This window comes from Paenibacillus sp. 01T431, assembly GCF_056398625.1.
Genome location: NZ_JBFTPT010000010.1, coordinates 173,015 through 288,357, shown reverse-complemented (window position 1 = coordinate 288,357; position 115,343 = coordinate 173,015). Strand labels below are relative to the sequence as shown.

Here is a 115,343-nt window from a genome sequence, read left to right as displayed (position 1 = left end):
GGTCAAGTTCTACCTTAATATTCGGATGTTTTTCTTCAAAAGCCGAAATAACCTCCGTCCACTTCGCCTTGCCGTCCGTTTGCCACGTGCTTAGCTTCAGTGTTACTTGCTCTGCTGCTGGCTCTTTTGGAGCATTAGTCGCGTTTGTCGCGCCGCCAGCATTTGAATTCCCACCATTATTGCCCCCGGAACAAGCCGATGCGAATACTGCTAACCCCAATAACATCATCGATAATCTCTTTTTCATCGTAACCCTCCTAATATTTATAACACGACTAGTTATGAAAACGTCTACAAACAAATCCTACCACGTTCATTTCTGATTCGAAGTTCCCATATTTTACTGAAGAGAAACTATTTTGACTTTGTTACCCTTTTACACCACCAAGAGAAATGCCTTCGATAACCTGTTTTTGACCAATCGCAAAAATAATGAGCAAAGGAACGATCGCTGATACAGCGCCAGCCATCATAAGGGAATAAATATCACCATATTGGTCTCCAAAAAGCCTAATGCCCAGCTGAATCGTAAATAGATCCTTCGACTTCAAAAAGATAAGCGGATACTGGTAATCATTCCATGTCCATATAAATCGCAGAATCGCGTAGGTCGCTAGACCCGGACGAATGAGCGGCAGCGCAATTTGAAAAAAGGAACGGAAATGGCCTGCACCATCCATGCGCGCTGATTCCATATATTCATTATTTACGCCCATAAAAAATTGTCTGAGCATAAACGCTCCAATAATACTAAAGCTGTTAATAAGAATAAGACCAATATGCGTATCGATGAGATTCAACCAGTTGAACAATAAAAATTGCGGTACCAACGACGCTTGTGGCGGCACCATATATAAGGCAAGAACAAGAAGGAACATCGTGTCTCTGCCTCGGAAACGCAGTTTAGAGAAGCCGAACGCTGCCAGTGCACATACGAATACATTGATCACGGTTGTCGTTAAAGTAATGTATATGGAGTTCGTGTAATACCGGAGAAACCCTCCTGTCCACACTTGTTTGTAATTTTCGATCAGATGCCACTTCGTTGGAATCCATTCAATTGGAAAGTTGAATACATCTGCTTCCGGTTTGAATGAGGTGGTCAGCATCCACAAGAATGGGAGCAGCGACATCATGCCGAAGGCGGCCATAATAATTGTCCATACGATTTTGGACACATTCACATTTTTCATTGCCAATTCCTCCTTCCTGAATTAATAGTTCACCCATTTTTTTTGTGCGAGCATCTGCAAGCCCGTTATAGCTAGGCAAATGACAAAAAGTACGAGAGCCATACTCGATGCGTAGCCTGTTTTCAATTGATTGAATGCCGTGTCATATAATTCATATACGATAACGGTCGTTGAGTTAGCAGGACCGCCCTGTGTTAACACTTGAATCAAATCGAAAATTTTGAAAGTACCAATAATACCAGTTACGAGCAGGAAGAACGTAGTTGGCGATATGCAAGGCACCGTAATTTTACGGAATTTAGTCCATGTATTCGCGCCGTCAATGTCAGCTGCTTCATAAAGATCTTTCGGTATGCCCTGCAAGCCAGCTATGAAAATAATAATGTTATAGCCGAGCAGAATCCAAATTTGAATCATCATCAACGATGGCATCGCATAGTCGATATCGGCCAGCCACTTCGGTGGATTCTCGAATCCGATCGAAATTAAGAAATTGTTTACCGGTCCATACGAAGGATGGAAGAGCACCTGCCATACCATAGCTACAGCAACAACACTAGAAATGTACGGTAAAAAGTAAACCACTTTAAACATATCCTTCAAGTACACATGCTTATCAATAATGATCGACAGCACCAATGCCAGTACGATCGTAATGGGCACCGTAATAATGAAGATGAGATTGTTTACTAAACTTTTCATAAAAACAGAGTCATTAAACAGTCGTTCAAAATTATCAAAACCTACAAATTTTATTGCATCAATTCCCGCAACAAAATTCCAACTCGTAAAGCTAAGCAGCAATGACCCTAACACAGGAATCAATGTAAGTACAACGAGTCCGATCATTAAAGGAGCAACGAATAAATAGCCTGCAATTTGCTCCCTTGCTCCCATACTGAGCTGGACTAACGTTTTTTTCTGTCTCATGAAGCTCCTCCTTCAAACTTTGTTTATATGCTTCATTTTAGAAAAAAAACGGGAGGCTCATAAGAATTAGATCTTTGTATTTTGGAACATATTTTACTTTTTATCTGTTCACACGTTTTTTTGAGCTTCATCACTTTCATTTATTCTTAATCGTTGTTTCATTTTATTTAGGTTGAAAATATGCAAAAAAAAGAGGGAGCAAACTGAGTAAATACTCAGCTTGCTCCCTCTTTTCACTTCATTATTCGGCTGCCGCAGCAACCTTTAGATTCTCTTTATGACGCGCTGTTGTACGTTCGCGATCACGCTCAAGAATTGGTTTTAAATATTTGCCCGTATACGATTGCTCAACTTTGATAACCTGTTCCGGCGTGCCTGTTGCCACAATCATACCGCCGCCATTGCCGCCTTCTGGACCTAGATCTATCAAATAATCCGCCGTCTTAATGACGTCCAAGTTATGCTCAATAACGAGTACGGATTCACCCGAATCAACCAAGCGGTGAAGAACGGTCAACAATCTGTCGATGTCATGCACGTGCAAGCCCGTTGTTGGTTCATCCAAAATGTAAAGCGTCTTGCCCGTGGAACGACGATAAAGCTCAGCAGCCAGCTTAACGCGCTGCGCTTCACCACCTGATAATGTGGTAGCTGGTTGACCCAGCTTCATATAACCAAGACCTACATCAAGCAGCGTCTGGACTTTCCGATGAATACGAGGAATGTTCTCAAAGAATGAGCAGCCATCCTCAATGGTCATTTCCAGCACTTCCGCAATATTTTTACCTTTGTATTTCACTTCCAGCGTCTCCCGATTATATCGTTTACCTTTGCAAATCTCACAAGGCACATAGACATCAGGAAGGAAGTGCATCTCAATCTTAATGATTCCATCTCCGCGACAGGCTTCACAGCGTCCGCCCTTCACATTAAAGCTGAATCTTCCCTTCTTGTAGCCGCGTACTTTCGATTCCGTCGTACTCGCATACAAATCACGGATATCATCAAACACCCCGGTATACGTAGCTGGATTAGATCTTGGCGTTCGGCCGATTGGCGATTGGTCAATATCGATGACCTTCTCCAAATGCTCGATGCCTCGCATTTCCTTGTACTGTCCAGGACGCGTCTTCGCTTTGTTCAAATCACGCGCTAACGTTTTGTACAAAATTTCATTAACGAAGGTCGACTTCCCAGAACCCGAAACACCGGTTACCGCTGAGAATACACCAAGTGGAATCTTCACATTTACGTTTCTTAAATTGTTCTCCTTTGCGCCACGAACCTCTAACCATTTGTCGCTCGTCTTGCGGCGCTCGGAAGGCACTTCAATAAACTTGCGTCCACTCAAATATTGACCCGTCAATGAGTTTTCATTCGCCATCACTTCCTCTGGCGTACCTTCTGCAATGACCATGCCTCCGTGTATACCCGCTCCAGGCCCGATGTCGATAATATAATCGGCTGCCAGCATCGTATCCTCGTCATGCTCAACGACGATAAGCGTATTTCCAAGGTTGCGCATATGCTCAAGCGTCTCAATCAAGCGATCATTATCTCTTTGGTGCAGCCCAATGCTTGGCTCGTCCAATATATAAAGGACGCCCATAAGGCTTGAGCCGATTTGCGTTGCCAATCGAATACGCTGTGCTTCTCCGCCCGACAGTGTACCCGCTGCACGGCTTAATGACAAATACTCTAATCCTACATTCACAAGGAAACCTAGTCGGCTGTTGATCTCTTTCAAGATCAAGTTTGCGATTGCTATTTCCTTCTGAGACAGTTTTAGCGAATCAAAATACCGCTGTGCATCTCCAATAGATAAGGAGGTGACTTGGGAAATGTGCTGCGCGTTGATCGTAACCGCTAATGTTTCCTTGCGAAGACGTTGTCCCTTACAGCCTGCACATGGCTTAGCACTCATATAGTTCTCAATATGCTCGCGCATCATATCCGATGCGGTGTCTCTATAACGCCGCTCAAGGTTATGAACGATGCCTTCGAATGGAACATAAGCCTCTTTGCGATGACCAAAATCGTTCTCATATAGGAAACGAACACGCTCTCCGCCTGTTCCATATAATATCTTCTTCATCTGCTCCGGCTCAAGCTCGGATACCGGCACATCCTGCGGTATGCCATAATGCACGCAAACCGCACTTAGAAACTGCGGATAATAATTTGACGTACTGCCCGCCCAAGCAAGGAAAGCAGCATCCGCAATCGACTTGCTCATATCAGGTACGAGCAAATCTGGATCAACGATCATTTTCATGCCTAAACCATCACAATCCGGGCATGCCCCGTAAGGACTATTGAACGAGAACATGCGCGGCTCCAGCTCATCGATACTAAAACCGCATTCTGGACAAGCCAGATTTGAGCTGAATAGAAGCTCCTCCTGATCGATGATATCAACGAGCACGCGGCCCTCAGATATTTTCAGCGCAGTTTCGATTGAATCCGCAAGCCTCGTTTGAATATCTGATTTCACAACGATACGATCGACAACCACTTCGATGCTGTGCTTTTTATTTTTTTCCAACTCAATCTTCTCACTGAGCTCTCGCAATTCGCCATTCACGCGTACACGTACAAAACCTTGCTTCTGAATGTCAGCGAGCAGCTTGGTATGCTCCCCTTTGCGGCCTGAAATAAGCGGAGCCAAAATTTGCAGCTTCGTCTTCTCCGGGTATTCCATAATCCGGTCAACCATTTGCTCAACGGTCTGCGACGTTATTTCGATCCCATGCTCTGGACAATGCGGCTTGCCGATACGGGCAAATAAGAGCCGCAAATAATCATAAATTTCAGTAACTGTTCCGACCGTAGAACGCGGATTGCGGCTTGTTGTCTTCTGATCAATAGATATAGCTGGTGATAGCCCATCAATAGAATCAACATCCGGCTTTTCCATTTGCCCAAGAAATTGGCGTGCATAAGCGGATAATGATTCAACGTAACGACGCTGTCCCTCTGCATAGATGGTATCGAATGCAAGGGAAGATTTACCAGATCCGCTTAACCCCGTCAGTACCACAAATTTGTCGCGCGGAATCGTGACGTCAATGTTTTTTAGATTATGGGCGCGAGCGCCCTTCACAACTATTTTATCGCTAGCCAATCGTTTCTCCTCCTACTTCTTAGCCCATCTCGGCACGCAGTTCAAGCAGCGCATCCCGCAGTTCTGCTGCACGTTCGAACTGCAAGTTTTTTGCTGCGTCTTTCATTTCCGCTTCCAGCCTTTGAACAAGCGCCAGACGGTCTTTCTTGGTCATTTTGTCCACGCCGGCACCGGTTAAGTAGTCGGCTTTCTGCTCGGCTACCTTCGTCGCTTCAATTACATCGTGAACCTTTTTCTTTATCGTTTGCGGTGTAACGCCGTGTTTCTCGTTGTATGCCAGCTGAATGGTACGGCGGCGCTCTGTTTCTTTGATCGCGCGATCCATAGAATCGGTAATCTTATCACCGTACATGATGACGCGCCCTTCACTGTTTCTCGCCGCACGTCCGATCGTTTGAATAAGCGCACGATCCGACCGAAGGAAACCTTCTTTGTCCGCATCGAGAATTGTAACGAGCGATACCTCAGGCAAATCAAGGCCCTCTCGAAGCAGGTTGATTCCAATGAGCACGTGGAAAACGCCGAGCCTAAGGTCACGCAATATGGCCAATCGCTCCAACGTCTTAATATCGGAATGGAGATATCTTACCTTAATGCCTATCTCCTTCATATAATCAGTTAAATCCTCTGACATCTTCTTCGTCAGCGTTGTAACAAGAACCCGTTCGTCCTTCGCAATGCGATCCCGAATCTCGTTCAGCAAGTCATCGATTTGTCCCTTCGTTGGGCGGACATCAATAATCGGATCAATCAGACCAGTAGGACGAATAATTTGTTCGATCATTTTGTCGGTATGCTCAATCTCGTATGGACCTGGCGTTGCGGATACATAAACGAGCTGCTTGGCCTTCGCCTCGAACTCCTCGAAGCGCAGCGGCCTGTTATCCATCGCTGACGGAAGGCGGAAGCCATGATTTACGAGCATCTCTTTACGCGCCCGGTCACCATTATACATCGCTCGAATCTGTGGCAGCGACACATGGGACTCATCAATAACAATAACCATATCATCAGGGAAATAATCAAGCAGCGTATAAGGCGTTGCCCCGCGCTCTCTAAAAGTGAGCGGCCCCGAATAGTTCTCAATGCCTGAGCAAAAGCCCATCTCCGCCATCATTTCCAAGTCATAGCGCGTCCGCTGCTCCAGCCGCTGTGCTTCGAGCAGCTTGCCTGCTTCGCGGAGCTCGGCGAGTCGTTCCTCCAGCTCCCTCTCAATATTGACGAGCGCTACCTTCATCGTCTCTTCTTGAGTAACGAAGTGAGAAGCAGGGAAAATGGCAATATGATCGCGTTCGCCAATGATTTCGCCGGTGAGCACATCAATTTCTGAAATGCGCTCAATCTCATCACCAAAGAGCTCTACACGAATAGCCCGCTCATTATTGGCGACTGGGAAGATCTCAACAATGTCGCCGCGAACACGGAACGTTCCGCGTGTAAAGCTGATATCGTTGCGCTGATATTGAATATCGACCAGCTTATGCAGAATCGCATCCCGCGACTTCTCCATCCCTACACGGAGCGAAAGCACGAGGCCGCCGTATTCCGTCGGAGATCCGAGACCGTAAATACAGGAAACGCTCGCTACGATGATCACATCACGGCGTTCAAACAAAGAGCTCGTCGCTGAATGTCGAAGCTTATCGATCTCATCGTTTATGCTGGAGTCCTTCTCAATAAACGTATCGGTTGAAGGGATGTATGCTTCCGGCTGATAATAATCATAGTAGCTCACAAAATACTCTACTGCATTGTCAGGGAAAAAAGTTTTGAACTCACTGCACAGCTGTGCGGCCAGCGTCTTATTATGGGCAATTACAAGCGTTGGTCGGTTTAGCTCCTCGATCATGTTCGCGATTGTGTACGTCTTGCCTGTACCCGTTGCTCCCAGAAGCGTCTGATGTCTCTTACCTGCATGAATACCTTCTATAAGCTGTTCGATTGCCTTTGGTTGATCGCCTTGCGGCGTATAATCCGATTTTAACTCAAACAGCCTTGTTTCTTTTGCGAGCTCACTCACGCCTATCATCCACCCCCATCATTCCGAAATATATGCTCTTATCATTATAGTCAAATATAGTCATTTCATTTCATTTGATATTTCAAAATAAGAATGTTTGTTCCCATCTATTATAACGTTATCCTTAAAGTCGCGCAACGTCGGAAAACAAAAAAAGAATACGTACAGCATAGTCAGTTGTTCGCCTGCGCTGATGTATTCTCATTTATGCCGTTGTTCCTCTTTCATAAAAGCATTTCCTTGCCGTTTTTCTTCTCCTGCCATTGCTTGTACCACTCCGTCACCTGCAAAGGAACGGTAAGTCCCAGATCATTTTCTATCGTTTGAAGAAGGCGCTCATAGTGGAAAGTCACCTTATCGTAACAGCCCAGCTCATCATAAAGCTTCATCACGATCAGCCCCTCCTCCTCCTGGTAAGGGTCCATCGTTTGTATTCTTTCATACAATTGCAATGCATCGCTTGTTCGATCGCCGCGCTCCAAATAATAAGCAGCTAACATCCTCGCCAAACTCAGCCATAACTGACGCAAACGCTCTCGCTCATACTCCGCCCATAGATATCCGTAATCCTGTAAATAGTCGCCCTCATATTCACCTAGCAGCCGCAAAGCCTGATCCTGATCCTCAGAAATCGAACCGCTAAGCTTAACCATTCCTTGCTCCCACCGCTCCAAATCTAGAACGACTTGTCCCATATCGAGAATATAACCTTCTTGAATACTGGAATTATGAATCGCTATGTTCATGTTCATTTTCTGAAGGCATTGCCTAATTTGATAGATAGCCGTGTACAGCTGTGTCATCGCTCGCTTCATATCCATCTCTGGAAAAAATAAATCGAGCAGTATCGACTTGTGTGCAATTTGCCCGCGGTGATGCAGCAGATAACAAAAAAGCTCCTGGGCTTTAGCCGTTCGCCATTTCGGCAGCTCTGGAGGCTGTCCATGGGAGGATTGAAAACGCAGCGTTTTAAAACAATAAACGGTCTGCTCCTGCTTCTCGATTTCTTTCGACAACGGTTTTGTGCTCCTGCGCTTTAATAAACGTTCGATTGTTATCTCAACGCGCGATTTCTGAAGCGGTTTTAACAGATAATCAACTGCATTCAGCTCAAATGCCTTTATCGCATATTCATCATGCGCCGTGACAAAAACAATATCTGCTTGAGGACATATTTCTTGAATAAGCTCAGCTGCTTGAATGCCAGATAATTCAGGCATATGGATATCTAGAAAAACAACATCAGGCTGCAGCTCACTCGCCTGCTCCACTGCTTGTTTTGGATTTTGAAACACATCAATGCTCGTTATTTCCATCGATTGGCGGAGCACCCGCTCCAATTGAACGAGAGCCAGTCTTTCATCATCGATTACAAGAACCCTCATTTTTCTACACTCCTATCACATTCACAATCATCCAAATTTATTTACAATTAGAAATTTTCGTTTATCTATTTTCATATCGGCTTTTTTCTCAAAATCATTCATGCTTTTGTAACTATATATGAGTAAAAAGACCTAACTTGTTCAGAAATTGTATAGTACTGTTCTATAGAATAAGAACTATGTTGGAATAGATCGTAATATGCCGAAATCGTGTACGGTTACCATGCATTTTTAACAAAAAATGCCATCAAGTACTCCTACCTCTCTGTCAGGTCGGCGCTTTTCTCGCAAAGCACCCTTATATACATAACTCTCCCAACTAACAGCAGGCCGATCACTACATGAAGCTCATTTTAATAAAGAAAGGAATGATGTTTTGCTGCTAGCTCCAAATAACTAGAAATAAATGAATACTCGAGCATTTTAAGATGGAGGATACCAAGAAATGAGAAAAAAGACAACCGCACTCATGATCGCTTTTTTGCTAATTTTTCAATACGTAAACTTTGCCGGTATTTTGAAGCCGGTAGAGGCAGCTGCTATTAATGATAATATTATTACTAAAATGACTTTGACTAACACGGCTACACCTAATTCAGTTATCGCTTCAGTTTATAATTCTGTTTATTATGTCAATCCAGAAATCCGTGTCAACCTCGACAAAGATATTCTCTCATTAAACTACGAGTGGGAGCTTCCCGAAAACCATAAGTACACAGAAAGTGATCAGTTCATATTTGATCTGCCTGCGGAACTAGTCATGTATAGCGGGAATATTACCGAGAAAGCCCTGAGTGCTCCAAATGGTGAACCTAGCGTCGGAACCTATAAGTTAGAAGGGCGAACGGTTACCGTCACGTTTAATGAGTATATCAAAGGGGGGGCACCTGCTTCTGGAACGCTCAGTTTCTGGAGTTTTTTCACAAAAGTAAGCGTCGGCAACCAAACGGAAGTACCTATAAAATTTAATATCGGCGATACCATCACCATTCCGATTGCACCTAAAGGTGTAACATCTCCAATTAGCAAAAAGGGAACACCGGATAAGAGTTTTAATGCTGAGAACATTACTTGGACAGTTGATGTGAACAAGGATCTCAAAAAAGTTAACGGAGCCGTTGTCACGGATACGATTCCTGCTGGTCTAACTTTTACGCCGGGCTCGCTCAAGGTTTACAAAATGACTTCAGACACCGATGGTGTCCTGTCTAATCCAATACTACAAAATGCGCCTGCTGACTATCAAGTGACTGCACCCGTTTCACCTGATAATAAATTGCAGCTAGACTTAGGAAATATAAATTCGGTTTATCGCATTGTATTTGATACAGCTGTTACCGACATCACAAAAGCAAATTTCAAAAATACAGCCACATTAAAGGGCAGCAATATTACCGATGTTTCTGCTTCAGACACGATAACGAACAGCCGCGGCAAGCTGCTTGAGAAGTCAGGCACTTATAATGAAACGGCTCAAGCCATCGATTGGACCATTAAATACAATTTTGGCGAAGATACGATAGCAAGCGCTGTTTTGACTGATTTGTTCGATAAAGGCCATGAGCTTGTACCAGGTTCCATTAAAGTATTCCCTGTGGCCGATCCGGTTGCTGGCACGCCAGGAACTGAAATACCGTCGACTGACTATACTCTGGACTATGATGTAAGCAGCCATCCAAAAAATCTAAACACCAAGAACGGTTTCAAGCTGTCCTTTAATAACCCAATCACTGGCGCTTATAAAATAACATACCAAACCAAGCCAGTTGGCAATTTGTATGACGATAAAGCAATTAAAAATACGGTTTATTCGGATAGTAAAGAATCCAATACGGTCACCGTAGATGTTAAGCAGCATTTTTTGCATAAAACAAATAGTAATGCTAACTACAAAGATAGAACGATAGACTGGAATGTTGAAATCAATAGAGACAAATATAATTTGTTTGGTCTGAAATTTGAAGATACTTTCGTCAGCGGCGGCTTAAAGCTTGTACCTGGCACCTTGGTCGTCAAGCAAAATGGTATTGTCGTGAATAGTCCGCTTTATACCATCACGTATGATCCAGCCGGTGCAACTGACACTACAAACGGCTTCAAAATCAATTTTCCAGATGGCGATGCTACCTACACTATCACATATACAACAAAGTATGACTATACGGATGGAGCCTATTTCGCTAATACAAATTTCTCTTTCAAAAATACGGGCAAACTGATCTGGAAAGAGACTGCTATTGGATCAGAGAAAAATCAATCCGAAACTTCAACTTTTACGCCTAACAAGAGTACACAGGACAACGGCTTCAAGAATGGCAGCTATAATGCCACAGACAAAAAAATTACATGGAACATCGGCATTAACTACAATAGCAAAACAATTGCCAATGCCGTCGTAACAGATACGCTGGAATCGGTACAGCAGCTCGTGGCTGGATCGATTGAAGTACGCAAGCTGACTGTGAACAGCAATGGCTCTACGACCCCTGGTGCACTGGTTGCTCCCTTAGGCAATTACAGCGTTGTACTTCCAACGACCGCCAACAATAACCAATGGCAGATTGCATTTACTAATCCAATTACTGAGCCTTACCTCATCACATTCAAAACGGATGTGGATGGAAAAGTGCTTGGAGCAACGGAAAAAACAATTAACAATCATGCTTATTTAAGCGGTACTGGTTATACAACGAAGGATCTTACTGCTTCCGTGACGATACCAAAAGCCGGTGAATATGTATTCAAAGAAGGTCAGCAAAACGATGACTCCGTCAATTGGACGATTTATATTAACCGCGGTCAGTCCACTGTTGACGAAGCAAAAATTTATGATGTGCCTAGCAAAAAACAAACGCTTGTCAAAGAATCATTTAAGCTCTATCTTACAAGCGTAAATAGCAACGGCAATGTAACCAAAACCGGTTCGGCTATTAGCCCTACAGATCCGGTTCATGGCTATAAACTAACTTTCAAGGAAAATACGGATCCAGCTATTTCAAGCGATGAGACATTTGAGCTCAGCTTCAACAATGAAATATCCAAACCTTATATTCTTGAATACCAATCCATTATTGATGCTAAAGACAAAGAAACCATTTCAAATACGATTACTTTCACTGGTGCTGGAGGTATTTCCAAGCCCGTTGACAATGCGACAGAGGTGAAAATAGCATTATCCGGCGGAGAAGGCACTGGCAGTATCTATAAAGGCGATTTAAAGGTAGTCAAAGTTGACAAAGTTGATCCAACGCTCAAGCTGTCCGGCGCTGTTTTTGAACTAACTCGCAATTCGACCGGCGGTGTAATCGCACCATCTAAAAACGCTAATGGCGAGCTTGAATATAACGGCTTGCGTTACGGTAAATACACTTTGAAAGAGAAAAGTGCACCAGCTGGCTACGCAATTGATGGTACAGGCATCTACGAGGTAACGATCAATTCAACGACCGTTCCTGTCGTGAAGGAAATCAAAAACGCGAAGCTTTTAGGCAGCTTGGAAGTAACCAAAGTTGACTCCGCTAATGCAGCAACTGTTCTTGCTGGAGCGACGTTCGAGCTTTTCAATAGCGCTAATGTAAGCCAAGGTACGCAAACAACAGCCGCAAACGGCAAAGCAACTTTCACTGGCCATCCATATGGCAGCTATGTACTGAAAGAAGTTTCAGCACCTGCCGGCTATAGCATCATCGGAAACGGTGAAGTGAATGTTACGATTAATGCTTCTGTTGTTACGAAACAAGTGGGAAATACAAAGCTATTTGGTACTTTGGAAGTCACTAAAGTAGACAGCGCAAATCCTGCAATCGTTCTTACGGGAGCAACATTCGAGCTGTTCAACAGTGCCAATGTAAGCTTGGGTCAAAAGACGACAGACACTAGCGGCAAAGTATCTTTTACTGGCCTTTCTTACGGCACTTATGTACTAAAAGAAGTTTCAGCACCTGCAGACTACAAAATAATGGGCAGCGGCGAAGTGAATGTGACCATTAATGCAGCTGTAGTATCTGAAAAAGTGAAAAATGAAAAGCTAGAAGGCAGCCTTGAAGTAACCAAGGTAGACAATGATCATACGTCAATCGTTCTTGCCGGAGCTACGTTCGAGCTTTTCAATAGCGCGAATGTAAGCATGGGCAAACAAACAACGGCTGCAAACGGAAAAGCAGTATTCACGGCTCTTCCTTACGGCAGCTACGTGCTGAAGGAAATCTCGGCACCTTATGGCTACAGCATCATCGGCAACGGTGAAGTAAATGTTACGATTAATGCGTCTACTGTATCAAAAGAAGTTAAAAATATTCAGCTGCTAGGAACCTTGGAGTTAACGAAAGTAGACAATGATAATACTGCCATTGTTCTTGCTGGAGCTACATTTGAGCTATTCAACAGCGCCAATGTCAGCCTAGGCAAAAAAACAACTGATTCAACTGGCAATCTATCTTTCACTGGTCTTCCTTATGGCAGTTACGTGCTGAAAGAAATCTCAGCACCTGTCAATTATGGCATCATCGGCAGCGGTGAATTAAGCGTTGTGATTAATGCCTCTACTGTAAGCAAAGAAGTGAAAAATGCTAAGCTGCTCGGAACCTTGGAAGTCACTAAAGTAGATTACGATAATACTACGGTCGTTCTTGCTGGGGCTACGTTTGAGCTATTCAACAGCGCTAATGTAAGCTTAGGCAAACAAACAACATCTTCTAACGGTAAAATATCATTCACAGATCTTCCTTACGGCAGCTATGTGCTGAAGGAAATCTCAGCTCCATCAGGATACAGCATGATTGGCAACGGTGAAGTAAACGTAACGATTAATGCGCCATCTGTATCTAAAGAGATCAAAAATACAAGAGATCCTCTTGGCAGACTGGAAGTAACCAAAGTAGACAGTGCGAATACAACAATCGTTCTTGCTGGCGCTACATTTGAATTGTACAGCACCTCTAATGTGAGCTATGGCAAACAAACGACGGCTGCAAATGGCAAAGTATCCTTCACTGGACTTCCTCTTGGCAGCTATGTATTGAAGGAAATCTCAGCGCCTGCTGGTTACAGCATAATCGGCAGCGGCGAAGTAAGTGTCACTATCAACTCTACATCTGGAAATTCGGTCACAGTTAAAAATAACAAAGTAATTGTGCCAACACCGACGCCAACGATAGTTCCGACACCTACACCAAAACCAACGACAACGCCGAAGCCGACGACAACACCAGTTGCGACGCCTGCTCCGACTACTTCTACAGAAAAGGAAGTTACGGAAGTAGACAAACCAGTTGAAGGTGAAGTAGAAGTCCCTGATGGCAGCGTGCCTGTTGGAGGCGTAAAGCCTGATCATGGTAAAGTTGTCATTACACCAGATGGCAAATGGGTTTACACTCCTGACCCTGGATTTAAAGGAAAAGATACATTCTCTATCATCGTTAAAGATAAAGATGGCAATGAAGAAGAAATCTTCTTCGAAATCGATGTAGAGGAACCGCCTCGCGGCGGAATCACAACACCAGACGTTCCTGTATTGCCTAAAACAGGCGAGAACAGCTACCTGCTTATGCAACTGCTAGGTCTAGCTATGATCGTTGTTGGTGTTTCGACAATTGTGGTCAAAAGAAGAACAAGACGCTAAGTGACTAAAACGATGCAAAAAAGGTGAATCAGGAATATCCTGATTCACCTTTTTGTTATTTCGAGCCTTTTTATTTCGAGCTATAACTAGCTGTCCATTCTCTCCGCCTGCGCATCGCGCCGATTAGAAGCATGATAGCTGCGCAGCAGCTGCAGCAACGACGCTGGCCCAGCCGATGCATAATAGTTGGCTTGTTCATCGGGAGCTAGAATGACCCCGAGCTGATGGTGCTCACCAGCAAATCGCGCCCGTTGCACAAATTTTAATTCACCTTCAAGATTTAATACTTCCAGCTTGCAAAATGCGGAGTTTTGAACAAGTGCTTCATAAAGGTCTTCTTTTGTCCGCACACGCACACCATTAACCTTATGCAAAATCTCACCTGTCAAAAGCCCCATTAATGCCGCTGGAGTGCCAGGCACGATTCCCAATATTCGCAGCCCGCGTGAGTCATGCACATATAATGGCGATAAAGCTGCTTCTCTCGCCCGGCTTCTCCATATAATGGCCTCATGCAGCAGCAGTGAAACCAGTGCAGCAAGCGGCAGCAGCATAGGCTGCCACCAAGCCAGAATTGCAGCGCCAGCTAAGCATATACTGTACAGCAGCAGCCCTTTCGAGGCATGCTTCGCTTTTTCACTCGGCAATAATGAACGTGTCATTTCCGTAAATCCGATAATCATAGGCAATGCTACGAACGACCAGCCTTGCGACCAATCTGCTCCAAATAATGGTGTCCACGGCAATGCCGTCATAGATGATCCGCTCGCCCCTGTCGGTACCAGCATAAGCAGCGGAACTGGCCAAAAGCCCTGCAGCATATAGCCGCCAACGAGCTTTCCACGTTTACCCTCAAGAAATAATGGCGTCGATAATCGATCACCTTGCCAGCGAACAAGAACGGCTTCTGCAAGATGAAGCAGCGCAACGAGCACAAGCAAACCAACAGCATCAATTCCTGCAAGGGAGACAGCCAATGACCCGAGCCAATCCGTCCGCTCCGTAAGCGTTGTCCACCCGAACAGCCACTGAAGTAGAGTAATGACTCCTGCACTGTACGCAAAACATAAGTATCTAATTCGAATCAGCATTAAGATAGCCGCAACTGCCCAAAGCCAAAGAACAGCTTCTCCTGTCAACGATACGCCAACGAATGCTCCTGCAATGGAAACCGCTACACCAATCAAAAGACCCGTTAACATCGCCTTAAAAACCAAGCTTGGCCAATGATGCAGCTTTACTGCAAACATCTGCCTCTCCACCCGTATTTGCCTTGTATACTGTAAAATGATGAATAACACCGCAATATAATAAAATGGCTGTGCAACTAATTGGACAGCCGCTTGCCCGAGCATTTCCAATAACTCGATCGCCGTTTCCAAAGCTAACACTCCTTCGCTCGTTCCCCATATCCTTATAATCATAAAAAAATAAAAGGCCGACCCTGTTAAACAGAGTCAACCTCTTATTCATTCGACATGCGCGTATTATTTCCTGCCTACAGCCTTAATTGCTTCAAGCAGCTGCTTATCATTCTTTTTATCCTGAATCCATTTAATGACTTCCTTCTCAAGCGTTTCACCCGTTTGCTTATCGACCTGTCCCGTGGCCGGCAAGCTATGCTCGGATTGGAATTTCTTAACGGCTTCTGCCGTCTCCGCTCCGAAGTAACCATCCTCACGCTTTGGTTGGTATCCAAGACCATGCAGCATAATTTGAACGCTCCGTACTTGTTCGCCCAGCATATCCTGCTTTAACGTCTCGGAAAGGGTAAGTCTTGCAACGGTATACAAATCCGGCGGCTGCACCGTAAGATCGGGTTTTATGCCATTTTCGTGAATCCAATTGCCCTTAGGCGTTAACCATTTGGCTATGGTCATCTTGAGCAGGCTTCCGTCGCCAAGCGCTTTGTTGTAGCTTACTTGCACAGTTCCTTTGCCAAAGGAAGTTTCGCCAACGAGCTTCGCTCCAGCGCTTTCCTGCAAAGCTCCTGCCAATATTTCCGACGCGCTTGCGCTCCCCTTATTCATAAGAACCGCTATAGGGTACGTTTTTCCTTGTCCCTTCGACAGCGTTTTTTCCCGGTTTCCTTCACGGTCCTCTACCTGTACGACAGTCGTACCTTTGGCTAGGAAGGTTTGGGATATCTCTACAACAACAGGAAGGACGCCCCCAGGATTGTTACGCACATCAAGAACAAGCCCCTTCATCCCTTGCTCCTCCAGCTTCGCGAGCTCCTGCTTAAACCGCTCTGCTGTATGCAGTGAAAATTGTCTGATTTCAATGACGCCTGTACCATCCGGCTGCAAGCTTCCATATACCGTTTCCACATCGATATCGTCGCGAATGAGCACGAGCTGGATCGGATCAGAAAAGCCGACACGCTGTACTTGAATTTTCGCTTTGGTTCCTTTTGGACCACGAATCTTCGCTACCGCATCCTGCAAATTCAGTCCATCGAGCTTAGCACCGTTAACCGATAGCAAAATATCCTTCGCTAATAGGCCAGAACGCTCTGCCGGCGAGCCTTTAATCGGAGAAACGACGACAACCCGTCCATTTTCAAGCGTAACCTCTGCTCCGATACCTGTAAACGAGCCTTCGATCGATTCCGAAAAGTGCTTAGCTACGTCCTTCTCCATGTAAACGGAATAGGGATCATCCAGCGACGACATCATTCCGCTTACAGCACCATCAAGCAGCTCCATGCGATCGACCTTCTGATAATATTTTGTTTCAATTAATTCCAGCACCGCATTAAGCTTCGTCAGCTCTTCTTTTTTAAGCCTGAAGCGATCACCGTCATCAGCTGCCGCTGCTGAAAGAGCAGGCGCTGCTGGCTTGTCCGGTTTAATCATTTGGTCCGCGATCGTTAGCGTAACGAGTACGGATGCAATCATCGTTAGCATAACGAACGCGAATACTGTCCGTCCTTTGAAATGCACCTGTCTACACCACCTTCTCATCTTACACGGTCTTAGATTTAAGACCACACTAGTATATGACAAGCCGCTTACAATTATTTGCATTATTCGGTAAAAATGATCACTTTATCATTTATTTTATGTTTGATTTTAAACAAGGCAGCCACAGGGGCTGCCTCTTGATGTATTTTATGAAAGATTGCCTATTTTAAATATCCGCCTGGATTAACAGGAGTTTGGTTTTTACGCACTTCGAAATGTAAATGCGGTCCCGTTGAATTGCCTGTACTGCCAACCTCAGCAATTTTCTGGCCTTTCTTGACGGTTTCACCTTTTTCAACTTTGATTCCACCATTACGAATATGTCCGTAAAGCGTCCACAAGCCATTACCATGGTCAATAATGACACAATTTCCGTATGTGCTCCACTTTTGGGCTACGAGTACAACACCGTCTTCCGCTGCGAAAATATCTGTTCCCTGCGGTGCTGCAAAATCCGTTCCTGTATGGGTGTGCGTTTTACCTGTAATCGGATGAACCCGTGTGCCAAAGCTTGAGCTTACGCGATAGTTATCCCTTATCGGCATACCCAGCTTACCGCCCGTATACGGATTCGATATTTTGTTTTTCTCTGCATTCAACTTCGATACTTTCGCAGCAAGCGCCATAAGCAGCTCCTCTTGCTCCTTGCTGATGCCCTCGAGCTCCTCTAGCGTGGAGTCGATTTGTACAAGCTTATTGTCCAGTTGCTTGATATTGCTATTGAAGCTCGCTATCATAACTTCCTTCTCTTGCTCTTTCTTCACAAGATGAGCTTCATACTGCTCCAGCTTCTCATAAAGCTTTTTCACTTCAGCAAATTGCTTCTCTACTTCTACTTTCTTCAGAGCAACAAGCTCCTTCTCTTCTCTTTGCTCCGCCAGAATATCTCGATCCTGCGACAGAATGGATTGAAGGGCATCGAATCGATCAATAAAGTCTGTAAAGCTAGTCGCGCTCAGAAGTACGTCCATGTAAGATACAAAACCGTTCGTATACATAAGACGCATGCGAGATTGCAGCAGCTCATCGCGTGTCACTACACGCTCTTCAGCCTGCTCCAGCTCAAGACCAGTCTGCAGCAATTCCTCTTCCTTGGCATCGCTTTGCGCTTGCATTTTTGTTTTGTTGATGACGACATTATCAATCTCTGCCATCAAATTAGCAATAGAAGCTTCCGCTTCTGATTTCTGACCAAGAATATTTACCTTCTCATTCTCTGCTGTCTTAGCCTGATTATGAGCATTAGCGGCCTGGCGCTCAGCTTTAGCTGCGCGTTTCTCTGCTTCCTTCATTTCCGCCTTAGCGGCAGCTATTTGTTTCTTTATTTCGCTAAGAGAAGCAGCTTCTCCTCCTGTTGGTTGCATGACAAACACCGCAAGCATTATCGTAACTGTGAATAACAGCCATTTCCTCTTCTTCACTTTCGCATCCTCCTACACTTTCAAATACTTTCGTATCGAGATCGTGCTGCCCCAAATGCCGATTAATGTTCCGAGTACGATGAGCAGCGTGGCAGTCAGCATTCCTGACTCCTCTACCGTGACAAGCTTAATCATCATTAGCGATAATTCCATTTGCGTAAATTTCACAAGCTGTGAATAACCTACGAGCACAGCTACTGTTGTTATAACCGAGCTAATAATTCCAATTAGTGCACCTTCAATGAAAAACGGCCAGCGAATAAATGAATTCGTCGCGCCAACCAGCTTCATAATGCCAATTTCTCTGCGTCTTGCGATAATGGTCATTTTGATCGTGTTCGAGATCAGGAACATTGCTGTTACGGATAGACCTACAACAACGACGATACCTATGTAACGCAAAGCATTCGTAATTTTGAAAAGAGTCTCGACCGTGCCTTGTCCATATTTGATTTTGGCAATCGGTATAAGTTCATCTGCTTTATTGATCGCATCGATCTGTTTTGCTGCATCCTCGATCGATTGCGGCTCATAAACCTCTACCGTAAATGAATCCGGCAGCGGATTTTTTTCCTTCTCATAACCATCCAGCAAATCCTTGTTTTCATCACCAAGGTTTTTACGAAGCAGCTCTAGTCCCTCTGCTTTAGACACAAATGTTACTTGCTTTACCTCTGTTAAATTGCCGATTTTGTTCTGAAGCTCTGTTATCTTCGCTTTGTCTACATTTAGCTGTAGGAACACACGAATTTGCACTTGACTCTCGATCTGTGCCGCCATGGAATTGACGTTGAGTGCGAGCAATAAAAACACGCCAAGAATGAACAAGGATATAAATATCGAGCTTACTGAAGCAAACGACATCCAGCCATTTCTAATGATGTTTTTGGCGCCTTCTCGCAGATGACGGAGTATAGTTCTAAGCTTCATAGCCGTACTCCCCTCTAGCCTCGTCACGTACGATATTGCCGTTCTCGATTGCAATGACGCGCTTGCGTATGGAGTTAACGATATCTTTATTGTGGGTAGCCATAACGATGGTTGCACCGCGGAAGTTGATTTCCTCTAGCAAGTTCATAATGCCCAGCGACGTTTCCGGGTCCAAGTTGCCTGTGGGCTCGTCCGCTACGATAACAGATGGGTTATTTACAATCGCTCGTGCAATCGATACACGCTGCTGCTCACCGCCCGACAACTGTGCCGGCAGGCTTGCATGCTTATGCTTCAGTCCTACGAGCTCAAGCACTTCCATCGTTCGCCTCTTAATGACGCGGGTTGGGGCTTCTATAACCTCCATGGCAAATGCAACGTTTTCAAATACGGTTAATTTGGGTAATAGTCTAAAGTCCTGAAAAATAACGCCAATATTTCGTCGAACAAATGGGATTTTTCGCGGCTTCAACTTTCCTATATTAAATCCATTAACAGAAATCTGTCCTTTTGTCGGTACTTCCTCACGATAGATCAACTTCATAAATGTTGACTTACCTGCACCAGATGGTCCTACTAGATAAACAAACTCGTTGCGATCTATACGAACAGAGACGCCTTTTAACGCATGCGTTCCGTCGGTGTACGTTTTCCATATGTCTTGCATCTCAATCACATTATCACATCCTGTTTATAGTCAGTACTACTATTTCGACAGTTTGTGCTGAATTCCTTCATAAGGAGCTCGCTTTCCTCATTTTTCACAAATCTCATAATCGAAGCAATTGTCGAATCAACCTCTTAATACGCATTAGACAAAATTGCAGAGTAAGCAGCATATACATATAAGACTGCTTTTTTAACATATAAGCATTTATAAGTTTGTTAGCTTATAAAGGGCTTATATTTCTCCGTCAAAACCGCTTCAGCGCCCTGAGGTCGCCGAAGGCGTTTTTGCTTGACACGCAGAAAGGAGTGATTCGTATCATAAAACGTATCCACATTGGCATTATCATCGCAGCATCGCTGCTTCTTATTGCAGCAGTAGGTTGGGGCTTTATTTGGAATTATGCACAGCAAAAAACAGTTCCTGATGGGGTTGATGCCGGCGGCATCGCTGTTGGCGGCATGCAAGTGACAGAAGCACTTAAGCTGCTTGAGGAATATGAGAGCTCGCTGCAGCAGCGTACCATTACCATCCATGCCGCTGCTAATGCTGGCGACAGCAAGCAGTGGACCGTAAACGAGCTTGGGTATAAAGCAGAATTCAAAACCATTCGCGAGGCATTATTGAAGCTGGACGAAGGCGAAATATGGGATCGTGCCGTTTACCGCTATCAGTTCCCCAAACAATATGAGCTCTCGCAAGCTTGGAATTCAGACGCCTTTGATGCCGCACTTCGCAAGCAGTGGAGCTGGATTGAAAAGAGTGCTACCAAAAATGCTGTCCGAAGGATCACAGATACCGACCAAGTCATCTACGAACCGCATGTCGATGCTTTTCGCTTGGATACTGGAAAGCTTACCGATCAGGTAAATGATTGGGTTATCATAAAAAGGGAGAATATCGGAGCACCTGTTGTGAAGGCTTTTGAAGCTGAGCTGCCAATTACCGTCATTCATCCGGAAGTGACGCTTGAGAAATTGAAGGATGAAGGCATTGAACGAAAAATTATATCATTTTCCACTGATTTCAGGACGAGCGCAGAAGGACGTGCCCATAACGTGACTGTAACGGCAAAAACGCTCAATGATTGGGTGCTTGCGCCAGATGAAATATTTGATTATGACAAGCTCATTACGAGAGCAGAGGAATTATATGAGTATCGCGAGGCGCCCGTTATTTTGAACGGCAAGCTTGTTCCAGGTATCGGCGGTGGTATTTGCCAAGTCTCAAGTACACTTTATAACGCTATTCTTCGAGCAGGGCTAGAAATTGTTGAACGACGCAATCACTCTTTGCCTGTTGCTTATTTGCCAATTGGCCAAGATGCTACTTATGCAGGTGGTGCGATTAACTTTCGTTTCAAAAACACAACGGGCAAATATCTCATCATTCGCACCTCAGTAGATGATCGCAAACTGACGATCAAGCTGTTCGGTACGATGAAAGAAAACGAAAAATACGATATCGAATCGGTAACGCTCAAAACGATTGCCCCTGCCATTCAGGAGAAAACAAATTCTCGCCTATCGCCAGGCCAAAAGGTTACTGTGGAATCAGGAAAACAAGGTTATGTTGTAGAAACATACCGTACGTTTACGCGTGACGGCAAGGTTATCTCCCGTGACCGCTTGTCGCGCGATACGTACAAGGCTCAGCCAACCATCATCGAGGTTGGTCCAATGAAAGGCGGCAAGGGGCCGTCGGCAACGCCGACTCCGCCACCGCAAACGACAGAGCCGCTGCTTGAGGACGGCGTTTTTTAGGAGAACGGTGCAAGCTAAGTGCGGGCTGCTAACGAATATAGCAAAAAAAAGCAGTTCAGATCGCTGCCTCCAAGGCAACGCTGAACTGCTTTTTATTTTATAAACCTAATTTCGCTAAAGAGCGAAGTCCATTATCTGCTGCGTTCAAGATACTCGGTCACCCAAGCTGCAGTTTGCTCAAGAGCCACCTCTGCGCGTCCAATCGCATCTTGCACTTGTGTTTTTGCTGTGCCGCCGTAAACGTTACGAGCATTAACAACCTGTTCTGGTTGAAGCACGGCATAAATGCGATCATCGAACAACGATGAGAACTTTTTGAACTCTTCCAGCTTCAGGTCTAGCAAGTATTTGTTTTGCTCGATGCAATACAATACCGTTTTGCCGATAACCTCATGCGCTTGGCGGAAAGGCAAGCCTTTGCCAACAAGGAAGTCCGCAATATCTGTTGCGTTCGAGAAGTCCTGGTTAACAGCTTGACGCATCCGTTCCTTGTTCACCTTCATCGTTGCGATCATTGGAGCGAACAGCTGAAGCGCGCCTTGCAGCGTCTTCACCGTATCGAACATGCCTTCTTTGTCTTCCTGCATGTCTTTGTTGTAAGCAAGAGGCAGTGACTTAAGAACCGTCAACAAGCCAACAAGGTCTCCGTAAACGCGTCCCGTTTTACCGCGAACAAGCTCGGGTACGTCTGGGTTTTTCTTTTGCGGCATAATGCTGCTGCCGGTGCAGAATGCATCGTCCAGCTCAACAAAGTGGAATTCCGTGCTCGACCATAGGATGAGCTCCTCGCTAAGGCGCGAAAGATGCATCATGATGATCGATGCGTCCGCAAGAAACTCAACAATGAAGTCACGGTCGCTTACCGCATCCAAGCTGTTCTCATAAACGCGGTCAAACTTAAGCTGGCTCGCCACATAATGGCGATCGATTGGGAAGGTTGTCCCTGCCAAAGCGCCTGCTCCAAGTGGAAGTACATTGATGCGCTTGTAGCTATCCTGCAAACGCTCAATATCGCGTCCAAACATCGATACGTAAGCCATCAAATGATGTGCAAACAGGATCGGCTGCGCACGCTGCAAATGCGTGTAACCAGGTACAATGGTATCAATGTTAGCTTTTGCTTGCTCGATAAGTGCAGATTGAAGCTTATAAAGCATATCTACGAATTCGACAACGCGCTTGCGAAGCCATAAATGCATATCCGTCGCCACTTGATCGTTCCGGCTGCGTCCTGTATGCAGCTTACCGCCTACAGAGCCAACATCGTCAATAAGCGTCTTTTCGATATTCATATGGATATCTTCGTCTCCGATTGAGAACTCGATATCATCACGTTTGATGCGTTGAAGGACACGGTGCAGCCCGTCCTTAATCTTCTCAACGTCATCCAGCGGAAGAATGCCTTGCTTGCCCAGCATCGTTACATGCGCCAGACTGCCTTGAATATCCTCTTCAGCGAGTTCCTTGTCGAACATGATTGATGCTGTGTATTCCTCTACCAATTGGTCCGTTTTTTTTGTAAAACGACCGCCCCATAATTTACTCACTGGTTCGTAACACTCCCTTGTAAACCTTATTTATTGCTAACTGCCGACGATACTTTTAGACGCAATGCGTTCAGACGGATGAAGCCAGTGGCATCCCCTTGATCGTATGCTTGCGTTGGATCAGCTTCCATCGTTGCAATATCAGGGTTGTACAAGCTCACTGGGCTTTGTACGCCTGCTCCGATAACATTTCCTTTGTACAGCTTCAAGCGAACAACGCCGCTCACATTTTTTTGCGATTCTGTCACAAGTGCTTGCAAAGCAAGACGCTCAGGAGCGAACCAGAAGCCGTTGTATACGAGCTGGCTATATTTTGCAATCAACGAATCACGAAGATGCATAACCTCGCGGTCCATTGTTAATGATTCCATTTTGCGGTGAGCTGTGAACAAGATTGTGCCGCCCGGTGTTTCGTACACGCCGCGGCTCTTCATGCCGACGAAACGGTTCTCAACCATATCAACGCGTCCGATGCCGTGCTTGCCGCCAAGCTCATTCAGCGTATCCATTACTTCTAGCGGGCTAAGCTCTTTGCCGTTAATAGCTGTGCAATTGCCTTCTGCAAAAGTAAGCTCAACATATTCTGCTTTATCCGGCGCGTTCTCAGGAGATACGCTTAGCACATACATGCTTTCGTTTTCTTCAGAGCTAGGATCGAACCAAGGATCTTCCAGCATGCCGCTCTCAAAGCTGATATGCAGCAGGTTGCGATCTGTCGAATAAGGCTTCGCAGCAGACGCTGTAACTGGAATATTGTGTTTCTCTGCATAAGCGATCATTTCCGCACGACCCGGGAATTCTTCACGGAATGCTTCAAGGCGCCATGGCGCGATAACGCCGATCTCAGGAGCTAGTGCAGCAGCAGTCAGCTCAAAACGAACCTGATCGTTGCCTTTGCCTGTAGCGCCGTGTGCGATATAAGCTGCGCCTTCTGCGCGAGCAATATCAACCATACGCTTAGCGATAAGCGGACGAGCAATGGAAGTACCAAGCAAATATTGACCTTCATAAAGCGTTCCCGCTTGGAACATCGGGTAGATGAAGTCTTTTGCAAACTCATCGCGAAGATCGTCGATGTACACTTTTGATGCGCCCGTTGCCAGTGCTTTTGCTTCCAAGCCGTCCAGCTCATCCTTTTGACCGATATCTGCTGTAAATGCGATGATTTCTGCGTCATAAGTTTCTTTCAACCATTTGAGGATAACCGAAGTATCCAAGCCTCCGGAGTAGGCGAGTACGATTTTTTCTTTTGCCATAGTATTGTTTTACTTCCCTTCGAATAAATTCATATATTTATAGCGTTTAAGCTAGGACATAATTGCTGCCATAATCGCTTTTTGTGCATGAAGACGGTTCTCTGCCTGGTCGAAAATAATCGAACGATCGCCGTCGATTACGCCTTCGCTCACTTCTTCGCCGCGGTGTGCAGGCAAGCAGTGCATGAAGAGATAGTCCTTCTTCGCATATTTTGTAATCGCCTCATTAACCTGATATGCCGCAAAAGCAATCTCGCGTTCCTTCTGCTCTGCTTCTTGACCCATGCTCGCCCACACATCCGTGTACACGATATCAGCGTCAGCAATAGCTTCCTTCGGATCGCGGCAAATGTGAATTTGCGAGCCTGTCTCAGCAGCATGATCCTTCGTTTGCTGAATAATGTCTACATCCGGCTCGTAACCCTCAGGAGTCGCAACAGACATATGAAGGCCAAGCTTCGCAGCGCCCATCAACAGGGAATGAGTCATATTGTTGCCATCGCCAATATAGGCAATTTTCAAGCCTTCCAAACGACCCTTTTGCTCAAGAATGGTTTGGTAATCCGCAAGCGCTTGGCATGGATGTGAAAGATCCGTCAAACCGTTAATGACTGGGATCGTCGCTCCACGAGCAAGCTCAACCACTTTGCGATGCGCAAATGTACGAATCATAATACCATCTAGATAACGGGACAACGTTTGAGCTGTATCCCAGATCGTTTCGCCGCGACCGATTTGCAGGTCATTTCCACTTAGGAATAAACCTTGACCGCCAAGCTGATACATCCCAACTTCGAACGAAACGCGCGTACGTGTAGACGATTTTTCAAAGATCATGCCAAGCGTCTTGCCTTTTAAAATATGGTGAGTTTCGCCTGCTTTTTGTTTTTGCTTCAAATCAATCGCTAGGTCGATCAAGTAACGAATTTCCTCTGGCTTAAAATCAACCAGCATGAGAAAGTCGCGCCCCTTCAAGCTTTGCGCCAAATCCTCGTTTACTATTCCTTGCATGGTAGAGCCCTCCTTCAGTTTAAAACAATGTTCTAGCATTTATGATTTAACGACTGGTCGCTTCGCTTCCAATAGTTCGACTAATAACGCAACAGCAATATCAATTTCTTCATCCGTAACGAGTAAATTAGGCAATAGGCGGATGACATTGGGTCCTGCCGAAATCGCGATCAGACCACGTGTCTGAGCCTCGTTCAAAATATCGGCAATCGGCTCTGCGCATGCAATTCCTACTAGCAGGCCAAGTCCGCGAATCTCATGAACAAATTCATTCCCTGCAAGCTTCTCACGAAGCTGGGAAATGAGATATTCACCCTTTTGCGCTGCGCGCTCCGATAAATTGTCTCCAACAATTGTCTCAAGAGTTGCCTTTACAACTGCTGTTGCAATCGGTGTTCCGCCGAAAGTTGAGCCATGACTGCCTGCCGTAAAGCCTTCACGAAGCTTTTCCTTTGCTGCCATCGCGCCAACGGGAAACCCGCTTCCAAGACCTTTCGCCATCGTGAAAATATCAGGCTCAATGCCGTAATGCTCATATGCGAACAGCTTGCCTGTACGTCCCATTCCTGTTTGAATCTCATCCACAATAAGAAGGATGCCTTGCTTCTCGCATAACGCGACAAGCTCCTTCATATAGTCTGGATCAACCGGATAAATACCGCCCTCCGCTTGCACCATTTCCAGCATGACTGCTGCAGTCTGATCAGATACAGCCGCTTCCAGCGCAGCTAGATCGTTCAGTGGGATGGTTTTGAAGCCAGCCGGCAGCGGCGCAAAACCTTCCTTCACCTTATCCTGACCAGTTGCTGTAAGCGTAGCTAGCGTACGTCCATGAAACGATTGCTCAAAAGTAATAATTTCGAACCGACCATTATTCAGTACCTTCTGATTGTAACGGCGTGCAAGCTTGATAGCCGCTTCGTTCGCTTCAGCGCCCGAGTTGCAGAAAAATACAGCATCCGCGCAGCTATTGTCGGTAATGAGCTTGCCTGCATCCGCTTGGTTCGGAATATGGAACAGATTTGATACATGCCACAATTCATCGAGCTGCTTAACAAGCGCCGCTTTGATTTGTTTAGGAGCATGCCCTAGATTTGTAACGGCAATACCGCTCATAAAGTCAAGATATTTATTTCCTTTATCATCCCACAACCAGCTGCCTTCACCTTTTACCAATGCCATTGGATATCTTGCATAGGTTGGAAAAAGAGATTGGTCAGCTGCAGCTGTTGCATTCGTTTCACTCATCGACCTTACACCCGCCCTTCATGGATTTGAACAATTCGTGTACCGACGCCGCCTTCGCGTACCGCTCTCGTCAGCACACCTGGCTCCTCGCCGCTTACGATCACAACTTCACGCACACGTCCTTGAATGCACTGAATGGCTGCGCGAACTTTTGGAATCATGCCGCCGTAAATCTCACCGCTCGTTATCATCTCTTCGATCTCAGCAACGGAGATAACAGGAAGCACCTGCTTCTGTCCATCTACTGTTTTGAGAATGCCGGGAACATCCGTTACAACGATCATTCGCTCTACTCCGAGATGGGACGCAACAGCGCCTGCAGCCGTATCCGCATTAATGTTGTAGCGCTGCCCTTGATCATCAATACCGATAGGTGCAATAACCGGAATGTAACCCATGCCCATAACACCTTCAATAATCTCAGCATTTACATCGGTTACGTCGCCAACAAAACCAATCTCGGCAGCATTCGCAACTGGCTGCGCTTGAATGAGCTTGCCGTCCACCCCGGATAGTCCGAGTGCCTTCGCGCCGTTGATTTGAATTTTACGCACAATTTCTTTATTGATACGTCCTGCAAGCACCATCTCAACGACGTCAAGCACAGCATCGTTCGTTACACGCAGACCATTAACAAATCCCGTCTCGATCCCCAGCTTGCCAAGCGTTTCCGATATTGCTGGGCCACCGCCGTGTACGATGACCGGAAGAACGCCAGAGAGCTGAAGCTCCCGCAACTCGTCAAAAAAGCTGTTAGGAAGCGCCGCTAGCGTACTGCCTCCGCATTTCATTACAAATCGTTGCTCCGTCACTGTTCCATACCCTCCAAGCATCTACTTTGCTTATGTCCGATATGCCGCATTAATGCGAACATAGTCATAGGTCAAATCGCAGCCCCATGCAGTTGCCGTTCCTTCGCCATTATGTAAGTCAACGCGAATAACAACGGTATCGCCTTTCAAATATTCCAAGGCAACCTCTTCATCAAATACAACAGGACGGGATTGCTCAAGCGTCAAAATATCGCCAAGTCGAATGTCCACTGTCTCTGGATTAACCGGCTGGCCTGCACGGCCTACTGCCGCAATAATACGTCCCCAGTTCGCATCCGCTCCAAACACGGCCGATTTCACAAGTGACGATCCAATAACCGTCTTTGCAATCGCTTGTGCTGAATCGTCACTTACTGCACCGTTCACCTGCACCTCAACGAGCTTAGTTGCGCCTTCGCCATCACGGGCGATCGCTTTGGCAAGCACCTCACATACATGACGGATAGCCCCTACAAAAGCTGCCCAGCCTTCGTGGGCTTCTGTCAGCTCCGAGTTGCAAGCAAGTCCACTCGCCATAGCAACCAGCATATCGTTCGTGCTTGTATCTCCATCAACGGTAATCATATTGAAAGTCAGATCCGTCGCAAGGCGCAGCACCTTCTGAAGCGCTTCGCTTCCAATGGCTGCATCTGTCGTTACGAATCCAAGCATCGTCGCCATATTCGGATGAATCATGCCCGAGCCTTTGGCTGCACCTGAGACATATACACGTTTGCCGTCTAGTTCAAGCTCGACGCATACCATCTTTTGAACCAAATCTGTCGTTAAAATCGCTTGGCAAAAATCATCCGCACCTGCACGATTTCCATCCAGCTTAGCAGGCAGTCCATCGATGCCAGCGCGTACTTTGTCCATTTTCAAAAGCTCGCCAATAACGCCTGTAGATGCTACGGCTACCTGTTCAGAAGATACGCCGATTGATTCCGCAAATCTAGAGCGCATTTCGTATGCGTCCGCTTCGCCTTGCTTGCCTGTGCACGCATTCGCATTGCCGCTATTTACAAGCACAGCACGCAGGACGCCGCCAGCGCCGATACTCTCACGAGTTACTTGAAGCGGAGCGGCTTGAAATACATTCGTTGTATATACGCCCGCTGCTGCTGCTGGAACCTCGCATACGATTGCGCCAAGATCGTGACGCGTCGTTTTTTTGAGACCACAGTGCAATCCACCTGCTTTGAAGCCTTGAGGCGTTGTTATCGAGCCGTCAGCGACGACCGAGAACAAGGCTGTTTTATCCTGTCCCATCGTAAAATCGTATCTCCTTCACCTGTATGAGTATGGTTATAAGATCAGTAGGAATGTCTTCGTTATTGATTAAGGATACACGGGAACGAATTGCAAACCGAGCGTCTCGTCCCAGCCCATCATCAGGTTCAAGTTTTGAATCGCTTGACCCGCAGCGCCTTTAACCAGGTTGTCGATAACAGAAACGATAGTTACACGATTCGTACGCTCATCAACGGCAAAGCCGATATCGCAATAGTTGGAGCCCCAAACTTCTTTAGTAGACGGCCATTGTCCTTCTGGACGAATACGTACAAACTTACGTCCTTCATAGTAGGAACGGTAGAGATCAATAAAATCGCTAGTGCTCCGCTCGCCTTGAACGACAGCATACATCGTAGACATAATGCCGCGCGTCATTGGTACGAGATGAGTTGTAAAGGTAGTCACGACTGGCTTATTAGCCGTATGAGATAAAACCATTTCAATTTCTGGAATATGTTGATGCTGATTTAGCTTATATGCTCTTAAATTTTCATTAAGTTCTGAATAATGAGTGCCTAGCGACGCACCGCGGCCAGCACCGGAAACGCCTGACTTGGCGTCAATGATAATAGTAGCTGGGTCGATCCAGCCTTCTTTGACAGCTGGGAGAAGCCCTAACAGCGTCGCAGTTGGGTAACAACCTGGATTAGAAATAAATGGAGCATCCTTCACTTGTTCGCCGTATATTTCAGCAAGGCCAAACACGGCTTGCTTCAAGTAAGCCTCATCCGCTGCAGGCTTCTTATACCAATGCTCATATAATGCTGGCGATTTCAAGCGGAAATCTCCTGATAGATCAATAATTTTCAAACCAACTTCGAGCAAAGCTGGAACCAGCTTAGCTGCTACGCCAGCAGGTGTAGCTAGAAATACAACATCTGCCTTTGCTTTAATCGCAGCAGGATCGACATCATCAAGAAGCTCTTCGCTAATGCCGATGAGGTGTGGATATCCTTCTGTTATTGACGTACCTGCGCTGGATGACGAAATGACCGATGTCACCTCTGCCAACGGATGGGATGCGAGCAATCGAATGAGTTCTACACCGCCATAGCCAGTTGAACCGATAATCGCTATTTTCACCTTTATGCTCATGTTAATCTCTCCCCGAAACTAGATGCTGCAAGCTATCTTTTCCCTTGCTATGCAGCTACATCTATTGCTCTTTCCGCACGCGGAAAGGATGTTTTCTTCCACAACTTATAATTGTACAACATTCGGAAGTTGATGGAAATACGCACATTGTTTCGTATTATTATACATTCGAATTCATATTAATACAACGAACAAATGATGATAATTTTGCTCAATTTATGAATTGTTTGAGAGATGCTTTCAACACAACGAGAACAAATGTTCTCGTTTTATTTTAGCACAAAAAACTCGTTTATGGTATCGTTTGGATATTATTTTGTTAGCTGTCCAGCTTAAAGCCCTGACCAATTACCTCTGCTGTATTGCTAATTATCACAAAGCTGCCAGGATCAATAGACTTCACAATTTGCTTTAGCTTAGGCACCTCATTCTGACCAACTACTACCATTAATACCGTTCGCCCTACGCCAGTATATCCGCCATGACCGTCAAGCCGCGTCAAACCACGGTCTAAATCATTAAGAATCGCTTCGGCAACCTCATCCGAATGGTCGCTGATTATAAAAGCTACCTTAGATAGCTGCAATCCGCTTTGTACAAAATCAATCGTCTTGCTTGTCACGAATAAACCAATCAAAGCGTATAGCGCAACCTCAGGAGAAATAATTATTCCAGCCGCAATAATGACGCAGCCGTCGAAACAAACGATCGCTAAGCTAAGCGGAAGGCCTGTGTAGCGATGTAAAATTTGCGCAGCTAAATCCAAGCCGCCTGTCGAAGCCCCTCCTCGAAAAACAAGCCCGAGCCCTAGACCAACCCCGATACCGCCATAAATAGCCGCAAGCAGCGGATTGTCCGTAGGTGATGGCCAGCCATTTGACAGCAGCACAAATAGCGGCAAAATAATCGATCCTAGCGCTGTTTTTGCGCCAAATCGTTTGCCCAGCAGCCACAAACCCGCGATAAACAGCGGTATATTAATCGCCCATTGCGTGACAGCAGGAGTAATGCCTGCTGCTCTTTGGACGAGAATAGATATACCCGATACGCCCCCAGAAGCGATTCCATTCGGTACCATGAACATATTGAAGCTAATCGCTACGATAGCTGAACCAATCAGAAGCTGAACAATATTCCATACGGATTGGGTTCGCGGACTATAACTGCGTCCACCTTTTCTCCGCTTCGCCGTGCTTTCTTTCATCCCTTTTTATCTCCTCGCAAGCCGATTATCGCAAAAAGAAGAGTTCCACACGTTTACCGTGTTGGAACTCTTCACTGAAGCTATCCATTTGTATATGGTCGAAAATTAATCGTGACGAATCTGATGACGCAAATATCCATCGATAAAAGGGTCGATGTCGCCATCCATAACCGCGCCGACATTACCTGTCTCTACAGAAGTACGGTGATCCTTCACCATGCTATAGGGATGGAAAACATAAGAACGGATTTGGCTTCCCCACGCGATTTCCGATTGATCTCCGCGTATTTCCGCCAAATGCTTCATCTGCTCCTCGATCTTCCGATCATACAGCTTAGAACGAAGCATCTTCATCGCACGTTCCCGGTTCTGAATTTGTGAACGCTCCTGCTGGCAAGCAACCACAATGCCTGAAGGGATGTGGGTAATACGTATAGCCGACTCCGTCTTATTGACGTGCTGTCCGCCTGCTCCACTCGCGCGGTACGTATCCACCTTCAGATCTTCAGTTCGGATTTCGATCTCAATGCTGTCATCGATTTCTGGGACTACATCACAGGAAGCAAACGACGTGTGACGACGACCCGCAGAATCAAACGGAGAAATGCGAACCAAACGGTGTACGCCTTTCTCTGCCTTCAAATACCCGTAAGCATTAAAGCCCTTCACCAAAATGGTGACACTTTTAATACCGGCCTCATCACCGGGCAAGTAATCAAGAAGTTCAACCTTGAAGCCGCTCTTCTCCGCCCAGCGCGTGTACATCCTGTAAAGCATTAAACCCCAGTCCTGAGACTCCGTACCGCCAGCGCCAGGATGAAGCTCAAGAATCGCATTAAGCTTATCGTAAGGCTGATTCAGCAGCAGTTGAAGCTCAAACTCGCTAATCTTGCGCATGAGCTTCTCCACGCCGCTCACAACGTCTGATGCAAGCGACTCATCGCCTTCATCTTCCGCTAGCTCCAGCATCATCTGAAGATCTTCCTGCTCGCTGTTCATCCCGTCGTAATGATCCACAACTGACTTCACCGCATTAAGCTCAGAAATAACGCTTTGCGCTTTGTCATTATCATCCCAAAAATCAGGGAAAGTCATCTTCTCCTCGAAATTAGCAATCATTTCTTGCTTAAGATCTAAGTCAAAGGGACCCCCTAAGCTCTTGGAGCCGCTTGGCCATTTCACGCAGGTCTTGTTTAACCGTTATGTCTATCATAGCTTTCGCTTCACCTCAAAATAATGGTTCATTCTTTATTTTATGCCATGCTGTTTGATGCCGTTCCTTACTTGCCGTGGCACTGCTTGTATTTCTTGCCGCTGCCGCAAGGACATGCGTCATTACGACCTACACGGTCCTCACGCTTAGCTGGGCGCTTCTCCATAGCTTCTCCGCCGCCGCTTGTTGTAGTCGTTTGGCCTTGAGCTACTTCTTGACGCTCCAGGTTGCTCTCTACGCGTGCCTTCATAATGTATCTTGCAACTTCCTCGTGGATGCTCTCGATCATTTCCTTGAACATCTCGAAGCCTTCAAATTGATATTCACGAAGCGGATCCGTACCGCCGTATGCACGCAGGTGGATACCTTGGCGGAGCTGATCCATCGCATCGATGTGATCCATCCATTTGCTATCTACCGCACGAAGCACAACGACCTTCTCGAATTCACGCATCGTTTCTTCCCCAAGCTCTGCTTCACGCTCATCATAGGAAGCAACGACCTCAGCATAAATGTAGTCGATGATTTCTTCCTTCTCTTTGCCCCAAATCTCTTCCTTGGTCAAAGATCCTTCTTGCAGGAAGTTCGCTTGCGCATAATCAACGATTGCTTGAAGATCCCACTCCTCCGGAATGTCCTCCGAACAGTGAGCTTCAACTATACGTTCGATGACAGGCTTAAGCATTTCCATAACTTCTTGGCGGATGTTCTCCGAACCAAGAATATCACGGCGCTGCTTATAGATAACCTCACGCTGCTGGTTCATGACATCATCGTATTGTAGAACAACTTTCCGAATGTCAAAGTTATTGCCCTCAACGCGTTTCTGCGCAGATTCAATCGCTCTAGAAATCATCCGGCTCTCAATCGGTTGATCCTCATCCAGTCCCAGCTTATCCATCATACCCATAATGTTTTCAGAACCGAAGCGGCGCATCAGCTCATCCTCAAGTGATAGATAAAACTGTGATGAACCTGGATCGCCTTGACGTCCAGCACGACCACGCAGCTGGTTATCGATCCGACGGCTTTCATGGCGCTCTGTACCGATGATATGCAAGCCGCCTAGTTCAGCAACCTCATCACCTAGCAAAATATCGGTACCACGACCAGCCATGTTCGTTGCGATCGTTACGGAGCCTGCTTGACCAGCGCGCGAAATAATTTCTGCTTCTTCCGCATGGAACTTCGCGTTGAGCACTTTGTGCGTAACGCCTCTGCGCTTCAGCATATCTGATAATTTCTCCGAGTTCTCGATAGAAATTGTACCTACGAGCACTGGTTGATTTTTACTGTGGCGTTCTACGATCTCTTCTACGACCGCTTTGAATTTACCGAGTTCGGATTTGTAGACAACATCTGCAATATCCTTACGAATCATGGAACGGTTAGTAGGCACTTGAATAACGTCGAGTCCATAAATACGTTTGAACTCTTCTTCTTCTGTCTTCGCAGTACCCGTCATACCAGCAAGCTTGCGATACATACGGAAGTAGTTTTGGAAAGTAATTGTCGCAAGCGTCATGCTCTCGTTCTGAACCTTCAGATCTTCCTTCGCTTCAATCGCTTGGTGAAGACCATCGCTGTAACGACGTCCAGACATTAGACGACCAGTAAATTCATCAACGATGACAACTTCTTCTTCTTCCACAACATAATCCACATCGCGCTTCATAATGAAGTTCGCTTTCAGCGCTTGCTGTATGTGGTGGTTGAGCGTTACATTCGCATGATCGAATAGGTTCTCGATTTGGAATGCCTTCTCCGTCTTCTCAACGCCTGCCTCAGTCAGCATAACGCTGCGAAGCTTAATATCGATCGTGAAATCCTCTTCAGGCTTCAAACGGCTAATAAAGCGGTCTGCGGCGAAGTAGAGCTCTGTTGATTTAGCAGCCTGTCCAGAAATAATAAGCGGAGTCCGCGCTTCATCGACAAGAATGGAATCCACTTCATCGATAATGGAGAAATAAAGAGGACGCTGAACCATTTGTTCTTTGTATAGCACCATGTTGTCACGCAGATAATCAAAACCAAATTCATTATTTGTACCATACGTAATATCGCATGCATATGCTTCTTGCTTCTCGTCATGCGACAAGCCGTGAAGATTACATCCGACAGTCATGCCTAGGAAGCCATAGAGCTGTCCCATAAGCTCGCTATCACGTTGCGCTAGATAATTATTGACCGTGATAACATGTACGCCTTTGCCAAGCAATGCGTTCAAATAAACCGGAAGTGTCGCAACGAGCGTTTTACCTTCACCCGTTCTCATCTCCGCAATTTTACCTTCATGAAGAACGATACCGCCGAGCAGCTGCACATCAAAGTGACGCATGCCAAGCGTACGCTTGGATGCTTCTCTAACTGTTGCAAAAGCTTCAGGCAATATTTTATCTAATGACTCGCCTTTTTCTATTCTTGCTTTGAACTCCTCAGTTTTCGCGCGAAGCGCATCGTCAGATAAAGCAGTGAATTTTGACTCAATCGCATTTATTTCATCTACCGTCCGTTGGATCCGCTTTACCTCGCGCTCGTTATGGTCACCAAATATCTTTTTCACTAATCCGAGCATGGAATTCCCCTTTCGTAGTAACGCCTCTTTGCATTAAATTGTATCAGTTTGTCGACACCGCCGCAACGAGGATGATTGTAAAAGAAAAAGCCTCTCTCCATAAAGGAGAAAAGGCTCTTCAATGTTGTGTATAATGATTGCTAGCCTTGCTCAATTAAACCGTATTTCCCGTCACTTCGTTTGTACACAACACTGACCTCTTTGTTGTCCACATTCGAGAAGACGAAGAAATTATGTCCGACCATATTCATTTGCAAAATCGCTTCTTCCACATCCATAGGCTTGAGTGCAAAACGCTTAGTACGAACGAGCTCTAGATCATCCTCTTCTTCCAGAACGCCCACCGCGGAGCCTTCTTCTTTAAATAGAGCGCGTACACCGCTGCTTTGACGGAACTTACGATTTACTTTAGTTTTATGTTTACGTATTTGTCGTTCGAGTTTGTCCGCAACCAGATCAATCGATGCGTACATATCCTCGCTTTTCTCCTCGGCTCTTAGCATGACACCGGTGAGCGGTATGGTCACCTCAACTGCATGTTTCCCTTTGGTGACGGATAGTGTTACGTTAATTTCGGAGGTGATTGGTGCTTCAAAATATTTATCCAATCGGCTGAGTTTCTTTTCGACGTAGTCTCTCAATGCGTCTGTCACTTGAAAGTGTTGACCTCGAATGTTGTAGTTCATGGGGAACTCCTCCTTTACATAGTCTTATTATAGCATATGTAGGCGTTCAAATCAAAATAGTTTTTTATCAATTTAGAATATTCAGACAAATAAAACTATAGAACTACTAGACTTGTCACAACTTAGTCACGTACACCTATTTCACTTCAGACAACAAAAAAAAGCCCCGGTTTCCCGGAGCTTGGTGTAAGTTACTTGTTTAATGATCCAAATTATAGGTTGGCTGGATCAGCCGGATAATTACAGTTTAACTACGTTAGCTGCTTGTGGACCACGAGCGCCTTCAACAATATCGAATTCGACGGATTGGCCTTCTTCAAGAGTTTTGAAACCTTCAGTTTGGATAGCGGAGAAATGAACAAATACGTCGCCGCCTTGCTCAGTCTCGATAAATCCATAACCTTTTTCTGCGTTAAACCATTTAACTTTACCTTGCATGTGCAAACATTCCCTTCATCTTCAAATACTGTGAGGCATCGCTTTGTATAACCCACAATTTGACTATAACACCCACTTAATTGAATTGTCAAACAATTTATTGTAAGCGAATACATTTTGGTTTTGAGGTGTTTATGCCGTTTATCGGATCGTGTCGAAAGCTGGATTTTATTGCCTGGGCGTGCATATGTAGAAAAAATAAAGCCACCCATTGGGCGGCTCTCAAGCGTTATTTTAATTAAACAACCGTTGATTGTGTTTGTTTGAATGTATTGCCATTCGCTTGAGCAGCTAATTGATTGTATTGTTTAGCAGCCTGCATCCAAGTTTCTTTTAAATCAATCAGATGGGCAAGCACTTCTTCTGCCGGCTCTATATCTTTCTTCATATTCGCTTCAATTAGGCGAGCGTTAAAATATTCGTATAATTTAAGCAAGTTTTCTGAAATAGGGTTAGAGCGATCAATCGTAATGATGAACTCACTTATAATGTCCTGTACTTTTAAAAGGCTTATATTTGCGTCTTCAAAGCGTTGTTCCTTGATCGCTTCAATTCCTTGACGGCAAAAACGGATAGCGCCATCGTAGAGCATAATAAGTAGTTGTCCTGGAGTTGCCGTTTGAACTGTGTTTTGAAGATACTTATTACGTTGTTGAAGTTGCATTGTTTTATCCTCCTAGAACTAAATTAATGTGTCATTTAAGCGCTGTGTGAGTTCATCATCTTACAATAATGAATTAGCCTTTCTTATCGATAAGTATACCAGCCATTTCCCACATTTTAGCGACAAAATCCAACGTTTTCTCTGGAGGAATTTCACGAATGACTTCACCCGATGTACTGTCTAGTACTTTCACTGAAATGATATTGGTCTGCTTATGTACAGAAAACTCTAGGTTTGTGCTTTTTCCTTCGATGGCCTTAATTGCTCTATCTATAGCCTTAACTAGCTGCTCTTCGCTAATTGCGACATGCTCTCCGCGGGCCTCTGCCTTTTTCAATTCTGCTGAGCTAGTAAATTTAGATAGATTTTGCGAGTCGCTTGCCCCGTTAACACTTACTTTTTCTACTACAGAATTACTACTTTCAATACTAGCAGTACTTCGACTCAACGAGTTAATTGCCCCTGTTGACGGTATATTAGTGTTCATTACCCATCATTCCTTCCGCATCAATAGTCCTAGTTTATATATCGGCAACTATTCACTTTTGTGTTAGAAGAAAACTTGTGATTTGATAGTGTCATTTTTTCTAAATATATGAAATAAAAACAGGCTTCTCCTAGGAGAAGCCCATTATTGCTTTATTTCTTTTTATCAAAAAACGCACCGTATGCCGAATAGGAACTACCGTATTCGCCATACTGCTGATTTACTGCTTGTGTTTTCTTCATATTGACCATGTCTGATTCAAGGTCTCGTTTCCTCACATCCATGAGCGGAGCAATTTTCTTATCCGCTTCATAAGCTGGCTGAAGATAAACCTTTTTTTGCGTATCTGTGAAAGAAACACCTTGCTCTAACAATTCTGAAATATGATCTATAAGCTCTTGTCTCTTACTAAGAAGCTCAAGCCACTCTTCGGGTTCACTATATTCGTCTAATACTCTCTTCTCTAACGAAAGCGTGTATATCAAAAAATCGTTGAGCAGAGAATCTAGAGGGGCATTCATAAGCACTAACCCTCTCTTTCTGAAGCTTCGATAAACTGAATACTTCGTTATTACTTAGCTAACTCAACCTTGTTGTTGTGATAACCAGTTTCCTTGAGCATTTGCTTTATTCATTGCAGTCTCCATCGCAGTGAACTTCTTCCAATATCTACTTTCTTTATCCTGCAATCGACTTTCCCATCTGCTTATATCCGAATTAATTCTTTTCAAGCCCTCACCAAGGATACTCTTATCTACAAGTGAAGCATTGCTGCCTGCCTTTTCAGTAAGCTTAGTCATCGTACTATTAAGTTGATTATATAGGCGCTCTGCCAGTCCGCTCTCATTAAACTTTGTTGCAGGATCTGTGGAACTGCTCGTCTTCGTAAACAGGTCCATTACAGCATTTCCATTTTTCGAAATAGCTTCACGTAACTTCGTTTCACTAATATATAGTTTACCATTCTCGTTATACGCACCGGTAGTAATTCCAATTTCAGTGAGACTATCAAGCTTCGTATCCATACCGCTGCCTTTTACATTAGACATCAAAGCCTGACGCATTTGAGATAGTCCAGTTGAAAGTAATGTGTCTTGACGTAATAATCCACTCTTAGCCTTCTCTTCCCATTGCTCAACTTGCTTGTCAGAAAGGGATTGTTTCTCTTCTGCTAATAAAGGCTTAAAGTCTCTGTAGGTACGTTCATCGACCTTTTTGTTTATTTTCTCAATTATTTCATTATACTTATCTACATAGTCCTTAATTGATTTGAACATAGCATCTTCATCCGGTTTCAAATCGACCTTAGTAGTTCCTTTGCTTTTGATATTAAATTCCACACCATCAAACGTAAAGGTTGTACTATTAACAGAATAGGATATACCATTAATCTTTACAGTTTGTGCTATAGCATCTGCGGAGGATTGGAAACCTTTATTTGTAGTAAATCCTGTTATTGCTGCATTACTATTCACCGTTCCTGTTGATAAACCGAGTTTGTTATTAGCTGGCAAATCAGTACTGTTAATCGTGATAGCCGCGGTTGCCCCAGTTGCCTTTGTTGTAAATGTAATGGATTTATCATCCTGCAAATAACTTGCAGTCACACCTGTTTTCGAAGAAAGAGCATTAACTTTTGCCAATATACTGTTAATGGAATCCCCTTTTTCCACTTTAATAATATCATTAGGATCTGAACCAATAGAAAAGGAATACTCTTCATTAAGTGCAGTAGTACCATCTTTCAAACTATTATCTGCAGAAAATTTCACAGTCGCAGCCTTAGCTGCTGTTGGAAGTACATCTACTTCAACATTATATACAGAAGCGGTTGGATTACCTTTTTGTTTTGCTGATACGATTGTATCATTGTCAGATGCCAGAACCTTTTTTTGATAGGTTCCTTGTAGTTTCATATCAAATGTTTTGTTCTTTAGGTCTGATAAGAGAGCGTTCATCTCTCTATATTGGTCACGTCTCCATTCCTCAGTTTGCTTCTTCTGAAGAAGTTTATTTAACGGAGCGCTCTCTGCCTTCATCAGATTCTTTACGATAGATTCTGTCTCAAGACCGGAGACTAAGCCTCCCATACGAATTGGGTTTATCATGAAAATCCTCCTTTTTCTTTGCATCTAAGATAATTTATTTATATGATGTTCTTCACTTCATCCACTGCTACTACACCATTTTAATCTGCTACTAGTAGTATCGGATTGAAATAGCATATAGTTTAGGGTTAATTCTGTGATAATGAGTTCCATTAGCTAATTAAATTAATAAATACTATTTCAAGATTATTGAAATAAAAGAGGGTTTCTCTATAGAGAAACCCCCAATGTCGGTAAACATCATATCTTAAATGTGACTCCTGTTTTATTTAACGATAGTTCCCATTTCAGATAGAAATCTAATAATCGGCATAGCTTCGTGGTCTTTTCCTACTTTTATTAAATCTGCTGCTAAATCATCAAGTCTTTGTAGGTAGGTTTCAGAATAGAGAATACTCCTTAAAGTATCTTCTTCCTCTTCTTTAACCTGAGTGGTTATACCCAGAGATTCCAATATAGAAATAAAATAATTAGAATCAGGAAACGTATCAACTGCTCTCTGCGCAACTTCTATTATTCGTTCATTAGCCTTTAAACCCATTATAATTTTTAACCAAAGCGAATAAATAAAATAATCGTTTTGGCTAATAGAATATGCATTTTCTATATATTTCTCTGCAATTTCCAATTCACCAATTTGATATAAACTATCACTTGATTTACACAAAATATTTAAATATAGCTCATCTTCCACTTCAGTCTTATTGTGCAAATATTCATCGAAGAAATGAAGAGCTAAACCAAAGTTTTTATTTTGATAAAACAATTCTGCTGTTGCTAGTAATATTTCATCATTCTTAATTTTTTTCAGTACATTGTCTATCTCCTCGTATTTAGATAAACGATAAAATTCCTTGATTATATCTAATACTAATTCTAACTCTTCTTGACTGTACTGGTTATTTTTCCGTTCATCAAGGAGTTCTTTAAGATCTATACCAGTATTCTTATAGGCCGTTTTGAATACATTATTCTTCGTATTCTCATCTTTAGAAAGAAGAGAAGATATTATTGCCTTTTTCAAATATTGAAGTTCACTTTGCTTCATATGAAATAGACTTGAAAATTGCTGAGAGGCTATAACATAATCTTCATTTAATATTGCGAGCTCTAATTCTTCCTCCTGTAATTCACTTGAAAAAGAGCGCAGCAAAGACATAAAGTAGTTTGCTAATATATAAGAACCATTATTAATGGCAGATTTCGATAAGTATATCAGGTCTTTTGGTACATCCACCCTATAGATTTTCTCCAGAAAATTTATTATGTTCATTTCATCTTCTCGATTAATTAATAGTATTTTTATTAAATAATTTAATAAAGAAAAATCATAACGATCCGTATTTAAAATCGAGGTAATAACATGAACAGTCTTTGAATAGTCGTTGGTATGATAATACAAATTAGATAACTGTTTATAAATAGGAATTAATAATCCCGTTGTCTGGGTTTCAACCTGAGAAATATCATTTATTAAAAATAATGCTTTCTCATACATAAATATTGCATCATAGAATTGTTGATAAAATCTATTAAAATCACCAATATAAACAAAAAAGTCTGGATATGATGGGTATTTACAACTTGCCTCTTTGATAATTCTTATCACTTGTTCGCTAGGATACTCTAGTTTCCTCAGATACCTTATAATATTCAAGTAATTTTTTTCTTTAGTCCCTAATAACTCTGTTTCCTTCTCAACATGGGCTTTTAAAGCATAAAACAGGGCTAGTTCGTATTCCTTAATAAGATTGTATGTCTCAGAAAGATAAAAATTTATATCATGATTATTCGTGTTCTTCTTTTCATCTGATAACAATAATAATAAATTCCTCTGCCCTTTTTGTTTCCTTTCAATTTCATTATTTGAGTACCCTGTGTGAATTATTGAAATTTCCTTACTGAAATCAAGTAATTTAAGTTGTTTAGTGACATGCTTAATGGTTTCATGAATAGCTCCGAAATATTTTAAATTAGAATCTCTTCTAAATATCCTTAAAGTTTGAACTGTACTTTGAATTTCAGTTGTTTCTGTATTGTAATTAATTAGAGTTGATAAGATTCCATCATATCCATTAGTTTTGGCAATCCTTACACAATTCATTATTTCTTTTAAACTATGTTGTTCAATATACTCGTCTGCATCGAGAAAAATAATCCAATCTCCTGTTGCCTTTGATAAGGCGTAGTTTTTAGCTTTAGAGAAATCATTTTCCCACTTAAAATGATAAATCGAGGCGCCTAAATTCCTTGCTATTTGAACTGTATTATCAGTCGACCCCGTATCAACTACAATGATTTCTGAAGTGGTTTCCTTTAAACTATTTAAACATTTTTCAATGTTTGTTTCCTCGTCCTTGGTTATAACGCATCCTGTAATATTCATGTTCTGTCATTCCTTTTCGAAAAGACCTCGCTATTATTATGATATATAAATAAAAAAAGAGAGAGCAAGTTGCTCTCTCTCTTTAATTGATTATTAACGAAGCAATTGAAGAACGCCTTGTGGTTGTTGGTTAGCTTGTGCAAGCATAGCTTGAGCAGCTTGTGCAAGGATATTGTTCTTCGTTTGGTTCATCATTTCTTTTGCCATGTCTACGTCACGTACACGGGACTCAGCAGCAGTCAAGTTCTCGGAAGAAGTGTTCAAGTTGTTAATTGTGTGCTCAAGACGGTTTTGGTAAGCACCAAGTTTCGAACGCTCGCCAGAAACTTTCTCGATAGCATTGTTAATTGTTGTAATTGCAGTGTTAGCGGATGTAGCGTTGTTAACATCAATTTGGTTAACACCTAGAGCTGTTGCACGCATATCGCCAACGGATACATACATGTTTTGGCCTTCGTTAGCACCGATTTGGAAGTTAAGACCGCCATTAGCAGTAACTGATACATCAACTGTATTAGCACCACCTGTAAATGCACTGTTTATTTGTAGTTGTAGCCCTTCTTGAGCACCGCTTTGAATAGTAATTACGTTACCATCTGCTGTGTAAGATGCACCACCTGTAATTGTAGCATCTACACCTTGATTTACAGTGCCAGTAATAGCGAAGTCACCCGTTGCTCCAGTAACTGTCATATTAGATTTGCTACCCACAGTTGTTGATGTTAACTCTAGTTTACCAGCGCCATTAATGGTCGCTTTAACACCAATATTAGCTTCGTTAATTTTATCAAGTACATTTTGGCCAGTGTCAGTTGTTCCAAATGAGAATGTAATCCCATTAACTGTCATTGCACTTGCATTGGCAAGCGTTCCACTTGTAGTGAACGTAGTCGCATCCGTTGCTACATTATCAGCTGTAGCTACAGTAGCAGCTGTAATTTGCGTCAATGCACCAACTTTGGTATCACCAGTTCCGCCAAGAATGCTAATAGCGCCTTTACCTGTTCCTGCACCAGCTACAGTACCAGTTACAGAAGCTCCACCATTAAGAAGTTTCTTAGTATTGAACTCAGTAGTAGTACCGATACGATCGATTTCAGCTGTAAGCTGGTTGATCTCTTTTTGAAGCTCGCCACGGTCTGAAGCAGTGTTAGTGTCATTGGAAGATTGAACTGCCAATTCACGCATACGTTGCAAGATCGAGTGAGTTTCGTTCAAAGCGCCTTCAGCAGTTTGAATTAGAGAGATACCATCTTGTCCGTTTTTGGAAGCCATGTCCAAACCACGGATTTGACCGCGCATTTTTTCGGAAATTGCTAGACCAGCTGCATCGTCACCAGCACGGTTGATGCGAAGACCAGAAGACAATTTCTCGATGGATTTGCTAGTTGCTGCAGTGTTAGTAGACAACTGACGGTGTGTGTTAAGAGCTGCAATATTGTGGTTAATAATCATTAGTATTTCCTCCTTGAAATTTTCGTATTTCCGCATCCTTGCGGAAGCTTACGATAATAGTTCGGCCGTCCTATTATCGCGCTATTATATTTATCGGATTTCTCCCTCAATTGTTTATAGCTTTTATTTAAAAAAACAATTATTTTTTAAAAAATTTTGATACATCCTCTATGTATACCGCACTAGTTGCTGCCGCACGATTTTCTGCTTGTATCGCCATATATATTTCTTTGCGGTAGATATCCACTTCCTTGGGTGCCCGTATGCCTAGTTTAACATTATCGCCTTCTACGCCGAGTACGATGATTTCAACATTCGCACCGATCATGATAGACTCATTACTTTTGCGTGATAAAACGAGCATGGCTTTTCATCCTCCTTAGGTTCGATTGAGTGGAGCGCGCGAGCTGTATGTATTATCGTGAAGAATTAGCTGTTTGCCTGTTAATGTTCTTTTATTCAAAACGATCGGAGCAAGCAGATTAATTGTTGCATTAGCAAAATCTGTGGATATGGTTATAACAGACCAAACCTCGACATCCTCTTCACCGTTAATACTTAGTTCTTGTTTCACGGTTTCCGGGAGTTCCCATTCATAATCTGGATAAAACAAAAAAGGACTCGCAACGAGCAACGATATCGTTTCATCCTCAGAAGCCTTCATAAGCTTCATTGGTATGTCGTTTCCTACTTCTTCGAATACAAAGTCATTCAAATGCTCGAAACCTGGAATACCTTGTTCAAATTGATAAATTAGCTGTTCTGTATTCACTTCATAACCCCCTATTAGGATTCCTCATTTATTAAAAATAAAAACTATAGATCTCATGCGTCGTGCGCAAATGATCTATAGTCTAAAAAAATAGTAACGTCTAAATAAGCTGGTCGAGCTGTGGTGGAATAATCTCTACTTTAGGATATTGGCTCATATAAATGTCCAGCTTGCCGCGCTCATATTCATGAATGGGCTTATTCACTTGAACATTAAGGTTGACTTGACCTGGAGTGGTATCAATCGTGAGTTCACCTGGAATATACTCGATATCAATATTATCATAGGAAGCTTCCCCACGGAAATCATATTCAGGAAAAGTTCGTTTCCAATCCCTTGCCATTTCTGCAATGGGATTTCCGCCTAAATGAATCGAGGCCATTTGATCACCCTTCTCCACAATCCGTGCAATGCCTTGCAATGCAATATCAGCAGCCATTGAATATATTTTGCTCATCGTTTGCAAATTGTTTCCAAGCGCTAACGCATCCCATACTCGATCTTGATTAATTTCAAGTCGTCCTTTGGTGGTTTGAAAATGTTGCTCTGGCCTGATTTGCTCCATATCTACAGTAGCAGCGGGCTGCTCAAGACGCTGTTTGCCCATATCGGCATCAATAAAGAGCGCGGCATCCTGCGTACGAATCTGAATCTGAGGAATTTGCATGTTAATCTCCACCTATCTCAAGAAATCAACCAAGCTTGGACGTATAAGCTGTGCTCCAACAGATAGGGAAGCCTGATATACATTTTCCTCTGTCTTCATATTCGTAATCACTTCTGCCATATCTGCATCTTCCGTTTTTGCCTGTACCGTTTTTAAGTTAATTTCAATATCAGAAAGCCGATTTTGAACAATATCGATCCGATTTACTTTTGCCCCAACTTCAGCCCGTTTCGTAAGCATCGTATTCATACGGCTTTCTACCTGTCCAATCAATTTAGAAATTCCATCTTGATCGCCGGAACTAAGCATATCATTCGCTCGTTGAAGCAGTAAAAAGACATTGTCACTGCTCTCTATTTCCGCTTTTGTTGCCGTAGGAGATATACCCGCCCCAAAAACTTCGTTGCCTGTAATATTAATTCCCAGCTTCATTCCTGCGGATAGTTCATATTTAATTGAACCGTTATCCGAGCTGACTTGGTATGCTTTTAACAAAGGCGGATCAACTGTCAAATCAGTTGTACCTTCTACACCCATCGTTGGATAAGGCTTCTCACCTGTCATTTCACCATTAAATACTTGTTTACCGTTAAATTGACTATTTCCGATTTCCACCATTTGGTTATACATTTGTGACATTTCAACTTTAATCGCATCAAGGCTTGTTTGTTCGAGAGTTCCATTGGCACCCTTGACTAAAAGCTCCCTAACGCGCTGCATAATATCTCCTGCTTGACCAATAGAAGTATCCGTATATTCCAGCATAGATAATGCAGAACTTACATTTTTGGAATATTGGTCATTAGAATCAAGTTCACTGCGATAGCGCAGTGCAAAAGTGATACCAACTGGATCATCTGATGGTTTATTAATCTTCATACCCGTAGACAGCTGGTTTTGCAAATTATTCATACGTCCCATATTGCTTGTAATGTTACGAAGCAACTGTGTATTCATCATCGATTGTGTTACACGAAACGACATAATGTCTCACCTCCGCTTTTAAAATTATAGTCCTACTCGACCCATCCCATTAATAACTTTATCTAAAATTTCATCTATCATCGTCATATTTCGAGCAGCTGCATTGTATGCATGCTGGAACTTAATCATGTTGGACATTTCTTCATCTAGCGAAACTCCGCTAACCGATTGTCTGCGGGATTCAACTTGGTCGACGATAATTTGTTGATTCGCTTGCATACGAGTTGCTTCCGCTGCCTGTACACCTAGCTGGCCGACAACAGAACGGAAATAAGCATCAACCGTGTTTTTATTTTCACCTGACCCCGCGTCGAAGTCGAAACGAGTATCTCTCATTTGCGAGAAAAGGACAGCCAAAGAGTTGTTACCGCTTATAACTGACTCTGAACCATCTGCATTCGTAGCCACTCTCATTGATGTGGCAATCAAATTGGAATTCGCGACAATAGCTGGGTTAAGTGTTATGTTTCCGGCATTCAGCCCAGTAGTTCCACCCGCAGCATCTGTAAAGAAAGGCAAGCCCGCTTCTTGTCCCGCCAATGAGTATCCAAGCTGATGCAATCCATTCAAACCTTTTACCGTTACTTTTGTATCTTCGTTCAATGTACGATTTGTTCCTGTATAAGTTACGTTATTCAATACTGTTCCTTCTGGCAAAACAGATCCTTTAGGCAGCGTAACCTCAAACTCGCCATTCGCCATCGTTTGAACGAGATTATTAAGTTCTCCGATGTACCCCTCGACGTAATGATCTCTTGCATATATCGTTCCATAAATAGCACCGCTATTTAAATCACCATTAGCAACCGCTGTAGTAACTGCTGCTGAATCCAGAGAAGCAGTAGCTGTTCCTTGCACCAGCTCCGTACCGCCCATCGTAATGCGGTAGCCGCTCTCTTGGTCTTCTACGCGAATATTGATTAATCCCGAAAGCTGATCTGTAATCAAGTCACGCTGATCCCGCAAATCATTTGCATTATCGCCTAAGCTTTCAACCCGTCTAATCTCGCCATTTAACTGGGCAATGCTCGTTGTAATCGAATTAACCGTATTTAAGTTAATCTCTACATTTTCCGTCAAATCAGCTTTTAAATCGCTGAGCTGCTTAGCTGTGTAATTAAAAGAATCCACCAATGCCATCGTTTGTTCCATAACGACTTTGCGGCCATCAGCATTCTCAGGGTTTTTGCTGAGGTCTGACCACGAATTCCAAAAATTCGAGATCACCGTTCTAAGGCCCGTGTCGCTTGGTTCATTAACGATACCCTCTAATTTAGAGAGCGTATCGAGCTGAACTGAGAAATTACCCAGTGATTTATATTCATTGCGATACTGATTATCCAGAAACTTCTCTCTAATCCGAGTGATAGAAGACGCCTCAACACCTGTACCAAGCTGACCAGCTGCTGTTGATTTGGAGAAACCAACCGCGTCAATCGGTCTTGATGCAGTCATGTTCACCACTTGGCGTGAGTAGCCTGCCGTATTCGCGTTTGAAATGTTGTGTCCAGTTGTATTCAGAGCAGACTGAGTGGTAAATAAGCTGCGCCTTGCCGTTTCTAAGCCATGAAAAGTGGATGCCATCGTATATTGTCCTCTCTTGTTACGTTTTCATATTAAAGCGGCCATTACGATTTAAGGCCATACCTTGAACAGCACGATGATAGGTCGCTTCTTCCTCAGTCGGACCAAGCAGCAAATCTTGTGTAAAATGCAAATGCTCCAGAGTCATCCTTACGAGCTGTTGATTGAATTCGTTAATATCTTGAAGTTTCTTAAGTGCTGCCGACAGCTCATTCCATATTGCCTGAAGCTGCTGTTTCTCATTCGCTTGGTATACAGCTTGTATGAGCTTCTCCATTTTGAACGAACGATGGGCAGTCAGCTTCTGATCAAGCATATATTTCCCTATCAAAAAGATACGTTGTTGCTCCAGATCCATAATCCGCTGAAGACTCTTCTTCTCTTTGCTGGAAATATACGAGAGCGTCTCTACTTGATTCACTGTAATAGCCGACGTCTTCGCGTTGCCGTATTCAATAAGCTGCAGGTGCTCGTCTAAAAGCTCTTGCAAAATCACGATGATTTGCTGGATGTACTCATTCATTTAGAGGATTACTCCTTCAGGAAGGGAAGCAGCTTCTCGGCAATCTTGCCAGCTTCCACATGATAGTTGCCTGTTGCTACCGAACGCTTCAGCTGCTCAATATGTTCTGTTCTGTCCGCTCCGCTTGCTTTGCTTGTCGATAGCAATTCCTTAGCTGCAGCAGAAATTTGAACCTCGTCCTTCTGCTTTGCCTTGTCTGCCCCGCCTACTCTGGCTTCCGAATGCTTCTGATAAGGATTAAGCGCTCCGATACGATTCGTCTCATTTATTTTCATTGTTTACCCACCTCATTATTTACAGGAACTAAAAAAGCCGATTACCTTTACAAGTATTATCGGCTTCAGTCAAGTGAAATTTTATAGTCATCAAAATATTAACTTAAATCATTTATCATTATATCTTTCTAAGCCTTTATAAACGCCCGTTTGTTTGTAAGCACTTTTCAAATCTTCTTTTCGCGATATGTCTTGGAACATCTGCTTCTTGTCCTTCTCAATTCGATTGCGACAATTGTCGCAAAGATGATTATCACGGATCAGCGTTCCGCAAGATTCACAGGGGTATGACATATTAGGTGCATTCATAATGGAGATGCGTCCCTCGCGTATGAACTTCGTAATTTGTTTAATCGAAACACCCGTAGCATCAGATACCTCAGTAATAATTGAGCCTCTAAACTCACGCAAATAGTTTGCGCAAAGCTCATACTCTTTATCAATATCTCGCATGCATGTCGGGCACACGTCTCTAAAGTTTTTTGCAAAAAGCTTACCGCAGCGAGGACAATTATCTAGGTTCATCGCTCTGAGCCCTCCTTTTTTTGTAAAACCATACTAGCTATTAGTTACATTCTAATCGATAGCATTAACTTTTTCACTATGAATCTAATTATTAGCTCTATCAGCCTAGCTGAATTATGAACGAGCCCAGGTCAAAATATAGATATCGAGCGGAAGCTCCGTATAACAATGCAGAGCCTTAGAGCAGGCTTCTGCCGTACTTCCAGTTGTGTAGATATCATCAATTAAAAGTATACGAATAGCTCTATCGTTTAGATGCTTTTTGCTATGGGATTCAGAGGCTAATAAGCTCAAATTGTTCGTATTCACTTCAAAAAGAGATTGCGTATCGCGCATTCTTTCGGAGCGCGTTTTGAAGCTTTGCTTCTCTGAATGTCGCGAACGAATGAGCAATTCCATAATCGGAAGCTGAAAACGCCTCGCGATATGGCTGGCGAGCTGCTCCGCTTGGTTGAACCCCCGATCAGCTGCTCGTTCTTCACTTACAGGAACGTAGGTAACAGCATCCCAGCAGTCTGCAATCGATATTTTTGGTTTGCGGCTGCTGCTGCTTGCCACGATAAACTGTTGAATGATTTCCATGGTCATCACCTCGAATGCAGGCAAAAGCATATCCCCGAGCAAAGGGGCAAGCTGCTCATTGCCCCTGTATTTATACAAGGCGAGCATGGCTCGCATCGCTTGATTATAATGAACCGCGCTGCGGTTGCATACGAATGCGCCATGCGGACGACGTATGCAGTCTTCGCATGGGATACCGCGCCCGCATCTACGACAGGCGATGCGGGTCAGCCATGGTATTGCGGAGAGGCACCCTCCGCAAAGGGATTTGCGAAGCTGGGTCGTCAGCTTCTCGTGGTTGTAGCTGCTCGCGCTGCGAGCCTCGCTTTGCGGTTTGCCGCATAGGAGACATGCGGCAGACGTTGGAGCGAGCAGCTGCGCGGATGTGGTGAAAGCGGATTGCAGACGCTGCAGCCATGCTCTTGGCGAGACGTTCATTTTGGCGAGCCTCCTTTGGGAGTGGGGAGCAAGTAGCCTTGCTTGCGAGCCATGCGATTCATCGTTTGAATATGGCGTACCGCCTGCAGCTGTGGGCGATTGCGATCATGGCTGCAAAAGTACACTCGACCGAATGGATCATCCGCAGAGCGGCCTGCTCTTCCAGCCATTTGAACCAGTGAAGCCTCGTCAAAAAGCCTTCCGTCTGCGTCAAGAATATAGACATCGCTTTTTGGGATAGTAACGCCCCGCTCTAAAATCGTAGTTGTGACTAGTACTCGTATATCCCGCGAGCGAAAACGCTGCACCTTCTCTGTTCGTTCTTCATCCTGTGAAGAGGTTGCCGCAACAGCAGGATTTGAAAGAGCAGCACGTAATAAAGCCGCCATTGGCTCGGTTTGCGCAATTTGCTGCACGAATACAAAAAGCTGGGCACCGCGATCAAGCGATGACCGCATGGCTGCTAAGAGCTTTGACGGCAGCTTGCGGTGCTGGAGCATCTGCTTTACTGCAGGCGTTTGTAGAAGCTTGGGCACTGGAAGAGGATGACGATGATAACGAACAGGTACTCTTGCATGAGGCAGCTTCCCTCGTTTTGCTGCTCTTTGCAGCTCACTAGGCGGCGTAGCAGACAGCAGCAAGCGAGCAGCACCTGGCGCACAACTTTTGTCTGCTGCAAAATGCAGCAGTGGATCGCCCGCAAAAGGAAACGCATCTAGTTCATCAACTACAACGAGATCAAAGCCTTGATAAAACCGCATCAGCTGATGCGTTGTCGCAAGTGTAATATCTCCACTTTCCCAGCGCTGCTCACTACCACCGTATAATGTTACGACTGAAGCTTTAGGAAAAGCTTTCCGAATACGCGGGTCAAGCTCGATCACCACGTCACGGCGCGGTGTGGCAATAAGTGCCTTTCCGCCGCGCAGCAGGACAGACTCCACAAGCGGAAAAATCATCTCCGTCTTGCCCGCTCCTGTTACAGCCCAGAGAAGAAACTCTCTCATCTGCCGCTGCTTGTCCATCTTTGATAAAGCCGCGGCTAGCGGCTGCTCTTCCACAAACTGCAGCGCCTTAGCTGCTGCAGCTGTCTGCGCAGGGCTAAGCCCCCATTTATCAAGCCGCTGTTCATACGTCAGCGGCCTCAACCCCTTACCAGAGCCGCGAACCGTCGTCTCTGCCCAATTCAACCCCGCGCGCTGCCCCGTAATAAGCAGCTCACATTCCCGGCTTCGCCCCATCCCAATGCACGCCATGCAATAGGCGCAGTGCCTCCCGCACGCTGCACATGCCGTGCGGTGCATTTGCGCCTCGCCGCTCCCACAGCGCAAACAGCTGCGCTCCCGCCTGCGGCGCCCCAAAGCGTCCAATCGCCCGCCACCCACGGCGGCGATTGATCCGCTCAGGCGCACCTGCCCGAGCAGCGAAGCAAGCTGGAGCAATTCTCTCCAGCTTGACGCGGCACCGGGACAGCTTGCACTAGACAACAGGGCGTGCGCCTCGCTTCGCAAAAGCGCACGTCCCTGCAGCATACCCGCGGCAAGCTTCGCTCCTGCCGCGATCTCTCCCAGCTCGGCAGCGCTATAAACTCCCGCTTCCTCGCCACTCACACGCTTAGCGCTGCTACGCTTTTCACCATTATTCGCGATCGCTTCTCCTCCGATTTCCCCAACCACAGCGCCCCTTACCTTCTCCCACCTCTCCACTAAACCAAAAAGCTTCTCTATCGCCAACGCTCCTTTCCGCTTCCCTCGACTACCCAAAAACCGCCAACGACTCCCCAAACTAACCTTGCCGTTATTTACTGCTTGCTCTACTCCTCCACTGTATTTCCGATAATTTCTCACCAGCTCGCTAGATTTCTGTTTACTACTATTCAACCCGCCAGTTGCTGCATCTCCACCCGCCCCATCAGCTTTTGCTTCCTCCGCACATGCCGCCAACATCTCAATCGCCTCATAATCAGCATTCCGTCCCCCCTCATTTAAGCTTTTACTCGCGTTATTTCTGCCGCCATTGCCACGTTTTATAGCCGCATCCCAAAGCTCCACTGCAATGCACGCATCCCCGAGCGGCAGTTCTTCTTTTAGCAGCCATCCCTCCTCTGCGATCTCGTTGTTCAAGAATCCCGCTTCACCAAACGCTCCATGCATCCAGAAGTATTTATCCACCATTGCCTTGATAGTCAGTCGAGCCTGCCAGCATCCATTCACTTTCACAACATACAATTGTGCCTTCATCTCTATTCGCTCCCTCGACACTTTATAGAACTGATTTCATTATTCATCTGTTAAGTTAACTATGGCCTCTCCCTTCCCAGACAAAAGGAGAATGATGTTGGCAAGCACTGTAAACAAAAAAAAGCACACCCAACAACGCATTTGCGTTATTGAGTGTGCTTCACTCCGACTATTTCATTACCGTAGAGTATATACTAAAATGGCATTTTCGACAAATCTGTCGGATTTTGCAAATCAATTAGCACCGCATGATCGGAAAGCGACACAACTCCTTCTGCCTGGAGCAGCCATAGCAGCTGAGTTCCATCCACACCCTCTGTTTGAGAGCGCTTACTGCCTTCGCTTTCAGACAACGGATTAGATCCATTAGAGTGAATCCTGACCTCATCGCCCTTTCTAGCTAATCGTTCAACAATAGCCAGTGTCTCCTCTGTAACCCCTTGATCTACGATCGTCAAACGAACGTTTTTCCCCATTCGCCGAGAGAAAGAAAACAGCGAACGTACATACCATTCCATATTGTTTTGCTGAACGTCAGCTACGAGCACATAATGCTTGCTGGATTGCTGGCGCCCTCGCCAAATTCGATACGCCAGATGCACCGACAATGCAGCCAAAGCATAACAGCCAATAACAAGAAGTAGAAGTTCAAACATGGCGGCCACCTCCTCTTTGTGACACTATATGCCATGAAGAGCCCACTGGTTCCGCAATCAAGGGACAAGGTGACAAAATGTGTGTTATGCCAAAAATATATTCTGCTTTATGATGATTATTAGTCATTTTCTGACAAAGAAACACCCTTGAGCAATTTCCAATACATGTTATCATTTTAATATGAAAGCATGCATATCTAACCGGTGCACGCATATAGAAAGGGAGAGTGGATTTTCACAATCAAAATAACTAGGGAAGCGATGAAGTATAATCTACAATTGGACACTTGGATTATATGGAGCTAGTAGTGTAACCGGCCCTCTTGGAACCCCACTACGTATCTAAGAGGAGAGTGAAAGATGCGTTATTTTAGGAAAAAAATCAGTTTAGCCCTGGCTCTGTTATTAATTTTTTCGTTGTCGCTTAGTTCCATTGCCATGGCCGAAGGTGATAGCAATCAAGGTACGAATGCTGCGGCACTCGTAGATGAGAATAGCTGTCCACAGTACTCATCAGATCGCAAGGATGTCATTGCCACGCATTCCAATATCGTAGTCAATAATAACGGAACAGCTACCGCTACGTTCCAGACGCTAAAAGATTGTGTTAGAGTCAGCTTCTCCGGCTATGAAGGCCCTGCTGACTGGGCACCTGGACCCGGCGATACAACCATTCCATACAACAAGCAAACATTTTTTGAGGGACAGTCTATTATATATCCAAAAGCAGGTACTTACTCCGTAACGATTAACATTCCAAAATGTTTGCCTTATCAATTAGATATCTATAGCGGAGATTTAATTAAGACATTAGGTCCCGGCGCTCATGGTGACAAAATTTTAGCATGGAATCTAAAGCTTTCGAACAGCTGTACGGGCAGTATCATCATCAACAAACATTTAAATGATGTCGAGGGCGCTCCTCATGCAGGCATTACCTTCGAGCTTTGGAAAGACGGTAAATTAGTCAAAAGCGGTGTTACCAATAGTGACGGTATTTTGCAATTCAACGAATTACCTATCGGTACCTATACATTAAAAGAATTAACCTTAGATGGCTTTACCACCGATTTAGTGGCTACCCAGCAGATCGTAGTAACCACAGATAACTCTGTGCAAAAAGCAGTTATCAATACGGCTAAGCTCAAACTTGAAACAGCCTGCTCCGCCGATCCAAATAAAACAAGAGCTTGGAAAGTAACCAACGAGAGTAATATCGAGGTTTCTTATTCATGGGAAATTCCGAATACCACTCAAACAGGAAATGGTGTAATACCTGGAAAAGGTTTCGTAAGCTTTTCAACGAATACGGAGCTCGTCAGCCCAACTGATCCACAAACTGTACCTAATACGCTGAAAATCCATTGGGGCAAGGAGAAGGAGCTTTCACTTGTGAATGAAGGCGAAACCTGCTCTACGCCTACTCCAACACCGTCATCGACACCTGAGACTACACCTACTGCTACACCAACTCCTACACCTGAGACTACGCCTACAGTTACACCAACTTCTACACCTGAGAGCACGCCTACAGCTACACCAACTCCTACACCTGAGAGCACGCCTACAGCTACACCAACTCCTACACCTGAGAGCACACCTAACACTACACCACCTTCCACACCTGTGAGCACGCCTAACAACACACCTACTGCTACAACTACGGTAACGACAACACCTACATCGTCACCTGAAGCAACACCAATTGTTGAAATTGATGATGAAGATCCACCTGTTGGAGGAGTTACTGAAGGTGGAGAAGGCGAGCCGCCAATCGATCCTGTTGTTGCTGTAGATGAAGATCAAGTCCCGCTTGCTACTCTGCCAAAAACAGGCGAAAGCAGTCCGGTTCCTTATTATCTCATCGGGGCATTTGCCCTTTCAGCGGGATTCATTTCTCTTCGCAGACAAAAACAAAGAAAATAGTTAAGATTATATGTTTCACCACGCACTCTTAGGCTGGTTTTATACAGCTTAGGAGTGTTTTTCTTTTACACAACCATCGCAAGGCAACCTTATATGCAAACAAAAACCCCCGTATCAACCGATACGGGGGTTTGCTCGATATGTAAGTAATGATCAAAAAGGCTACTACAGGGTAACCCATCCATATTTGATCGATTGGATAACAGCTTGCGTACGGTCATCAACTTCCATCTTTTGCAAAATGCTGCTCACATGGTTTTTAACCGTCTTTTCGCTAATGAATAAAAACTCTCCAATGAGCTTATTGCTCTTGCCCTCTGCCATAAGCCTTAACACCTCTGCCTCACGGCGTGTTAATGGGCTTTCATCGCCAGCAACGAACTTAACTCCCGGTTCCTGAGCAGCTGCAGCACCTGAGACAATTCCCATCTCATCCAAATACGTCATACGGCGAAGCTGGTTAATGAGCTTGCCTGTCACTTTAGGATGGATATAGGCATGACCTTGGACAACGGAACGAATGGCGTTAATTAGCGATTCTGCCTCCATATCCTTCAGAAGGTAACCCGTAGCCCCTTTACGAAGGGTTTCGAATACATAGCTCTCATCGTCGTGAATAGATAAAATGATAACCTTAACATCAGGAAACATACTTTTTAATCGTTCAGTCGTCACGACACCGTTCTCTATAGGCATATTAATATCCATCAGGACAATCTCAGGAATGGTATGATTGCAAAACTCCAAAACTTGAATGCCGTCACCACATTCGCCGATAACTTCAAGATCGTCTTCCATATTTAGAATCCGCTTAAGTCCTTCACGAAACAGCTGGTGGTCATCCGCAAGTAAAATTTTGATTGTATTCATATTGCTTGCAGCTCTTTGGATCATCATCATCTTACTCCTTTCTAGATTCGGCAGTAGTAGGTATATCTATTATAATTTTCGTCCCTCTACCGGGATTTGAGTCTATATCCATCCTTCCCTCTATTAGCTCAATGCGTTCTCTCATCCCTACCAATCCAAAATGTGCGTTTCGAGTAGCATCCTGCTCGATTAAATCGCTGTTAAATCCAACGCCGTTGTCTTGAATTACGAGTGAAATATGCTGTGGCTGATAGTTAATCTCGAGCATTACATGTGAAGCGCTCGCATGTTTTAGTGCATTGGTAAAAGCTTCCTGAACTAAGCGGTATATCGCCGCTTCCATTGCAGAGGGCATCCGAGTTTCTTTACCTATAAGCTCGAATACGGTATGTATTTTTGTTTTCTCTTCAAAATCCTGTGTGAATTTACGAAGAGTCGGCACAAGCCCTAAATCATCCAACGCCATCGGACGCAAATTAAATATAATTTTGCGAATTTCCTCAAGGCCGGAGCGCACTTGTCCTTTTAAATCTACTAATTCTTCCTGCACCATCACAAATTCCTGCTTGATTAGCATACGTTCTGCAATTTCTGTTCGAAGAACGATATTTGCGAGTGATTGCGCGGGACCATCATGGATTTCTCGAGCGATCCGTTTACGCTCTTCCTCTTGCGCCAAAATAATTTTCAATCCCAGCAGCTGCCTCGTTTTGGCAGACTCAAGAATACGAGTAACTTGATTAAGATCACCCGATAAATATTCAAGTACGACATTTATTTGCGAAGCAATCGTTTCAGCACGCTCGATTGAATTTTCTACATTTCGAACACGTTTTTGCAAATCATCTCGACGTGCTTTCAAGTAGGATTCCTTCTCGCGGTACACCATCAAATCCAACTGGATTTGTGTAGCCTTCTCATAGGCAGACTTAATGTCATCTTCCTTGTATCGCACGAAATCCCGGCTCACTTCTGTCAGCCTTATACGCGCACGGCGATAGTCTTGCTCCAGCTGGTCAACCTTGTCAATTGTCTTCACCGTTTCTTGAAGGACAATTTCAAGCTCCTGCTCGAGTGATTCTAGCTCCGTGCGCGCGGATTCACATATTTCATAAATCTGGTATTTGCTGTCTTCCATCACTTCGATTGCGTTTTTAATGACTCGATTTATATCGACTGTAAGGTGGTCCACTGTAGATCGGCAACCTTTCTATATTAAAGGTTAATCTACTCTATCATACCACAGATTGGATATATTTCGTCCATCGTTAATCGATGGTAATCTTTTTCGCTTTCCCGTCATACCCGACCTTTAGGCCTAGTTTCTCTGAAAATAAACGGACCGGAATGAGCGTCCGATTATTACGAACGATAGGCGTAATATCTGACGATTGCAGAGCGCCATTTAAAATAAGATCCTTTTTGCCAAGTGTCATTTCCATCAGCTTATTGCCGCGAAGAACGGTGACTTGTCCCGTTTTTCCGTCAAATAACAGCTTCGCTCCCATGGCATCGGATACGAACCGGACAGGTACAAATGTCGTTCCATTCAAAACAATGGGTGCTGAATCAAGCGTAATTGCTTTTCCATTAACCGTCGCAGCAGATTTGCCTACAGTCATTACGACCTTAGTTTGTGAATCAACCGTTACGGAAGGCGGATATTGCAGCTTCATATTATCTAGTCCAATAGAACCTGTTGCAGAACGCTCATCCTGCCCTTCGGCGATCGTCACAACGTAAATTCTTTTTAGTTTAACAGGGAATTTCATCCCTACAGAGGATAAATTCATCTTCACATTCTTCCAGCCGCTCCAATCAAGCTGTTTTGCAAGATCGATAAGATGTGCTTTGCCATCCGCATCAATGAACTCTGCGCGCACCCAGTTCAGGCTGTTATCGCCATAAAGATCAACCGTCATGGAAGTAGGTGAGCCCTCAATCGCACGACCATTTGTATTAAATACAACATACGATGCTTTAGTTCCGGTGCCGTTTATGAAATCATAATCAAGCTTTAATGCTTTCGAAGAAGCTTGTCCTTGGAAATCGGATACCAAGCTTACGCTTCCTGTCGTTGTCGCAGGCGTGACCTGTGATGTAATGGGGTAGGTCGATTTTTCAAAATCCTCAAAGGTGCTCACTGCTTCCCCTTGTGTGAATGGAATCATTGTCGGAAAACCATCATAACGAGCAATGGCATACCCGGTGCTTGTACCTGCGTTAACCGACTGCACAGTTAGGTTATCGCCGTTTCTAGATGCGGTAAATCCAACAAACTCCCACTTCACGGAGTCAGCGCTAAGCTTATATGAATTTCCGTTTTTCAGCTTTACAGTAAGCGGAACAGAAATCGTTGCTCCTTTTGCCAGCACACCTGCACTCGTATCAATGGAGAGCGATGCAATTTGGTCCTGCCCAATGACTTCAATTTCTTGTTTGGTAGAGATCGCTCCTGACTTCACAGTGAGATTCGTTTTACCCGCCTTTGTTGCAGTGAATTCATTGCCTTTGAACGTGCCAATGGCTTTCTCGGTACTCCATACGGCAGATGAATTGTCTACTTCAAACGGGTTATAGTACGTGTCATAGCCTTTTAATGAATACGACGATTTTTGACCGATAAACATAACATTAGCGCCGCTCACAGAAATGCCTTTTAACGAACCTGCTGGAGCAGTTGTGAATACGCCTATGCCGTTTGCAACACTTCTTTGGGTGGTGCCGTATTGCGTAGGATGCGACAGCTTCAAATCATTTGTTCCCAGTGGGCGCTCGATCATCGTTGTAGAACCGCCGCCATCCAGATTGACGCCTTTATATACGCCCAGCTGCAGCATAATTTGCTGAAGCTCCTTCAAGTTTACACCCGTATTCCCACCGCTGCGCTCACTCGTGATCAGATATACTTTAGTGCCATCCTGTGAATAGCCAACCGCTGAACGAGATGTATAGGAAGAGCCGCTTACGCCTGTAATATCGCGTGAGAATGGAGCCACTGCGCCCGCATTGACTAACAATGTATGACCGCCTGCCATCATTTCAAATGAGTTCGGATCAACCTTCGCTCCCGTCGTTTGCGAAACGAGCGCATAATCCGCATTGATCGTTTGCCCAACCTGTAAATGCTCCTTTACATAATTAGCAGCAAGGCCATGTGACCGGAGTATGTATCCATCAGCAGGTGCTTGACCTGCGATTGCTTTATCGATTGAAATCTCCTCAATTACGCCATTGCGAACTAATACTTCGGTAGGCGTGGAGCCTGAGTTTTTCGGGCGTTCTGTACCGCCCCAAGCACTTGTATAAATATACATCATATTGACATGGCTATAATTAGAGCCCGTTGTCTCCGGAATATAAGCAGATTGGTTAAGACCTTCCAGCGGGAAGGTAGAGCCGTCTGCTGCCGTTACCTGGCCATTGAAGCTATAGTTGTCAATCATAGGTTTGCGGTCCTTAGAAACCGAGAATGCGTACATCCCCTTCAGCTTTGCAGGACTAGACATAAACATGCCGCTCGCGATTTGCCCGCCAAGCGGGGCACCCTCATTACCCATTACGAATACGTCTGCATTAATGCCAGCTACGGCTCCGTTTTCTTTTGTCATATTAAGTATTGTATTTAATTGACCTATGCTATTATTTTTTCCACTCATCGCATTTATGGATACGTAGGGATTTGTAAGATCGATTTCAATGACATGCACATCGGTTTGCACCTTGGAGCTGCCGCGTGTCGTTTGGAATACATAGTCAAGGCGCTTGGCACCTGCTGTTATAAATGATTGCTGCGACAGCTTAAGCGTAGGGTCAGCAGCTGCCTCTGCTGATTGAATGACTGCCGTCTGCCAGCTGCTAGGCAAGATTGAAGCTAAAGGCTGTACTAGCAACGCTCCACCTAATACGACGATTATGACCCGTTTTCCTATGCCTTCTGACTGCCGATCTATGATTTTTTGAAACTTACTCATTAGATTTACAACTCTCCCATCCATTAATCTATTAGTTATAGACTACAAGAGTAATAGAAAAGTTACGCATGATAGAAGACTGCTATCGCTTTCTATAGGGTGATAGATATCAGCTATGTACATCGTGGAAATGAATGACATAAAAAGAGCAGCTCGCCGTTTGGGCGAGCTGCTCTGCTTTGGTTCAATTATTACGATGAAAGGAATTTCACCTTCTGCAGCAAACGAAGAAGCATAACCGTTCCTTCTGCGCGAGTTGCATTGGTTTGCGGACTCAATGTTGTTGCTGTTTTACCGCTAATCACACCAATGTACACTGATTTCGCCATGTCTGTCTGCGCCCAAGCGCCAACCTTGCCTCGATCCGTATACTTCTTGAGATAAGTTGCGGCCGATTCTGGCAGCTGCACCGTTAGACCAGCCACCTTCGCCGCTCTAATCATCATAACGGCCATTTCCTGACGTGTTATCGGGTTGTTTGGCTTGAAGGTGCCATCCGTATTGCCAGCGACGACACCAGCCGCTGAGGCGGCTCCAATATACGCCCCCATCGCTGTGTTGGCATTTACATCCTTGAACTTAGCTGCTGCACTCCTGTCGCTGCTTAGGCCAAGCCCTTTGGCGATGTAGGTCGCAAATTCACCTCGTGTAATTGCCTTCTCTGGTTCAAACTTCGTTGCCGAGCGCCCTTCCACGATAAATTTGCGCGACATGATATGGATAGCAGAAGCTGCCCAATGCTTCGATAGATCGGAGAAGCTGGATGAATTGCTAACAAGCGCATAAGCGCTGTTTCCTTTTCTTTTAAAAGTTGCTGTCGTCTTCCCGCCGCTTGTCGTAAGCTCGGTCGGAACATAGGAGAGCCCTCCTGTTGTTGGATCGAACCATACTACGGCAGTATTTTTAAAATCTGCATTTTGATACGTCTGGATTGTTCTTGAAACATAACCGCTAAAATCATTGAATGGCTTTTGAATCGACCCACTCACAGCATTAATATCAAAATGATAAGGACCTGCAAGCAAGCTCGTATTTGAGCTATTAATTTTTGTGCTGATACTTCCAGTTAGCGTTGATAGCCCTTGGTCAATGCGAATGATTAATTGACCAGTCGCGCTATTACCGTTAAGTAACGTATTGATTTTCATATAATCTGCAGCATTTAATTGCAGCTCATACGTGACATCTCCATATTGAACAGCAAATATCGAATTCGAATTCAAGCGATACGCTGCGTCAAGCGCATTGATTGGAACAGCTACAATAGCAGCTCTCTCTGATGCTGGCACTTTAAAGGCTACACGCGGACTTGTTAAGCCAGCAGAGCGTGCTGTCTGAAAAGCTGTAAGAAGCTTATCATTCGATAAGGTATATCGGTTGGCTTGAACACCAGCAGGCGATACGTCAAACATTGTCGTTGCTGCCGTTGTTTTCAAGCCAATGCCGCCGCCATCAGACGTTTCAAAGTCACCTGATAACCCATCAAGTATCGTCGTTTGGTTCGCAGCGTTTATGTTCGTAAAGCTATTGATCGTTGAACCGCTGTTTGTTCGAAGTCCTGACGCAGTTGAATAGTAAGTTACTGAAACCGTCTCTCCTATGGCAAAAGGAGAGGTTAACGTTAGTATAACGGACGATCCGCTAACATCTACCCTTGATATCGATTTAACAGAATTACTTGCGTTAACAGCAAACTGAACGGTAGAAGGCACGTAGCTTGTATTTAATGATTCTGCAAAATTAATCGTAAGCGTAGAGCCTTTTGCAATGACGCCATAAATGTTGCCATTTTGCCCTCCGCTGCCTCCACCACCTGTGGTTACATTGTTAAACGAAGGTGCAGCATTGCCGGCAAGATCTGTTATTAACGTTACGGATGCCAAATAGGAAACTGCCGTAATCTGGCTTCCTGTTACTGCTGATGAAAGGGTTAATAAAACTGTGCTTCCAGAAATTCGAACCTGAATAACAGAGCGTGCAATATTATCTACCAGTACATAAAATTGCCCCACTGTTGGAACGCTTTGTGGATTTAAACTTTTATTATAGCTCAGCGTAACGATATTACTGCTCACGCTAATGGACTGAAGATTAGGTGTACCTGTGTCTGGCGTACTATAGAGGCTGTAGTTATTAAATGCTGCCAAATAGTTGCCTGCCGTATCACGAATGGGATACGTACCCGGAGCATAGGTCACATAGACGTTCTGGTAATTTTGTATCGACCCATTAATCGTTAACAAAATATTGCCGCCTGTGCTTGAAATCGAGGTTGTACTGTAATTCACTCCGCCCGCATTAACCGTAAATTGCAAATAGGCGTAGCTGTTCACAGTCGCTAGATCCTTGTTAAAAGATAAAGTAATCGCTGTACCCGAAGCATTCCCGCTTACAATGGTTGGTGCAGAAACATCCTTAGCACCTGATACGTCCTGATTTGCAATACTAATCGCTTCATTTCCTGAAGTATCTTGAATTGGGCTAACTGCTGCTTTGGAATAAGAGAGCTTCACCACTTGTCCGGCCACAATAGGGCTCGATAACGTTATAATGACTGTTTCTCCGCGAACTTGAACACCGACAACAGAACGAGGCGCCCCGTTAACTGTCGCATAAAAACTTCCTGTCGAAGGTACCGCGTGCACATTCAGATCTTCATTATAGGTCATCGTAATCGTTGATCCGCTCCACTCGAGCTTGCTTAATGTAGGAGCTGTCGTATCAGAACCAAATGATTGAAAAGTCCATTGATATTCATTTAGTATTCCAGCAAAACTATTGCCAGCCAAATCGGTTACTGCACTCGCATCAATCGTTACATAATAAGAAGTTTTTGCAGTGAATGGCTGTGTTGGCGCTATGACTAACACATTATTATTGTTGCCATCTACATAATAGTTTGCCGGGATCGGCTGCAGTGATTTGTCCCCAATTGGGTTAAATAGGATTGAACCCGTTGCACCTTTTTTTATCGGTTCGCTAAACGTTGCTGTAAAAGCTTGATTTAGCCCTACTGAAACCGCATTGTTAAGCGGGTTCAATAAAGAAAGCGTTGGTCTTACCGTATCTTGAGAAACCGTAAAAGACCAATACGTCGATGAGGATATTCCGGCAAAATGATTTCCTGCTGCATCACGAATAGCGCGATTGCCGATCATTACATAGTATTTCGTATTGTTTACGAAAGCTTTCTCAGACTCTCCGTTTATCGCTTTATTGGGGTCTATCGTTATCTGATAGGTACCGCCGCCAGTCACTCGTTCCGAAGTAATTGGAATAGTACGGAACAAAGATCCTGTTGCAGTTTCTCTTATTTCAATGACTCCGCTGCTTGGGAAGACCGGTTCATTAAAATTAATTTTGAGTACAGAATTTAAGCTGGTGATAGATCCATTCGCTACCGGCAATAATTCTGTTGCAAGAGGCGGAGTGGTTTCATAGCCCGGGTCTGTACTAAAATTCCAAACGGATGCTCCAGCAATACCGTGATACCATTGAGATCCATTCGGATCTGTCTGGGTGAAGGCTCCAGCATCAATTAATACATAATAAGCTGTATTCGGTTCAAAGTTAGAGCTTGGAGTTATTTTCACTTGATTTTTGGTTACTGTAATTCTCGAAGAAAGGGCACTAAAACGCTCAAAAGTAGTATTATTGCTAATTCTGCGTATTTCAATATATTTGTCCGCACGTGCTTGTATAGCTTTATCAAAAGTTATGAACAGCTCTGAGTTGACCGGAACAGAGGTAGCATTATCTGCCGGAACAAATGGTGCAGATACGTTGACCGGTGCTGCGTCCGTTGTAAAAACCCATGATGTGCCGTAATACAGGTTCCCCGCTGCATCTTGAAATGCAGTATCTGGAATTGTAACGGTGTATGTTGTATTAGGCTGCAGCGCAGCAGGTGGTTGAATGACGATTAGGTTCGTTCCGCTGCCTCTTACCGCGTTGGATGTAACAGCAATGGTACGGCTGTCCTCAACCGAGCTAATTTGAATGTTGCCGCTTGCAACATAAACAGGCTCATTAAACGAGATCGTAATCGGTGTAGTCACCGCAATTGGAGCGACTGTTGGCGACAAGCCCGTATGAGAAGGCCTGGTTACATCAACTTCAGCAACAGTACGAAAATTCCAGCTGCTAGCACTTTTTATACCGGCATAACCAACACCATTGGATTGATTAACAAAAGCACCGGCATCTACCAATATGTAATAATTCGTGTTTAAAGCAAAATTATTAGACGGATCTATTGTCACGACACGCTGTGATGAATCAATAGTAATACGATTAGACGATAGAGGTATACTTTCTACCAAATTGCTTGTTGCATAATCATAAATATTAATAGACGTTGAACTAGAGCCTTTGCTTACATTTTCATCAAAGGTCATCTTTAAATCAGCGGAGATCGATACGTTAATTAGATCGTCAGCTGGACTCAAACTAAGTACGACAGGTCCAGAAGCCGCCGCTGCCGCTTGCTGCGGAGCCGATGACCAGCCTGCTAGGCTTAATTGGAGCAACAGCATAACAGCGATAAACGAAGATAGCTTGCTCGTTCGATTCATTTCAATTCACTCCTCAAAAAATTACACTCGTACCTTATTTGTCGGTTTCTAAGCATGAAAAATTTAGGTTAAACTACTTTTTTGTACCGAATGAATAACAAAAAAGCCGTCCATGAAGTAGTCATACTACTTTGTGGACAGCTTTTTTAGCCTATAAAGGCTTTTATATTGTATATCGAATCTTAAACTCCGCTTTGAACGCCAGCGTCTGCTTTAAGCTTCTCCGCTTTATCAACGCGTTCCCAAGGAAGATCAACATCTGTACGGCCGAAGTGACCATAAGCAGCTGTTTGTCTGTAAATTGGGCGACGTAGATCAAGCATTTTGATAATGCCTGCAGGACGAAGGTCAAAGTTGCTTGTGATGATATCAACAAGTTTATCTTCACCAATTTTGCCTGTTCCATACGTATCTACGTTAATTGATACCGGTTGAGCAACACCAATTGCGTAAGCCAGTTGGATTTCGCATTTGTCTGCAAGTCCTGCAGCTACGATATTCTTAGCTACATAACGGGCAGCATAAGCTGCTGAACGGTCAACTTTTGTAGGATCCTTGCCGGAGAATGCGCCGCCGCCATGACGAGCGTAGCCGCCATACGTGTCAACGATAATTTTACGGCCAGTTAGACCAGCATCACCTTGAGGTCCGCCAATTACGAAGCGGCCAGTTGGGTTAATGAAGTATTTTGTATCAGCATCAAGCCATTCCACTGGAACAACCGGCTTAATAACATGCTCAAGAATATCTTTTTGGATTTGCTCAAGCGTGATTTCTTCCGCATGTTGTGTAGAAACGACAATGGTATCTACGCGAACAGGTTTACCGTCTGCGTATTCAATTGTAACTTGCGTTTTACCGTCTGGACGAAGGTAAGCAAGCGTCTCGTTTTTACGTACTTCAGACAAGCGGCGAGCGATACGGTGAGATAGCGCAATTGGAAGCGGCATAAGCTCAGGTGTTTCGTTTGTAGCAAAACCAAACATTAGACCTTGGTCGCCTGCACCGATATCTTCATTTTCTTGCTTCATATCTTTGCCATCACGAGTTTCAAGTGCAGCGTTAACGCCTTGCGCAATGTCAGCGGACTGCTCATTTAGAGAAGTCAATACTGCGCATGTGCTGGAGTCAAAACCGTATTTGGCACGTGTATAACCGATTTCTTTAATCGTACGGCGTGCAATTGAAGAAATATCAATAAAATCAGCACGGCTGCTAATTTCACCAATAACAAGTACAAGACCTGTTGCTACAGAAACCTCACAAGCTACACGCGCGTATGGATCTGCTTCTAGAAACGCATCTAAGACAGCATCGGATATTTGATCACAAATCTTATCCGGATGGCCTTCAGTAACTGATTCTGATGTAAACAAATGGCGTCCTTTAACCGACATCCGTATCAACCTCCTACAACCTTAATATTAATAAGTGCGGACATTCTACACAAAAAATGAACCTTTTCCCGTAGGAAAAGGTTGTTTTACAACTCTTCTAAAACAGTATGATACCGAAAATGTCGCTTTGTGTCAATGGACGCCGGAATTTCCAATAATTATTGATAACCGCCAAGCACTGATTCTGCTTGAGCTATCAGCCTTTTGGTGATCTCTCCGCCCACTGAACCAGCTTGCCTCGTCGATAAGGCTGACCAGTGTACGCTGTGGCCTCCGGCTCCAGAGGATGCCCCTAGTTCGCCAGCAAATTCAGTGTCCGCTCCTTCGCTTGCATAGCCGCCTGAGGTTAAACCAAATTCTGCAGCAATTTCATATTTCAGTTGATTTAATGCTGCTTTACTTGTCGGTACTACTACTTTATTCGAACGACTCATAAATGACACCTCCAAAGAATGTAGGAACACAATTGTATTGTGCATCCTTTCATCTTCTTTGAAGCGTATAATCTATTGTCATTTCGGGTAAAATGTTGAACATCCATCCATATTATTGCAAGCTGTATTTCCCTTTAACCAATACAGTCAAGCCATTCTTTTGATTAGGATCTGGCAATATGCCGCGGCCCTCACGTGGGAAAAGCAATAAATGGTTGGTTGGAACAGCTTTCCCTTTAGTTAAATCCGTACCGCCAGTTAGATCAGCTATACCGCTTGCGTCAGAGCTGTAAGCAATTGCCTTGCCTACACGTACAATGACCTCTGTGCCTTGGCCAGCCATTAGCGTCTTGCCAGCTGGCACTGTGACAACTTCTAGCGCGGTGTCCACAACAGGCGTCGTCGTACCGCCTCCAGGAGTGCCTCCGCCTAGCTTGGCGAGTTGTTCATCCACATAGCTTTTCGTGACAACAGGGTCTTCTACAGAGCCCGGAGTCAGCGCATTTGATTCCGCTTCAAGCGGTGATGCAAAGTTTACGCCGACCCACACACCTGCTCCTACTAAAACAACTGCAACTAAACTGCGTATTACCTTTTTCTTCACTTTTGGAAGTCTCCTCTCTATCTCTCATCTCCTATAAAGATACTAGATTTAAGTAGGAGAAACCAGTTTTTTTATAAGTTTAGTGCTTTCCGTCTAGCCAGTTAATCATAGGAGATAAAGTTATTGGCATACTAGCAAGAATTTTTTTGTTTCCATTAAATGTTTCATACACGCGGAGAGTATACTCATTCCAATACAATGTATCTCCCATTTCTTTATTTACTTCTTGATAGTTATATCCAACCTTCCAATTTAAGTTTTTCTCATCCTTACCTTCAATGTCAATTAACTGAGAAGTAAGTACTTTTTGTGTACCCTCATGAATAATTTCATAAGAAAGTTGAGATTGACTATATCCATCATAACTATAATCTTTGGACACATCAGCACCAATATCAACATCTAATCTCGTATCATTAACCCATACGTTGAAGTATGTCATATCAATTGTATATGGACCCACCTTCAAATCTTTAAAGCTAGATCCAGCCTGTTTTTCTTCAGGTAAATCAAATTGAGCCGCACGTAAATAACCTTTCGGTGTGCCTGAACCTAGGATCAAACCATTGTCATCAAATGCCTCACCTATTTGAAGCTGCATACCTGTACGGTCTACATTTACAGGGAGATCTGCCCAAATAATCAATTTTTCTTTATTTCCAGCCTTAATATTATTTGTTGATTTTACTATTTTAGCTTCATAAAGATTTCCATCTGCTGTTTTAAAATACCCACTCAATAAGGATAATGATCCACTTCTGTTTTGCTTATTAGTCATATCCATAAAAACAGCATATACATTTGTTTTTTCACCTGAATAAGTTTTAACATCAGTAATTAATGCTTCAAAAGGAGCACCATTATTTGATTGAGTAAAAGACTTTCCAACACTAACATTTTGAATAGGTTTAACAATGGAGTTTGTTAAATTACCAATGTCGTTGGTTGTTTCACCGTTTTTCTCTGTAAGCTTAAGGTTAAACTTTTTCCATGTATAACTATAAGGTATTGATCCGATATAACTAATTGAAGTTGATGCACCTGGTGCCAATCCAATGTCACCGGTTTTCTTTATGGCCTTACCAGTAATTTTAATATTTTCATCAATAACTAATTGTCCATTAAGATCTGGTAAAGGAAGGTATACAGATCCATTATTTTTTACAACCATTTCTGCTATAACATTATCTTCATTATTCCAAGGTAATCTTTGAACACTCTTTAATTCGATCTCATAAGTGCCATCATTATTTGTGAACGTTGTTTTTGGTGATGATGTTGAAGTTGTTGTTACTTTAAATGGAATATCAAAAATAGCAACTGGGAGTTCGACTTTGTTGGTCTCAGCTCCTACATTATTCGTAATTACAAGTTTCCAACCAGTGGTTGCAACGGTTGATGGGATACTGCCAGTTAATTGAATTGCATTCAGAACAGCCGGCTCAAGTACGAGTGTCTCATCCGTTTTGTTTCTTAATGCTAATTTATATAGACCCTTAGATGTTTGCGCGTAATAATTATACTGAGGCAGCGCTACACCGAATTTACTATTATTTCGAGCTACAAAAGTTAAATTAAAATTCAGTTTCTTATCTTTTTGTGTCACATTTATTTGATCTACTCTAACGTTTACTGATGAATTATTAATTAGAATCCCTTTGTATCCTTTTGCAGCAACGAAATTTGAGTAACCTTTTGGAAAAGTGAATTGAGCAACAGATCTTTCATATCCAGCTACGCTAAAATCAAATTTAATTATATTGATCACTAACTGATCCAAAGTGATTTTCGCGCCTACTTCACTATAATAAGTCAAAGTGGTTGATGAATTGGGTAAAACTTTTTTCTTTTTATCTGCATCTAACAGAGACAACGTATACTTTGTACCTCCGTTTGTTTTCAAACGTGCCCAGTAATCCACTAAATTAATAGCATTACTATCACCATTATAAAACGTAAACGTAAAGCTAGCTGTAGCCCCATTGCCACTTGGAACCAGATTGGCATCAGTTAATTGAATATATGATCCTTTAGTTATGTATACCTTCTTGTTTACCGCTTGAGCTGCTGCATTTGCATAGTTTGTTGGAACAGCGCTTGTAATTAAAGATAAACACAGTAACAGTAATAATAGAATGTTAAATCTTCTAAACCGCGAATAATTTTGCATTATCATTTTCACTCCGTATCTTTTGGTATACATATTAGACGCTATTAGTGCTTGTTATGTTTCGCCTAAATATAAATATATTGCCACTATCCTCTCTTTTTTAAATTTATGTGAGTAAATATTTGTTTGATTATTAATGATTATATCATCTTCATATGAACGACATATGAACAAAAAAAAGAAAGCTGAGAGTATTACTCTCAGCTTTCTTCATTTAAAATTAATACTACTTAAGTTTAATTACCACAACAGCAGCCTCTTTGAAAGTTCCAAGACGAGTTCCGCTATCAGCAACTGTTACATCAGCAACAGAGTTAGCAGCACCGTTAATTGCAGCGCCATTTAGGTTTTTAACGTCTACGTAGTTACCAGCGTAAAGCGTGCCGTCTTTTGCGATTACATAGACAACCGATTTACCTGAGATAATGAAGTCGTTAAATGTGTTAGCTGTATCAGTTACTGTGATGCTTGATGGAGTTACAACAGCTTGAGCTGCTTCACCAAAGTAAGTTTTGTTTACAAATGCATTATCAAACAATGTGTTTGTCAAGATTGTGTCAGTCAATGTGATAATGTCATTTTTCTTAGCAGCTGCTTCTAGAGTTTCAAAAGCAGAACCAGTAATATCTACTGTTTTCTCTTCGCCAGCAACATTCAACTTAACAGAGTAAGTGGAAGATGTTGCAGAAAGAATGTTTTTGGAAGAAGAGATGTACAAACCATGAATGTTATCTTTTTTGTCAGATACGCCATCTTTGTCGTCTACCAACAAGATGAAATCAGCGTTAACGCCGTCTTTTGCGAACACTACTACCAAGTCGCCTTTTGTTACTTTAGCAATTGCCTCAGTATTAAGAACGCGATCAGCAGCTTTTTCTGCTTTAATTTTTGAAACGTTAACTACAACAGTGTTGGAGTTCAATAGGTTAGTTGTGCCGCCAACTTTAATATCAGAAGCTGACACAGAAACAACAGCAGCACCATCTACAGCAGCATTAGTTACTGTAGCTGCATTGTAACCATCAAGCTTACCGTCACCAGTGAATTTAAGTTCAACAAGTGTTTGAAGAAGTGGTGAGTAGTTTACACCAGTAGCTGCAACAGAACCGCTTGCTGGTACATAACGATCAACGATTGCAGTTTGCAATTTGTTGTCTTTAATGTTGAAGAATGTAACTTCTTGTTTGTTAACAAGTTTGTTACCATCAAGAACTACTACAGTGTTATCAACATTCGTAACTACTGCGAATGGTTTGTTAACAGCAGCTTCAGGAGCCTTAGCTTTAACAATTGCACCCTCTTTGTTCAATACAAGGGAGAATTCTTTACCGATGTTTGTAGCAATCAGTTGCTCAATGTTTGCAAGTTTAACGTTTGCAGAAGCATCGTATACTTTACCAGAAACTGTGAATTTAGCAGTACCGTTTGTAGAACCGATTGATTCTAGTTTACCAGTAGTAGTTGAACGTACAGCTTCGATTTTAGAAGCTTTACCGTCAGCTTTGATTACACGAACTACGTCATCTGCTTTAAGATCAGCCAATGTAGCAACTTTGCCATCCAAAGTTACAGAAGTAGCATCAGTAGCAAATACGCTTTCGTCACCGTTTTTACCATTAGTGTTCAAACGAGCATCGCGGTAGTTGTTTTTCGCTTCAACAGAAGTTACTACAGCATCTTTTTGCGACCATTGAACGACTACAGCTGCACGAACTTTGCCGTCAGCAAGGTAAAGAGTTACTTCATCTTCGTTTACAGCAGCTGTAAGGCTAGGAGCTTTAACACTGTTTACAAAGTAAACGCTGGATTCTACAGTTGAGTAAGCAGCTTTATCTTTGATTTTAACTGAACCAGCAACTTGAGTACCATCGATTTTACCAGTCACGATGTCACCAGCAGCTTGAGCATCAGTAATTGCAAGAACTTTACCATCTTTGTTCTTAACAACAGTTACGTTATGTCCAACAAGGTCAACTAGTGATTTTCCACCAGTAACGATGAAGTTAGTAGCAGTAGCAACAGATTCGTTTTTCACGATATCTTTGCCGTTTGAATCTTTACCGTCAACCCAACGAAGAGCTACTTTACCGTCAACTACTGCTGCGCCAAGAAGTTCAGCGGAAGAAGTGTTGCCCAGTTTCGAGATCAATGTGTTGGAAGAAAGTACTTCGTTACCATCAACATTGTATGATACCAATTTTGCATTAAGTGTGTTAGAAGTCAATTGAGCTACAACACCACGAAGTGCTTTTGAACCAACTTTAAGATCAACGTTGTTGAACAAGCCAAGATCTTGTGCTTTCAGTAGGTAGTTATAAGGCCATACGCCTGACAACTTTTTCTCTTGGTAACCAAGGGAACGAACCAATACTGCAACAACTTCTTCAAACTTAACTGCATCGCTTGGACGGAAGTTTTTAGTACCAGCGTCGCCCAAGATGAAACCTTTAGTTGCAGCAGCGTTGATGTAGCCTGTGTACCAAACGTTTGCTTTAACATCTTTAAACGTAGGTTTAACAGATTCCATCAATTTAGCTGCACCTTCGTTACCAGAACCGATAACGATTACTTTCGCAAGTTCAGCGCGAGTAATTGTGTTGTCTGGTTTGAATGTACCATCTTCATAACCTGCAATGATTCCTAGTGCAGTTAGTTCTTCAACTGCTGATTGTACCGGTTTGCCAACAACATCAGATGGTGTTGCTGCAAAAGCTGGAACGGATAATGGTAGTACTAGCGCAGTAGCTAGCACAAATGCTGCTATTTTTTTCTTCATAACCTTTATTTCTCCTCCTCTAAATACGTGCGGTTGTTGAGAGTTTTGTTTAAATAGTGAATTGCTCTTTTCCCTCATAGCCGATTCACCCCCTTTCCAGAGTTGAGCACAGATTTGATATAAATGATGTCTACAATCATGATAAACCCATTTGTAAAATCATGTCGTAGAAACTTGTAAAAAATGCGAGAACATTGCTAGAGTCACGGCACCACTTTAACATTATACAATGGGCAGGTCGTACCGTAAAGAGGAAGTTGAGAATTCATTCCAATTTGTTTCCAGCATGAGTAGGTCTCGCGCATCAAATCATGTGTTTGTTACAACGTCATGTATTTAAACGCACGTGACAATGAAAAGTTGCGATGTTCTTAAAAAAACTTTAAAAGTTTTTTCTTTTTCCGTTTTTTCTTAATTATGTACATCTAACTGTAATCTACTCCCTGCTTTGTTAGTATAGCTTGTTTTCATAGAGCTCGTCGATGCTAAACATTTTCCATGGATAAAGTTTCTCTCTCGAGGCAAATGCTTTAATGCCGTAAAAAAACTGGCCGCAGAAAAAATCCTGCGACCAGATTTTTCTAACTTATACTTTTAACCGATCTTAGGAAGCTTACCTAAATCCGCCAAAATTCGAGCTACGATAATCGCAGCATCAGAGCGCAACAAATTCGAACGCGGTTCAAACACTGAACCACCTTTTGGATTGCTTGGATCTACAGGAGATCCGAGAATATATTTTTTCTTTGCAATAGCAAGCACAGAACTTTTCGCATAGAAATTGACGTTGCCAGCATCTTTAAATGTTTTCTCAAGATCTTTATCGATCTTCGAGGAATCAGTAGCTAGTTTCATGTCCAGTGCTCTTGCAATAATAACAGATGCCTCTTCCCTAGTCAGAGCAGCGCTCGGCTGGAACGTACGTGGACCCGTGCCTCGTATGATACCTTCTCTCGCTGCTGTCTCTACATATCTATAATCCCATAATGCATCTGGATTAACGATAGCCGGTACATCATCAAAATGCGGCTTGCTAAGCTCATAGTTTAGCGGAATATCTAGCGCCTTAACCATCATTCTTGCAAATTCACCGCGAGAAATATAAATATTGGAACCAAAATCATCAAACCCAGCTGCATTCATAATTCCTTTGGCATAAATTGCTTCAAGGAAGTTTCTAGCATACGGATGTGACGTCATATCTGTATAGGAATAAACCATTTTACCAACTACATAATAACCAAATTTATTGAACGGAACCGTAATTGTGTTTTTCTTCACATCTACTTTACCGCCAATATTTTCCCAATACTTTGCTTTAACATCATAACGATAGACTGTGATAATCGTTCCAATGCTGTCCTTCATGTTCGGATCGAAGCCAAGCGTCAAGGTTCCTGTCTTAGAAGTTACCAACTCACGATTGTCAGGGCGATCATCATAAGTAGGAATTTTTGTTCCGCCCGTGCCTTTAGCGTTCGGGAATTGATAAGGGTCTACACCCATTTTCAAAGGATCGTATGCACCCGTAGCAGGATCATCTGCCAAACCTGCATCAATCCAGTAAACTGGGCTTGCCTTTGTAAACCTTGTCGGGTAAGACAATCTGAATCTTGTCCCAAAGCTTTCCATAATAATATTAAAATTCGGCGGCCACGCTTCTAATTCACGGCGATCAACAACCCCATCCTCTGGATTGGCAATTGCAAACAATAAATTATGACCACTAAATACTTGGTTCTTTAGATTTGCAGGCACGTTAAAATCTGTACGGATCAACGTTGTACCCTTTTCGAATTTCAACGAAAGCGCTCCATCAAAAATCTTATGACTGCTATCCATTGGCTCCATGAATTGAGCACCCGGAATATTCGTTGGAGCATACGTTATCTCAATGCTGCTTTGCACCTTGTCATTTGCACTTGAAATAATAAAGTCAATTTTGTTTTTACCGACTTTCAGCTTATTTACATAGACACGATAGGTGTTTTTATAAAGCTCTTCAATAGTTGCTGGATTATTATCCGAATCATAATCAATTTTCTCAGCAATTTGCTTGTTGATGGTAACCGAGCTTGCACCTGGAGCATCAATAATAACTTCAATGAAATTTTGGTTCACGATCGCTTTGTTTGGCAAAATCGGACGCAAAATCGTATATGGAAGCGAGGTTGGATCCACTTCTAGACGATAAGAAGCTTTAGGACCAGTCTCTCCATTGTTGTATGCAGTGAAAGTATACACACTCGAACTGCCGTCAGGATTTAGAGCCTGCGAGTTTAATACAAATGAGAACGTCTTGGTGTCTATATCATAACGTACAGCTAGGTTAGCAATATTGTTGGTCGTACTTTCATTAACTTTACCTAGAACTGTTGCGCCCTTCATAATGACTAACTCATTGCTCAAATTCCAACGAATTGGCGTTTTAAGTGAGCTGCTTTCAATTTTTAAAATGTAATTACCTGGGTCTGTAAGTTCATCGCTATCTTTCATCAATTGAATATTAGCTTTAATATTAGCCAAAATATCTGTGTTTGTGCTGCCAGTGGCTATAAGATCAATAAAATCGAATGTACCAAAAATATTCATGTTCGCTTCGTTAGTCGTGAAAATTGCGCCGCGCTTCACGAAGTTTGGATCATTCGGAACTGGCTCTGTATATTTGCTGCTGTAAGGATAGATACTTGTTCCTTCTACTGGTATAACCGGCAGATTAGTTGGAATCAAATACAATTTGATCTTTTTCTCATAAGAGTTTTTACTTCCTTGGAAAACGAATTTGATCTCATTCTCGCCACTAAACAATGCATTGAACGCATTTGTCCTTTGTCCTGGAACAATTTCAAAATTAGTTACAGGCTTGCCCGCTTGCTGCTGCAGCTGAATCGGCGTATTATTCACATAGAAAAATACTGTTTGAGCTTCATTTGCTTTAAACGTGTAACGGACCTCAGAAGTATTATTAATATTGTTCATAATACCTTTAAAGTCACTAAAAGCGCCTGAAATAGCCGCTGTGATCCGTTCAGATTGCAGCTTGTTCGTGTCATCATATACAGTCATGTTATCAAATACACTTGTATAGCTTACATAAGGTCCGAAGAGCATTGTAAACTTAACATCTTTCGTCACGCCGCCAACTTTAAGCGTTACCGTTTGAGTACCTTCAAATGGGAGTTTGTGAAATACAAGAATTTCACGCTTATATACTTTTCCATTAATATTTACAAATTTATTGATCAAATCACTCGATACATTTTTGATATTGCTTACGTCATCGAAATCATAGCTGCTCGGTGCAGCTGCATTGGAAACATTTTTGATCCCTGTAACTGAAACTAGATTAGCCGTCTTCGATACATCAGCATTACCAACCAACACTTCCATCGCGAAAGGGACACTATAGATATTGGCTCCTTCAAGCGGAGTACCTGTGAGTGATTCACCTGTCCCTGTTTTATAACCATTTAAATAATTAATATTGTCGATGAACTGAGCCGCTCCATTGCGAAGCGAGAAACTCATTAGCCCCGTACCTTCACTGCCATTTTGGCCGAGCGATTCTGTTTTTGCATTTTTTGCTGTTAATTGAATATTATAGACCTTATTATAATCCAGTTTACCCGTATGATCCGTACCAATTGGTCGAGTAAATTGATAAATAAAGAATGCTTCCTGTCCCGAATAGGTTCCTACTGGACTAGCGGTAGCACCTGCTGGTTGTATCAACTTAAAGGTGCTGTCTCCATTTTGCGTAATCGTATATTCGATAGGTATGTCATTGCTTGGATTAGGATGTGGATCAAGCTTGCCGTTGCCGTCATCATCCTTTAAGAAGTTAGGCACGATAATTCTTCCTGTGACACTTGCTGAATTCAAATCCGTAACTAGCAGGTTTGGATTGTACTCTAAAGGCTCCGCCGTATCAACCGCACCATTTTTACCATTAAGATTCACATCCAAAAAGGTCACTTGACCGTTATAAAAAGCGATCTCGCGTGTTGTCTCAACTGTCTGATTCGCGTTTTTCACTTTAATAGTAACCAAGTTTTTTCCTTTGTTCACCGTAATCGGAGAAGCGGCAAACTGATAATTGTTGGAGCTGTTAACCGAATAGGTTTTGCTGCTCCCGTTCACATCCACCGTTACCTGCTGCGCATTTGGAGCGAAACCAGTAATACTGATATCAGCGGATTGTCTGCCAGCGGAAGTCGTTGAATGCACAACCGTTGTTCCAACTTCTTCAATTGCAAATTTGTTACCGTCTAATTGGGCAACTAAATCGTAAAATACAGGCCCGTTGTGATACTCAATATAGATCGAGCTTGTTACTTCGCCGCCGCCTTGAATACCTCTGAACGTAATGCGGTTCAAGCCAGGAAATAATTCTACGTTATATACCTGAATATTAAATCCGCTAATATAAATATTGCTCGTTATGTTCTCACGTTTGGAGCCAAGATCGTCATCTGTAGGGTCAGCAGTGCCTTTGTTATTAATAACTTGAACAATACTGTAAGAAACCGAAGTAGGATCTACACCAGTGATTGATCCATTCAATGTAAAACGCGGATCGGTTGTGACTCTTGCTTCCGTAGATAGTTCCTTTTCCGTCGGAAAGCTGAAGCTTCCTGTTGCAGCTGTTACCGTTTGTGAAGCTCCGAACGGCGGCAACAATGTAATCAACAGTGCCAGCGTTAGCGCTAATGATAGTAATCTTTTCAAAACAATGTTCCTCCTTTATGTATATGACGAGCATGGGTATTTGAATGATAAATGGCCTGACGACTATGCGGCTTACCTTTGAATAAATCTTCCTCCCTTTTCCTCTTTAGTCAGCTTTGATGCAAATGCAGTTAGGCGCTCTGACCGCAGAAAAGTTCTGTACAGTTGTTATCGGCTTTTGGCTCCCAATTTTTTAGCTATTTGGTCGATTTTCAACAAAAAAAGAGCCCTGATTCCGTTAAAGGATTCAGAGCTCTTATTTATTTGGAACGGGATTCAGCATCCAGCTTGAGTCGAAGTCTCATTCGAGCTAGGAAATTAATAAGCGGCCTGCGTGTTTTGTCCACGATACCGGTTATTTCTGCCCCAATCTGCAAGAAAAACATTAGCATACATATGACGGCAAAAGTGATCCAGTTCGCCGCGCTCGACTGTACGACAGCCGATTGCACGATTGCGAGTCCGCCGAATATAGCAGCTACTCCCCAAATGATAAGTACGGTACGACGGTGGCTGAAGCCAAGGTCGCGCAGACGATGGTGCAAATGCCCTTTGTCTGGGGCAAATATCGGTTTCTTGTTTACCCAGCGGCGAACGATTGCGAAGAAGGTATCCGAAAGCGGAACGCCGATAATGAGCAGCGGTGTTACAAACGATACCATCGTTACCTGCTTGAAGCCAAGCATCGAAAGCGTTGCTAGACTGAAGCCGAGAAACAGCGAGCCCGAGTCGCCCATAAATATTTTTGCGGGATGAAAGTTGAAAACGAGAAAGCCGACAATTCCGCCCAGCAGCAATGTGCTCAATAAGATAACTGGTTGAAAGCCCATCAGTGATGCCATCACAACAATCGTTGCAATCGCGATGCCTGACACGCCGGCAGCAAGCCCATCCAAGCCGTCGATCAGATTAATTGCATTCGTTACACCGACGATCCAGAGAATCGTAAGTGGAATGCTGATCCATCCAGCAATTGGCTGCATCGTTTCGCCGAACGGAATGTTTAGCAAGTCGATCTTAACGTCAAAGATAAAAACGACTACGCATGCCGCCGCGATTTGACCGAGCAGCTTCACTTTAGCTGAAAGCTCGAAGCGGTCATCGAAAGCACCTAAAATAATAATCATCGTACCGCCGACTAGCAGCGCGTTGATCATATTGGAATCCTGCGGACGGAGCAAGCCGTCTGGTATAAATGGCGATAAAATAAAGAATGCGCCAACGAATGCAATATAAATAGCTAGACCGCCAAGACGCGGCATAATGCGCGTGTGTACCTTGCGGTGATTTGGTTTGTCTATTGCGCCTACTTTGAAAGCAAATTTCTTAACAAGCGGCGTCATCGCAATGGCTAGAACAAGAGCGATTATGAACCCAATTGAATACAGCAAGCCTACCGGCATGTGTGCAACTCCCCTTTTCTTTCTACCGAAGTGAATTATACTCCGATTGGAAAGGAAACTCCAACCCCGTTTTCAACCAATTTTGATGGTTTTAACGAGAATTTCACGGTGTAGGTCGAGGTTTTGTAACGTTTTCTTTGTCGCGAACCACTTTCACTACGAATTTCGGCAAAACAAGCATTCTTTTGTAGCGTTTAGGCTCTTGCAGCAAGCGATAAAACCATTCAAGCCGAAGTTTTTGGAAAATATTCGGAGCTCGTTTTAGTTTACCCGAAACAACGTCGAAGCTTCCGCCAACGCCCATAATCAATGGTACGCCCAGCTTTTGCTTGTATTTCACAATCCACGGCTCCTGCGTATCCGCACCTCGTGCCACAAACAATAAATCAGGAGCAGCCGCACGGATTTCTTCGATGACTTCCTCATCCTGATCAGGGCCAAAAAATCCGTTCCGATAGCCTACAATTTTCACTTGAGGATATTGCAGCTGCAGCTTCTCTGCCGCCGCTTCAATAATCTCCTGTGAGGTGCCAAGCAGGTAAGCCTTCCATCTACGCTTTTCACCCTCATGCAGCAAGCGATGAAGGAGATCAAACCCCGTCACACGTTCTGCAACAGGCTGTCCTACGTATTTGGCCGCCCATACAACTCCTGCACCATCAGGCACAATAAGATCTGCGCGCCGCATCATCGCACTATACTTGGGGTCCTCGACGGCAGACATAATCATGATCGGATTAGCGGTAATCACATGGGTTACGCGTCTTTCTTCGATCGCTTCTATTAAGTAATTGACTGTGTCATCCATGCCCACTTTGGAGAATGGTATGCCGTATAACGGCACAGTTGGTAGTTGTTTCGACAAGAGGAACTCACCTCGATAATGTATGACGCAGCAAATGTACAATTTGTTGCGCCGGTCTTTGCGATTGTTGTTTTAAAAGATCGATTGCTGGCCTGTGCTTTGCCTGCCAGCCCTCTTTGTCAGACAGCAACAAACCCGCTGCTTCTGCGAATTTTTCGGAATCGAGCTGCTCCGTCGTGCCGATGGCTTTGATGCCAAGTCGACCCAGAAATTGGTCGATCTTCGGGTCGTACGAGAGGCCAAGCATGGGAACCCTTTGGCCTGCGGCATAAATAAGCGCATGGAGGCGCATGCCGAACAAAGCATCGCACCGGCTGACCTCAAGCAGCATTTGCTGGGGGTCGTCGCCGGGCGCGGCCAGCTCGGCGGTGGAACCGTCACCGAGCCTGCCGCGCAGCCGTTCCAGCACCTGCTCCGACGCTACAGTGTCGGAGGGTGTGTGGAACGGCAGGAAGCGCAGCCGGACAGGCATGCGCTTCGACAGCGCGACTAGCGCATCGGCGGCGCGTTCGAGATCGGCGCCGTCACTGCGCCAGGGGCGCAGCGATACACCGACCAGCGGCGCAGCAGCAGGGTCGGAAGCTTGTCCAGCCGCTGATGAACCCGCAGGGAGCGGCAAGCCCATGACCGGATCAGGAACAACATCGATCCGATCACTAGGCACGCCGATTCGTCCAAGCAAAGCAGCGGATTCCTCATCCCTAACGGATACATAAGCGCTTTGCTTCATCACTCCGCGAATCATAGGGTCCATCCAGCGCCGAATCACAGGGCCAATCCCTTGCGAATAAGCGAATGTTGGCTTACCCAGCAATTGGGCCAGCTTCATGACGCCAGTATAATAAGGAATCGTTTTGGCGCCTGTAACATCCTGCAGGAGGCTTCCGCCTCCGCTTATTAGACCGTCGCTGCCTTTCAATGCTTTCCATAGATCTCCTGGATGCATGCGGCGGACAGCTTCAACGCCGTACATACGGCTTGTCCAATCTGGATCGCCTGATAAAACGATCGGCTGAATTTGCACGCCCTGCGCTTTGCCTTCTTCTTCTAGTGCTAGCAATATCGATTTGAGTACCGCTTCATCACCGCTGTTGTAGAAGCCATAATAGCCTGAAATTACTATTCGACGAACTTGCGGATGATGGCTGGTGCCCATTTACGAATTGCTCCTTCCACGATCTGCCATGCCAAAATCAAGATACATCCGATTATGATACCTGTACCCAAGCCGAGCGCTACACGAATCATCGAAATGTGAAGTGGTGTATGAAGATGTGCAAACGTATCAACCATCGTCAATTGACCAATCGAACCAATGATAACAAGCAGCCATGCCGCACGATAACGAAGTGCAAGGAACAAGCCAAGCAGCAGCGGCGGATGACCAAGCATGAACTCTTTAAATCGCGGTCGTACGCCGAATGTATTTTCCAGCCAGCCGCGAATAAGCAGCTCAATAGCAGGTGCTTGTCCACCATTCCCTGTACGAGACAAGTAATAGAAGCCGATAACGCCAATAACTCCAGCTACTATAATCCACGTTAATGTAATAGGTTGTGAAAGCAGCTTGCGCAGCTTTCCGATTGATGTTTGACCGTTATAGAAAAACACATAAATGGCCACAAGGATAATCGGAGCCAAATGCAGCACACTTACACCGCGGAATTGTTCCAATACAAGATTGTACGTAATATTGTTCAACAATCCGAATATCATCGGCGCTCCCATAAGAGAGATGAGCGTCGCCACAATAAACCAATTCAGAGCAAGACCAAAACGTCTTCCCGTAGATATGGCAGGGAATATCCATTTCATACGATTGCCGTTCTCATATACAGCACCTGGCTGCTGAGGAGTCTGCCCTTGCTGGCTTCTTCCTACTGACCATTTCGTTCCGCCAATAACACGACGCTCGCCAACGGTACGGGAATAAATCCGATTCATTACCCATATAAGAGCCAGCGTAGGAGCTGCAATTGAAGCACCTAATGCAAGACCTTGCTCCATAAGCGAGCTGTTTAGCTTGTACAAGCCTGCGCTTCCAACTAAGCCAATCGCATAAACTGGAATATAAACGCCTGGAATAAATGCGCCGATTAACAAAGTAATCAGTGCTACTGCAGCAGCAGCAACGATTGCGCGCAGCGGTTTATTCCATGAAGGCTGCTCATGATCAAACGGTTTTGGCTTGCCTGGCGTAAAGCCCGCGTCTGAGAGCTTATCTACGATTCCGCCCTCGTCACTCATTGCCTCAGCAATACGGTCCAAGGAGTGAACTACCTTTGCTTTATCCGTATTGGACTGAGCTGTCCCGTTCAAGAAAAACATCCGGATATTACGATCCTTCGCCGCTAAAAGAAAACGATCAGCAATAGCTTCCGGCGTCATCGTCATACCGTCGTTCTCCGACAATGAATATAATCTCACTACATTATAATTTGTAATATAAGCTAATTTATTTATGCCTTGTTGCGGTTTTTTCAAATTTTCTATGGTCGCTACGCCCATATCGTATTTTTTGAGCAGTTCTCCGAACTGATAAAGGCTGTTATCCATCGCTTGATCGGATGCACCCTTTACTTTGTCACCGTCGAACAATACGCGGTCTACATCGTATTCCTTCAATTTCGCAAGCATAACATCTGTTGCCTGCTGATCATAAGGCTTAATACGGTCAGATAAGCGAGGCAATATTTGAAGTCCGGCATTATGAATCGTTTCAAGTGAAATCGGATCAAAATCCATCGTCTTCATAACTGCCTCTGCAATAGGCATCTCAACGACTAAGCCATTTCGGCCACCGTACGACCAATTGCTATACACAGCCTCGGAACGATCAAGCGCTTCGCGAACAATCGGTCCAATCATTTCTTCTTCTTTGGGCCCATTGAACAAAATATAAGTAAAGTTTTGGCCTACCGGCTCAAATTTACTTTGAAGCAATGCAGCATCTCTGGAGCTGTAAAAAGTAAGTCTGCCGGAAATTTGCAGATCCTTCAGAGAGCTCTCATAAACAGCCATTGTAGTTACGCCAGCTTCCCTCAGCATCTCCAGCTTTTCCGTTAAAAATTGCTGCGGACGAGCCTGACGCTCCGCCACCTCAATAATATCCCGATAATCAAATACATATTCTACTTGCTTCGACGATTTTTCCATTTCCATCCGAACGGCACCGAGCGGCAATGCTGCCGCCACCCCGATAATTGCAATGATCCATAATGCGAATCTTGCGCGCCGATTCCATTGCTGCCAACGTAAAAACACACAATTCCTCCGTTCTAAACAGGTTAATTATTGTACTATTCGGTAGAGTCTACCCGTTCCATAACGGAGGCTTGCAATGTTTGCAGCGCCTCAACAGCAGCATCCTTCGACTCACTTTTAACCGCAAAATAAACTTTGATTTTTGGCTCCGTGCCAGATGGACGAAGGCAGAACCATGAGCCATCTGCGCGCAAATATTTCAATACATTTTCCGGACGCAAGCCATCTTGGCCTTTGCCGTAATCAAGCACACGCTCCACTTTGACGCCGCCGATTTCTGTAGGCGGGTTTTGACGCCAGTCATCCATAATAGCGCCTATTTTTTGCACGCCATCAAGTCCCTTAAGTGTACGCGACTCCAAGCCTTCCAAATAGAAGCCATGCTCAGCGTATAACTCCAAAAGAACATCATATAGCGTTTTTCCTTGACTGCTATAATAAGCTGCAGCTTCAGCAATTAATAGCGCAGCAACGATCGCATCTTTATCACGCGCATAAGTTCCTGTTAAATAACCGTAGCTTTCCTCGTAGCCAAATAGGAAGGTATGCTCTCCTGTTTGCTCATAACGAGTCATTTTTTCACCAATATATTTGAAGCCGGTCAACGTGTTCTCAACCGCTACACCATAGGAACGGGCAATATCTGCGCCTAGTTCACTTGTTACGATCGTTTTGATCACTACGCCATTGTCTGGCAGCTGTCCACGTTCCTTCAACTGGCTTAGCACATAATGAACCATTAGCGCACCCGATTGGTTGCCAGTGAGTACTACGTACTCGCCCTCATTGTTTTTCACAACCGCACCCATACGGTCTGCGTCAGGATCAGTACCGATAATGATATCAGCATTCACCTGCTGCGCCAGTTTAATCGCAAGCGTGAACGCTTCGCGCTCTTCCGGGTTAGGAGACTTTACAGTACTAAAATATCCATCCGGCTGCTCTTGCTCCGGTACGATGTGTACATTTTTAAAACCAACCTTTTTCAACACTTCGCGAACAGGCATGTTGCCTGTGCCATGTAGAGGTGTGAAGACAACACTAATTTTTTCTCCAACTTCACCTTTAATAAGATCAGCATTCAAGCTCTGAGCAACAACCGTATCAATAAATTGTTGATCGGCGTCATCTCCAAGCCAGCGCAGCAATCCTTTTCCTTCCGCTTCTTCGCGGCAAATCCGTTTCACTTCATCGAAACCCGCGATTTGACTGATAGCAGAAATAACTTGTTCAGCTTCCTCAGGAATAAGCTGGCAGCCGTCAGCGCCATATGCTTTGTAACCATTATATTCAGGTGGATTATGGCTTGCCGTAATGACAATTCCACTTGCTGCATTCAGCGCACGTACCGCAAAAGAAAGCTGTGGTGTTGGACGAAGCGCTGTGAACAAATAAGTAGTGATACCGTTGCCTGCAAGCACAAGCGCTGCATCGAGTGCAAACTCAGGTGAATTATTGCGGGAATCGTGAGCGATAACAACAGAAGGAGCCGCTCCATCCGTCGATTTACCAGCAAGCAGCCAATTTGCGAGTCCCTGTGTTGCTTTACCAACCGTATAAGTATTCAAACGATTCGTTCCTGCACCCATTACGCCGCGCAAACCGCCCGTACCAAATTCAAGGTCGCGATAAAAGCGATCCGTAATTTCTTTTTCTTGTCCTTCAATACTGCGAAGCTCGTCCTTTGTCCCTGAATCAATCAACGGATCATTAAGCCACGCCTCATATTTAGCAATAACATTAGCATTCGTTTCGTTCGTCATATTTAGCAGCCTCTTTCATTCATGAATTTTAATTTATGAAGGATTAGATAAAGCAAACATAAGCTCGCCTTCGGCAACGATTTGATCGCCAACCCGTGCTGTTCCTTGTCCTTTTCCAATAGAGCCCTTCAGCCTTGTAATTTGGACCTCAAGCGTCAACGTATCGCCAGGCTTAACTTGGCCGCGAAAGCGGAAGCCGTCGATACCTGCAAAAAAACCAAGCTTTCCACGATTGGCTTCAATCATCAGCATCGCTACAGTACCTACTTGCGCAAGCGCTTCTACTATAAGTACGCCTGGCATGACCGGATAACCCGGAAAATGACCTACAAAGTAAGGTTCATTCATCGTAACATTTTTAAGACCGACTGCGCGTACGCCTGGCTCAACCTCCAAAATACGGTCGATTAGCAGAAACGGCGGGCGGTGCGGAATGATTTCTTGAATTTGGTTAATATCCAACATGAAAAAAAAGCCCCTCTCAATTGTTAAGTTAGGTAGTATAAAAAGTGTCATTCTGTACGACACTATACATATCCCTCATAAACTGCAGTTTATGAAGGTTAAGATAAGAGGCTTGGCTGCTTGGACCCGAAGTGTCCTCCGCCAAGCCTCTTTGTTCATATGTAGTGACTTGATGATCACGAATGTCCAGTAGGTGTTTCTGTTATGTGTTTATTCAGCGCTTTAAACATGACGATATACATCATTGAAGTAATGAATGAAAAGCCAATAACGCCCCACAAATAAACATGAGCATTCGGCGCTTCAAAGAAAATGAGCATTATCGCTACATAAAAGAGCACAGTTGTCAGCTTTCCCATCCAGTTGGCAGGCACCGTCTTTTTCCCTCGGAAGTGAAAATAGAATCCCCCCGCTATCATGCCCAAATCGCGCAAAAACATCGCTGCAGCCGCAGCCCAGGAAATATGGCCGGATACGAGCAGCGATACAATAACAGTGATCAGCATCATCTTGTCCGCAAGCGGATCAAGCATCATTCCAGCCGTTGTAATCTGACCAGTTCTGCGCGCGATATAACCATCAAGAACATCGGTAATACCGGCAGCAACCATAATCAAAAAGGCAGGAATCATATGTCCTTCCGCAAAAATCACGATGTAGACAGGGATTAATAAAAAACGCAATGATGTTAATAGATTCGGCAGATTCAACTATTCACGCTCCTCTACCTATAACTGACGGTCCACCATGGTTCCCAACTATTATACAACTACCTCCCGTAAAAATAAAACTATCCGCTGTTCCTAATAAGCGGAACAAATTGCAGAAGTTAGTTCTAACTGACTATTTGCAATTTTTTTATGTATACATTTTGTGATCGTTATTCATTTTCATCATCTTCTTACCGTTATAAATAGAATACCAATTACTTTAAACAAGAAAGGACAGGGATGTAGTGAATTTTAGTTTACGCTTGAATAAGTCGTTGAAAATAACTCGCAGGTGGCTTGCAGCTACAATTGCAGTCGTAATGGTTATGACTTCCATGACCGGCATTGTCAACGCCGCAGAAGATACGGTTACCGGCATTGATTTCACCTATGACCCATCGGATTACAACAGCAGCACATCATCACTGGAAACATTTGTTGAAGATGATAAGGTTAATCTAGCCGTTTTCGCAACAGGTTCAGGCACTAGAAAAGAAGTTACTGCCGATGCGACATGGAAATCATCGAATACCGCTTTCGTCAAAGTGGAAAAAGGCGTTTTAACGGGTGTGGGCAAAGGAACCGCAACGATAAGCGCTACTTATAAAGGCTTCACCATTTCTATCAAGGCTTCATCTGACTATATCTATGATACTGTAAGCCTGATGCAGAACGGGGTAACCGCTCCAACAACGCTGGATATCGAGATTGGTCAAAACCTAGCCTTCACGCTAAACGGCTTGAAAGCAAACAAGGAGCCGCAAAATGTAACAGGTGACGCTGTTTGGACAACATCGAACGCAGCGATCGCAACCGTGGATGAAGGTGTTATTAAGCTGCTAGGTGTTGGAGCTGTTACAATTACCTCCAAGCTTAAAGGTAAATCCGATGCGATTACATTAAATGTAACCTCTCCTTACAAATCAATTACGATTGATTCTGGTACTTCTGGCAAGCTGGTCGAAATCGACATCGGCAATGATGATAAAGTATTAACGGCATCCGTCGATCCAAAGATCGGTTCGATCCTTGATGTAACAAAAGATGCAAAATGGGTTAGTGCTAATGAAAAAGTTGCTACAGTTAAACAAGGCGTAGTATCTGCAGTAAGCGCCGGAAAAACGACGATCACCGTATCTCATAAAGGGGTTAGTACAACGATCGATGTGGTCATACGTACAGCATACCAATCAATCAGGCTCTCACCAGAGAAGGAATATCATCTGCAGCTTCAGGACGCAAATCTTCAAGTAACAGCAGATGTGCTCGACAATAAAAATGTCGCTTCTCCAGTAACTACCCTAGCTGATTGGACATCTTCAAACGTTGTAGTCGCTACTGTATCAAATGGATTGGTTAGCCCTAAATCCGTCGGTACAGCTAGAATTACAGCCAGCTACAAAGGTGTAAGCCGCAGCATCGAGATTACCGTGTATCCGAGTATAACTGAACTTAGTATTGAAACGGAAACTATCGATGGTTATACCGATATTAGCGAGGATCTTCCTAGAGTCATGGCAACAACATTTGATGGCTCGAAGGTAGATGTATCCAAAATCGTAAAATGGTCATCCGCAGATGAGAAGATTGCAACGATTAAAGATGGTCAATGGACAGCCAAAACACTCGGAGAGTCCGTTCTTACAGCATCTCTTCAAAACTATAAAGCGGATGTAAAATTAGTCGTTCACATGAAGCCGTTAAAGCTGATTGCCGACGTTAAGGAACTTAGCATTATTTTAGGTAAAGAAACGCCTTTCCCTTCCGTAACTGTTATTAATGAAGACGGAGAAGAAGAGAATATTTCAAGCAGAGTGAAATGGAAGGCTTCATCAGATGATATCGTATTGAAAGAAACGACGATGAAGGGCTTAGATGTGACAAGCATCACGCTCACTGCTACTTACCTGACTAAGAGCGTAACGGTACGTGTAAGAATAGAGGAAGAAATCGTCAAGCTTGTTGTTGACCCTATCTCTCTAGATCTTTACCCTGGAAAATCCAAATCCGTTAAGGTTACAGGTTACTACAAGAGCGGCAAGCAGGTTTCACTAGGTTCAAAAATGAACTGGGAATCTGGCAATCCTAATATCGCAACCGTTAGCAGTACCACTGTTAAAGGAATTGCCGTAGGAACAACTAAGATCACTGGTTCATACCAAGGTAAAACGGTCATCGTTCCTATCGTGATTTCACCTAAACTGAAATCACTTGTTCTATCCAGCAAATCGGTTCAGCTCAGCCCGGGAGGAAGCTATTCGGCTAAGCTGCAAGCTAACTTTACGACTGGAAACCCGGCTGACGTTACCGACAATGCCGTGTGGACATCCTCCAAAGCTAGTGTCGCAACAGTCGTAAATGGCAAGATCGTCGCTGTTAGCAAGGGTTCCGCTTCCATTAAAGCAACCTATGCAGGGAAAAGCGTGACGATTAGAGTAAGTGTAAAATAGTTCAAAAATGCAGCAAGTGAGAAGCTCGTTACCTCTTTACATTACGAGTTTTTCACTTGCACTAATAAAGTATTGATCATCAAAAAAGGGATGCCCGCTGCGCAGCAAACACTGCAAAGCGAGCATCCCTTTTTCTATTTAATTGATTACGATTCAGCAAACACTAAGTCATAGAGATGCTGCCATGTTGCCCAGCTAAAAACCTCATCCTCAGGCTGCTTGCCTATTACAGCGTAACCAATGTACAAGCCTGCCACAAGCATAATGATCATTATGAGCGGTACGATGCTTTTGCGCAAAAGCCACAGCAGCATGCTTACCCCTTTGGGCCGTTGCTTCTTATTGGAGCTCTTCTCTTCAGCCTTCACGCGACTGGCGCGCTTCTGCCTCCCTGAGCTTTTCTCTTCCGCTTTACTCCCGGATCCGCTTGCTTCGTGGTCCATTCGCTCATCGGCCATACTCATTCACATCATCCTATCCTTATGCGCGCAGCCCGTTGGTAAGACTCATCATCGTATCACTTGACGATAACGCTCTAGCTGCCAATTGATAAGCGCGCTGCACATTAATAAGCTCGGTGATCTCGTCCGTCAGCTCGACATTTGACTGCTCCAAGTACCCTTGACGTAGCACAATGTTATTTTCCGAGTTCGGCACGGTCTGCTGCACGACATCACCAGCATTAATTCCGTTTGCAACGACAAACAGGTTATCAGAAACAGCAGTTAGTGCCGCAGGACGCGAAGCTTGGAGCAGCTTAATGCTGCCAAGCGGAATTGTGCGCTCGGAAGATACTCCTAGCACCGTTCCATCTGGATTAACCCGCAAACTGTACCCTTGTGGTACTACGATATTGCCCTCAACCACGTTTCCTGTCACAGCATTTCTTACATTAGCTACGACTGGATATCCGTCTTCCGTTGCCAAAATCGTATCACCGTTTGCGCCGACCGTCAACTGAAACGCTCCATTGCGTGTATAAGCACGGTTGCCAGCGTTGTCCACTTCCACCTCGAACAATGCATTACCCTCGATTGCAATATCCGTGTCCTTATCGGTTCCCTGCATTGGACCTTGGGACAAATTAGGCTGAACCATTGTCATTCTTGAGCCCCAGCCTTGTGTGAAATCCATCGGCGTTTTACGCCCAGGCTGATTGAAAGCTTCCGGCTGAGTTCTTAAGTTCGTAAGAAGATCCTCAAAGGTAGCTTCCTTCTTTTTGTAACCAACCGTATTCACATTAGCTATGTTATCCGCTAGAAGATCCAGCTTTTGTTGAAGACCATTCATCGATACCATAGCGTTAATCATTGAGCTGTTCATGTTTCGTGCACCTCCGCTACTTCAACCTGTTGTTACACGCGACCGACTTCGTTGACGGCTTTGCTTAAGCTTTGATCATAAAATTGAATAACCTTCTGGTTAGCTTCATAAGCTCGCAGCGCCGACATAAGGTCAATAGCTGCTTGCGCGGTATCAACATTAGAACGTTCTATGTAGCCCTGTCTCACTTCCACGCGTTCATTCGGAGCGATAGCGACAGCTTCGCCGCCCTCTCCCGAGAATCGGAAGCTTCCGTTTCCTTCGCGCACAAGCATATTCGGATTATCAACACGGCTAATTAGCAATTGAACGCCGATATCTTGCCCATTGGCATCAACGAAGCGCTGATTATCAGTCAGTACGAGTCTGTCTAGACCTACACCGGCAGGCATCCGAATCGGCTGACCATTCGTTCCAAGCACGCTCGAGCCGTCACTTCCCATAAGAAAGCCATCCTCGGTCAGCGTAAACTTCCCGCCCCGCGTATACCGAACCTCGCCATTTTGATCCTGTAGTGTAAAAAAGGCTTGAGGCTGAAAAGTAATCTCTCCGTCTGGGCTTATATTTTTACCGGAAGCGTCAAAGGACAACCCGTCTACTTCAATGTTGGAGATCAAAGCAAAGTCAGACGAGTTGTTCGTCTGTGTCAGATCGCCCTGCAAATGAATAGACAAGCTTTCTTCCGCAAATACACCGTTAGTCAGTTTACCGATCTTGGTGAAATTCTCCGGACCAGCGCCTGTCAAAGACAGCATCATTTCCGGAAACGAACGAGTTACAGCGTTTGTCTGCTTATAACCAGGCGTATTAATATTCGAAATATTGTTCGTCACCGTATCATGTCTGCGCTGCTGAGAAATCATGCCTGACGCCGCGGTGTACAATCCTCTTAACATCCGTTGTTACCCCCTTAGTGCTTCCAATCGATCCTAGCTATATATGTTATCGGTTGAAAGCAAGGCTGCCTGAATAGCTTGTCCATGCGACCTATGACTCATTTACGCCTCGGCTACGCCCCCCTAAGGCTCCCTACCCGCGCAAATCATCTATTATATAGGCCGCATACGGTCTTTACTTTTTCCCGAGCTTGTCCAAGTTATCTAGAAGGATTCCCGTTCCCTTAACGACGCAGTGCATCGGATCTTCCGCAATAAGCACAGGCACTTTAAGCTCTTCTGCTAGAAGTGAATCTAGTCCGCCAAGCAAAGCGCCTCCACCTGTCAAAATAACTCCACGGTCAATAATGTCCGCTGACAGCTCAGGCGGCGTGCGTTCCAGCACAGCCTTAGCAGCCGATACGATGGACATTACGGAATCCCATAACGCCTCACGAACTTCTCCTGAACGAATCGTTAATGTGAGAGGAAGTCCTGAAACCATGTCGCGACCGCGAATATCGATCTCTTCCTGTTTTCCGCCCTCTAGCACAGTTCCAATTTTAATTTTAATATCCTCGCTTGTTCTTTCACCGATTAGAAGCTTGTATTTGTTCTTGATAAACTTCATAATCGCATCGTCAAACTTGTCCCCTGCGACTTTAATGGAGGAGGCAGTGACAACGTCGCCCATAGAAAGAACGGCTACATCTGTCGTGCCTCCGCCAATGTCAACGACCATATTGCCGCTAGGCTGGAAGATATCCATTCCAGCCCCTATCGCAGCGGCTTTTGGTTCATCCTCAAGAAATACTTCTTTTGCTCCACTGCGTTCTGCAGCTTCACGAATAGCCTTCTGCTCCACAGAAGTAATGTTGGTTGGAGCACAGATAAGAATACGGGGACGGCTAAACCATTTCCGTCCCTCCACGCGATCAATAAATGCTTTAAGCATAATTTCCGTAATTTCAAAATCCGCAATAACACCATCACGCAGCGGACGAATCGCAATAATATTGCCCGGCGTTCTGCCTACCATGCGATGCGCTTCCTCGCCAACTGCCAGCACGCGTTTTGAATCACTCTCAATGGCAACTACAGAAGGCTCATCGAGAACAACGCCTCTTCCTTTTACATGTATGGATACATTAGCAGTACCAAGATCAATCCCAATATCCTTGCTCAACATAAGGCTTAAGTCCCCCAACGAATAATAATTACAAAACGTACATTTGGTTCCCTTGACACAGAAACCGCTAACGTTTATTATTCGCCAAAAAAGACAAAATTCCTCTATAATTCGTGAAAAAACTTCAATGCTTTCCTGCTGCGAGTACTTCACGCTTTTTTGTACTCGTTTTTTTATATTTAATTTTGGTCGCTTCTCCTCCCCTCAGATGCCTAATCGATTTGTGGTACTCGAGAATGTGCTTTACCTGATCGGCCAAATCGGGGTTTATTTCAGGAAGCCGCTCAGTTAAATCCTTGTGCACAGTGCTTTTAGACACACCAAACTCCTTGGCGATCGTCCGCACCGTATGCTTCGTTTCCACGATGCAGCGGCCTATTTTAATGGTTCGCTCCTTAATGTAATCGTGCACGTTCCCGCCTCCCTACTCGAGATAGTTTGGTACATTATATGAGTAGGCACCGTATATATTCGTTGTGGCCAAGCTTGACAGGCAGGAATGTGAATAAATTTTCATAAAAACGTAAAACAGGCAGGGAATTGCTCCCCGCCTGTACGACTAAAGTCCTATTTTTTTACTAACCTGACGTTATGGTTTAACTTGTATTACTCTTGCACTAACGAGCTTGGGTTTATCGCCTTGCCATTGCTTCTTGTTTCATAATGAAGGTGGATGCCCAAATCGCGTTCCAAATCATTGCGACCGGCTTTTGCGATTATTGTTCCTTGCGTAACATCATCGCCTTCTTTAACTGTTACATCCGCTAAGCTTTGGTAAACAGTCACTAGACCGCCCTCATGTGTGATTTCGACGGAGTTGCCGTTAGTTGGATGCTGCTCCACATAAGTAACCTTGCCTGATAATGCTGCAAGCACATCAAATGTTTTTCCATTTGGGTCAACAAAGTCGATACCCATATGAGGAGAGAACTTGTCACCCGTTTGGATCAATGCAGCTTCGCGTTCTGCGTCACTTGCTTTTGCATCGTAGAATGGAAGCTCTTCTTTAAGCACTGTTTTGTCAGTTAGCGGCCAATGGATCGATTCATTGGCAGCAATAACTTCTTGCACTTCTTCATCCTTGCCTTGCGTTCCTGACGCTTCCCCTTGTGTAACTTCAGAAGGCTCGGTTTTTCCTGTTGTCGCTGTCGGTTTTGTATCCGCCCCCTGATAGATCCACATTAAGGTTACGATAATTGCTGCCGCGGCCATGAAGATTGCTGGAGATACCCATCGCTTTGCAAAAAGGTTCTTCCATCCACTGCTAGATTTGGCGGCAGACGTTCCTCCCAGAACAGTTTTGGGAGTTTCTTCTGGTCTTTGCTTCGGTTTACTTTGATTTTGATCATTCATTTTCTATCACCTCACTAGCCATTGTTACCAGATCTGCTAGGTTTATACGTGAGGTGAATACGAAATATTGAAAGAGTTCAAATTACGAGCGAGCTCTCAGCTCTTCCGATAGCTTTGAAGCTTGTTCCACTTGAACGCTAGAATAATAATGAGCCAGAATAGCTTCGGCTTTTGCCCCTGATTGCGCCATTCCATTGGCTCCCCACTGGCTCATGCCGACGCCATGCCCATAACCAAAAGTCGTTATGGATATCGATTTATCTTTTATATTCCAAATAAATTGAGAGGAAGCAAGTCCTAGCAGCTCTCTCACTTCTCGGCCTGTGAACGTTTTGTCTCCTATAATAATCTTGCTGATTCGATTTCCTTCTGTCTTCTCTATTACACGAATGGAGGGTTTGGCAGAGTTCTTCTTTGCTACCCCCAGCTTTCTGTAAAACTCGTTCAGTGACAGCTTGATCGTTTCTTTATATTTCGGCGACAGCTCTTTGTCCCATGGGCTTGCCACACTGCGCAAATATGGAATTTCTTGCGACCAATAGTCCTCCGAGTTTTCGGTGAATCCATTGCTGGTAGAGAAGAAAGCGGCATCTATCGGTTCGCCTTTATAAGTGATAACCTTGCCCTTCGTCTGAAGGATCGCTTCATTAAGCTTGCTCATATTGTTTTTCTGCTCATTCTTTGGCCATTTGGCTGCGAGCTCTGCAACTGAAATATACACTTGATGATCGGTTGTGTCCGTCACATCCGCTCCTTTTACCGGTACTCCGCTGTCATTGCCAAGAACAATTCTACGAATCATATACGTACGAGCCGCAATGGCCTGCGCCTTTAACGCCTCAAGCTCGAATCCGATTGGCATTTCCGCAGCTACTACACCGCGAACATACGCTTCAAGCGGAACTCGCTCTATCCGCTTTTCCTTCGTCAAATAAACACGAATGACAAGACGATCAATCGCATCCAGCGTTTCTCCATTCTTCCCATCACCAGCCGTTGGCCGATTTAAAAGATCATTTTCAGAAGATGGAATGAGCGCATCCGCATCATCCAACACGCTCGTTTTCGGTATCGCTTGGCTGCCCGCTTTAATAGCAGCATTGTCTGTTAAAGACCTAGCAGCCTGCGCATCGCGAAGCTCATCAACTGAAAGTCTTACTAGAATGACAGAAGCACCAAGCATCGCTCCGATTGCAAACAAGGCCATCGGTCTGCTTGTCCGTATACGATCGATCATCGAAACTATTGAAAACGTCCCTCTTCTTCGCCTCATGTGCTCTCCTTCCATCTTGGCCGGAAAAAGGAAGCAGGAAGCAGCTGCCGCCGCCCCCCTCTCTCTTAATCCGATCCTGATGGTTCATTCTATGAGCACAAATAATAGGGTAGAACCTTAAAGTCTAATCATGGCGAAGCGCGTCAACCGGACGCAGACCTGCCGCTTTATTTGCAGGCAGATAGCCAAATATAACGCCTACGAGGGCAGAGAAGACAAAAGCTAACCATACAGTATCTAAAGGTACTTCCGTTTCCGTCTTCATAATCATTCCAATAATAAAAGAGGCGATATATCCAAGTCCAATTCCTAGTGCGCCTCCCAAACCGCTGATGCACACCGCCTCTACTAGAAATTGAAACATAATATCCCGCTTTTTTGCTCCCAATGATTTACGAATGCCAATCTCTCGCGTTCGCTCTGTTACAGACACTAGCATAATATTCATGATGCCGATTCCACCTACGATAAGAGAAATGATCGCTACATAAATGAGCTGCCTGTTCATCGTTTCATTAACGGAATTTAGTGTTTTCATCGCTTCCTCTTGATTAAACACCCTGTAGGCATTCTCATTGCCTCGGAATTTCTCATAGAGAACAGCTTCTACGGCAGTAACCGTCGCAGCCATACGATCTATATCCGAGACAATTAAGTTAATAGTAGAAACACCGCTTGTTTGAAATATTTTCTGAGCTGTCGTTATCGGAATTAATATTTTCTCGTCATTTGAGCCGCTGAGTGAGCTTCCTTGCGATTCCAGCAATCCAACAATCGTGAAATTATAACCGTTTATAGTTATCTTTTTCCCTACTGCCGCCGCAGGGTCCACTCTCTCGTCCTCAAATAAATCCTTCGCGGTCTCCACGCCAATAAGCGCAACCTTTGTGTTGTTTGTTATATCTGGAGAGGCGATATACCTGCCATCCTGTACGGGAAAGCTTTTCACTTCCTCATAAGCGGCGGTTATTCCTTCTACGGTAACGGATACCTGCGTCTTGCCGTATTTCGCATATCCTGTTGTGCTCGTCACAGGCGCAACACCCGCAATATTCATGACATCACCAAGCTCATTCGCTTCATCGACTGACAGCGTCGTAACTGTTCCACGTCCAAGAATATTAACAGAGAGCGAGTTAGGGCTGCCAAGGGAAGATACCTGCTTAGCCACTTCATTGGAGGAAGCCTTCCCCATAGCTACAAGCGCAATGACCGTTGCGACACCGATCAATATACCGAGCATCGATAATATTGTTCTAAGCTTGTTGGATAAGACGCTCTTGACTGCCATCCTGAGACCTTGCGTAAGCTTCATCGCTGTCCCTCCTCTCTTGCTCCCGCTCCGTCAACACCCCATCCCGTATAATGACCGTACGGCTTGCTCGTTTGGCTACTTCCATATCATGTGTAATCAAAACGATAGTCTGACCTGCGCGATGCAGCTCATCCATCATATTGAGCACTTCCATGCCTGTCTTAGAATCAAGCGCGCCTGTTGGTTCATCGGCAAGAAGTATAGGCGGATTAGTCGCCAGAGCGCGCGCAATGCCAACACGCTGCTGCTGCCCGCCCGACAGCTCGTTTTGGCGATGGTTCATTCGATCACCGAGCCCTACTCTATCCAGCGCTTCCATCGCGCGCATACGTCGCTCCTTGCCCGGCAGCCCCCGATAAATAAGCGGAAGCTCGCAGTTCTCAAGTGCTGTGAGCTTCGGAAGCAAATGATACCCTTGAAAAATAAATCCAATTTTTTTATTTCGTATTTCTGTCAGTTTATTATCGCTTTGTCCAGTCACCTCAAGCCCCTCAAGCTTGTAGCTTCCTTCGCTCGGCAAATCAAGACAGCCAATAATATTCATAAGCGTCGATTTTCCAGAGCCGGATGGACCCACGATAGCTAGAAAGTCACCGCGTGCAACCGTGAGTGAGACCTCATGGAGCACTGTCATTTTTTCACGCGCCATCGTATAAAACTTCGTGATCTTGTTCATTTCTATTAAAGGAGCATTCAGCGTTGAACTCATCGTGGACCACCTGTTCCTGTCCGCATTCCTCCGCCCATGCCTCCTGGGAAAACCATGACGTCGCCAGCAAAGCCGCCCTGCCGCATTGTCATCTCCGCAGAGCTGCTGCCCATGCCAGCCGTTCCTTGGGCAATCGGAACAAGCACACTGTCCCCTTCTTTTAGCCCTGAAACAATTTCCACAAAGTTTTCATTGCTGAGTCCTGTGGTCACCTCAACCAGCTGGCCGCCAAGCGCATCCGGCATGCGGCCGCCACGACCGCCAGCTGCAAATCCGCCACCAGCAGTTGCACGACCTGCTCCCGATTGTCCTGCTGAAGCCGAGCCATCAGCTGCAATGGATTGACCTGTGCCTGCTCTTGCACCATTACCTTGCGCACCCTGAGCACCTTGCCTCACAGCTCCTGTTCCCGTTCCCCCCGTCGGAGCTTTCTGTGCTCCGCTTGTTGTAGTGCCTTGTCCGGTCGCCGTTCCTTGTTTCCCGTCTACAGCTCCACCAGGAGCAGCTGCCCCTTCTTGCTGCTGCCCAGCCTGTCCAGCGCCTGCCGATGTACCCGCTCCGCCATTTTCAGACGGAATACGAACGAAAGACCTTGTGCCCATTTCGACGACAGCATTTACTGGTACAAGAATGATGTTTTCCTTAGACGCAATTGTAATGGCTGCCTCACCAGACATCCCCGCCTTCACGCCTTCGATGTTATTTAGCAATAAATTCACTTCAAATGAAGATGAACCGTTATTGGAAGTACCCTCCATCGCTATATCCGATACGGTTGCATTGATCTTCTTGTCAGTCAGCGCGCTTAAGGACAAATCTGCCGATTGATTAACTTTTAATGCAGATATATCAAGCTCATCCACAGATGTAACAAATTCCAGCTTCGTATAATCTACAATTGTAGCTATTGCCGTATTGGCATTCACCTCATCGCCTACTTCAATAGACATTTCGGTAACTTCACCATCTATGGAGGCTGTCACTACTTTTTCCTCTTTTGCTTGTGCTTCATAGATATCTTGTAGTTGATCTTGGTAGTCTGCGATCTCATCGTTTGCATTTTTAATATTTTTTTGAAGCGATGCCTTCGTGGCCTCTTCATTTTCAGTGCCCGTTGCTTCCTTATAGCTTTGTTGGTATTCAGTAATCGTTTCTTGTAGTTTTGTGATACTTTTATTGATCGATTTTATTTTGTCATCATTGTCGTCCGCAGACTCAAAGGTAACAAGAATTTGTCCCGCTTTAATCTTATCTCCTTTTTTGACATTCACAGTAGCTATGGTGCCACTTTTACCAGCAGTCACCGATTCCCTCGAATTAGCTGCTACCGAACCTGTCCCGCTAATTTGTTTTACGATTGACCCTTTTGTCGCCTGCACTGTCAGAGACGTAGGCATTACACCTGCTGCTTCCTTATCCTTAGCAAAATAAAAATAATAGGCACCTGCTCCAGCCGCGGCTAAAATAATTAAAATGCCGAGCCCTATCGTCCACTTCTTCATCTGCTTTAATCCACCTTCCATTGGTCTTAGTGAGATCGACTATAGCATTCAAAAATGAACGGAAGATGAACAAGCTTGACGACAAAAAGCCCCCATCTAGTGTTCATTTGGGAGCAGGCGTATGATGTAAAAGATTACGTAAAGCGGCAAAAGTTCAGTAATAATAGGATTCCTACTGAATAACGATATAAATGGACTAAAAAAAGAGCGGAGATCCCTCTCCGCCCTCATTCTTTATATTCTAGTGAATTGGTGGTAAGTCTTACGGTCGATGAAGTTACTCATGACAGCCTTAATTTCGTCCTCCGTCAATCCAACGGGCTCGCCATCTTCATCCGTTCCAGTGAAAATAGCATTTCCAATAACGGATACTTTAGGCTCGTATTCATCTTGGTTTCTAATTCGTGATTTCTCGGTCAGATGGAAATTGAATGCTGACCCATCGGACTGCAAATCCATGTTAAACCATAAAACAACGTCATTCCATATCGTGATAGATTCTACGTTGCCTTCAGCTATTTCATCTAATGCGTCATAGATGTTTCCCATTATCTCTATTTCTTTTACTTCTAATTCTTTTTCGATTTCTGCAACAATGACTTTCATCGTAGCCAATGGACAACACACCCTTCGTTCTGCCAAAACCATTATTTTAATTCATTCTATGACAAGTGCTTACCCAATTACAAACTTTCACTTGCATATACATTTATCAACGTTTGCGAGGACTTATAGCCATTGAGTCATCCATTTTAAAAAAAGAGTATGTTTCATTCTCCCGAATTGGCGAGAAAAAACATACTCTCTAAATAGATACAGCGTTGATTACAAAGGAGGAAGCTCCTGCAAAACAGGCAGCGACGAAATCGCGCCTGCTCTTGTTGTCGTAAGAGCAGCGGCGGCGTTCGCAAACGAAACCAAACGTTTGGCCGTATCGGCATTCATTTCGCTTAACGCCTCTTCACTTCGCTGCATCTGGTACAGCAGCGCTCCGATAAAAGCATCGCCAGCCCCAGTCGTATCCACAACGGCTACTTTCTGGCCAGGAGTAGATACTTCGTAGGAAGACGTATACCACACCGCACCATCCGCTCCCTTTGTGTATACAACAGCTTGAACGTCTCCGACAAACAAAGAAGCAATAGCCTCTTTCTCGTCTTCAATTCCCGTCACAAAAGCAAGCTCATCCGAGCTTATTTTGACAAGATGGCTCAAAGGAATGAATTGCAGTATCGTTTGTCTGCACTGCTCGTGATCTTCCCATAGCGGCAGGCGCACGTTAGGATCAAAGCTGATGAGTCCTCCTGCTGCTTTCATCCCAGCAATCGCTTTAAGATGCGCATATTTCACAGGAGCTTCAATAAGATCTACTGAGCAATAGTGCAAAATATCTCCTTTAGCGAACCACTCTTCGTTAATCTCATCCTCTGAAAGCAGCATATCGGCACTTGGATTTCGGTAGAAAGAAAAATCGCGGTCCCCGTCGGCTTTTAAACTTACAAACGCAAGAGCAGTATTTGCTTCATTCGTTTGGAGCACATGCTGAGTATCAACACCTGACGCTTTCATCGTTTCCAAGAGAAAGTCACCGAAAGCATCTTTACCCAGCTTACCTATGAAGGCACTGCTGCCGCCTAGCTTCGCAACCGCACAAGCAACATTAGCTGGAGCGCCGCCTGCTTCCTTCGTGAAACCAACGACATCTTTGAGCTCAATGCCGCGAGTATCCGGAATAAAATCAATTAACGCTTCACCAATCGTATATAGTTTAGACAGATTAAGCCCTCCTAGCTGATGTCCCATTTTTTAAAGGATACCATAGTACAAGCACCTTCTGCGTAGGCGAATATGCCGAGAGATTCAGTACCTGGGTAAATACGGCCTGTCATCACCTTCTCGCCGCCTTGAATGAACACCTCGACGGAGGATTTATCGACGAAGATGCGCAAAGCCAGCAAACCATCCTTCAGTTCAACACTCGTCCTGCGCTCGCCGCCAAGACCAATTCCTGACTTATCGCGATTAAAACGGAATTTGCCTTCCGCTTGCTGATAAGACAATACGGTTTCTTCTTCGCCATGCACCCTCAGCTTCAAACCAAATTCCTTGGCTTGATCTGCCTGGAACACGACCTCCAGCTCATAACAATCACCGCTAACTCCCATATCTTTAACAACATCTGATAAGTTAATATCGCTTGCCTCATAAGCATTTTTCCGGTAATTTTTCATTTCCTCAAGCGGCTTGAACAATAACGACTCACCCTGCAAAATAACTTCGCGCGGCAAAGTCATAGCGCCGGCCCAGTAATGCCCAAGCTGCGTCGGAATTTCTTGTTCCCATGCCTCCATCCAGCCGATGATAATGCGTCTGCCTTTTTCATCAACTGTTGTTTGCGGAGCATAAAAATCAAAGCCGCAGTCAACCGGCTCATACCGATCATACTGAAAGCTGCTTTGCTTAATATCCAAGCGTCCAATCATATAGGTAGTGGAATGCAGATTACGATAGTCATCTCCTTGCGCTGGCATACGCTGCGGCGACATTACCAGCACATCGTGTCCTCCGAGCTCAAACAGATCAGGACACTCCCAGTTGTCGCCAAGCTTCCCATCACTGCGCGCGATTTCCCCGCTAAAACTCCAACTCACAAGGTCCGTTGAACGATATAGCAAAATAAGTCCGCGTCCCTGTCCATCATTTGACCCTAAAACTGCATAATAAATACCGTCGCGCTCGAATACCTTCGGATCTCGGAAATCCTTCTGGCTGAATCCTGACGGTATTTGGTCTGAACCAATGACAGGATTGCTAGCCAGCTTCTCAAAATGGATGCCATCGTCGGAAACTGCGATATTTTGATTTTGACTATAATCAAGCTCTCTATTAGGGCCCGTTATCAAATGTCCCGTATACATCAAATACAGCTTGCCATCCCGCTCAACAGCACTGCCAGAGAAACAGCCGTCACGGTCATAATCCTGATCGGGCGCAAGAGCAACCGGGAGGTACTTCCACTTGATGAGATCATGGCTAACCGCATGTCCCCAGTGCATAGGCCCCCATACGGGCTGATATGGATAATGCTGATAGAACATATGGTATTCACCGTTATAATAAACAAAACCATTCGGATCATTCATCCAGCCAAACTCGCTCATTAAATGATAAGCAAGGCGGTATTCCTCTTTCAACAAATACTTGCGTTCTGCAATAAATGTGTCGGCATTTTCTCTTGTATACAAAATAAAGCATCCAACCCTTACTTATTATTTAATTGAGCCTTGCATGACTCCTTGGATAATATATTTCTGCGCAAACAAGTAGACAACAAGCACAGGCAATATGGTCAGCATAAGCCCTGCCATTAATGGTCCATAATCAACCGAATACGTACCGAAGAAATAGAAAGTAGACAACGGCAATGTCCGCTCATTCGGCGAAATTAACACGAGGGAAGGCAATAAGAAGTCATTCCAAATCCATAATACATTTAAAATGGCAATCGTAACCGTCGTCGGAGCAAGCACCGGAAATACGATACGGAAGAAAGTTTGCGTCCGCGTGCAGCCATCGATAAGCGCCGCTTCTTCCAGCTCAGCTGGTATGCTTTTTACAAACCCATGATAAATAAAGACGGCCAGCGGACTGCCAAATCCGACATACATATAAATAAGGGCCCATTTGCTATTAAGAAGACCAATGGTTCCGTATATTTTGACGAGAGGGATCATAATGGCCTGGAAAGGTATGATCATAGCCGCAACCATAAGGAAAAACATGTATTGGTTCGTTTTTGTTTGATTTCGCACAAAATAATGAGCCGTCATTGCAGCTAAAATAGAGATAAGCACCACGCTAAGCACAGTTATGACTACAGAGTTCATAAATGCCGATATGAAGTTCATTTTTTCAAATGCATTTGTATAGTTCGTGAAGCTTAGGCTATCCGGCAAGGAAAGCGGACTTGATGTGATTGCCTTGTTTTCCTTAAATGAGTTGATGAGCAGCATAAAGAAAGGAACGACGAACAGAACTAAAATAACGAAGAGGGCGATGAACTTCGTCCATGCGAGCCATTGGTTCTTTTTCTCCATCACGCCTCAACCTCCAGCTTCTTGCTAAAATAAACCTGTGCTATGGTAATCGTCGCCACCAGCAGGAACAGGACAAATGCTTCTGCTTGGCCTACGCCATAATCCCGCGATAAAAATGCCTTCTCGTATACATGCATCGATACCATTTCCGTACTTTTGAACGGTCCGCCTTTTGTGAGTGAAACGTTCAGGTCATAAACCATAAAGCATCTTTGCAGTGATAGGAAAATACAGACGATAAACGATGGAACCATCAGCGGCAAAATCATTTTGCGCATTTTCGTCCATAGGCTCGCACCATCAATACTTGCTGCCTCTAAAATATCCTTAGGCACATTCATAAGCCCAGCTACATAAATAACCATCATATAACCGGCATATTGCCATACCGTGACGATAATCATCGACCAGAAGGCTTTGTCCGGGTCAGCCAGCCATGAGGAGCTGAATAACGGAATACCCCATTCTTTGCCTAGATACACGAGTACATTCGAGAAAATAAATTGCCATACAAAGCCGAGTACAATGCCGCCTACCAAGTTGGGAATAAAGAAGCCGGCTCTAAAAATACTTTGCCCCTTCAATCCTCTCGTTAATACATAGGCTAGCAAAAACGCAACTACATTAATAAGGGCAACTGAAATAAAAACATATTTTAAGGTAAGCAAAAATGACTTCCAAAAAACAGCATCCTTGAATACCGCTACGTAATTCTCAAATCCAACCAAACTGCTTGTCGTCGATATGCCATCCCAATTCGTAAAGGTCAAATAAATCCCATACAAGAATGGAATAATCATTACAGCAAGAAAAGCAAACAAAGTCGGTCCGGTAAACAGCAGCCGCAATCGCAATCGATTCCACAGCCCTTTTTCCGTTATCATCATGATCCCTCACATTCAAGCATGGTTTTGTAATTCAAAAAAACGATAAAGAGTAAACAGCTTACCCCGTCGGTTGGCGGGGTAAGCCTTCTATAAGCTATTAAGGATTACTTAACCGTCTTCCAATACTCCACAATATCTTTCGTCAACTCCGCACGATCCGAAGCACCTGCTAAATATTTCTGCATCGATGCGCCAAGCTTAGCCCAGTGGTCAGCTGGCAGCGTGCTGATTGAATCCTCTGTTTTGCCGTTTGCGATATGTTCAGAAATAGACTTTGCAAGCGGATCTTTCGCTTCAAGTGTAATGTTCTTGAACGCTGGAATAATATTCGCTTTGTTCACGAGGAAGTCTTGCCCCTTCTCGCTGTATACCATCCACTCCAAAAACGTTTTTGCAGCAGCCTGCTGCTCCGCCGTATTTTTTTCCTTGTCGATGACCAAACGCTTCGAAACCGCAGAAGACACTTGTGTATTGCCAAAATCATCTGGATTGTTGCTTATAGGGACAGGTAGAAAGCCGTATTGTCCGCTTGCCGTATCAAAGCTGCTAATTTGCGGCCAAGCCCAGTTCCCTTGGAACCAGATGCCTACCTCGCCTTTACCGAGCACCTCTGGACCGCGCTCATAGGTGCCGGACAATGGGGAAGCTTTGTCGATATTGTATTTTGTCATGACGTCGAACGTATCCATTAGTCCATTGAAAACCGTATTGCTAGCTAAATCGATTGTTCCAGCCTTCAAATCGTCTATAAACTTTGCAACTGCAGCCGTATCAGCTGATTGACCCGCGTAAGCCAGCGGCAAATAATGTGCTCCCAGCGACCAATCCATTGGAGAGATAATAAGCGGCGCTTTTCCCGAAGCTTCGATTTTCTTGAACAGCTCTTCAAGTGCGCTTGTTGTGTTAATCGTTGCTGGATCAAATGTTCCGCCTACCGCTTGTTCTACAACCGCTTTGTTATAAATAAAGCCATAACCTTCAACTGCAAGCGGGAAAGCGTAGTTTTTACCATCAAATGTCGTTAGCGCCGTGCTGCGGTCAACGGCATCCGCCATCCACTTCTCACCGCTAAGATCAAGAACACGATCCTTGAATTTCTCAACATCTCCTGTATCGAGCATCGTAATGGTAGCCGGGTTTCCTGATGCATAAAGCGCAGACGCTTTCTCAAAAGGGGACTGTCCTGCCGGTACCGGTATAATTTCAAGCGTAATGTTAGGATTATCCTCTTTAAATACTTTCGCAGCCTCTTCGAGTTGGGCTTGAATCTCGCCCTTCGAGTTAAGCAACGATATCTTTACTGCAGAACCTCCATTAGACGATCCCGCGTTATTCGAATTACCACATGCCGTTACAACCATAACTACCATTAGCGATAATGCTATCGCTTGCATCCATTTCAATGATTTCATTTGATTGCCCCCAATTTTTTGAGATTGAAAAAGATTGAAAGACGATTTACCGATCGTGTAAACCGCTTACAAAACGTATTATATAATTGTGAATAAGAGTATGTCAATCGTTTGACATGTTAAACGATTGACATAACTTTTAAAAAAATAAAAAACCCTTGCTGCACTTGGGTTTTTCACGTTTTTTTAATCTATGTAGAAGCTCGTTTAATCAGTTCAACCGGTAAAATATTTTCGAATTCGAAAGCTTCCTCGTTCATCTGCTTCATAATCAAATCAATCGCCATTTTCCCAATTTCTGCAATCGGCTGTTTCACCGTTGTCAGCTCCGGCGTGAGCCATCTGGCTGCGCTAATATCGTCGTAACCGATAATTTTCACATCCTCCGGGATTCGTTTGCCGGCGATCACACACTCCTTAACTGCAAAAGCAGCAATAATATCACTCGTAGCGAAAATGCCATCCAGATCGGGATGATCCTGAAACAGCTGATGTATAATTTGCTCGTACTGGAGTTGATCAAACACATTCATATCAGTCTGAATGATGACATGCTCGATCCCCTTCTCTTTCATCACGGCTTGAAACGCTTCTGTACGCTGATTTGCGAGCAAATGTAGCTCCAAATTACCGCATATATGCGCAATTTTTTTGCAGCCCTCACTAACCAGCAATTGTGCCGCAAGGCTCCCGCCTGCATAATTATCGGAAGAGATATACGGAATTTCACTGCTGATCTGACGATCAATCGTGACAATTGGCGAGTTCAAATGTTTGTACTCATCGACCTGAAGCGTATGACTGCCCATGATAATGCCATCCACACGATTGCGCTTCAGCATTTCGATATAATCCTTTTCTTTCTGCGGGTCAAGCTGGGAATTGCAAAGCAGCATTTTGAAGCCGAGCTCATAAGCATAGTTTTCTATGTGATTCGCGAGCTCGCTGAAAAACGGATGAGCTACACTAGGTATAATAAGACCAATGACGTTAGATTGTTTTCTTAGTAAAGAGCGGGCAATCTCATTCGGCTGGTAATTTAATTGCTCCATCGTTTGATAAACCTTCGTTCTCGTTGCTTCACTAATATAACCCCGATTGTTTAAAACGCGGGAAACCGTCGTCACGGATACGTTCGCTATTTTTGCCACATCGTGTATCGTTGCCATGGCCGCCCCTTTGCTTATTGCAGTAGTAGTAACCATTATAGCTAAATGGTTAGCCTTATTATACTTAATAAATAATTCAAAAGTATAGATTGTCCAAACAAAAAGAAGCTGTTTCAGATAAGCCCTTTGCGACTTATTTGAAACAGCTTCTTTATCTTGTTCTTAACGGAAATTAAGCCCACGTCGGCTGAACTTTGAGAACCGCAACCTCTTTCTCACGCTTAAAGGAAGCAGCTGTATCCACATCAGAAGACGTTGAAGAGATCGCCACTACAGCAGCTGTATCACGCACTGCCGATGTAACTTGGACCGAAACGGATGGCTTGCTTGCCGCCGTGTCTTCCTCGCTAATCAGCTCAATACGATGAATATCAGCCCCAAGAGCTGCAAGCTTGCCTGTAATGTTAACATAACCGCGATCCACATGATGCAGACCTGTTACTTCAGTCTCGCCTTCCGCCCGCAAAGCCGCACAAATAAGTGCTGCTCCTGCTCTTAAATCGGTAGCGCATACCTTTGCACCCGTTAGCGGCATACCGCCATTAACGATAGCTGTACGTCCATCGACTTTAATTTGAGCGTTCATCTTCTGGAATTCCTCGACATGCATAAAACGATTTTCGAAAACCGTTTCCGTTACAACGCTTGTTCCCTCAGATACGAGGAGAAGAGCCATCATTTGAGATTGCATATCTGTTGGGAAACCTGGATGCGGCAATGTTTTCACATCAACCGATTTCAATTGCTTGCTCGATTGTACACGAATTCCGTTATCGCTCTCCGTAATTTCTACGCCCATTTCCTGCAGCTTAGAGATTACCGGCGTCAAATGATCAGAAATTGCACCTTCAACGAATACGTCACCGCCTGTAATAGCGGCCGCAATCATGTACGTGCCTGCTTCAACACGGTCAGGAATTACATTATGGGCTGCGCCATACATCCGGTCCACGCCTTCAATACGAATAACTCCTGTACCAGCGCCACGAACTTTGCCGCCCATAGCATTGATATAGTTGGCCAAATCCACGATTTCCGGTTCTTTGGCTGCATTCTCAAGAATCGTTGTGCCATCTGCTAAAGCAGCTGCCATCATAATATTTTCCGTTGCGCCTACGCTGGCTACGTCTAGGTAAATTTTCGCACCCTTAAGACGCGTCTTTGTGCTGGCTTCGATAAAGCCCTGCCCAAGCGTAATTTCAGCGCCCATCGCTTCAAAGCCCTTCAAATGCTGATCAATCGGACGAGTGCCGATCGCACAGCCGCCAGGCAACGAAATTCTTACCTTGCCTATCCGACCAAGAAGAGGACCCATAACTAAGAAGGATGCCCGCATTTTTCGAATAAGCTCATAAGGAGCTTCATAAGTCGTAATGGTCTGCGCTGTAATGCGCATCGTTTCATTATTATAGGATAATTGTGCGCCTAATGAGGCAAGCACCTTCTGAATCGTCATAACGTCGTCGAGGAGGGGTACGTCATAGATGACGCTGTCTCCTTCTGTCGCCAATAATGAGGCCGCTAAAATGGGGAGTACTGCATTTTTTGCTCCGCTAACACGGACCGTTCCCTTCAAACGCTGGCCTCCGCGGACGATAATTTTGGTCATCTTTTGGTTCCCTCCGCGAACTGCATTTTCTATTTCCTATTTGTGAAAAAAAAGGTTTATCTCACTTTACCCAACCTTCATCTTATCACTCAATTACACCAATCGACAAGCGTTATATTATTACCATTTTTTACATGTCATTCCCAGCGCATTTTATGACTTTTTTCTCCAAAAACGTCTCTTTTTCACGAAAAAACTACGTTCCCGGTACGATTACTGGTCCTGATTTATACCTATTCGCAAGCCATCGGCTTTTTGAGACCGTCATGTATTACCCATTGTTGACATGTTTCGCTTTTGTTATTCGACAAACGATTTGAGAAGAACGGTGTAGCCCCAATATTCCAAGATGAATTTTGCTAACAAATGACCCATAATAATAGCAACAAATACTTGAAACAAACGGGCTTTTGGACTCTTTGGAAAACGAAAAAAAGCTTCCCATTTCACCTCTTGCAGTACAAACCACACCAGAATAATGCTGAGAATAACAATGATTATAGAAAACAACCCGGTCATTCCGGTGTAGTTTTGCAAACCATTTATAAGACCGTAATTAACGTCCATGATGCCTCCTGAGCTTTTTCATGTTTTAAGCTTCAAACTCAAGCAGCTTTACAAACAGCATTTATCTTGCTTCATATTATTAACGTAACTGGAAGCCATTTTGTTTGATGAAAATATTAGGCGATAAATCGGTGGAGCAGCACCGTGTAGTCTGCACGGCTAGCCTGCAGGCTTGGTTTGAACAGATTTGATTCTATCCCTTCAATTTGTTTGTTCAACTTCATGGCATACAGCATGGGTGCTGACCAATGAGACTTTGGTACATCGGCGAACGGATCAATAACAGGCAGCTTAGGCCGTACACCTTCCGCATAACCGATAATCATTGCCATTTCCGCCCTTGTAATCGGCTGATCCGGCTTGAACTCACCATTCGGGAATCCTTTTACCCAGCCTTGCTCTACAGCCCTTGTAATCGCATCATTCGCCCAATGTTTTAATGGGACGTCTTTGAATCGCTTCCCTTGCACGCGACTAGATGAAGCTGGCTTATATGCCTTCACAACCATGGAAACGGCCTCAGCTCGCGTTATGGAGCGTCTAGGCTCAAAGCGATTTTGTCCTGTTCCGTTAATAATGCCTTTTTTGTTTAAGGCGACGATTTCATTTTGAGCCCAATGACCTTTAATATCACGGAATCCAGCAATCAACTCCTCTGATTTCACCTTTAAGCGATAATACTGCTTGTCAAAAGGAGCATCTGCTTCCAGCTTCACGTAATACACACCAGGCTGCAGCAGCTTTTCTTCGGTTTGGAGCTTCCCGCTTGCTTTTGTTTTGGATGCCGTAAGCTGCTTCATCCGTTTATCATAGAGCAAGAGGCTCAAATCAACGTCAAGCGGCACACCGTTTACCGTCATGCTGATGATGCTGGCGTTTGAAACCCGGATTTGAAACCAATCTACGTCGGAGTAGCTGCTAATTACACCAAGGTACTCCGTACCTGGATTAATCATAAACGCCTCGTACGATTTATCGTTTGGTTCATTCGGATCATCATATTTTGGCATATAATCCATCTTCAATATGTAGGTGCCTATGGTCGGACTAGCTTCTGAGGAGATCGCATTGTGAACACGAATATAATATTTACCAGGAGTCACAGTTATGACTGGTGACTGCTCAGTCTCCCCTTCACCCTCATCATCGTACACCATTAATTGCTGACCTGCCTTCTGTATAGCAAGCCCAGGATCAATACGTGCCGTATTCGTACTAAGCGTAAGACTTAGCTTTCCGCTCTGCGTAAAGGTTACCGTAAACCAGTCGCGATCGGCGGTTTGATGAAAGTTGCCCGTAATCGACTGCGTACGAGGCTGCAATGTATAGGCTTCAAACGATTTATCATTTTTCTCGTAATCGTCCGGCTTCATCGTAAAAGTAGACGTCAGCAGATAAGGCAATTCATCGTCGCTGCTCTGATTGATGAGCTCCAGATGAATGAGCTGCCGCCCTTTTTTAACCTCAAGATCAATGGACCTGCTTGCAAGCTTCGTATCGCTCGTACTTTGCTTCACGCCATTCATGTAATGGGTGAGCCTAACAGGCGGAACAATCTTTCCGTTAGGAACAAGCCCTTCGTATTGTATGGTCAGCGTGCCATCATACGGCGCATCGATTTGATACCAATCATGGTCGGATACGCCCTGCAGCAAAGCCGAAATTTGGCTGTTCAGCTGAAACCTTGCAGCAGTTGATTGGGTTTCATTCGGTTCGAAGCCGTCTGGCTTCAAGGTTGAACGTACCGCTTGGTCGATCTGCAGCACACCGTAGCCTGACGTGCTGTCCGCACCTGGCGGCCCAATATCCTTAGCTGTTTGGCGCAGCAGCTCGCGTATCTGGTAAGGCTTCATGTCCTTGTAGCGAGCCCATATGAGCGCTGCAGCAGCTGCGGCTTGCGGAGCCGCCATTGAAGTTCCTTCTTCTTTCTTATAGAGTCCACCAATGGCTGTTGTATATACATTCCAAGGTGCGACAAGGTCAAGCTCAGTGCCTCGATTCGATCGACTATCGACCGTATTATTCGACTTGACACCACCGACTGCGAGTACCGTCGGATAAGCTGCCGGGTATTTTACCGCAGCTTTCTCTCCAAAGGTGACTCCGTCATTGCCTGCCGCTGCTACGAGCAGTACGTTTTTGCTTTCCGCATATTGTACAATGTCGAGCATGTACGGAGAATATCGATGAAGGCCAACCGACAGTACAACGATGCTTGCTCCGCTGCGAACGGCGTACAATATGGCTTCGCCGAGCTCCTGCTCTGTTCCGTCACCTCGGTGATCCAGCGCTTTTATCGGCATGATTTTGGCTTTCCACAGTATGCCTGATACGCCAATGCCGTTATTTCCTACAGCTGCGATAACACCTGCTACACTTGTACCGTGCCCATTGTCATCATCGGGCGAATCACCAGGACTCACTAGATTAGCGCCTGGAACAAGATTAGGCTTCAAATCCGGATGTTCCAAATCAACACCTGTATCCACGATCGCTATCGTAAGCTGCTGCTGCTCGCGAACGGTTTCCCACGCCTTTTGCGCGCCGATCTGACTGAGATAAAGCTGCTTAGACAACTCAGGATCATTTGCTTTCAGTGCTGTAGCTGCTGCTGCAATCTTCGCTGTGGAAGCTGCCTCAGACTCCTGCGGCGCCGCTGGCGGTGTCGATGGAGTCTCTGCGGGCGATACTTCGTTAGGTACAGAAGCTGCCGGTGATACATTGGATGGAGAAGAGCCTGTAGGCCGCGCATTGCTGCGCGCGGCCTCTGAGCCTGCCGAGGCTGCGTCCTCCGACTCGCCGGCAGGCAGAGCAAGCATATGCACCCTATTATTCGGGTGCACGTACTCTACGCCCGGCAGGCTTCGCAGCCGGTCGAGCCATTCCTGTACGTCCGCGCCTTCAGCGGCCGGACGTACGAGCATGACCGCCGCCTCATTCTGGCGGCGGAGCACCTCTGTCCCGCGCAGCTCATGCGCTAGCGCGGGGTCACGCCATTTGAGCAGCCAGCTTTGCGGCTGCTCTGCATCGGCGCCTTCGGCGCCCTCAGCCGCAGGCGATGCTGCGGCCAGCGCCATAGGCGCCGCTACGGGAGCGAACCCTGCGGGGGCTATGCCCCCGAGGGTGATGCTCCCGATCAGCAGCGCGGGCAGCGCGCGACGAAGGAGCTTGCGCGCGGCGAGCGTGGCAATGGCGATTGCTTGCCTAGACAAGCGAGCTTTATGCTTTTTGAGCGCAGAGCCCTGTCGATCATCAGATGGGCTCTGACTAATCATTTGTGAATTTCGTAATCGCTTTGGTTCTTTTTGAGTGCTCATCATTTTCTGCCTTTTCGTATGAAACGGGTTATGGTTTGTTCCCACTTTCAATTGGATATTCCTTAACTACAATTTCTCTTCACAGGTATCATTTCCCTTGTTTCTATAAGACAAAAAGGACAAAAGTCCTACAACTATCCCGCTCCATAGCTCGGAACGTCAGTATTCGGCACAAACTATTATTTCCCGGTAAATATGACGAGCAGCAACACTGGTTCACATAGATAGAATAGTACTTCATGTCTACTATACTATGAACCTATACTCCCCCTGCTGCACATTACCCGCAACATTCTCCGCTGAAACACTGTAATTATATTTCTGCTCATAATCCCTGTTTAAAATAGCGTCAGACAGCTTCCTCTCTTCTTGCTATATGCTAGAAATGACTATAATCTAGCCATTACTATCATCATATCTAAAACTGCTGCTGCAGTCTGTGTCCTTAACAGTAACTTTAACTATAATGCTGCTTTTTAGCTTATAAACTACTTTCTATTTCCCCTGTGCCGCCTCGAAAATCCCCTTCATCGATTAAACAAAAAATAGATCGTTTAAATAGACATCAGCTCATCATCTACTTAAACGACCTATTATTTTCACACCTCTAGAATACGAATGCTTCGCATCACTCTTCTACAATCTGCTTATCCCATTATCATTAAATCGCCCTTAATCGAGAATATCGCATCAATCCATTGCATTAACGGTCCTGGGAAAATACCTAGTGCAATCGTTGCTGCTGCACACAGCCAGATCACAACTCCCGTTGCTGCCGATATTCGCACTTCATTATTTTCTTCTCCGCTGCGCATGAACATTTGACGAACAATGCCAAAGTAGAAATAGTAAGAAATGACGCTGCTCACGACGATAACAGCTACGAGCCAATAAGCTTTCGCATTCGCTGCTCCGAGCAAGATAAACAGCTTCCCAAAAAATCCGCCGGAAATCGGCAAGCCCGATAAAGACAAGATAAATACCACCATAGCCGCTGCCGTCCAAGGCGCTCGGTAGTACATGCCCGCGAAGCTTTTCAGCTCCTCATGCCCCGATGCGCGGCTAACTACCGTAAAGACAGCAAACGCTCCTATCGTCATAAACAAGTACGCAACCAAATAATAAACAAATTCAGAGAAGTTGCTGCTATGAACCATCGTTATTGAAATACCGATAGGCACCAGCATGTAACCCGCATTGGCTACTCCTGACAGGGCCAGCAATCGCTTTACGTTCCTTTGTTTAAGCGCAGCTGTCGTTCCGACGAGCATCGCTGCAGCAGCCAGAACCAGCAGGACCAGGAAGAGATCATTTGATATTTTTGCCGCTTCTCCCGCTGCGCTGAATAAACTAGTGCTAAACATAACTCTAAATATAGCAGCCAGCGCAGCACCTTTAGCAATGACCGCTAGAAAAGCCGACACAGGCGTTGGAGCCCCTTGATATACATCTGGCGCCCATGCGTGAAACGGAGCCGCTGCAATCTTAATACCGAATCCCGCAATCATAAACAGGAAGCCCACATAAGCAAGCGCTTTGAAATCCTGCATCGCCCGCGGTAAAGCATCCCCAATTACACCCAAATCGACTGATCCGGTTATGCCGTAAATGTACGACATGCCGAACAACACCATCGCCGAGGAAATCCCGCCCGTAATGACATACTTGAATGCCGCTTCAGCAGACAAAGTTGATTTGCGTCTAATGCCAACCAATACATAACTTGTAATACTAAGAAGCTCTAATCCGATATACAACGTAACCAGGTTTCCTGATGAAGCCATCATCATCGCGCCCATAAGCGCGGGAAGCACCAAATAGAAATACTCTGATTTGTCTGTTATCTCCTCTTCATCCCGATCCGATCCAATTGCGAGCAGGATGATAAGCGCAGTACCAGTTAGAAATACAATTTTCAGCAGGCTGGCGAAATCATCAATGCGGTAGCTGTTGCTTAACAGATGGATAGAGTCAGCAGATGCTCCGCCCTGATTCATATCCAACATTCGGAGCACGACTAGCAGCAGTGATGCAAGAATGCCCGCTAACGTCAGCCACCCTGTGAATTTTCTGTTCACGCGCTTCGGCAAGAACAAATCCAATACAACAAGAAACAAAAACATGGCGGCCAGCATAAACTCAGGGGCAAGGTAGAGCATATCCGTCCATGTCAGTGGTATAAATGAAACGCCTTCGTACATGGTTTATCCCCCCGCCCTTGATGCAAGTAATTGTCCGAACAGCTTATCCATGCCATGCTGCACAGTATCCGTAAGGACGGAAGGAAAACAGCCGAGAAGCACAATGAATGCAAGCAGCACAATCATGGGAGCCGCCTCAATTAGCCTTGCGTCCTTAAATGCTCCAAACGCCTCACGCTGTGGACCAAATGTAATCTTAAGTACAGCGCGAAGCATATAGACAGCGGTCAAAATAATGCCAAGCGCCGCAGCCGCAGTCAACCAGCGATGCGACTCGAATAGGCCGAGCAGCGATAGAAACTCCCCAATAAAACCGGATAAGCCCGGCAAACCGAGTGAAGCGAGCCCCGCAGTCAGCAGTACGCCGCTTATAAATGGCATAGAGCGCGCTAACCCACCCAGCTCTTGCAGCTCGGTCGTTCCCGTTCGTTCATTGATGCTGCCAACGATCAGAAATAACAAGGCAGATATGAGTCCGTGCGATACGAGCTGGTATACAGCTCCCTGCAAGCCAATCTCATTTATTGCTGCTATCCCTAGCAATACGATACCCATATGGCTGATGGAGGAATAAGCAAGCACTAGTTTAAACTCACGCTGCCTGAAGGCTAGCAGCGCTCCATACAATATATTTATGACGCCAAGCACAGCGAGCACTGTCGCAAATTGTCGCGCTTGATCAGGGAAGAGCATAATCCCAAATCGCAGTAATCCGTAAGCGCCCATTTTCAGTAATATCCCGGAGTGAATCATGACAATCGAGGTCGGAGCTTCCGTGTGCACCTTAAGCATCCAAGTATGGAATGGAAATATCGGAAGCTTGATGCCGAAAGCAACAAGCAGCATAATAAACAGCACCCATTGCATCGTATCCGTCAACTGGAATGGATTAATTGAACCAAGCTGCTCATTAGTCAGGTTAACCCAAGCGGATGCGTCCGCCATGTTGCGGAAGATGTCTGTATAGCTGCCGCTGTAAATAAAGCTAACTTGTTCGCCTACTTGATCCACGCGGAAGCCAGCTGTGTTCACGAGAATAACGAACGCAATCAGCATAATGGCTGAACCAATTCCGTTATAGATTAAAAACTGATTGGCTGCACGCTCGCGATTGAAGTAACCCCAAATTCCGATTAAGAAATACATCGCAACAAGCGTAATCTCGAAAAATACAAAAAATAAAAATAAGTCACGAGCTAGAAAAACGCCAAGCATTCCGAGCTCCAGCAGCAGAAACCATATGAAAAAAGATTTCCATCTTTTCTTGATATGAACTGCTGCAAGTGCAGCCATTGCTGATACGAGCGTTGCGAGAAGCAGAAGCGGAAGCGACAGGCCATCTATGCCGAGCTCATATTGAAACGTAAACTTAAATTCAGATACGCCCGATGGCACCTCTTTATTTAACGGCACTTCCACCCAGCTATATTGCTCGTCATATGCCGCCCCGCCCTGCTGTTTATTATAATCAGCATAAAGCCACAAGGAGAGCAGCAAAGGAACTAATGTGGTTATGACAACCGTTGTTTTCATCCAGCTGCTGCGCTGCTTCGGAAGCAGCAGCAGAACGATGATACCAAGCAGCGGTGCCAGTAATATAAGTGATAATATCGGAATGTCACTCAGGATGCTCATGGCAGGAACCTCCTTCCAACGATAGCAGCCACAAGAATGACGAACCCGATAACAGCTGCCAAACCGTAGGTTTGTACTTGACCGTTCTGCAGACGGGCAGCCACTCTCCCAGCCGAGGTTACAGCCGTGCCTGTCATCCTCACGATTCCGCCTATGACATAAGAATCAAACGCCATAAGCGCAGAGCCAATCAGCTTCAGCGGCTTCACTATGATAACGGCATAAAGCTCATCGATGTAATAACTATTTTCCAGCAGCTTGACTAGCTTAGGCATTTTTTCTTGCAGTACATCTTTGTTCACACTGTTTTTCCCATAAATGAGCCAGCCAATATAGATACCTAGCAGGCCAACCGCAATGGATGCAACAATGGCGATGCCGCTTTTATGAGGCGACTCTCCCCCATCGGTGATCCATGAGCCAAATGCGCCGTTCCATGGCGTCTCAATAAACCCAACAACAATGGCGAGAGCAGCCAGCACGATCATCGGCAGCGTCATCGAAACTGGTGATTCTTTCGCATGAGAAGAGGCCTCGTTTGGTTTTCCCATAAATACAAGGAAGAACAATCGAGACATATAAAGCGCCGTACAGAAAGCGGCTGCCAAACCTACAATAAATAATAATGGATTCGTCTCCCAAGCAACCGTCAAAATTAAATCCTTCGACCAAAAGCCGGATAATGGCGGAATGCCAGCGAGCGCTAAAGCGCCGATTGCGAACGTCCATGTCGTTACTTTCATTTTCGAGGCAAGTCCGCCCATCTCATGAATGTTCTGTGTATGTACCGCATGAATGATGCTGCCAGCACCAAGGAAGAGCAGCGCTTTGAAGAAAGCGTGCGTGAACAGGTGGAAGATGCCGCCTGTTAAGGAACCCAGACCAAGCGCCATCATCATATAACCCAATTGGCTGACCGTGGAATAGGCTAATATCCGTTTAATATCCTTTTGTACGAGCGCAATCGTCGCAGCGAATATAGCTGTAAAACCGCCTACATATGCGATGGTCTCCATAGCAGATGCAGAATCTTGAAAAATATCATACGTTCGTGCAATAAGGAATACACCTGCCGCAACCATAGTAGCAGCATGAATCAGTGCACTGATCGGTGTCGGGCCCTCCATTGCATCAGGAAGCCACACATGAAGCGGAAACTGGCCTGATTTGCCGATCGCACCTACAAAAATAAGCAAAGCAATCAACGTCGTAATCCCGTTCGTAATCGCACCCGATTGCCCATCAAATACGCTTTGAATCGTAGTGAAATCAAGGGCATGATCCGGCATATACCAGAAAAGAAGCATAATAGCGATCAGCAAGCCAACATCGCCGATTCTTGTCACAATAAATGCCTTCTTGGCCGCCGCTCGCGCTTTGGGCAGTGTAAACCAGAAGCCAATGAGCAAGAACGAGCATACGCCAACTAGTTCCCAGAAAATATAAAGCGATAATAAATTATCGGATAATACAAGTCCCAGCATAGAGAATGTGAACAAGGCAACATAACCAAAAAACACGGTTATTCGCTCATCATTTTTCATATAGCCGGCCGAGTATACATTCACGAGAAAGCTGACGAGTGTCACGACAACCAGCATAAGCGCTGTCAGGTTGGTCACCTCGAAACCAATCTTCAACGTATAATCTCCGATAGCAATCCAATCAAAGGAATAATTATAATCCACTTCATTGGTACCAAGTCGATCAATCATAATAAGCAAAGATAGAACGAAGGCGCCAAATGATCCAAGCGAACCGATGATAACGCCCGCTCGTCGATAGCTGCGGCCGAGCGCCGTCAAAACGAGGAAT

85 protein-coding genes and 1 riboswitch (2 of these 86 running past the window's edge) are annotated in these 115,343 nt (G+C 44.5%); of the genes, 4 read left to right on the top strand and 81 right to left on the bottom strand.

Going from position 1 to position 115,343, the window contains the following annotated elements; all coding sequences use genetic code 11:
* The 6 genes from AC1DM9_RS19910 to AC1DM9_RS19885 all read right to left on the bottom strand — a co-directional run.
* On the bottom strand, nucleotides 1-247 hold the start of the coding sequence (locus tag AC1DM9_RS19910; RefSeq protein ID WP_076266158.1) for an ABC transporter substrate-binding protein. The gene continues 1,112 nt to the left of window position 1, outside the view; 247 of the gene's 1,359 nt are visible here — the first part of the coding sequence; the start codon lies at nucleotides 245-247; its stop codon lies beyond the left edge, outside the window.
* 121 nt (nucleotides 248-368) lie between these two features.
* Nucleotides 369-1,193 (bottom strand): carbohydrate ABC transporter permease, encoded by an 825-nt coding sequence (locus tag AC1DM9_RS19905; RefSeq protein ID WP_339205323.1) that lies wholly within the window; start codon nucleotides 1,191-1,193, stop codon nucleotides 369-371.
* Nucleotides 1,194-1,214: 21 nt separating this feature from the next.
* Nucleotides 1,215-2,123 (bottom strand): carbohydrate ABC transporter permease, encoded by a 909-nt coding sequence (locus AC1DM9_RS19900; protein WP_076266160.1) that lies wholly within the window; start codon nucleotides 2,121-2,123, stop codon nucleotides 1,215-1,217.
* Between the two features lie 241 nt (nucleotides 2,124-2,364).
* The gene (gene uvrA / locus AC1DM9_RS19895) at nucleotides 2,365-5,247 is read right to left on the bottom strand and encodes an excinuclease ABC subunit UvrA (RefSeq protein ID WP_477581782.1); all 2,883 of its coding nucleotides are present in this window, start codon (nucleotides 5,245-5,247) and stop codon (nucleotides 2,365-2,367) included.
* Between the two features lie 19 nt (nucleotides 5,248-5,266).
* Nucleotides 5,267-7,267: an excinuclease ABC subunit UvrB gene (uvrB, locus tag AC1DM9_RS19890; RefSeq protein WP_430057018.1), complete on the bottom strand. Its 2,001-nt coding sequence runs from the start codon at nucleotides 7,265-7,267 to the stop codon at nucleotides 5,267-5,269.
* 224 nt (nucleotides 7,268-7,491) lie between these two features.
* Nucleotides 7,492-8,652 (bottom strand): response regulator, encoded by a 1,161-nt coding sequence (locus tag AC1DM9_RS19885; protein WP_477581779.1) that lies wholly within the window; start codon nucleotides 8,650-8,652, stop codon nucleotides 7,492-7,494.
* A gap of 445 nt (nucleotides 8,653-9,097) precedes the next feature.
* Here AC1DM9_RS19885 and AC1DM9_RS19880 point away from each other — a divergent pair, with 445 nt between their 5' ends.
* Nucleotides 9,098-14,272: a SpaA isopeptide-forming pilin-related protein gene (locus AC1DM9_RS19880; protein WP_477581777.1), complete on the top strand. Its 5,175-nt coding sequence runs from the start codon at nucleotides 9,098-9,100 to the stop codon at nucleotides 14,270-14,272.
* Between the two features lie 86 nt (nucleotides 14,273-14,358).
* Here the strand turns inward: AC1DM9_RS19880 and AC1DM9_RS19875 are convergent, their stop codons facing one another.
* The 5 genes from AC1DM9_RS19875 to ftsE form a co-directional block, all read right to left on the bottom strand.
* The gene (locus AC1DM9_RS19875; protein ID WP_441874802.1) at nucleotides 14,359-15,654 is read right to left on the bottom strand and encodes a PDZ domain-containing protein; all 1,296 of its coding nucleotides are present in this window, start codon (nucleotides 15,652-15,654) and stop codon (nucleotides 14,359-14,361) included.
* A 105-nt stretch (nucleotides 15,655-15,759) separates the two neighbouring features.
* Nucleotides 15,760-17,217 (bottom strand): S41 family peptidase, encoded by a 1,458-nt coding sequence (locus tag AC1DM9_RS19870; protein ID WP_477581774.1) that lies wholly within the window; start codon nucleotides 17,215-17,217, stop codon nucleotides 15,760-15,762.
* A gap of 182 nt (nucleotides 17,218-17,399) precedes the next feature.
* Nucleotides 17,400-18,659: a murein hydrolase activator EnvC family protein gene (locus AC1DM9_RS19865; RefSeq protein ID WP_477581772.1), complete on the bottom strand. Its 1,260-nt coding sequence runs from the start codon at nucleotides 18,657-18,659 to the stop codon at nucleotides 17,400-17,402.
* A gap of 12 nt (nucleotides 18,660-18,671) precedes the next feature.
* Entirely contained in the window at nucleotides 18,672-19,589 is a 918-nt protein-coding gene (gene ftsX, locus AC1DM9_RS19860; protein WP_477581770.1) for a permease-like cell division protein FtsX, read from the bottom strand.
* On the bottom strand, nucleotides 19,579-20,265 hold the full coding sequence (gene ftsE, locus AC1DM9_RS19855; protein WP_076266167.1) for a cell division ATP-binding protein FtsE: 687 nt from the start codon (nucleotides 20,263-20,265) through the stop codon (nucleotides 19,579-19,581). Before ftsE ends, ftsX begins: the two co-directional genes overlap by 11 nt.
* Nucleotides 20,266-20,564: 299 nt before the next feature.
* On the opposite strand from ftsE, the gene AC1DM9_RS19850 reads away from it, so the two are divergent.
* On the top strand, nucleotides 20,565-22,019 hold the full coding sequence (locus tag AC1DM9_RS19850) for a VanW family protein (protein WP_477581768.1): 1,455 nt from the start codon (nucleotides 20,565-20,567) through the stop codon (nucleotides 22,017-22,019).
* A 131-nt stretch (nucleotides 22,020-22,150) separates the two neighbouring features.
* On the opposite strand, the gene argH is transcribed toward AC1DM9_RS19850, so the two are convergent.
* From argH to AC1DM9_RS19705, 29 genes are all read right to left on the bottom strand, one after another.
* On the bottom strand, nucleotides 22,151-23,566 hold the full coding sequence (gene argH, locus AC1DM9_RS19845) for an argininosuccinate lyase (protein WP_441874795.1): 1,416 nt from the start codon (nucleotides 23,564-23,566) through the stop codon (nucleotides 22,151-22,153).
* Nucleotides 23,567-23,592: 26 nt separating this feature from the next.
* A complete protein-coding gene (locus AC1DM9_RS19840) occupies nucleotides 23,593-24,822 on the bottom strand; it encodes an argininosuccinate synthase (protein WP_076266169.1) in 1,230 nt (409 codons plus the stop codon).
* 51 nt (nucleotides 24,823-24,873) lie between these two features.
* Nucleotides 24,874-25,833 (bottom strand): ornithine carbamoyltransferase, encoded by a 960-nt coding sequence (gene argF / locus AC1DM9_RS19835; protein ID WP_477581766.1) that lies wholly within the window; start codon nucleotides 25,831-25,833, stop codon nucleotides 24,874-24,876.
* Nucleotides 25,834-25,872: 39 nt separating this feature from the next.
* Nucleotides 25,873-27,081, bottom strand: coding sequence for an acetylornithine transaminase (locus tag AC1DM9_RS19830; RefSeq protein WP_477581764.1), 1,209 nt, complete (start codon nucleotides 27,079-27,081; stop codon nucleotides 25,873-25,875).
* A gap of 5 nt (nucleotides 27,082-27,086) precedes the next feature.
* Nucleotides 27,087-27,914: an acetylglutamate kinase gene (gene argB / locus AC1DM9_RS19825; protein WP_477581762.1), complete on the bottom strand. Its 828-nt coding sequence runs from the start codon at nucleotides 27,912-27,914 to the stop codon at nucleotides 27,087-27,089.
* A gap of 9 nt (nucleotides 27,915-27,923) precedes the next feature.
* Nucleotides 27,924-29,162, bottom strand: coding sequence for a bifunctional ornithine acetyltransferase/N-acetylglutamate synthase (argJ, locus tag AC1DM9_RS19820; protein WP_477581760.1), 1,239 nt, complete (start codon nucleotides 29,160-29,162; stop codon nucleotides 27,924-27,926).
* A gap of 69 nt (nucleotides 29,163-29,231) precedes the next feature.
* Nucleotides 29,232-30,281 carry an N-acetyl-gamma-glutamyl-phosphate reductase gene (argC, locus tag AC1DM9_RS19815; RefSeq protein ID WP_477581758.1) on the bottom strand — a complete coding sequence of 350 codons (1,050 nt, stop codon included), beginning with the start codon at nucleotides 30,279-30,281 and terminating at the stop codon, nucleotides 29,232-29,234.
* Between the two features lie 319 nt (nucleotides 30,282-30,600).
* Nucleotides 30,601-31,485, bottom strand: coding sequence for a YitT family protein (locus tag AC1DM9_RS19810; RefSeq protein ID WP_477581756.1), 885 nt, complete (start codon nucleotides 31,483-31,485; stop codon nucleotides 30,601-30,603).
* A 105-nt stretch (nucleotides 31,486-31,590) separates the two neighbouring features.
* Nucleotides 31,591-32,698 (bottom strand): peptide chain release factor 2 gene (gene prfB, locus AC1DM9_RS19805; protein WP_477581754.1). Its coding sequence is split into 2 segments (ribosomal slippage): nucleotides 31,591-32,625 and nucleotides 32,627-32,698, totalling 1,107 coding nucleotides; the frame shifts between segments, so codons are not numbered across the junction.
* Between the two features lie 67 nt (nucleotides 32,699-32,765).
* Nucleotides 32,766-35,273, bottom strand: a complete 2,508-nt coding sequence (secA, locus tag AC1DM9_RS19800) for a preprotein translocase subunit SecA (protein ID WP_339205339.1) — start codon at nucleotides 35,271-35,273, stop codon at nucleotides 32,766-32,768.
* 140 nt (nucleotides 35,274-35,413) lie between these two features.
* Nucleotides 35,414-35,959 carry a ribosome hibernation-promoting factor, HPF/YfiA family gene (gene hpf / locus AC1DM9_RS19795; RefSeq protein WP_441874782.1) on the bottom strand — a complete coding sequence of 182 codons (546 nt, stop codon included), beginning with the start codon at nucleotides 35,957-35,959 and terminating at the stop codon, nucleotides 35,414-35,416.
* Nucleotides 35,960-36,199: 240 nt separating this feature from the next.
* Nucleotides 36,200-36,397 carry a cold-shock protein gene (locus tag AC1DM9_RS19790; protein ID WP_028608231.1) on the bottom strand — a complete coding sequence of 66 codons (198 nt, stop codon included), beginning with the start codon at nucleotides 36,395-36,397 and terminating at the stop codon, nucleotides 36,200-36,202.
* A 238-nt stretch (nucleotides 36,398-36,635) separates the two neighbouring features.
* A complete protein-coding gene (gene fliS / locus AC1DM9_RS19785) occupies nucleotides 36,636-37,061 on the bottom strand; it encodes a flagellar export chaperone FliS (protein ID WP_477581752.1) in 426 nt (141 codons plus the stop codon).
* Nucleotides 37,062-37,134: 73 nt separating this feature from the next.
* On the bottom strand, nucleotides 37,135-37,509 hold the full coding sequence (locus AC1DM9_RS19780) for a flagellar protein FlaG (RefSeq protein WP_441910224.1): 375 nt from the start codon (nucleotides 37,507-37,509) through the stop codon (nucleotides 37,135-37,137).
* 191 nt (nucleotides 37,510-37,700) lie between these two features.
* Nucleotides 37,701-38,069 (bottom strand): flagellar protein FliT, encoded by a 369-nt coding sequence (fliT, locus tag AC1DM9_RS19775; protein ID WP_441958790.1) that lies wholly within the window; start codon nucleotides 38,067-38,069, stop codon nucleotides 37,701-37,703.
* 63 nt (nucleotides 38,070-38,132) lie between these two features.
* Nucleotides 38,133-39,656, bottom strand: a complete 1,524-nt coding sequence (gene fliD, locus AC1DM9_RS19770) for a flagellar filament capping protein FliD (protein WP_477581749.1) — start codon at nucleotides 39,654-39,656, stop codon at nucleotides 38,133-38,135.
* Nucleotides 39,657-39,921: 265 nt separating this feature from the next.
* Nucleotides 39,922-42,042: a glycosyltransferase family 2 protein gene (locus AC1DM9_RS19765; RefSeq protein ID WP_477581747.1), complete on the bottom strand. Its 2,121-nt coding sequence runs from the start codon at nucleotides 42,040-42,042 to the stop codon at nucleotides 39,922-39,924.
* Nucleotides 42,043-42,135: 93 nt separating this feature from the next.
* The gene (locus AC1DM9_RS19760) at nucleotides 42,136-43,497 is read right to left on the bottom strand and encodes a flagellin N-terminal helical domain-containing protein (RefSeq protein WP_477581745.1); all 1,362 of its coding nucleotides are present in this window, start codon (nucleotides 43,495-43,497) and stop codon (nucleotides 42,136-42,138) included.
* 139 nt (nucleotides 43,498-43,636) lie between these two features.
* Entirely contained in the window at nucleotides 43,637-43,861 is a 225-nt protein-coding gene (gene csrA, locus AC1DM9_RS19755) for a carbon storage regulator CsrA (protein WP_477581743.1), read from the bottom strand.
* Nucleotides 43,862-43,876: 15 nt separating this feature from the next.
* Complete coding sequence (locus tag AC1DM9_RS19750; protein WP_477581741.1) at nucleotides 43,877-44,269, bottom strand: flagellar assembly protein FliW; 393 nt, start codon at nucleotides 44,267-44,269, stop codon at nucleotides 43,877-43,879.
* A gap of 100 nt (nucleotides 44,270-44,369) precedes the next feature.
* Nucleotides 44,370-44,936 carry a DUF6470 family protein gene (locus tag AC1DM9_RS19745; RefSeq protein ID WP_477581739.1) on the bottom strand — a complete coding sequence of 189 codons (567 nt, stop codon included), beginning with the start codon at nucleotides 44,934-44,936 and terminating at the stop codon, nucleotides 44,370-44,372.
* 12 nt (nucleotides 44,937-44,948) lie between these two features.
* Complete coding sequence (gene flgL, locus AC1DM9_RS19740; RefSeq protein WP_441910217.1) at nucleotides 44,949-45,920, bottom strand: flagellar hook-associated protein FlgL; 972 nt, start codon at nucleotides 45,918-45,920, stop codon at nucleotides 44,949-44,951.
* Nucleotides 45,921-45,944: 24 nt separating this feature from the next.
* Nucleotides 45,945-47,504 carry a flagellar hook-associated protein FlgK gene (gene flgK / locus AC1DM9_RS19735; protein ID WP_477581737.1) on the bottom strand — a complete coding sequence of 520 codons (1,560 nt, stop codon included), beginning with the start codon at nucleotides 47,502-47,504 and terminating at the stop codon, nucleotides 45,945-45,947.
* Nucleotides 47,505-47,523: 19 nt separating this feature from the next.
* The gene (locus tag AC1DM9_RS19730) at nucleotides 47,524-48,027 is read right to left on the bottom strand and encodes a flagellar protein FlgN (protein ID WP_076266198.1); all 504 of its coding nucleotides are present in this window, start codon (nucleotides 48,025-48,027) and stop codon (nucleotides 47,524-47,526) included.
* An 8-nt stretch (nucleotides 48,028-48,035) separates the two neighbouring features.
* Nucleotides 48,036-48,302, bottom strand: coding sequence for a flagellar biosynthesis anti-sigma factor FlgM (gene flgM, locus AC1DM9_RS19725; RefSeq protein ID WP_076266199.1), 267 nt, complete (start codon nucleotides 48,300-48,302; stop codon nucleotides 48,036-48,038).
* Nucleotides 48,303-48,410: 108 nt separating this feature from the next.
* On the bottom strand, nucleotides 48,411-48,827 hold the full coding sequence (locus AC1DM9_RS19720; RefSeq protein WP_477581735.1) for a TIGR03826 family flagellar region protein: 417 nt from the start codon (nucleotides 48,825-48,827) through the stop codon (nucleotides 48,411-48,413).
* A 114-nt stretch (nucleotides 48,828-48,941) separates the two neighbouring features.
* Nucleotides 48,942-49,826 carry a ComF family protein gene (locus tag AC1DM9_RS19715; RefSeq protein WP_477581733.1) on the bottom strand — a complete coding sequence of 295 codons (885 nt, stop codon included), beginning with the start codon at nucleotides 49,824-49,826 and terminating at the stop codon, nucleotides 48,942-48,944.
* Nucleotides 49,823-52,066, bottom strand: a complete 2,244-nt coding sequence (locus AC1DM9_RS19710) for an ATP-dependent helicase ComFA (protein WP_477581731.1) — start codon at nucleotides 52,064-52,066, stop codon at nucleotides 49,823-49,825. Before AC1DM9_RS19710 ends, AC1DM9_RS19715 begins: the two co-directional genes overlap by 4 nt.
* Nucleotides 52,067-52,260: 194 nt before the next feature.
* Entirely contained in the window at nucleotides 52,261-52,722 is a 462-nt protein-coding gene (locus AC1DM9_RS19705) for a glycosyltransferase family 2 protein (protein WP_076266203.1), read from the bottom strand.
* 245 nt (nucleotides 52,723-52,967) lie between these two features.
* Nucleotides 52,968-53,051, top strand: a riboswitch (cyclic di-GMP riboswitch).
* Nucleotides 53,052-53,160: 109 nt separating this feature from the next.
* Here AC1DM9_RS19705 and AC1DM9_RS19700 point away from each other — a divergent pair.
* The gene (locus AC1DM9_RS19700) at nucleotides 53,161-54,648 is read left to right on the top strand and encodes a SpaA isopeptide-forming pilin-related protein (protein WP_477581729.1); all 1,488 of its coding nucleotides are present in this window, start codon (nucleotides 53,161-53,163) and stop codon (nucleotides 54,646-54,648) included.
* 165 nt (nucleotides 54,649-54,813) lie between these two features.
* Here the strand turns inward: AC1DM9_RS19700 and AC1DM9_RS19695 are convergent, their stop codons facing one another.
* The 17 genes from AC1DM9_RS19695 to AC1DM9_RS19615 all read right to left on the bottom strand — a co-directional run bounded on the left by AC1DM9_RS19695 (nucleotide 54,814) and on the right by AC1DM9_RS19615 (nucleotide 84,645).
* Complete coding sequence (locus AC1DM9_RS19695) at nucleotides 54,814-55,542, bottom strand: response regulator (RefSeq protein ID WP_430057098.1); 729 nt, start codon at nucleotides 55,540-55,542, stop codon at nucleotides 54,814-54,816.
* A gap of 7 nt (nucleotides 55,543-55,549) precedes the next feature.
* Nucleotides 55,550-56,710 (bottom strand): sensor histidine kinase, encoded by a 1,161-nt coding sequence (locus AC1DM9_RS19690; protein ID WP_477550678.1) that lies wholly within the window; start codon nucleotides 56,708-56,710, stop codon nucleotides 55,550-55,552.
* 76 nt (nucleotides 56,711-56,786) lie between these two features.
* The gene (locus AC1DM9_RS19685; protein ID WP_477581727.1) at nucleotides 56,787-59,492 is read right to left on the bottom strand and encodes a stalk domain-containing protein; all 2,706 of its coding nucleotides are present in this window, start codon (nucleotides 59,490-59,492) and stop codon (nucleotides 56,787-56,789) included.
* A gap of 191 nt (nucleotides 59,493-59,683) precedes the next feature.
* Nucleotides 59,684-64,066 carry an Ig-like domain-containing protein gene (locus AC1DM9_RS19680; RefSeq protein ID WP_477581725.1) on the bottom strand — a complete coding sequence of 1,461 codons (4,383 nt, stop codon included), beginning with the start codon at nucleotides 64,064-64,066 and terminating at the stop codon, nucleotides 59,684-59,686.
* 182 nt (nucleotides 64,067-64,248) lie between these two features.
* Nucleotides 64,249-65,463, bottom strand: a complete 1,215-nt coding sequence (metK, locus tag AC1DM9_RS19675) for a methionine adenosyltransferase (protein ID WP_430056938.1) — start codon at nucleotides 65,461-65,463, stop codon at nucleotides 64,249-64,251.
* A gap of 158 nt (nucleotides 65,464-65,621) precedes the next feature.
* The gene (locus AC1DM9_RS19670) at nucleotides 65,622-65,897 is read right to left on the bottom strand and encodes an alpha/beta-type small acid-soluble spore protein (protein WP_430056936.1); all 276 of its coding nucleotides are present in this window, start codon (nucleotides 65,895-65,897) and stop codon (nucleotides 65,622-65,624) included.
* Nucleotides 65,898-66,009: 112 nt separating this feature from the next.
* Complete coding sequence (locus AC1DM9_RS19665; protein ID WP_477550673.1) at nucleotides 66,010-66,501, bottom strand: hypothetical protein; 492 nt, start codon at nucleotides 66,499-66,501, stop codon at nucleotides 66,010-66,012.
* Between the two features lie 79 nt (nucleotides 66,502-66,580).
* A complete protein-coding gene (locus tag AC1DM9_RS19660; RefSeq protein WP_477550672.1) occupies nucleotides 66,581-68,671 on the bottom strand; it encodes a hypothetical protein in 2,091 nt (696 codons plus the stop codon).
* Between the two features lie 226 nt (nucleotides 68,672-68,897).
* The gene (locus tag AC1DM9_RS19655; RefSeq protein WP_477581722.1) at nucleotides 68,898-71,447 is read right to left on the bottom strand and encodes an S-layer homology domain-containing protein; all 2,550 of its coding nucleotides are present in this window, start codon (nucleotides 71,445-71,447) and stop codon (nucleotides 68,898-68,900) included.
* Nucleotides 71,448-72,041: 594 nt separating this feature from the next.
* Complete coding sequence (locus AC1DM9_RS19650; protein WP_477581720.1) at nucleotides 72,042-76,175, bottom strand: S-layer homology domain-containing protein; 4,134 nt, start codon at nucleotides 76,173-76,175, stop codon at nucleotides 72,042-72,044.
* A 260-nt stretch (nucleotides 76,176-76,435) separates the two neighbouring features.
* Nucleotides 76,436-77,578, bottom strand: coding sequence for a glycosyltransferase family 4 protein (locus AC1DM9_RS19645; RefSeq protein ID WP_477581718.1), 1,143 nt, complete (start codon nucleotides 77,576-77,578; stop codon nucleotides 76,436-76,438).
* 103 nt (nucleotides 77,579-77,681) lie between these two features.
* Nucleotides 77,682-78,386, bottom strand: a complete 705-nt coding sequence (locus AC1DM9_RS19640) for a WecB/TagA/CpsF family glycosyltransferase (RefSeq protein ID WP_339209776.1) — start codon at nucleotides 78,384-78,386, stop codon at nucleotides 77,682-77,684.
* A 64-nt stretch (nucleotides 78,387-78,450) separates the two neighbouring features.
* Nucleotides 78,451-79,599, bottom strand: a complete 1,149-nt coding sequence (csaB, locus tag AC1DM9_RS19635; RefSeq protein WP_477581716.1) for a polysaccharide pyruvyl transferase CsaB — start codon at nucleotides 79,597-79,599, stop codon at nucleotides 78,451-78,453.
* Nucleotides 79,563-81,707: a DUF5693 family protein gene (locus AC1DM9_RS19630; RefSeq protein ID WP_477581714.1), complete on the bottom strand. Its 2,145-nt coding sequence runs from the start codon at nucleotides 81,705-81,707 to the stop codon at nucleotides 79,563-79,565. The genes csaB and AC1DM9_RS19630 overlap by 37 nt, the downstream gene beginning before the upstream one ends.
* 35 nt (nucleotides 81,708-81,742) lie before the next feature.
* On the bottom strand, nucleotides 81,743-83,470 hold the full coding sequence (locus AC1DM9_RS19625) for a phospho-sugar mutase (protein ID WP_477581712.1): 1,728 nt from the start codon (nucleotides 83,468-83,470) through the stop codon (nucleotides 81,743-81,745).
* Nucleotides 83,471-83,503: 33 nt separating this feature from the next.
* Nucleotides 83,504-83,935, bottom strand: a complete 432-nt coding sequence (gene fabZ / locus AC1DM9_RS19620; protein ID WP_056631018.1) for a 3-hydroxyacyl-ACP dehydratase FabZ — start codon at nucleotides 83,933-83,935, stop codon at nucleotides 83,504-83,506.
* Nucleotides 83,936-84,111: 176 nt separating this feature from the next.
* Entirely contained in the window at nucleotides 84,112-84,645 is a 534-nt protein-coding gene (locus AC1DM9_RS19615) for a CDP-alcohol phosphatidyltransferase family protein (RefSeq protein WP_339205382.1), read from the bottom strand.
* A 245-nt stretch (nucleotides 84,646-84,890) separates the two neighbouring features.
* On the opposite strand from AC1DM9_RS19615, the gene AC1DM9_RS19610 reads away from it, so the two are divergent.
* On the top strand, nucleotides 84,891-87,095 hold the full coding sequence (locus AC1DM9_RS19610; protein ID WP_477581710.1) for an Ig-like domain-containing protein: 2,205 nt from the start codon (nucleotides 84,891-84,893) through the stop codon (nucleotides 87,093-87,095).
* A gap of 146 nt (nucleotides 87,096-87,241) precedes the next feature.
* Here the strand turns inward: AC1DM9_RS19610 and AC1DM9_RS19605 are convergent, their stop codons facing one another.
* The 24 genes from AC1DM9_RS19605 to nuoL form a co-directional block, all read right to left on the bottom strand.
* Nucleotides 87,242-87,559: a DNA-directed RNA polymerase subunit beta gene (locus AC1DM9_RS19605; protein WP_083681610.1), complete on the bottom strand. Its 318-nt coding sequence runs from the start codon at nucleotides 87,557-87,559 to the stop codon at nucleotides 87,242-87,244.
* A gap of 16 nt (nucleotides 87,560-87,575) precedes the next feature.
* On the bottom strand, nucleotides 87,576-88,418 hold the full coding sequence (locus tag AC1DM9_RS19600) for a flagellar hook-basal body protein (RefSeq protein WP_076266220.1): 843 nt from the start codon (nucleotides 88,416-88,418) through the stop codon (nucleotides 87,576-87,578).
* A 32-nt stretch (nucleotides 88,419-88,450) separates the two neighbouring features.
* Nucleotides 88,451-89,314: a flagellar hook-basal body protein gene (locus tag AC1DM9_RS19595; protein ID WP_076266221.1), complete on the bottom strand. Its 864-nt coding sequence runs from the start codon at nucleotides 89,312-89,314 to the stop codon at nucleotides 88,451-88,453.
* Between the two features lie 175 nt (nucleotides 89,315-89,489).
* Nucleotides 89,490-90,482 (bottom strand): rod shape-determining protein MreB, encoded by a 993-nt coding sequence (gene mreB / locus AC1DM9_RS19590; RefSeq protein ID WP_076266222.1) that lies wholly within the window; start codon nucleotides 90,480-90,482, stop codon nucleotides 89,490-89,492.
* A gap of 124 nt (nucleotides 90,483-90,606) precedes the next feature.
* Nucleotides 90,607-90,894 carry a sporulation transcriptional regulator SpoIIID gene (spoIIID, locus tag AC1DM9_RS19585; RefSeq protein ID WP_054025430.1) on the bottom strand — a complete coding sequence of 96 codons (288 nt, stop codon included), beginning with the start codon at nucleotides 90,892-90,894 and terminating at the stop codon, nucleotides 90,607-90,609.
* A gap of 194 nt (nucleotides 90,895-91,088) precedes the next feature.
* The gene (locus AC1DM9_RS19580; RefSeq protein ID WP_477581707.1) at nucleotides 91,089-91,694 is read right to left on the bottom strand and encodes a peptidoglycan DD-metalloendopeptidase family protein; all 606 of its coding nucleotides are present in this window, start codon (nucleotides 91,692-91,694) and stop codon (nucleotides 91,089-91,091) included.
* The gene (locus tag AC1DM9_RS19575) at nucleotides 91,670-91,831 is read right to left on the bottom strand and encodes a hypothetical protein (protein ID WP_477581705.1); all 162 of its coding nucleotides are present in this window, start codon (nucleotides 91,829-91,831) and stop codon (nucleotides 91,670-91,672) included. Before AC1DM9_RS19575 ends, AC1DM9_RS19580 begins: the two co-directional genes overlap by 25 nt.
* Before the next feature lie 86 nt (nucleotides 91,832-91,917).
* A complete protein-coding gene (gene spoIID, locus AC1DM9_RS19570) occupies nucleotides 91,918-93,108 on the bottom strand; it encodes a stage II sporulation protein D (protein ID WP_477511489.1) in 1,191 nt (396 codons plus the stop codon).
* A 124-nt stretch (nucleotides 93,109-93,232) separates the two neighbouring features.
* Nucleotides 93,233-94,423: an ABC transporter permease gene (locus tag AC1DM9_RS19565; RefSeq protein WP_477511488.1), complete on the bottom strand. Its 1,191-nt coding sequence runs from the start codon at nucleotides 94,421-94,423 to the stop codon at nucleotides 93,233-93,235.
* The gene (locus AC1DM9_RS19560) at nucleotides 94,365-95,132 is read right to left on the bottom strand and encodes an ABC transporter ATP-binding protein (RefSeq protein WP_477581703.1); all 768 of its coding nucleotides are present in this window, start codon (nucleotides 95,130-95,132) and stop codon (nucleotides 94,365-94,367) included. The genes AC1DM9_RS19565 and AC1DM9_RS19560 overlap by 59 nt, the downstream gene beginning before the upstream one ends.
* Nucleotides 95,129-96,634 carry an efflux RND transporter periplasmic adaptor subunit gene (locus tag AC1DM9_RS19555; protein WP_477581701.1) on the bottom strand — a complete coding sequence of 502 codons (1,506 nt, stop codon included), beginning with the start codon at nucleotides 96,632-96,634 and terminating at the stop codon, nucleotides 95,129-95,131. The genes AC1DM9_RS19560 and AC1DM9_RS19555 overlap by 4 nt, the downstream gene beginning before the upstream one ends.
* Nucleotides 96,635-96,868: 234 nt before the next feature.
* Nucleotides 96,869-97,240: a DUF3846 domain-containing protein gene (locus AC1DM9_RS19550; RefSeq protein ID WP_477581803.1), complete on the bottom strand. Its 372-nt coding sequence runs from the start codon at nucleotides 97,238-97,240 to the stop codon at nucleotides 96,869-96,871.
* Nucleotides 97,241-97,459: 219 nt separating this feature from the next.
* Nucleotides 97,460-98,410, bottom strand: coding sequence for a carbohydrate kinase family protein (locus tag AC1DM9_RS19545; RefSeq protein ID WP_441874846.1), 951 nt, complete (start codon nucleotides 98,408-98,410; stop codon nucleotides 97,460-97,462).
* Nucleotides 98,411-98,421: 11 nt separating this feature from the next.
* On the bottom strand, nucleotides 98,422-99,879 hold the full coding sequence (locus AC1DM9_RS19540; protein ID WP_441874704.1) for a glycoside hydrolase family 32 protein: 1,458 nt from the start codon (nucleotides 99,877-99,879) through the stop codon (nucleotides 98,422-98,424).
* 24 nt (nucleotides 99,880-99,903) lie between these two features.
* A complete protein-coding gene (locus AC1DM9_RS19535; RefSeq protein WP_441874844.1) occupies nucleotides 99,904-100,731 on the bottom strand; it encodes a carbohydrate ABC transporter permease in 828 nt (275 codons plus the stop codon).
* Nucleotides 100,731-101,615: a carbohydrate ABC transporter permease gene (locus tag AC1DM9_RS19530; RefSeq protein WP_441874703.1), complete on the bottom strand. Its 885-nt coding sequence runs from the start codon at nucleotides 101,613-101,615 to the stop codon at nucleotides 100,731-100,733. The genes AC1DM9_RS19535 and AC1DM9_RS19530 overlap by 1 nt, the downstream gene beginning before the upstream one ends.
* A 107-nt stretch (nucleotides 101,616-101,722) precedes the next feature.
* Nucleotides 101,723-103,030 carry an ABC transporter substrate-binding protein gene (locus AC1DM9_RS19525; protein ID WP_477550663.1) on the bottom strand — a complete coding sequence of 436 codons (1,308 nt, stop codon included), beginning with the start codon at nucleotides 103,028-103,030 and terminating at the stop codon, nucleotides 101,723-101,725.
* Nucleotides 103,031-103,221: 191 nt separating this feature from the next.
* Entirely contained in the window at nucleotides 103,222-104,199 is a 978-nt protein-coding gene (locus AC1DM9_RS19520; protein WP_477581699.1) for a LacI family DNA-binding transcriptional regulator, read from the bottom strand.
* Nucleotides 104,200-104,371: 172 nt separating this feature from the next.
* Nucleotides 104,372-105,808 carry a UDP-N-acetylglucosamine 1-carboxyvinyltransferase gene (gene murA / locus AC1DM9_RS19515; protein WP_477511482.1) on the bottom strand — a complete coding sequence of 479 codons (1,437 nt, stop codon included), beginning with the start codon at nucleotides 105,806-105,808 and terminating at the stop codon, nucleotides 104,372-104,374.
* A gap of 300 nt (nucleotides 105,809-106,108) precedes the next feature.
* Nucleotides 106,109-106,375, bottom strand: a complete 267-nt coding sequence (locus tag AC1DM9_RS19510) for a DUF1146 family protein (protein ID WP_076266234.1) — start codon at nucleotides 106,373-106,375, stop codon at nucleotides 106,109-106,111.
* A gap of 116 nt (nucleotides 106,376-106,491) precedes the next feature.
* Nucleotides 106,492-109,650 (bottom strand): S8 family peptidase, encoded by a 3,159-nt coding sequence (locus AC1DM9_RS19505; RefSeq protein WP_477581697.1) that lies wholly within the window; start codon nucleotides 109,648-109,650, stop codon nucleotides 106,492-106,494.
* A 689-nt stretch (nucleotides 109,651-110,339) separates the two neighbouring features.
* A complete protein-coding gene (locus AC1DM9_RS19500) occupies nucleotides 110,340-111,893 on the bottom strand; it encodes an NADH-quinone oxidoreductase subunit N (RefSeq protein ID WP_477581695.1) in 1,554 nt (517 codons plus the stop codon).
* 3 nt (nucleotides 111,894-111,896) lie between these two features.
* The gene (locus AC1DM9_RS19495) at nucleotides 111,897-113,528 is read right to left on the bottom strand and encodes a complex I subunit 4 family protein (protein WP_477581693.1); all 1,632 of its coding nucleotides are present in this window, start codon (nucleotides 113,526-113,528) and stop codon (nucleotides 111,897-111,899) included.
* On the bottom strand, nucleotides 113,525-115,343 hold the 3' portion of the coding sequence (gene nuoL, locus AC1DM9_RS19490) for an NADH-quinone oxidoreductase subunit L (RefSeq protein WP_477581691.1). Its footprint extends 53 nt past the window's final position; only the last 1,819 of its 1,872 coding nucleotides appear in the window; its start codon lies beyond the right edge, outside the window; it ends in the stop codon at nucleotides 113,525-113,527. Before nuoL ends, AC1DM9_RS19495 begins: the two co-directional genes overlap by 4 nt.

What these genes read in the sequence shown, in the direction of transcription:
- AC1DM9_RS19760 (WP_477581745.1), bottom strand. Translation starts at nt 43,497, where the DNA reads ATGATTATTAACCACAATATTGCAGCTCTTAACACACACCGTCAGTTG.
- AC1DM9_RS19660 (WP_477550672.1), bottom strand. Translation starts at nt 68,671, where the DNA reads ATGCAAAATTATTCGCGGTTTAGAAGATTTAACATTCTATTATTACTG.
- argB (WP_477581762.1), bottom strand. Translation starts at nt 27,914, where the DNA reads ATGCTTGGAGGGTATGGAACAGTGACGGAGCAACGATTTGTAATGAAA.
- AC1DM9_RS19595 (WP_076266221.1), bottom strand. Translation starts at nt 89,314, where the DNA reads ATGTTAAGAGGATTGTACACCGCGGCGTCAGGCATGATTTCTCAGCAG.
- AC1DM9_RS19600 (WP_076266220.1), bottom strand. Translation starts at nt 88,418, where the DNA reads ATGAACAGCTCAATGATTAACGCTATGGTATCGATGAATGGTCTTCAA.
- AC1DM9_RS19575 (WP_477581705.1), bottom strand. Translation starts at nt 91,831, where the DNA reads ATGATCAAAATCAAAGTAAACCGAAGCAAAGACCAGAAGAAACTCCCA.
- AC1DM9_RS19715 (WP_477581733.1), bottom strand. Translation starts at nt 49,826, where the DNA reads ATGAACGTCTCGCCAAGAGCATGGCTGCAGCGTCTGCAATCCGCTTTC.
- AC1DM9_RS19790 (WP_028608231.1), bottom strand. Translation starts at nt 36,397, where the DNA reads ATGCAAGGTAAAGTTAAATGGTTTAACGCAGAAAAAGGTTATGGATTT.
- AC1DM9_RS19640 (WP_339209776.1), bottom strand. Translation starts at nt 78,386, where the DNA reads ATGGATGACACAGTCAATTACTTAATAGAAGCGATCGAAGAAAGACGC.
- AC1DM9_RS19670 (WP_430056936.1), bottom strand. Translation starts at nt 65,897, where the DNA reads ATGAGTCGTTCGAATAAAGTAGTAGTACCGACAAGTAAAGCAGCATTA.
- AC1DM9_RS19535 (WP_441874844.1), bottom strand. Translation starts at nt 100,731, where the DNA reads ATGGAGAAAAAGAACCAATGGCTCGCATGGACGAAGTTCATCGCCCTC.
- AC1DM9_RS19705 (WP_076266203.1), bottom strand. Translation starts at nt 52,722, where the DNA reads ATGTTTGAACTTCTACTTCTTGTTATTGGCTGTTATGCTTTGGCTGCA.
- AC1DM9_RS19525 (WP_477550663.1), bottom strand. Translation starts at nt 103,030, where the DNA reads ATGAAATCATTGAAATGGATGCAAGCGATAGCATTATCGCTAATGGTA.
- AC1DM9_RS19840 (WP_076266169.1), bottom strand. Translation starts at nt 24,822, where the DNA reads ATGGCAAAAGAAAAAATCGTACTCGCCTACTCCGGAGGCTTGGATACT.
- csaB (WP_477581716.1), bottom strand. Translation starts at nt 79,599, where the DNA reads ATGGGCACCAGCCATCATCCGCAAGTTCGTCGAATAGTAATTTCAGGC.
- spoIID (WP_477511489.1), bottom strand. Translation starts at nt 93,108, where the DNA reads ATGAGGCGAAGAAGAGGGACGTTTTCAATAGTTTCGATGATCGATCGT.
- AC1DM9_RS19730 (WP_076266198.1), bottom strand. Translation starts at nt 48,027, where the DNA reads ATGAATGAGTACATCCAGCAAATCATCGTGATTTTGCAAGAGCTTTTA.
- AC1DM9_RS19765 (WP_477581747.1), bottom strand. Translation starts at nt 42,042, where the DNA reads ATGAATATTACAGGATGCGTTATAACCAAGGACGAGGAAACAAACATT.
- AC1DM9_RS19810 (WP_477581756.1), bottom strand. Translation starts at nt 31,485, where the DNA reads ATGAAAGAAAGCACGGCGAAGCGGAGAAAAGGTGGACGCAGTTATAGT.
- AC1DM9_RS19880 (WP_477581777.1), top strand. Translation starts at nt 9,098, where the DNA reads ATGAGAAAAAAGACAACCGCACTCATGATCGCTTTTTTGCTAATTTTT.
- AC1DM9_RS19580 (WP_477581707.1), bottom strand. Translation starts at nt 91,694, where the DNA reads ATGGCCGCGGCAGCAATTATCGTAACCTTAATGTGGATCTATCAGGGG.
- AC1DM9_RS19720 (WP_477581735.1), bottom strand. Translation starts at nt 48,827, where the DNA reads ATGAACCTAGATAATTGTCCTCGCTGCGGTAAGCTTTTTGCAAAAAAC.
- fliS (WP_477581752.1), bottom strand. Translation starts at nt 37,061, where the DNA reads ATGCAACTTCAACAACGTAATAAGTATCTTCAAAACACAGTTCAAACG.
- AC1DM9_RS19645 (WP_477581718.1), bottom strand. Translation starts at nt 77,578, where the DNA reads ATGCCGGTAGGCTTGCTGTATTCAATTGGGTTCATAATCGCTCTTGTT.
- ftsX (WP_477581770.1), bottom strand. Translation starts at nt 19,589, where the DNA reads ATGAAGCTTAGAACTATACTCCGTCATCTGCGAGAAGGCGCCAAAAAC.
- AC1DM9_RS19505 (WP_477581697.1), bottom strand. Translation starts at nt 109,650, where the DNA reads ATGATTAGTCAGAGCCCATCTGATGATCGACAGGGCTCTGCGCTCAAA.
- flgL (WP_441910217.1), bottom strand. Translation starts at nt 45,920, where the DNA reads ATGTCGTTTCGTGTAACACAATCGATGATGAATACACAGTTGCTTCGT.
- AC1DM9_RS19605 (WP_083681610.1), bottom strand. Translation starts at nt 87,559, where the DNA reads ATGAGTATGGCCGATGAGCGAATGGACCACGAAGCAAGCGGATCCGGG.
- AC1DM9_RS19500 (WP_477581695.1), bottom strand. Translation starts at nt 111,893, where the DNA reads ATGTACGAAGGCGTTTCATTTATACCACTGACATGGACGGATATGCTC.
- AC1DM9_RS19520 (WP_477581699.1), bottom strand. Translation starts at nt 104,199, where the DNA reads ATGGCAACGATACACGATGTGGCAAAAATAGCGAACGTATCCGTGACG.
- AC1DM9_RS19680 (WP_477581725.1), bottom strand. Translation starts at nt 64,066, where the DNA reads ATGAATCGAACGAGCAAGCTATCTTCGTTTATCGCTGTTATGCTGTTG.
- AC1DM9_RS19830 (WP_477581764.1), bottom strand. Translation starts at nt 27,081, where the DNA reads ATGAGTGAAACGAATGCAACAGCTGCAGCTGACCAATCTCTTTTTCCA.
- fliD (WP_477581749.1), bottom strand. Translation starts at nt 39,656, where the DNA reads ATGATAAACCCAATTCGTATGGGAGGCTTAGTCTCCGGTCTTGAGACA.
- AC1DM9_RS19655 (WP_477581722.1), bottom strand. Translation starts at nt 71,447, where the DNA reads ATGAAGAAAAAAATAGCAGCATTTGTGCTAGCTACTGCGCTAGTACTA.
- csrA (WP_477581743.1), bottom strand. Translation starts at nt 43,861, where the DNA reads ATGCTCGTTTTATCACGCAAAAGTAATGAGTCTATCATGATCGGTGCG.
- AC1DM9_RS19495 (WP_477581693.1), bottom strand. Translation starts at nt 113,528, where the DNA reads ATGAGCATCCTGAGTGACATTCCGATATTATCACTTATATTACTGGCA.
- AC1DM9_RS19905 (WP_339205323.1), bottom strand. Translation starts at nt 1,193, where the DNA reads ATGAAAAATGTGAATGTGTCCAAAATCGTATGGACAATTATTATGGCC.
- secA (WP_339205339.1), bottom strand. Translation starts at nt 35,273, where the DNA reads ATGCTCGGATTAGTGAAAAAGATATTTGGTGACCATAACGAGCGCGAG.
- mreB (WP_076266222.1), bottom strand. Translation starts at nt 90,482, where the DNA reads ATGTTGAGCAAGGATATTGGGATTGATCTTGGTACTGCTAATGTATCC.
- AC1DM9_RS19885 (WP_477581779.1), bottom strand. Translation starts at nt 8,652, where the DNA reads ATGAGGGTTCTTGTAATCGATGATGAAAGACTGGCTCTCGTTCAATTG.
- AC1DM9_RS19625 (WP_477581712.1), bottom strand. Translation starts at nt 83,470, where the DNA reads ATGACGAACGAAACGAATGCTAATGTTATTGCTAAATATGAGGCGTGG.
- AC1DM9_RS19510 (WP_076266234.1), bottom strand. Translation starts at nt 106,375, where the DNA reads ATGGACGTTAATTACGGTCTTATAAATGGTTTGCAAAACTACACCGGA.
- AC1DM9_RS19700 (WP_477581729.1), top strand. Translation starts at nt 53,161, where the DNA reads ATGGCCGAAGGTGATAGCAATCAAGGTACGAATGCTGCGGCACTCGTA.
- metK (WP_430056938.1), bottom strand. Translation starts at nt 65,463, where the DNA reads ATGTCGGTTAAAGGACGCCATTTGTTTACATCAGAATCAGTTACTGAA.
- AC1DM9_RS19745 (WP_477581739.1), bottom strand. Translation starts at nt 44,936, where the DNA reads ATGCAAATTCCTCAGATTCAGATTCGTACGCAGGATGCCGCGCTCTTT.
- hpf (WP_441874782.1), bottom strand. Translation starts at nt 35,959, where the DNA reads ATGAACTACAACATTCGAGGTCAACACTTTCAAGTGACAGACGCATTG.
- AC1DM9_RS19565 (WP_477511488.1), bottom strand. Translation starts at nt 94,423, where the DNA reads ATGAAGCTTACGCAAGGTCTCAGGATGGCAGTCAAGAGCGTCTTATCC.
- fliT (WP_441958790.1), bottom strand. Translation starts at nt 38,069, where the DNA reads ATGAATGCCCCTCTAGATTCTCTGCTCAACGATTTTTTGATATACACG.
- AC1DM9_RS19710 (WP_477581731.1), bottom strand. Translation starts at nt 52,066, where the DNA reads ATGAAGGCACAATTGTATGTTGTGAAAGTGAATGGATGCTGGCAGGCT.
- fabZ (WP_056631018.1), bottom strand. Translation starts at nt 83,935, where the DNA reads ATGTTGGATATTAACCAAATTCAAGAAATCATTCCGCACCGCCCGCCG.
- AC1DM9_RS19900 (WP_076266160.1), bottom strand. Translation starts at nt 2,123, where the DNA reads ATGAGACAGAAAAAAACGTTAGTCCAGCTCAGTATGGGAGCAAGGGAG.
- argJ (WP_477581760.1), bottom strand. Translation starts at nt 29,162, where the DNA reads ATGGGACAGGATAAAACAGCCTTGTTCTCGGTCGTCGCTGACGGCTCG.
- argC (WP_477581758.1), bottom strand. Translation starts at nt 30,281, where the DNA reads ATGAGCATAAAGGTGAAAATAGCGATTATCGGTTCAACTGGCTATGGC.
- AC1DM9_RS19560 (WP_477581703.1), bottom strand. Translation starts at nt 95,132, where the DNA reads ATGAGTTCAACGCTGAATGCTCCTTTAATAGAAATGAACAAGATCACG.
- murA (WP_477511482.1), bottom strand. Translation starts at nt 105,808, where the DNA reads ATGACCAAAATTATCGTCCGCGGAGGCCAGCGTTTGAAGGGAACGGTC.
- flgK (WP_477581737.1), bottom strand. Translation starts at nt 47,504, where the DNA reads ATGGCATCCACTTTTCATGGCTTAGAAACGGCAAGGCGCAGCTTATTT.
- AC1DM9_RS19555 (WP_477581701.1), bottom strand. Translation starts at nt 96,634, where the DNA reads ATGAAGAAGTGGACGATAGGGCTCGGCATTTTAATTATTTTAGCCGCG.
- AC1DM9_RS19685 (WP_477581727.1), bottom strand. Translation starts at nt 59,492, where the DNA reads ATGAGTAAGTTTCAAAAAATCATAGATCGGCAGTCAGAAGGCATAGGA.
- flgM (WP_076266199.1), bottom strand. Translation starts at nt 48,302, where the DNA reads ATGAAAATAAATGAGACGAATCGTATCGGAGCGCTTAATCCTTATCAG.
- AC1DM9_RS19550 (WP_477581803.1), bottom strand. Translation starts at nt 97,240, where the DNA reads ATGAAAGTCATTGTTGCAGAAATCGAAAAAGAATTAGAAGTAAAAGAA.
- argF (WP_477581766.1), bottom strand. Translation starts at nt 25,833, where the DNA reads ATGCAAGGAATAGTAAACGAGGATTTGGCGCAAAGCTTGAAGGGGCGC.
- AC1DM9_RS19695 (WP_430057098.1), bottom strand. Translation starts at nt 55,542, where the DNA reads ATGATCCAAAGAGCTGCAAGCAATATGAATACAATCAAAATTTTACTT.
- AC1DM9_RS19530 (WP_441874703.1), bottom strand. Translation starts at nt 101,615, where the DNA reads ATGATAACGGAAAAAGGGCTGTGGAATCGATTGCGATTGCGGCTGCTG.